General features: G+C 53.2%; 111 protein-coding genes and 3 pseudogenes (1 of these 114 running past the window's edge). 88 read left to right on the forward strand and 26 right to left on the reverse strand.

Going from position 1 to position 115,343, the window contains the following annotated elements; translation table 11 throughout:
- Positions 1–340: 340 nt before the first annotated feature.
- The 8 genes and pseudogenes from GSF01_RS09670 to GSF01_RS09700 all read right to left on the reverse strand — a co-directional run bounded on the left by GSF01_RS09670 (position 341) and on the right by GSF01_RS09700 (position 5,540).
- Complete coding sequence (locus tag GSF01_RS09670) at positions 341–838, reverse strand: DinB family protein (protein WP_159883350.1); 498 nt, start codon at positions 836–838, stop codon at positions 341–343.
- 186 nt (positions 839–1,024) lie between these two features.
- Positions 1,025–2,959 carry a glycosyl hydrolase family 18 protein gene (locus GSF01_RS09675; RefSeq protein ID WP_201305352.1) on the reverse strand — a complete coding sequence of 645 codons (1,935 nt, stop codon included), beginning with the start codon at positions 2,957–2,959 and terminating at the stop codon, positions 1,025–1,027.
- A gap of 158 nt (positions 2,960–3,117) precedes the next feature.
- Positions 3,118–3,396, reverse strand: a complete 279-nt coding sequence (locus GSF01_RS09680) for a YxcD family protein (RefSeq protein ID WP_159883352.1) — start codon at positions 3,394–3,396, stop codon at positions 3,118–3,120.
- An 11-nt stretch (positions 3,397–3,407) separates the two neighbouring features.
- A complete protein-coding gene (locus GSF01_RS09685) occupies positions 3,408–3,854 on the reverse strand; it encodes a hypothetical protein (protein WP_159883354.1) in 447 nt (148 codons plus the stop codon).
- Positions 3,855–4,090: 236 nt separating this feature from the next.
- A complete protein-coding gene (locus GSF01_RS30345; RefSeq protein ID WP_159883727.1) occupies positions 4,091–4,660 on the reverse strand; it encodes an ATP-binding cassette domain-containing protein in 570 nt (189 codons plus the stop codon).
- Between the two features lie 47 nt (positions 4,661–4,707).
- Positions 4,708–4,929, reverse strand: coding sequence for a hypothetical protein (locus GSF01_RS09695; RefSeq protein WP_159883356.1), 222 nt, complete (start codon positions 4,927–4,929; stop codon positions 4,708–4,710).
- Positions 4,930–4,940: 11 nt separating this feature from the next.
- Positions 4,941–5,150 (reverse strand): annotated as a pseudogene (nikC, locus tag GSF01_RS29600) (nickel ABC transporter permease subunit NikC); the annotation flags it as partial.
- Between the two features lie 42 nt (positions 5,151–5,192).
- A complete protein-coding gene (locus tag GSF01_RS09700) occupies positions 5,193–5,540 on the reverse strand; it encodes an ABC transporter permease (RefSeq protein ID WP_159883729.1) in 348 nt (115 codons plus the stop codon).
- 769 nt (positions 5,541–6,309) lie between these two features.
- Between GSF01_RS09700 and GSF01_RS09710 the strand changes: the two genes are divergently transcribed.
- The 7 genes from GSF01_RS09710 to GSF01_RS09740 all read left to right on the forward strand — a co-directional run bounded on the left by GSF01_RS09710 (position 6,310) and on the right by GSF01_RS09740 (position 12,910).
- Positions 6,310–7,962: an ABC transporter substrate-binding protein gene (locus GSF01_RS09710; protein ID WP_159883358.1), complete on the forward strand. Its 1,653-nt coding sequence runs from the start codon at positions 6,310–6,312 to the stop codon at positions 7,960–7,962.
- Between the two features lie 85 nt (positions 7,963–8,047).
- The gene (locus GSF01_RS09715; RefSeq protein WP_159883360.1) at positions 8,048–9,016 is read left to right on the forward strand and encodes an ABC transporter permease; all 969 of its coding nucleotides are present in this window, start codon (positions 8,048–8,050) and stop codon (positions 9,014–9,016) included.
- Between the two features lies 1 nt (position 9,017).
- The gene (locus GSF01_RS09720; protein ID WP_235941382.1) at positions 9,018–9,884 is read left to right on the forward strand and encodes an ABC transporter permease; all 867 of its coding nucleotides are present in this window, start codon (positions 9,018–9,020) and stop codon (positions 9,882–9,884) included.
- An 11-nt stretch (positions 9,885–9,895) separates the two neighbouring features.
- A complete protein-coding gene (locus GSF01_RS09725; protein ID WP_201305353.1) occupies positions 9,896–10,726 on the forward strand; it encodes an ATP-binding cassette domain-containing protein in 831 nt (276 codons plus the stop codon).
- A complete protein-coding gene (locus GSF01_RS09730; RefSeq protein ID WP_159883362.1) occupies positions 10,717–11,340 on the forward strand; it encodes an ABC transporter ATP-binding protein in 624 nt (207 codons plus the stop codon). The genes GSF01_RS09725 and GSF01_RS09730 overlap by 10 nt, the downstream gene beginning before the upstream one ends.
- Before the next feature lie 362 nt (positions 11,341–11,702).
- Positions 11,703–12,299: a DUF309 domain-containing protein gene (locus tag GSF01_RS09735; protein ID WP_159883364.1), complete on the forward strand. Its 597-nt coding sequence runs from the start codon at positions 11,703–11,705 to the stop codon at positions 12,297–12,299.
- A 56-nt stretch (positions 12,300–12,355) separates the two neighbouring features.
- On the forward strand, positions 12,356–12,910 hold the full coding sequence (locus GSF01_RS09740; RefSeq protein WP_159883367.1) for a beta-class carbonic anhydrase: 555 nt from the start codon (positions 12,356–12,358) through the stop codon (positions 12,908–12,910).
- 25 nt (positions 12,911–12,935) lie between these two features.
- On the opposite strand, the gene GSF01_RS09745 is transcribed toward GSF01_RS09740, so the two are convergent.
- Positions 12,936–13,271: an iron-sulfur cluster biosynthesis family protein gene (locus tag GSF01_RS09745; protein WP_159883369.1), complete on the reverse strand. Its 336-nt coding sequence runs from the start codon at positions 13,269–13,271 to the stop codon at positions 12,936–12,938.
- A gap of 103 nt (positions 13,272–13,374) precedes the next feature.
- Between GSF01_RS09745 and GSF01_RS09750 the strand changes: the two genes are divergently transcribed.
- The 4 genes from GSF01_RS09750 to GSF01_RS09765 all read left to right on the forward strand — a co-directional run bounded on the left by GSF01_RS09750 (position 13,375) and on the right by GSF01_RS09765 (position 17,868).
- Complete coding sequence (locus GSF01_RS09750) at positions 13,375–14,895, forward strand: carboxypeptidase M32 (protein ID WP_159883371.1); 1,521 nt, start codon at positions 13,375–13,377, stop codon at positions 14,893–14,895.
- A 207-nt stretch (positions 14,896–15,102) separates the two neighbouring features.
- Positions 15,103–16,137 (forward strand): ABC transporter substrate-binding protein, encoded by a 1,035-nt coding sequence (locus GSF01_RS09755; protein WP_159883373.1) that lies wholly within the window; start codon positions 15,103–15,105, stop codon positions 16,135–16,137.
- Between the two features lie 26 nt (positions 16,138–16,163).
- Entirely contained in the window at positions 16,164–17,042 is an 879-nt protein-coding gene (locus tag GSF01_RS09760) for an ABC transporter ATP-binding protein (protein WP_159883375.1), read from the forward strand.
- Positions 17,032–17,868 carry an ABC transporter permease gene (locus GSF01_RS09765; protein WP_235941383.1) on the forward strand — a complete coding sequence of 279 codons (837 nt, stop codon included), beginning with the start codon at positions 17,032–17,034 and terminating at the stop codon, positions 17,866–17,868. Before GSF01_RS09760 ends, GSF01_RS09765 begins: the two co-directional genes overlap by 11 nt.
- A 215-nt stretch (positions 17,869–18,083) precedes the next feature.
- On the opposite strand, the gene GSF01_RS09770 is transcribed toward GSF01_RS09765, so the two are convergent.
- Positions 18,084–19,052, reverse strand: a complete 969-nt coding sequence (locus GSF01_RS09770; RefSeq protein ID WP_159883377.1) for an ABC transporter substrate-binding protein — start codon at positions 19,050–19,052, stop codon at positions 18,084–18,086.
- Between the two features lie 223 nt (positions 19,053–19,275).
- Between GSF01_RS09770 and GSF01_RS09775 the strand changes: the two genes are divergently transcribed.
- The 15 genes from GSF01_RS09775 to tatA all read left to right on the forward strand — a co-directional run bounded on the left by GSF01_RS09775 (position 19,276) and on the right by tatA (position 37,403).
- Entirely contained in the window at positions 19,276–19,842 is a 567-nt protein-coding gene (locus GSF01_RS09775; protein ID WP_159883379.1) for a TetR/AcrR family transcriptional regulator, read from the forward strand.
- 91 nt (positions 19,843–19,933) lie between these two features.
- Positions 19,934–20,890: an aromatic acid exporter family protein gene (locus GSF01_RS09780; RefSeq protein ID WP_159883381.1), complete on the forward strand. Its 957-nt coding sequence runs from the start codon at positions 19,934–19,936 to the stop codon at positions 20,888–20,890.
- A gap of 132 nt (positions 20,891–21,022) precedes the next feature.
- Positions 21,023–21,586 carry an outer spore coat protein CotE gene (locus GSF01_RS09785; protein ID WP_159883383.1) on the forward strand — a complete coding sequence of 188 codons (564 nt, stop codon included), beginning with the start codon at positions 21,023–21,025 and terminating at the stop codon, positions 21,584–21,586.
- Between the two features lie 179 nt (positions 21,587–21,765).
- Positions 21,766–23,208 (forward strand): putative amidoligase domain-containing protein, encoded by a 1,443-nt coding sequence (locus GSF01_RS09790; RefSeq protein ID WP_159883385.1) that lies wholly within the window; start codon positions 21,766–21,768, stop codon positions 23,206–23,208.
- A 174-nt stretch (positions 23,209–23,382) separates the two neighbouring features.
- Complete coding sequence (gene mutS, locus GSF01_RS09795; RefSeq protein ID WP_159883387.1) at positions 23,383–26,232, forward strand: DNA mismatch repair protein MutS; 2,850 nt, start codon at positions 23,383–23,385, stop codon at positions 26,230–26,232.
- An 83-nt stretch (positions 26,233–26,315) separates the two neighbouring features.
- On the forward strand, positions 26,316–27,770 hold the full coding sequence (locus GSF01_RS09800) for a S41 family peptidase (RefSeq protein ID WP_159883389.1): 1,455 nt from the start codon (positions 26,316–26,318) through the stop codon (positions 27,768–27,770).
- A gap of 60 nt (positions 27,771–27,830) precedes the next feature.
- Positions 27,831–29,846, forward strand: coding sequence for a DNA mismatch repair endonuclease MutL (mutL, locus tag GSF01_RS09805; RefSeq protein ID WP_159883391.1), 2,016 nt, complete (start codon positions 27,831–27,833; stop codon positions 29,844–29,846).
- A gap of 8 nt (positions 29,847–29,854) precedes the next feature.
- On the forward strand, positions 29,855–30,625 hold the full coding sequence (locus GSF01_RS09810; RefSeq protein WP_407945758.1) for a class I SAM-dependent methyltransferase: 771 nt from the start codon (positions 29,855–29,857) through the stop codon (positions 30,623–30,625).
- Entirely contained in the window at positions 30,616–31,584 is a 969-nt protein-coding gene (gene miaA, locus GSF01_RS09815; protein ID WP_159883395.1) for a tRNA (adenosine(37)-N6)-dimethylallyltransferase MiaA, read from the forward strand. Before GSF01_RS09810 ends, miaA begins: the two co-directional genes overlap by 10 nt.
- A gap of 22 nt (positions 31,585–31,606) precedes the next feature.
- Entirely contained in the window at positions 31,607–31,849 is a 243-nt protein-coding gene (gene hfq, locus GSF01_RS09820) for an RNA chaperone Hfq (RefSeq protein WP_159883397.1), read from the forward strand.
- A 161-nt stretch (positions 31,850–32,010) separates the two neighbouring features.
- Positions 32,011–34,866 (forward strand): transglycosylase domain-containing protein, encoded by a 2,856-nt coding sequence (locus tag GSF01_RS09825; RefSeq protein ID WP_159883399.1) that lies wholly within the window; start codon positions 32,011–32,013, stop codon positions 34,864–34,866.
- 116 nt (positions 34,867–34,982) lie between these two features.
- Complete coding sequence (locus tag GSF01_RS09830) at positions 34,983–35,681, forward strand: peptidylprolyl isomerase (protein WP_159883401.1); 699 nt, start codon at positions 34,983–34,985, stop codon at positions 35,679–35,681.
- 107 nt (positions 35,682–35,788) lie between these two features.
- Positions 35,789–36,466, forward strand: a complete 678-nt coding sequence (locus GSF01_RS09835; protein ID WP_159883403.1) for an alpha/beta hydrolase — start codon at positions 35,789–35,791, stop codon at positions 36,464–36,466.
- Positions 36,467–36,485: 19 nt separating this feature from the next.
- A complete protein-coding gene (locus GSF01_RS09840) occupies positions 36,486–37,127 on the forward strand; it encodes a YdcF family protein (protein ID WP_159883405.1) in 642 nt (213 codons plus the stop codon).
- 87 nt (positions 37,128–37,214) lie between these two features.
- Positions 37,215–37,403: a twin-arginine translocase TatA/TatE family subunit gene (gene tatA, locus GSF01_RS09845; RefSeq protein WP_159883407.1), complete on the forward strand. Its 189-nt coding sequence runs from the start codon at positions 37,215–37,217 to the stop codon at positions 37,401–37,403.
- 475 nt (positions 37,404–37,878) lie between these two features.
- On the opposite strand, the gene GSF01_RS09850 is transcribed toward tatA, so the two are convergent.
- Positions 37,879–38,208, reverse strand: coding sequence for a DUF4097 family beta strand repeat-containing protein (locus GSF01_RS09850; RefSeq protein WP_159883409.1), 330 nt, complete (start codon positions 38,206–38,208; stop codon positions 37,879–37,881).
- Positions 38,209–38,466: 258 nt separating this feature from the next.
- On the opposite strand from GSF01_RS09850, the gene GSF01_RS09855 reads away from it, so the two are divergent.
- Together GSF01_RS09855 and GSF01_RS09860 are read left to right on the forward strand one after the other, a co-directional pair.
- The gene (locus tag GSF01_RS09855; protein ID WP_159883411.1) at positions 38,467–38,829 is read left to right on the forward strand and encodes a BlaI/MecI/CopY family transcriptional regulator; all 363 of its coding nucleotides are present in this window, start codon (positions 38,467–38,469) and stop codon (positions 38,827–38,829) included.
- Between the two features lie 2 nt (positions 38,830–38,831).
- Positions 38,832–40,421 carry a M56 family metallopeptidase gene (locus tag GSF01_RS09860; RefSeq protein ID WP_159883413.1) on the forward strand — a complete coding sequence of 530 codons (1,590 nt, stop codon included), beginning with the start codon at positions 38,832–38,834 and terminating at the stop codon, positions 40,419–40,421.
- 389 nt (positions 40,422–40,810) lie between these two features.
- Here the strand turns inward: GSF01_RS09860 and GSF01_RS09865 are convergent, their stop codons facing one another.
- The 3 genes from GSF01_RS09865 to GSF01_RS09875 all read right to left on the reverse strand — a co-directional run bounded on the left by GSF01_RS09865 (position 40,811) and on the right by GSF01_RS09875 (position 42,430).
- Positions 40,811–41,410 carry a TetR/AcrR family transcriptional regulator gene (locus tag GSF01_RS09865; RefSeq protein ID WP_159883415.1) on the reverse strand — a complete coding sequence of 200 codons (600 nt, stop codon included), beginning with the start codon at positions 41,408–41,410 and terminating at the stop codon, positions 40,811–40,813.
- A 127-nt stretch (positions 41,411–41,537) separates the two neighbouring features.
- Positions 41,538–42,215, reverse strand: a complete 678-nt coding sequence (locus GSF01_RS09870) for an MFS transporter (RefSeq protein ID WP_159883417.1) — start codon at positions 42,213–42,215, stop codon at positions 41,538–41,540.
- Positions 42,216–42,223: 8 nt separating this feature from the next.
- On the reverse strand, positions 42,224–42,430 hold the full coding sequence (locus GSF01_RS09875; protein ID WP_159883419.1) for a hypothetical protein: 207 nt from the start codon (positions 42,428–42,430) through the stop codon (positions 42,224–42,226).
- A gap of 202 nt (positions 42,431–42,632) precedes the next feature.
- Here GSF01_RS09875 and GSF01_RS09880 point away from each other — a divergent pair, with 202 nt between their 5' ends.
- The 14 genes and pseudogenes from GSF01_RS09880 to glnA all read left to right on the forward strand — a co-directional run bounded on the left by GSF01_RS09880 (position 42,633) and on the right by glnA (position 55,546).
- Positions 42,633–42,770, forward strand: a complete 138-nt coding sequence (locus GSF01_RS09880; protein WP_159883421.1) for a hypothetical protein — start codon at positions 42,633–42,635, stop codon at positions 42,768–42,770.
- Complete coding sequence (locus tag GSF01_RS09885) at positions 42,767–43,294, forward strand: hypothetical protein (protein WP_159883423.1); 528 nt, start codon at positions 42,767–42,769, stop codon at positions 43,292–43,294. The genes GSF01_RS09880 and GSF01_RS09885 overlap by 4 nt, the downstream gene beginning before the upstream one ends.
- Positions 43,295–43,420: 126 nt before the next feature.
- The gene (locus GSF01_RS09890; protein ID WP_235941384.1) at positions 43,421–45,466 is read left to right on the forward strand and encodes an alkaline phosphatase; all 2,046 of its coding nucleotides are present in this window, start codon (positions 43,421–43,423) and stop codon (positions 45,464–45,466) included.
- Positions 45,467–45,505: 39 nt separating this feature from the next.
- Positions 45,506–46,351: a hypothetical protein gene (locus GSF01_RS29300; protein WP_201305354.1), complete on the forward strand. Its 846-nt coding sequence runs from the start codon at positions 45,506–45,508 to the stop codon at positions 46,349–46,351.
- 80 nt (positions 46,352–46,431) lie between these two features.
- Positions 46,432–47,049 (forward strand): ABC transporter ATP-binding protein, encoded by a 618-nt coding sequence (locus tag GSF01_RS09900; RefSeq protein ID WP_235941385.1) that lies wholly within the window; start codon positions 46,432–46,434, stop codon positions 47,047–47,049.
- The gene (locus tag GSF01_RS09905) at positions 47,036–48,286 is read left to right on the forward strand and encodes an ABC transporter permease (RefSeq protein ID WP_159883427.1); all 1,251 of its coding nucleotides are present in this window, start codon (positions 47,036–47,038) and stop codon (positions 48,284–48,286) included. Before GSF01_RS09900 ends, GSF01_RS09905 begins: the two co-directional genes overlap by 14 nt.
- Before the next feature lie 22 nt (positions 48,287–48,308).
- Complete coding sequence (locus GSF01_RS09910; protein ID WP_159883429.1) at positions 48,309–48,830, forward strand: TlpA family protein disulfide reductase; 522 nt, start codon at positions 48,309–48,311, stop codon at positions 48,828–48,830.
- Between the two features lie 68 nt (positions 48,831–48,898).
- Positions 48,899–49,068 (forward strand): annotated as a pseudogene (locus tag GSF01_RS29605) (twin-arginine translocase subunit TatC); the annotation flags it as partial.
- A 207-nt stretch (positions 49,069–49,275) separates the two neighbouring features.
- Entirely contained in the window at positions 49,276–49,941 is a 666-nt protein-coding gene (locus tag GSF01_RS09920; protein ID WP_159883430.1) for an HAD family hydrolase, read from the forward strand.
- A 98-nt stretch (positions 49,942–50,039) separates the two neighbouring features.
- A complete protein-coding gene (locus GSF01_RS09925; protein WP_159883431.1) occupies positions 50,040–51,035 on the forward strand; it encodes an AAA family ATPase in 996 nt (331 codons plus the stop codon).
- Complete coding sequence (gene hflX / locus GSF01_RS09930) at positions 51,032–52,366, forward strand: GTPase HflX (RefSeq protein ID WP_159883432.1); 1,335 nt, start codon at positions 51,032–51,034, stop codon at positions 52,364–52,366. Before GSF01_RS09925 ends, hflX begins: the two co-directional genes overlap by 4 nt.
- A complete protein-coding gene (locus GSF01_RS09935; protein ID WP_159883433.1) occupies positions 52,359–53,606 on the forward strand; it encodes a methionine gamma-lyase family protein in 1,248 nt (415 codons plus the stop codon). Before hflX ends, GSF01_RS09935 begins: the two co-directional genes overlap by 8 nt.
- A 98-nt stretch (positions 53,607–53,704) precedes the next feature.
- The gene (locus tag GSF01_RS09940) at positions 53,705–54,118 is read left to right on the forward strand and encodes a MerR family transcriptional regulator (protein WP_159883434.1); all 414 of its coding nucleotides are present in this window, start codon (positions 53,705–53,707) and stop codon (positions 54,116–54,118) included.
- Positions 54,119–54,208: 90 nt separating this feature from the next.
- Positions 54,209–55,546, forward strand: a complete 1,338-nt coding sequence (gene glnA, locus GSF01_RS09945) for a type I glutamate--ammonia ligase (RefSeq protein WP_159883435.1) — start codon at positions 54,209–54,211, stop codon at positions 55,544–55,546.
- Between the two features lie 202 nt (positions 55,547–55,748).
- On the opposite strand, the gene lexA is transcribed toward glnA, so the two are convergent.
- Positions 55,749–56,369 (reverse strand): transcriptional repressor LexA, encoded by a 621-nt coding sequence (lexA, locus tag GSF01_RS09950; RefSeq protein ID WP_159883436.1) that lies wholly within the window; start codon positions 56,367–56,369, stop codon positions 55,749–55,751.
- Positions 56,370–56,518: 149 nt separating this feature from the next.
- Here lexA and GSF01_RS29610 point away from each other — a divergent pair, with 149 nt between their 5' ends.
- From GSF01_RS29610 to GSF01_RS09975, 5 genes are all read left to right on the forward strand, one after another.
- Complete coding sequence (locus tag GSF01_RS29610; protein ID WP_235941386.1) at positions 56,519–56,875, forward strand: LysM peptidoglycan-binding domain-containing protein; 357 nt, start codon at positions 56,519–56,521, stop codon at positions 56,873–56,875.
- Positions 56,876–56,971: 96 nt separating this feature from the next.
- Positions 56,972–57,175 carry a DUF896 domain-containing protein gene (locus GSF01_RS09960; RefSeq protein ID WP_159883437.1) on the forward strand — a complete coding sequence of 68 codons (204 nt, stop codon included), beginning with the start codon at positions 56,972–56,974 and terminating at the stop codon, positions 57,173–57,175.
- A gap of 2 nt (positions 57,176–57,177) precedes the next feature.
- A complete protein-coding gene (locus GSF01_RS09965; RefSeq protein ID WP_159883439.1) occupies positions 57,178–58,167 on the forward strand; it encodes an aldo/keto reductase in 990 nt (329 codons plus the stop codon).
- Positions 58,168–58,190: 23 nt separating this feature from the next.
- Positions 58,191–58,703 (forward strand): hypothetical protein, encoded by a 513-nt coding sequence (locus GSF01_RS09970; protein WP_159883441.1) that lies wholly within the window; start codon positions 58,191–58,193, stop codon positions 58,701–58,703.
- 45 nt (positions 58,704–58,748) lie between these two features.
- Positions 58,749–59,540, forward strand: a complete 792-nt coding sequence (locus GSF01_RS09975) for an HAD family hydrolase (protein ID WP_159883443.1) — start codon at positions 58,749–58,751, stop codon at positions 59,538–59,540.
- 167 nt (positions 59,541–59,707) lie between these two features.
- Here the strand turns inward: GSF01_RS09975 and GSF01_RS09980 are convergent, their stop codons facing one another.
- A complete protein-coding gene (locus GSF01_RS09980; RefSeq protein WP_159883445.1) occupies positions 59,708–60,250 on the reverse strand; it encodes a 1,2-dihydroxy-3-keto-5-methylthiopentene dioxygenase in 543 nt (180 codons plus the stop codon).
- 281 nt (positions 60,251–60,531) lie between these two features.
- Here GSF01_RS09980 and metH point away from each other — a divergent pair, with 281 nt between their 5' ends.
- The 11 genes from metH to GSF01_RS10035 all read left to right on the forward strand — a co-directional run bounded on the left by metH (position 60,532) and on the right by GSF01_RS10035 (position 74,604).
- Positions 60,532–63,966, forward strand: a complete 3,435-nt coding sequence (metH, locus tag GSF01_RS09985; RefSeq protein WP_159883447.1) for a methionine synthase — start codon at positions 60,532–60,534, stop codon at positions 63,964–63,966.
- A gap of 158 nt (positions 63,967–64,124) precedes the next feature.
- Positions 64,125–65,087 (forward strand): ribonuclease Z, encoded by a 963-nt coding sequence (gene rnz / locus GSF01_RS09990; protein ID WP_159883449.1) that lies wholly within the window; start codon positions 64,125–64,127, stop codon positions 65,085–65,087.
- Between the two features lie 375 nt (positions 65,088–65,462).
- Positions 65,463–67,127, forward strand: coding sequence for a GspE/PulE family protein (locus GSF01_RS09995; protein ID WP_159883451.1), 1,665 nt, complete (start codon positions 65,463–65,465; stop codon positions 67,125–67,127).
- Between the two features lie 153 nt (positions 67,128–67,280).
- Positions 67,281–68,324, forward strand: a complete 1,044-nt coding sequence (locus GSF01_RS10000) for a type IV pilus twitching motility protein PilT (RefSeq protein WP_159883453.1) — start codon at positions 67,281–67,283, stop codon at positions 68,322–68,324.
- Between the two features lie 31 nt (positions 68,325–68,355).
- The gene (locus GSF01_RS10005) at positions 68,356–69,579 is read left to right on the forward strand and encodes a type II secretion system F family protein (protein WP_159883455.1); all 1,224 of its coding nucleotides are present in this window, start codon (positions 68,356–68,358) and stop codon (positions 69,577–69,579) included.
- A gap of 72 nt (positions 69,580–69,651) precedes the next feature.
- Positions 69,652–70,071 carry a prepilin-type N-terminal cleavage/methylation domain-containing protein gene (locus tag GSF01_RS10010; protein ID WP_159883457.1) on the forward strand — a complete coding sequence of 140 codons (420 nt, stop codon included), beginning with the start codon at positions 69,652–69,654 and terminating at the stop codon, positions 70,069–70,071.
- 70 nt (positions 70,072–70,141) lie between these two features.
- Positions 70,142–70,915 (forward strand): prepilin peptidase, encoded by a 774-nt coding sequence (locus GSF01_RS10015; RefSeq protein WP_159883459.1) that lies wholly within the window; start codon positions 70,142–70,144, stop codon positions 70,913–70,915.
- Between the two features lie 41 nt (positions 70,916–70,956).
- Positions 70,957–72,147, forward strand: a complete 1,191-nt coding sequence (gene pilM, locus GSF01_RS10020) for a type IV pilus biogenesis protein PilM (RefSeq protein WP_159883461.1) — start codon at positions 70,957–70,959, stop codon at positions 72,145–72,147.
- A complete protein-coding gene (locus GSF01_RS10025) occupies positions 72,144–73,127 on the forward strand; it encodes a PilN domain-containing protein (protein ID WP_159883463.1) in 984 nt (327 codons plus the stop codon). Before pilM ends, GSF01_RS10025 begins: the two co-directional genes overlap by 4 nt.
- Before the next feature lie 9 nt (positions 73,128–73,136).
- Positions 73,137–73,949, forward strand: coding sequence for a hypothetical protein (locus GSF01_RS10030; RefSeq protein ID WP_159883465.1), 813 nt, complete (start codon positions 73,137–73,139; stop codon positions 73,947–73,949).
- A 28-nt stretch (positions 73,950–73,977) separates the two neighbouring features.
- On the forward strand, positions 73,978–74,604 hold the full coding sequence (locus GSF01_RS10035) for a copper amine oxidase N-terminal domain-containing protein (RefSeq protein WP_159883467.1): 627 nt from the start codon (positions 73,978–73,980) through the stop codon (positions 74,602–74,604).
- A gap of 26 nt (positions 74,605–74,630) precedes the next feature.
- Here the strand turns inward: GSF01_RS10035 and GSF01_RS10040 are convergent, their stop codons facing one another.
- Positions 74,631–75,206, reverse strand: coding sequence for a prepilin-type N-terminal cleavage/methylation domain-containing protein (locus GSF01_RS10040; protein ID WP_159883469.1), 576 nt, complete (start codon positions 75,204–75,206; stop codon positions 74,631–74,633).
- Positions 75,203–75,751 (reverse strand): type IV pilus modification PilV family protein, encoded by a 549-nt coding sequence (locus GSF01_RS10045; RefSeq protein ID WP_159883471.1) that lies wholly within the window; start codon positions 75,749–75,751, stop codon positions 75,203–75,205. The genes GSF01_RS10040 and GSF01_RS10045 overlap by 4 nt, the downstream gene beginning before the upstream one ends.
- 75 nt (positions 75,752–75,826) lie before the next feature.
- On the opposite strand from GSF01_RS10045, the gene GSF01_RS10050 reads away from it, so the two are divergent.
- Together GSF01_RS10050 and GSF01_RS10055 are read left to right on the forward strand one after the other, a co-directional pair.
- Positions 75,827–77,797: a hypothetical protein gene (locus GSF01_RS10050; protein WP_159883473.1), complete on the forward strand. Its 1,971-nt coding sequence runs from the start codon at positions 75,827–75,829 to the stop codon at positions 77,795–77,797.
- Positions 77,798–77,929: 132 nt separating this feature from the next.
- On the forward strand, positions 77,930–78,136 hold the full coding sequence (locus tag GSF01_RS10055; protein WP_159883475.1) for a hypothetical protein: 207 nt from the start codon (positions 77,930–77,932) through the stop codon (positions 78,134–78,136).
- 81 nt (positions 78,137–78,217) lie between these two features.
- Here the strand turns inward: GSF01_RS10055 and GSF01_RS10060 are convergent, their stop codons facing one another.
- A complete protein-coding gene (locus GSF01_RS10060) occupies positions 78,218–79,084 on the reverse strand; it encodes a carotenoid biosynthesis protein (RefSeq protein ID WP_159883477.1) in 867 nt (288 codons plus the stop codon).
- Between the two features lie 417 nt (positions 79,085–79,501).
- Between GSF01_RS10060 and GSF01_RS10065 the strand changes: the two genes are divergently transcribed.
- Together GSF01_RS10065 and GSF01_RS10070 are read left to right on the forward strand one after the other, a co-directional pair.
- Positions 79,502–81,790: a DEAD/DEAH box helicase gene (locus tag GSF01_RS10065; RefSeq protein ID WP_159883479.1), complete on the forward strand. Its 2,289-nt coding sequence runs from the start codon at positions 79,502–79,504 to the stop codon at positions 81,788–81,790.
- Entirely contained in the window at positions 81,787–83,592 is a 1,806-nt protein-coding gene (locus GSF01_RS10070; protein ID WP_159883481.1) for a ribonuclease H-like domain-containing protein, read from the forward strand. The genes GSF01_RS10065 and GSF01_RS10070 overlap by 4 nt, the downstream gene beginning before the upstream one ends.
- Positions 83,593–83,722: 130 nt before the next feature.
- On the opposite strand, the gene GSF01_RS10075 is transcribed toward GSF01_RS10070, so the two are convergent.
- Positions 83,723–84,841, reverse strand: coding sequence for an RCC1 domain-containing protein (locus GSF01_RS10075; RefSeq protein WP_235941403.1), 1,119 nt, complete (start codon positions 84,839–84,841; stop codon positions 83,723–83,725).
- A gap of 319 nt (positions 84,842–85,160) precedes the next feature.
- Between GSF01_RS10075 and GSF01_RS10080 the strand changes: the two genes are divergently transcribed.
- Entirely contained in the window at positions 85,161–85,622 is a 462-nt protein-coding gene (locus GSF01_RS10080; protein WP_159883485.1) for a phage tail protein, read from the forward strand.
- Between the two features lie 137 nt (positions 85,623–85,759).
- On the opposite strand, the gene GSF01_RS10085 is transcribed toward GSF01_RS10080, so the two are convergent.
- Together GSF01_RS10085 and GSF01_RS10090 are read right to left on the reverse strand one after the other, a co-directional pair.
- A complete protein-coding gene (locus tag GSF01_RS10085; RefSeq protein ID WP_159883487.1) occupies positions 85,760–86,968 on the reverse strand; it encodes an MFS transporter in 1,209 nt (402 codons plus the stop codon).
- 65 nt (positions 86,969–87,033) lie between these two features.
- The gene (locus tag GSF01_RS10090; RefSeq protein WP_159883489.1) at positions 87,034–87,633 is read right to left on the reverse strand and encodes a TetR/AcrR family transcriptional regulator; all 600 of its coding nucleotides are present in this window, start codon (positions 87,631–87,633) and stop codon (positions 87,034–87,036) included.
- Between the two features lie 186 nt (positions 87,634–87,819).
- Here GSF01_RS10090 and GSF01_RS10095 point away from each other — a divergent pair, with 186 nt between their 5' ends.
- From GSF01_RS10095 to GSF01_RS29615, 7 genes are all read left to right on the forward strand, one after another.
- Positions 87,820–88,629 (forward strand): Fpg/Nei family DNA glycosylase, encoded by an 810-nt coding sequence (locus tag GSF01_RS10095; protein WP_159883491.1) that lies wholly within the window; start codon positions 87,820–87,822, stop codon positions 88,627–88,629.
- A gap of 18 nt (positions 88,630–88,647) precedes the next feature.
- On the forward strand, positions 88,648–89,523 hold the full coding sequence (locus tag GSF01_RS10100) for a deoxyribonuclease IV (protein WP_159883493.1): 876 nt from the start codon (positions 88,648–88,650) through the stop codon (positions 89,521–89,523).
- Positions 89,498–89,866 carry a cyclic-phosphate processing receiver domain-containing protein gene (locus tag GSF01_RS10105; protein ID WP_159883495.1) on the forward strand — a complete coding sequence of 123 codons (369 nt, stop codon included), beginning with the start codon at positions 89,498–89,500 and terminating at the stop codon, positions 89,864–89,866. Before GSF01_RS10100 ends, GSF01_RS10105 begins: the two co-directional genes overlap by 26 nt.
- A gap of 12 nt (positions 89,867–89,878) precedes the next feature.
- Complete coding sequence (locus tag GSF01_RS10110) at positions 89,879–90,682, forward strand: ABC transporter ATP-binding protein (RefSeq protein ID WP_235941387.1); 804 nt, start codon at positions 89,879–89,881, stop codon at positions 90,680–90,682.
- Complete coding sequence (locus tag GSF01_RS10115) at positions 90,679–91,713, forward strand: SAM-dependent methyltransferase (RefSeq protein ID WP_159883497.1); 1,035 nt, start codon at positions 90,679–90,681, stop codon at positions 91,711–91,713. Before GSF01_RS10110 ends, GSF01_RS10115 begins: the two co-directional genes overlap by 4 nt.
- Before the next feature lie 34 nt (positions 91,714–91,747).
- Positions 91,748–92,368, forward strand: a complete 621-nt coding sequence (locus GSF01_RS10120; RefSeq protein WP_159883499.1) for a class I SAM-dependent methyltransferase — start codon at positions 91,748–91,750, stop codon at positions 92,366–92,368.
- A gap of 115 nt (positions 92,369–92,483) precedes the next feature.
- On the forward strand, positions 92,484–92,786 hold the full coding sequence (locus tag GSF01_RS29615; RefSeq protein ID WP_235941388.1) for a hypothetical protein: 303 nt from the start codon (positions 92,484–92,486) through the stop codon (positions 92,784–92,786).
- Positions 92,787–92,855: 69 nt separating this feature from the next.
- Here the strand turns inward: GSF01_RS29615 and GSF01_RS10130 are convergent, their stop codons facing one another.
- Together GSF01_RS10130 and GSF01_RS10135 are read right to left on the reverse strand one after the other, a co-directional pair.
- Positions 92,856–93,500, reverse strand: a complete 645-nt coding sequence (locus tag GSF01_RS10130) for a hypothetical protein (protein WP_159883500.1) — start codon at positions 93,498–93,500, stop codon at positions 92,856–92,858.
- Between the two features lie 424 nt (positions 93,501–93,924).
- Complete coding sequence (locus GSF01_RS10135) at positions 93,925–94,458, reverse strand: hypothetical protein (protein ID WP_159883502.1); 534 nt, start codon at positions 94,456–94,458, stop codon at positions 93,925–93,927.
- 354 nt (positions 94,459–94,812) lie between these two features.
- On the opposite strand from GSF01_RS10135, the gene GSF01_RS10140 reads away from it, so the two are divergent.
- Together GSF01_RS10140 and GSF01_RS10145 are read left to right on the forward strand one after the other, a co-directional pair.
- Positions 94,813–95,748, forward strand: a complete 936-nt coding sequence (locus tag GSF01_RS10140) for an alpha/beta fold hydrolase (RefSeq protein WP_159883504.1) — start codon at positions 94,813–94,815, stop codon at positions 95,746–95,748.
- Positions 95,749–95,860: 112 nt separating this feature from the next.
- Positions 95,861–96,583, forward strand: coding sequence for a TetR/AcrR family transcriptional regulator (locus tag GSF01_RS10145; protein WP_159883506.1), 723 nt, complete (start codon positions 95,861–95,863; stop codon positions 96,581–96,583).
- A 77-nt stretch (positions 96,584–96,660) separates the two neighbouring features.
- Here the strand turns inward: GSF01_RS10145 and GSF01_RS10150 are convergent, their stop codons facing one another.
- Positions 96,661–97,155: a hypothetical protein gene (locus tag GSF01_RS10150; protein WP_159883508.1), complete on the reverse strand. Its 495-nt coding sequence runs from the start codon at positions 97,153–97,155 to the stop codon at positions 96,661–96,663.
- Positions 97,152–98,405, reverse strand: coding sequence for a DNA polymerase IV (locus GSF01_RS10155; RefSeq protein ID WP_159883510.1), 1,254 nt, complete (start codon positions 98,403–98,405; stop codon positions 97,152–97,154). Before GSF01_RS10155 ends, GSF01_RS10150 begins: the two co-directional genes overlap by 4 nt.
- Positions 98,406–98,633: 228 nt before the next feature.
- On the opposite strand from GSF01_RS10155, the gene GSF01_RS10160 reads away from it, so the two are divergent.
- The 16 genes and pseudogenes from GSF01_RS10160 to GSF01_RS10235 form a co-directional block, all read left to right on the forward strand.
- Positions 98,634–98,855 (forward strand): helix-hairpin-helix domain-containing protein, encoded by a 222-nt coding sequence (locus GSF01_RS10160; RefSeq protein ID WP_235941390.1) that lies wholly within the window; start codon positions 98,634–98,636, stop codon positions 98,853–98,855.
- A 187-nt stretch (positions 98,856–99,042) separates the two neighbouring features.
- Positions 99,043–100,632: a stalk domain-containing protein gene (locus GSF01_RS10165; RefSeq protein ID WP_159883514.1), complete on the forward strand. Its 1,590-nt coding sequence runs from the start codon at positions 99,043–99,045 to the stop codon at positions 100,630–100,632.
- Positions 100,590–102,011, forward strand: coding sequence for an MDR family MFS transporter (locus tag GSF01_RS10170; RefSeq protein ID WP_159883516.1), 1,422 nt, complete (start codon positions 100,590–100,592; stop codon positions 102,009–102,011). Before GSF01_RS10165 ends, GSF01_RS10170 begins: the two co-directional genes overlap by 43 nt.
- Positions 102,012–102,248: 237 nt before the next feature.
- Complete coding sequence (locus GSF01_RS10175; protein ID WP_159883518.1) at positions 102,249–102,875, forward strand: LysE family translocator; 627 nt, start codon at positions 102,249–102,251, stop codon at positions 102,873–102,875.
- Positions 102,876–103,056: 181 nt separating this feature from the next.
- Positions 103,057–103,815, forward strand: a complete 759-nt coding sequence (locus tag GSF01_RS10180) for a leucine-rich repeat domain-containing protein (protein ID WP_159883520.1) — start codon at positions 103,057–103,059, stop codon at positions 103,813–103,815.
- 15 nt (positions 103,816–103,830) lie between these two features.
- Positions 103,831–104,577: pseudogene (locus tag GSF01_RS10185) on the forward strand (copper amine oxidase N-terminal domain-containing protein); the annotation flags it as partial.
- Positions 104,578–104,792: 215 nt separating this feature from the next.
- Complete coding sequence (locus GSF01_RS10190) at positions 104,793–105,911, forward strand: P-loop NTPase family protein (protein ID WP_159883524.1); 1,119 nt, start codon at positions 104,793–104,795, stop codon at positions 105,909–105,911.
- Positions 105,908–107,149, forward strand: coding sequence for a CpaF family protein (locus GSF01_RS10195; RefSeq protein WP_159883526.1), 1,242 nt, complete (start codon positions 105,908–105,910; stop codon positions 107,147–107,149). Before GSF01_RS10190 ends, GSF01_RS10195 begins: the two co-directional genes overlap by 4 nt.
- A gap of 26 nt (positions 107,150–107,175) precedes the next feature.
- Positions 107,176–108,018 (forward strand): type II secretion system F family protein, encoded by an 843-nt coding sequence (locus GSF01_RS10200; RefSeq protein WP_159883528.1) that lies wholly within the window; start codon positions 107,176–107,178, stop codon positions 108,016–108,018.
- Between the two features lie 4 nt (positions 108,019–108,022).
- Complete coding sequence (locus tag GSF01_RS10205; protein ID WP_235941391.1) at positions 108,023–108,898, forward strand: type II secretion system F family protein; 876 nt, start codon at positions 108,023–108,025, stop codon at positions 108,896–108,898.
- A 62-nt stretch (positions 108,899–108,960) separates the two neighbouring features.
- Positions 108,961–109,194, forward strand: coding sequence for a Flp1 family type IVb pilin (locus GSF01_RS10210; RefSeq protein ID WP_159883530.1), 234 nt, complete (start codon positions 108,961–108,963; stop codon positions 109,192–109,194).
- Positions 109,191–110,219, forward strand: coding sequence for a TadE/TadG family type IV pilus assembly protein (locus tag GSF01_RS10215; RefSeq protein ID WP_407945757.1), 1,029 nt, complete (start codon positions 109,191–109,193; stop codon positions 110,217–110,219). The genes GSF01_RS10210 and GSF01_RS10215 overlap by 4 nt, the downstream gene beginning before the upstream one ends.
- Before the next feature lie 17 nt (positions 110,220–110,236).
- Positions 110,237–112,552, forward strand: coding sequence for a hypothetical protein (locus GSF01_RS10220; protein ID WP_235941393.1), 2,316 nt, complete (start codon positions 110,237–110,239; stop codon positions 112,550–112,552).
- Positions 112,553–112,581: 29 nt separating this feature from the next.
- Positions 112,582–113,238, forward strand: coding sequence for a TadE family protein (locus GSF01_RS10225; RefSeq protein ID WP_159883532.1), 657 nt, complete (start codon positions 112,582–112,584; stop codon positions 113,236–113,238).
- A gap of 4 nt (positions 113,239–113,242) precedes the next feature.
- Positions 113,243–113,761, forward strand: coding sequence for an A24 family peptidase (locus GSF01_RS10230; RefSeq protein ID WP_159883534.1), 519 nt, complete (start codon positions 113,243–113,245; stop codon positions 113,759–113,761).
- A 50-nt stretch (positions 113,762–113,811) separates the two neighbouring features.
- Positions 113,812–115,343, forward strand: partial view of a DUF6382 domain-containing protein gene (locus GSF01_RS10235; RefSeq protein ID WP_159883536.1) — the 5' portion only. It continues 247 nt past the right edge of the window; 1,532 of the gene's 1,779 nt are visible here — the first part of the coding sequence; its start codon is at positions 113,812–113,814; the stop codon falls past the right edge of the window.

Genomic DNA, 115,343 nt, shown 5'->3' on the forward strand with positions numbered 1-115,343 from the left:
GTCTCCTTCGTCAGTTCTCGCAAACCTTACGATAGGAGTTTAATAGGATGCTGGCAAGTGTCTCTTTTGCATTTAACTTAGCATTTTTACGCTGCAATATTCGGCACTTTTATTATGCAATAAACACATGCTACAGCAACAGTTGAAAATACGATGATTTTCATATTCATAAAACTGAAAACCTCCTAAATGTAAAACTATGTGACTGCTATATAGGTTGAACTAAAGCAATTCTTTCTTCCTAGGAAGGAGTAGGAGGAATAAGATTTTCGTAATGAAAAAAAGTCGCAGAGTTCCGGCGGTCATGCCGATGCCCTGCGACTTTTCGTCGCGCCTTAGTTTATTTTCCTTCCTCGTCGGCTGAGGGACCGTAGGCCCCCGGGACCGGAATATCGAGGAGCCGCAAATACACTCCAAGCTGCGCCCGGTGATGGACCATGTGGCTTAATCCGAAGGTGCGAAGGGCCAACGCCCGCGGTTGGCGCAGGATGATATGGTCGCCGTTGCGCAAGGTCCATTCCTCGCCGAGCGTTTTTTCGTCACATTCGGCTAATAGCTTCTCAAGCTTGACGACGTTCGCATCGAATTCCTCCAGCATGTCTTCGCGTCTTTGCAAAGGTTCCCGCCGAAGCGGCACGGTCGAAAGATCGAATTCCGGGTAAAGAAAAATCGCGACTTGCCAGTTCAGCAGATTAATCAGATGCGTGGCCAGCCCGCCCAGCGTCATCGATTTCACGTGCGGCTTCCACGTCATATGCTCTTCAGGCAAGCATTCCAGGGTGCGGCGTGTAGTGGCCAGTTCATGCAAGGCATCCCCAACGATTAATTGTTTAACCAAAGTTTTCCTCTCCTTCCTTATATGGCTAGCATACTATAACCCTCGCAGAATTTCACTAGATTTTTAAGTGATATTTACCATCACTATTGAGGCGGGACGTCCGAGACAATATACCCACATGTCGCTGGATCCCATGAAAACAAAAGCAAGCCCGGCCGGACTGCGGACAGTCTGCCGGGCTTGTCTCTATTTCTGCTGAAGCATCATGTTCCAAAGCTCAGTCGTATCGTACCCGAGGCGCCAGGCGGCGACGCCGGCCAGCTCATCCTTGGCGGCTATATCGATCCGCGCCTTGACGGTAGCTTCGTCCTCCAGCCAGAACACGTAAGTGAATCCGCCTTCTTTGTATTCCACTTTATACTGCTGGAAGGTAGGATCCCAGGTTTGAACCGCCTTCTTGTCACGGATCAGTGTGGGGATATCCTTCATCAGAACGGCTCGATTACTGATGAGCTTGCCGCTAGAGTCGACCTTCCATTCGCGAACATAGAAAGGGATGCCCATGATCAGCTTGTCGCGGGGGATGCCGTAGGAGAGGAACTCCGTCACGCCCTCCTCCACCCACTGAAGTCCGGCTACAGAGCCAGGCTCCGTGCTGCCCTTCCAGTGGTGATCGTACGTCATAGTGATGATATAGTCGACGATCGAAGCGAGCTTCTCATGATCAAAGGCTGTCTTTGCGTTCCACTTGATGCTGCCGCGCGGCAGATCGACGGACACCAGCAGATTTTTGGCATGCGCCGCATCCGTGAGCTCCTGCATAAAGGTCGTAAAGTTTGCCCGGTCGCTGGCTGCTAGACTTTCGAAGTCTACGTTGATCCCGTCTACGCCAAGCGAGGACGACTTACCGACCAGGGCGCTGATGAACTTGGCGCGCGCGTCCTTGGAGCCCAGGAATTTGGTCGTCAAGGATGCATCGAATTGGTTGTTGACGAGAGGGTGAACGGCTAACCCTTGTTTTTTGAGCCAAGCGACGGTTTCCTTATTCGACGTGTCCGTCATAGTTCCCGCCGGGTCAGCAAGGGTAAAATAGGTCGGAGAGACGACATCCAGTCCGACGGTCGTATTCACCTGGCTGCGGATGGTGGCGTCCGCCGAGCTGCCGTTCCAGCCCCAATACTGCAGCTTGCGCAGATTGTCCCAGATCGCCGAGCCATCGTCATAGAGACGGATGGAAGCGTTGCTGTAGTTTTTGGCATACTGGAGTGCCGAGCCGATGGTCGTGAATTCGCCTATTAAATTGGCATTTTGATAAACGCGATAATAGGGATAATTATTCCAAATGACTTGAGCTTTGCCGTTTAGCTTCGGCGCCTGCTCATTCTCGATCCGCGTATGTGCGAACAGCTTCGCATAGGCTATGGCATCGTCGATGCTCAGGAAGGCGTTCAGGAAGTTATCGTTCTGATAGACCTTGAACGGCTTTACATTAGAGAATACTGTGTTCCCTGTGCTCGTGTTAACGATGGTCGAGTTGCCCCAGCGCAGCGATTCGTTTAGGGCATCCTCCAGCAGGGCAAACTTCCAGTCCTCAGATGTATGATTTCCTTGATACACTTGATATACTTTGGGGTTTTGACTGCGCGCCTGCTTTTTAGTCTCCGCGCTCATGTTGTCCCAGACCCAGGCATGGGTATCCAGCTCGATGACATGGGAATTGGACCATTTCCTCGCCTCCGCGATCGCTTCGTTCAGCGTCCGGAAGGTCCATCCCGGCAGTGTGGCTTCCCCTTGATAAACGCGGTACTCGGGATAATTGTTCCATACCCAGCCGCCGGACTGCAGGTCCCTTACGCTGGCGTTGCCCCAGTTGGAGGCTTCCCGGATCGCTTGATCGAGCGTGGCGAATTCCCAAGCGGAGCTGCTATAGCCATGCTGATACACCTTATAACGGGGATAGTTATGCCATACCCAGTTGCGCGAGCCGATCTCCTCGACATGCGAGTCGGTATAACGGCGGGCAAAAGCTTCCGCCGACTTGTAGTCGGATGCTTCATAGAGCAGAGCCGTATCCTGGTATACCCGGTATTTCGTAGTCTTATCAGCTGCCGCGGCCGTACCGGCTACGGAGAAAAACAAGGAGAGGGCGGTCAACGACAGCAGGGTCTTGCGCTTCAACATGCATCAGCCTCTTTCTGTCCCAATATGCAGAGTCTAGTACTCTACTAATCGACGATGGAAGAGGGTTGAAAGTTGCACGGCAAAAGCTGGGGACGCAAAAAAACGGCATTCGCGAGCGGTTGTCCGTTCACAAATGCCGGTTCTTCTTTCATGCCCTATTAGACTGCCACGTAAGCGACGATCTCGTCCTCCAGCTCCAGCCGGATCTGATCGCGGAATACGCGCATATTCTGTTGGGTGTAGAGGAAGCGCTCGATAGCCTCCAGCAGGTTCGCTGCGATCAACACCTGACTGCGGCCTTCAGCATGCACCTCGGCGGAGAAGCCGTGATCCTCATCCCACATCATCTCAACCTCGACCTGGGTCGGTTGAATTTGCTTGCGGTCGGCGATGTTCAGACACACCGCATTGATGATATCCTGCTCGGTTAATTTCATGCCGGACACTCCTAGCGGTAGTCATTCCCGCGCGGGTCTTGATTAAGCTTCTTGCGGTCACGGAAGTGGATATAAATTTTGCGGATGACGACGACCAGAACAACGATCGCGAGCATGTTCACGAGAAAGCCTAGGATGTTGCCGAGCATGCCCAGTCCGCCGAACAGACCTCCGAACAGCATGCCCGCGAGGCCGCCGATCAACAAGCCCTTCATCAAGCCGCCGCTGAAAAAGCCAGGCTTTTTGGCAGGAGCCGCTGTAGACGCTGCAGGTGTTTTAGAAGCTGCCGGAGTGGAATTATTAACTCCGCTGTTAGGTTTTTGAGTCGTCGAGCCGCTGCTTGGGCTGTAGCTTTTCTTAGGCGACGAGTACCCCCTTTTGGCATCCACATGCTGAGGCGCGCTGAACGAAAAGGCGATGGTAGCAGCCATCAAGACGAGAGATAGTTTTTTCCACATGATCGTAACATCCTCCAGATATGAGATTGTTTTTAGTCAAACAGAGAGTAATACGTCTAATGTAGACGAAGGTTTCAACATTTAAACAAAATTGTTACCATGTTTTTAAAGGTAAGCTGGAATGCTCTAAGTAATTTGACTCTTGCGAATTCTGTCAACAAGCCCTGATTAGTCTATGATGTGACTTATCTGCTACAAACCGTGCATAGAGATGCATTTTTATAAGGCAGCTGATATCAACATGCGAGTATAAGAATGACGTTCGTCGCTCCAAAGCTCATCAGTTGCAAACTCATCCACGATGCCCCCTTATGCATGACGAGCATGCGATCACATATTTGCACTACAGCGGCAAGGTCTTGAGAAATGAATAGTACAGACATATTCAACTGCTGCTGTAAGCATTGAAGCAAATACAAGATTTGACTCTGCGTGATTACATCCAAGCTGGACGTAGGTTCATCGCAAATCAGCAACTGGGGACACAAGCTAATCCCGCGGGCAATGCAGGCACGCTGTCTCTGCCCTCCGCTTAGCTCGAGCGGGTACAGGTCCATGTGCTCGCCGGACAGACCCACCATTTTCAGCAGCTGCTCCGCTTTTTCCCTTCTGGATAACGTGTGCCCGTGAAAGAATGCAGGATGAACGTTCGGATAGTTGTCTAGCGGCTCCAATACGGAACGCCAAATCGGCAAGCGGTCGTTAAGAGAAGCAGTTGATTCCTGAAAAACAACTTGTATATGCTGTCGAAGTTGCCGCGGCTCTTGTTTGTTCGTCCATATTAAGGACTGTCCCCGAAATAGAATTTCACCTTGACCGGGGGCTCAAGAGCCAGAAGCAAGCGCAGCGGCGGTCAGGCTTTTGCCATGCCGCTTTCGCCAACAAGCGCCAGCATTTCTCCCTGGCGGATATCGAAGGAAACCTTTTGTATAAGCAGCTTGCGACGTTTCCGTTCCATAAACTCGACTTGCGATTCACCTACACGAAGAATGATTGGTGTTTTCTGGCTTAAAGCTAAGCGCAGCTTTGGATCGACGTTCTTATTGGACAAATGTATGACAGTCTCACCTGTCAAAAGCATGCACCTCACCTTAATATTTTGCTGCATCTGCGATGATTTGTGCGTATATCAAGCAGATCGCGCATGCCATTGCTGAGCAGATTGCAGGCCAGAACAACGAATAAGATACATAATCCCGGATACATCATGAGCTCTGGAGCAGCCTGAAAATACGGGCGTCCGTCATTAAGCATCGAGCCCCATTCCGGGGCAGGCGGCTGCGCACCCAAGCCAAGGCGCTACAGCAACGCCTCTTAAACGAAAACTCGTTCCCTTCCTCATACACGCCGCCCCTTTTGCATTCGAATGCGCGGATCTAGCGCTGCCAGACCGATATCCGAGAGCCAATTGGCAACGAGAAAAAAGACTCCGCTTAACAGAACATATCCTTGAACTACTGGATAATCGCGCAGCCTAATGGCTTCTATCGCGAGACTGCCCAGTCCCGGCCACCCGAACAAGGACTCGGTGACGACAGAGCCCGCTAACAGTGCGTCCAGGCTGATCCCGGACACCGCAATGATCGGAAGCAACGCAGCACGCATCGCATGCCTGAGTGTAATGCGCCATTCCTTTATACCTCTTGACCAAGCCGCCCGAATGTACTCCTGCGATAGCGTATCCAGGAGACCGGCGCTTTGCTATCAGCGATCCCTCTTTCAAATGAAGCCTTTACCGCCGTGGCATCCAGCTTTGTCCCGTTTTGAAAGCTATCCAAGTCATCGGGTCCGTAGATTCCCATTTGCTTGCCAGCCAGGGTACAACCTGCATGTTCTCATCCAGACGGACTAACGTCTCCGTCACGCCGGCCCGGAGCGCGATCCGTTGTGCGGATCAAGCGTATCTACAGGGAGACTGTGGATAAGGGTTAATTGTTTGCTTCCAGTCAGGCATAATGAGAACGTCATAATCAGAGCCAAGCATAATCTTAGGATACTGCGCTTCCTAACTTTCAAAAATTATCATCAGATGCTCTCCTTGTGATCTAAATGGCTTTCTATTCTGAAATGGAAGCTTATTCAAATTGTATAACGCATCCAGCACCGTTCCTATGACCTATAAGAGCTATCGGAATGAATGTTTTGTGAAAAAAAGGAGACTTACGAATGTGTATTGACGATGTTTTGAATTAATGACATTGCTAGTGAAAAAGTATCGATTGACAATATTAATCGTTATCCTTACAATTAGCTGTGTTATAATCGTATTTTTTACGAATAAAGAAGCCTGCCCTTCATATTCAAAAGAAAAGACGGAATATAGGGATGGGTATTGGGGGGATTGCTATCACGAATGTAGAGAAAGTAAGAGCCAAATCTTAGCGGATGGTATGAAGTTAGCCGGTGATCCATTATTTTAATATCTTAATTAAATATCCTAACTATGGGGGCTATTATGAAAGTTAAAGTAAAAGCATTCACTAAAAAACGGACTTTATCGTATTTAGCAATGGCATTATCAGTGTTATTGGTAGTGGCAGGCTGCGAAACTGGTTCTTCGGTACAGGAAAGTAAATCCAACTCGCAGAGCTCGATAGCGGTTAAAGAGGATTTGGTGCTGGCTGTTGGAAAAATGGACGGCGGGCAGTTCGATCCCAAGAAGGGCTGGGGAATGACGCAAATTCGTTTGACCCATAGCTCACTGTTGATGATCGACTCTGATCTCAACTTTATTGGGGATCTTGCAAAGTCTTATACAATCGGTGAGGATTCCCTTACGTGGACCTTCTTCTTGCGCGGCGATGCCAAATTCTCCAACGGCGAGCCCGTTACCGCGGAGGATGTCAAGTTTACATATGAAATGCTCAAGGCGGATGGTATCAAGTTTGATTTGACGTTTGTCAAGTCAATAGAAGCCTCAGACAGCCACACAGTCGTCATCACGCTACACGAGCCGCGTTCCACATTTGTAAGTCAGCTCACAGAGATCGGAATTGTCCCCAAGGCTCATTACAATGATAACTATTCCAAAAATCCTATTAGCTCTGGCCCATATAAGGTGGTCCAGTACGATGATGGACAACAAGTTATTCTGGAATACAACCCTTACTGGTATGGGAAACAGCCCCAGTTCAAAAAGCTGACCTTCCTTCTTCTTGCGGAGGATGCTTCCCTTGCAGCCGCAAAAGCCGGAGAAGCTGACATTGTCTACGTTCCGCCGACATTCGCAAATCAAAAGGTGAATGGTATGACGCTTCGTACCTATGAGAGCATCGACTCCCGTGGAATCATGCTGCCCACGCAACCCAGCGGCGGCAAAGGCATGACAAACGGTAAAGAAGTGAACAGCGGCAACGATGTAACCAGCGATCTGGCCATACGCAAGGCGCTCAATATTGGACTGGACCGCCAGAAGCTTCTGGATGTGGCTTTGGACGGCCACGGTAAAAAAGCATATTGTCTTTGCGACAATATGCCGTGGTTCAACGAGAAAACCATGGTCAAGGACGGTGACATTCAGGGTGCCAAACAGCTCCTCGCCGAGGGAGGCTGGGTAGATGCCGACAAGGATGGCATTGTGGAGAAAAATGGTCGAAAGGCAGAGTTTGACATGTATTTCAGCTCCAGCGATCAGCTTCGCAGCGACCTTTCTCTTGCCGTTGCAGACCAAGCGACCAAATTCGGCATCAAGATTAATACTATTGGCGTTACCTGGGATGACATATATCTCAAGGGCAAGACTGCGGCGGTGGCCTGGGGTGGCGGCAGACATCACCCCCACCAGCTATACTCAATGAATTCCTCTCTGAGGATGAACAAGGGCATCGATAATATGTCAAACTACCAGAACCCCAAGGTGGACGAGTATTTGAATAAGGCGCTCACTGCTTCCACACAGGAGGAAGCCAATAAAAATTGGAAGCTAGCTCAGTGGGATGGAGAAACGGGCTTCAGTGGTATCGGGGACGCGCCGATTGTTTGGCTAGTGCGTGTGGACCATTTGTATCTGGCAAATGAAAAGCTGAATCTCGGCAAACAGCCGGTTCATACCCACGGTCATGAATGGGCATTATTCGGCAATATAACAGAGTGGACATGGAGCAACTAGATTCAATGATTATAACGTGATTAAGGGAGTTTTTGGAGGCTCTCCGCTTCCGAAAACTCCCTTTCCTGTAAGGGGGGAAGTTACTGTGACCAAAAGCATCGTTATTCGTCTGATTCGCGTTGTGACCCTGCTGATCGGGTTATCTATCCTGACCTTTTCTCTGATCCATCTGTCTCCCATGGATCCGATCAATGCTTATATCGGAGGCGATAGCTCGGCGTCGCCGGAGCAAATTGAGAGCTTGAAAGAATACTGGGGCCTGGACAAAAGCCCCGTGGAACAATACATTTCCTGGGCAGGAGCGCTGCTTCAAGGCGACTTTGGAACTTCGAAGCTTTATCGCAGTCCGGTCATTGATATTATCCAAAGTCGTTTTCTGACATCACTTGCCTTAATGGGGACTGCATGGGTATTATCGGGGGTTATCGGATATTTGCTTGGCATGACCGCCGCCATGAATCGGGGCAAGATGATTGATAAAATCATTAAATGGTACAGCTACACACTGGTATCCACTCCGATCTTCTGGATGGGGCTTATTCTTTTAATCGTCTTTGCAGTGTGGCTAAATTGGTTTCCCGTGGGCTTGTCCGTACCAGCCGGCGTGTTGGAGAGCGACGTGCGGTTCATAGATCGGGTTCATCATTTTGTTTTGCCGGCTTTGACGCTAAGTATTTTGGGGGTTGCCAATGTAGCGATGCATACTCGCGAGAAAATGATCGATATCTTAAACACGGAGTATATCATTTTTGCAAAGGCAAGGGGAGAAAGCAAGTGGCAAATCTTCAAAAATCATGGCTTGCGGAACTCCGTCATTCCTGCTATTACCTTACAGTTTGCCTACTTCGGTGAGCTTTTCGGAGGTTCCATGCTGGCGGAGCAGGTATTTGCCTATCCGGGGCTGGGCAGCACCTTAACCACGGCCGGATTAAAGGGAGATCTTCCATTAATGGTAGGTATTATTCTGATAAGCTCCCTGTTTGTATTTGCAGGGAATCTGATTGCCGATATTTTGAATAGGATGGTAGATCCGCGTACAAAGGGGGCGAGCTAGGATGCAGAGCATACAAGAAGAGCGAGCTAACATGCGGAGCATACGAGAAGAGCTGAATGTCCGAAAAAAAATGCTGCTGCTGCTGGCGTTTTCTGCCGGTTTTCTGTTTGTCATCCTGATTCTTAGCTTTTGGCTGAGCAATGACAATCTTCGTCTGGGCGCCGGGAGCAAAAACCTTGCCCCAAGTCTTGAACATTTATTCGGGACAGACTGGCTCGGACGAGATATGTTCACGCGGACCATCAAGGGACTGCGTCTGTCGCTGGCCGTAGGTGCGCTTGCTTCTCTGCTCAGCGTTCTAATTGCAATCGTGATGGGAATTTGCGCGGCGACCTTCGGCAAAGCGGGAGATGCCGTTATTTCCTGGATTATCGACTTGTTTATAGGTATGCCGCATCTCGTTTTCATGGTTTTGATCTGCTTCCTTGCCGGTGGCGGTATTCATGGAATTGTATTGGGCGTTTGTCTGACGCATTGGACCGCGCTCGCCAGGGTGGTTCGTTCTGAGGTGCTGCAAATCAGAAGCGCCGAATACATCCAAATATCTAGAAGTTACGGGAAATCCGCGTGGTATATCGCAAGAAAACATATAATGCCGTCTATTTTCCCTCAGATTATGATCGGCTTTCTATTGATGTTTCCTCATGTGATTTTGCATGAAGCGGCACTGACCTTCTTGGGGTTCGGGCTATCTCCGCAAACTCCGGCCATCGGTATTATCTTATCCGAGGCAATGAGCCATATTTCTACCGGAAAATGGTGGCTGGTCGTTTTCCCGGGACTGCTTTTAGTAGTAGTCGTAAAAAGTTTTGATAGTATCGGTGAAAAGATTCGTATTTTGGTGGAGCCATCTAGCTCCAATGAATAGAGGGATGCATAATGAGTGCCGCACAGAAAAAACCATTGTTAAAGGTGGAAAGCCTGTCGATTGGCTTTTCTCAATATGTTAAGGGTACACAAAAACGCCTAATACGGCCCATAGCAGATATGCATGTCGATATTGATGAAGGGGAAGTTGTGGCAGTAGTAGGAGCCAGCGGCTCGGGTAAAAGCCTGCTGGCGCATGCTGTGCTGGGGATCCTGCCCGGCAATGCCATATGCGGTGGCAGCATGGTGTACAAAGGAGAAGAACTGACACAGAAAAGAAAGGAACAGCTCAGGGGAAGAGAGATTTCCTTCATTCCACAGTCTGTCAACTATCTTGATCCTCTCATGCGTGTTGGGCGGCAGGTACAAATTGGGCTGGATAAGAAAACTGCACAGGAAGAGCAGGAGAAGCTATTTGCACAATATGACCTGAAGAAGAGTGATGGACGGTTGTTCCCCTTTGAGTTGTCGGGGGGGATGCTCCGCAGGGTGATGTTTGCAACAAGCGTCCGGGAGGGTGTCAAGCTTGTCATTGCCGACGAGCCAACGCCTGGAATCCATCCGCAGGCGCTTTCCGAAATTTTAAGGCAACTCAAGCAATTTGCTAAAGAGGGTGCGGGGGTCATGCTGATTACCCACGATATCGTGTCGGCATTGGACATCGCAGACCGAGTAGCTGTTATCAAAGACGGAACGACAGTTGAAATCTCCGAAGCGGCGGCTTTTGAAGGCAAGGGCGAACGATTGAAAACGGAGTACACTCAAAGGTTGTGGAGGGCCTTGCCGCAGAATGATTTCGATTTGGAATTTACGGGAAGGGCAGGAGAGATACAATGCCTCTGATTGGAGAGAAGCTGGGTCACTATTATCAAAAAGACCGTTGGATATTTAAGGATATCAACATTTCTGTTGCTCCAGGTGAGGTGCTTGGTTTATCCGGCTACAGCGGATGCGGAAAAACGACGCTCTCCAGAGTCTTGGCTGGTTATATTTCTCCCAGGGCAGGCCGCGTAACGCTGGGAAGCAAGGCTATGGATCGACGAACTTTTCGCCCGGTACAATTGATTTACCAGCATCCGGAAAAGGCGATTAATCCGATGTGGCGTATGCGGGATGTTGTGACTGAATCGTATGTGCCCTCGCAAGACATTCTGGATGCATTCGAAATTCGGGAGGAATGGATGAACCGTTGGCCCGTTGAGCTTTCCGGTGGCGAGAAGCAGCGCTTCTGTATTGTCCGTGCTCTGAATCCCGCCACAAAATATATCATTGCCGACGAGATGACCACCATGCTGGATGCGATTACACAGGCGAAAATTTGGAATGCGTTTCTCAGCATATGCAAAAGCAGGGACATTGGCGTCATTGTCGTCAGCCATGAGGCCAGCCTTTTGAACCGTTTATGCGACAATATATACAAGGTGGGTGAAGAGACTGCCTTCAGCACCACGACTTGAAGTACCTTCTGGAAAACGATGAGGGTATACTGCCGATCAGGCCGCAATGAGTTGCGAATGATCGGCTTTTTCAGTTGATTGACCAACTCAGATGCGCGTCCATGTTATTTTCAGGGAGATACTGTCTTCGAGCGAAAAAAAGAACTTGACGATGGCCGCATGCAGATTTACCATAGAGGCGGGACAACCCCTTTTCTTGGAAATTTGGTGTGGTAACCGTAATTTCGTCAAGAAGGCTCGAAGTCCTCTTTTTGTTGGCCAGAACGACAAGCGTTCTGATCATTCGAGCCGAACCTGCAAGGTTCTAGCCGACATTTTTTGCAAGAGTCAAGGTTAGTAAGGAAAGAGTGAGGTGGGAACAATTGGCCGGATATCCGGATGATTATGTAAGCTATCTTGTCTACTTTCATGCGGAGAGAGACTATTTCGAGTGCCATGAGGTGCTTGAAGAATATTGGAAGGAGCATCCGGAGGATCCGAATAGCGAGGCCTATGTCGTGCTGATTCAGATTGCTGTAGCCTCTTACCATGAACGGAGAGGACGCCGCGGCGGAGCGGCGAAAATGCTGGCAGGAGCCGTGGAGCGGATGAAGCGGACTTCCTTGGCTCCGCTCGGACTTGATCACGAGGAGACGCTGCAGCGGATGGAACGACGACTTCAGGAGCTGAGGGGAGCGGAGAGGGAGTTTACGGATCTGAACCTGCCTATAGCCGATCTCGGGCTGCTGACCGCTTGCCGGGAACGCTGCCGGACGATGGAGGACTGGGAGAAGCCGAGTCCGATGGACGATATTTTCCTGGTGAACAAGCACACCCTCCGAGACCGGAGCGGCGTCATCGCGGAACGGCTCAAGCAGAAGCAGCTGCGGCTCTCTGCGCGAGGGAATGGCCAAGCGGAAGGGGATAAGCCAACTTTAGAATGGCCTCTTGCGGGAAAAGTTAAGGATCAGCTACAATAAACCAAGACTTATAGACAAACCATACCCTGAAATCTATGGAGCGGAGGAAAAAAGCTATGAACGATTCCTTAAAAAAAATATTGGAATACAACCAGGTTTTCGTCGAGGACAAAAAGTACGAGCCTTACTTGACCTCGAAATTCCCGGATAAAAAGTATGTCATCCTCACCTGCATGGATACCCGGCTTATCGAGCTTCTGCCGGCCAGCATGAACATCAAGAATGGCGACGTGAAGATTATCAAATCAGCCGGCGGCATCATCAATACGCCGTTCGGCGGGCTGATGCGGAGTATAATTATCGCGATCTACGAGCTGGGGGCCAGCGAGGTATTCGTCATCGGCCATTATGACTGCGGGATGAGCAGCGTCAATCCGGAGGCCGTCAAGCGGAAGTTTATCGAACGGGGCATCAAGCAGGAAACGATCGATATTATCGAATATTCGGGCATGAACCTGGAGCGCTGGCTGCAGGGCTTCGACGACGTCCGGGAAAGCGTGCGCGGCAGCGTGAAGCTGATCCGCAACCATCCGCTGATCCCGGATATCCCGGTGCACGGTCTGGTCATCGACCCTACGACCGGCAAGCTGGACGTCATCGTGGAAGGCTAGCTTCTTCAGGCCCTGCAAGTGCAGGTTAAGAACGCTTGTCGATCAAGCTCATATATGCGTTGTAGATTTGGCCGCTGCTCTTCAATACGAAGGCGCGGCCTTCGTTTTTATAATCGACCGTCATGCGCTCCTCGAAGTAAATCTCATGCTTCTTGTCGACCCATACGGCATGCTGGAGCCCGGTAGCCTCAACCTGGAAATCATTCGGCTGAGGGGCGCTTTCGATCCATAAGGTAGGGACGCCGCTGACCGCGCAGCCGCAGCCCTCGTTATCGTACACGAGCTTCAGGATGGCTGCCTGTCCCGCTTCCAGTCGTTGATCGATAGCGGCGGCCGCCTGAGTGGTGAATGTGATGTGCATGTGGGTTTATCACTCCTTCGCTCCTATTCTGACGGAAGTTGCTTCTCTTTTCAAGACCAAGTATGATCAAGAGTATACCAAGGATTGGGAAAGGGGAATGCGTATGGGTACGGAATCACACGCCGCCAAGTGGGAGCAATTCAAGCAGTATGTGAAGAAAATGAAAAGCTACGAGGAAGCGATCGGCCTCATCTATTGGGATATGCGGACCGGCGCGCCGAAGAAAGGAATCGCCGCCCGCTCCGAGGTTGTCGGCGATCTCTCCGGCGAGCTCTTCAAGCTGTCGGTATCCGAAGAAATGCGCGAGTTCATCGACTATTTCTCGAAGCCTGAGCATCAGGAGCAGCTTAGCTTTATCGACAAGCGCATCGTTAACGAATGCAAGCGGGAATATGACCGGAGTAAAAAAATACCGCCGGAGCGTTACCAGGAATACGTCGTGCTGACCGCGCAGGCGGAATCGGCCTGGGAGGATGCGAAGGAGCAATCCGATTTCGATTCGTTCCAGCCGTATCTGGAGAAGATCGTGGAGTTCAATCAAGAGTTCATCGAGCTTTGGGGCTATGAGGGCCATAAATACAATACGCTGCTCGACATGTATGAGCCAGGCATGACGGTCGAGAAGCTGGATCAAGTTTTCGGGGCGCTGCGCGAGCAGGTCGTTCCGCTGCTGGCGGCCATTCAGGCATCCGGCGCCAAGCCGGATACCGGGTTCCTCAAGCAGACGTTCGATCAGGAGAAGCAGAAGAAGTTCAGCCTGTTCATCCTCGAACAGATGGGCTATGACTTCGACGCCGGGCGTCTCGATGAGACGGTGCACCCCTTCGCGACCGGTCTGAACCCCGGAGACGTACGCATTACGACCCGCTATCTGAAGGACGATGTGAACAGCGCTTTATTCGGCACGATCCACGAAGGCGGCCATGCGCTGTACGAGCAGAATATTTCGCCGGAGCTGCTCGGAACTCCGCTGTGCACTGGCACCTCCATGGGGATTCACGAGTCGCAGTCCCGGTTCTGGGAAAATATGATCGGCCGCAGCCGTCCGTTCTGGAGCCGGTATTACGCCGAGCTGCAGGCGAACTACCCGGGGCAATTCGACGGAGTGAGTGCAGAAAGCTTCTATCTGGCCACCAATGAGGTGAAGCCGTCTCTGATCCGGATCGAGGCGGATGAGCTGACTTACAATCTACATATTATGATCCGGTACGAAATCGAGAAGGCGCTGTTCGACGGCTCGGTGAAGGTAGCCGATCTCCTGCGCGTATGGAACGAGAAGTACCGCGAGTATCTCGGCATCGAGCCTGCGAATAACGGGGAGGGCGTGCTCCAGGACGTGCATTGGTCCGGCGGCGCATTCGGCTACTTCCCGTCCTATGCGCTTGGCAATATGTACGCGGCGCAGATCGCGAGAACGCTGGACCGCGAGCTTGGGGGCCTGGATGCGCTTGTCGCGAAGGGCGATCTGCATCCGATCAAGGCCTGGCTCGCCGATAAGATCTACCGGCACGGGAAGAGCCTCACTCCTTCAGAGATTATTCTGGAGGTTACCGGCGAGGAGCTTAATCCCGACTATCTGGTTGACTATCTGCGCGAGAAATATAGCGATATTTACAAGCTGTAGTCTTTGCTCCGCTTCAAGGAAAGGGCGCTCCACTCATCAAGCAGGATGGGCTGGGGGGCCTTTTTTTGGCATGGGCCGAGAAGGCGATGCGGATGAGGGGCGGCACAGGGCATGTCTTTATTTGGCGAGACCCCGCACCACTCGCTGGGCGGATGCATATTCTGCCAATGACTTCTACAGGGAGTGAACACGGGGAGGGACTGGCTTATGAATAAAAGATTCGGCCGCAGCGGAGCTGCGCTGGCCTTGGCGATGTCCGGCGTGCTGGCGGCGATGGTCCTGCTGGCGGGGTGCGGCCCGGGAGCGAAGGAGGGTGCGGTGAAGGTAAGGATCGGCGAAGTGACGAGGTCCATCTTCTATGCTCCGCAGTATGTCGCGATTCACAAAGGCTTCTTCAAGGAGCAGGGGCTGGAGGTTGAGCTGACGACGACGGCAGGAGGCGACAAGACGATGACAGCGCTGCTCTCAGGCGGCATCGATGTGGCGCTGGTCGGCTCCGAAACCTCGATCTACGTCCATCAGCAGGGCAGCGACGATCCGGTACTGAACTTTGCTCAGCTGACTCAGACCGATGGCACCTTTCTTGTGTCGCGCAAACCGCCGCAGGGGGAGTTTGACTGGAAATCGTTGAAGGGCTCGACATTTCTGGGGCAAAGAAAGGGCGGCATGCCGCAGATGGCCGGAGAATTTACGTTGAAAAAGCATGGAATTGACCCGAAGAAGGATCTGAACCTGCTGCAAAATGTGGATTTCGCCAATATTCCTACGGCCTTCGCTTCCGGGACCGGGGACTACGTGCAATTGTTCGAGCCGCAAGCCACGATGTTTGAGAAACAGGGCAAGGGCTATGTCATCGCTTCCTTCGGCGTGGAAAGCGGCAATCTGCCTTATACGGTATTTATGACCAAGAAGAGCTATATGACCAAGCAGCCCGACACCGTGCAAAGGTTCGCCAATGCCGTGCAGAAAGCGCAGCTCTGGGTCGCAACCTCGACGCCGGAGCAGATTACGGAGGCGATCCTGTCTTTCTTCCCGGACACTGACAAGGAAGTCATTGCGGGAGTCGTCAAACGCTATAAAGATCAGGGTTCATTCGCTGCGGACGGGATCGTGGACGAGACGGAATGGAACAATCTGCAGGATGTGATGGAAGCGGCCGGCGAGCTGAAGCAGCGGGCAGAGTACGGCAAGCTGGTCGATAACCGCTTTGCGGAGAAGGCGAAGTCGACCGTCAAGCCATAAGCGTCCAGGCGACAGGGGGGGAGACGGTGAAGACGAATGCGAACACGACGGTAGAGACGAATGCCGACAGAGCTGCCATCGAATTAGTCGGGGTCTCTCATGTCTATGTGAATAGTAAGGGAGCTTACCCGGCTCTGACCGGTATCGATCTGCGCGTCGGGGCGGGCGAATTCGTCAGCATTATCGGCCCAAGCGGCTGCGGGAAGACGACGATTCTGTCGCTCATCAGCGGGCTGCTGTCTCCAACCAGGGGTGAAGTGAAGGTGATGGGAGAGCCGGTGAACAGACCGACCGCTCAGGTCGGCTATATGCTGCAGCAGGATTACCTGTTTCCCTGGAGGACGATAGAGGAAAATGTCAGCTTGGGGCTGGAGCTGCTCGGCCGGAAGAACGCGTCATCCACCCGATATATCCATGTGCTGCTGGAAGAGATGGGGCTGGAGGGCTTCCGGCACGCCTTCCCCCAGCAGCTGTCGGGAGGAATGCGCCAACGAGCGGCGCTTGTACGTACGCTCGCTGCCCAGCCCGGCATTCTGCTGCTGGATGAGCCGTTCTCGGCGCTCGATTATCAGACCAAGCTGCAGCTGGAGGATCTGATCGTCGATACCCTGAAGGCCAAAGGAAAGACAGCCGTTCTCGTCACCCATGATATATCCGAGGCGATCGCGATGAGTGACCGGATCATCGTACTTCAGCCCCGGCCTGGCCGGGTGCTTGCCGAGGTAGAGGTGCCTGAGCCGATCCGCAGCGCGCTGCCGCTGGATGCGCGCGAGAAGGAAGGCTTCCATGAGCTGTTCCGATCGCTATGGGGGATGTTCGAACAGATGGAGAAGATCGAGAAGATAGAGAAGATAGAGAAGATCGAGATGCACGGGGAGAAGGGAGGGGTTCCCGATGGAGGATGAGGGAAAACGGCCGCTAGGCGATGATGAGATGCAGTCTCTGACGAGCCGGGTATACGACTCCTACAGGCAGAAGGAGCGTAGAAGAACAAGGCAGGTCCGCTTCGCCCAGGCGGCTTTGCTCGCCTTGTTTCTGCTCGTGTGGGAAGCGGCGGCCCGGCTGAAGTGGATCGACGGTCTCCTGTTCAGCTCCCCGAGCCGGATCTCCGTCATGATCTATGAGAAGACACTGGACGGCTCCTTGCCGCTTCATACGGCAGTTACGGTATGGGAGACGATCGTGGGCTTTGTGCTGGGCACGTTGGTCGGGACCGCCGTTGCTGCTCTACTCTGGTTTTCCCCGTTCTTGTCCCGTGTTCTCGATCCGTATATCGTCGTGCTGAACAGTCTGCCGAAGGTGGCGCTAGGCCCTCTGTTCATCGTGGCGCTAGGGCCCGGTGCGCTGTCCATCGTGGCTACGACGCTGTCTATAACCGTTATCATTACGATATTGGTCGTGTATACCAGCTTCCGGGAAGTCGACCCTCAGCTGCTGAAGGTGGTCCAGCTGTTCGGAGCTGCGCGCCGGACGGTGTTTCAGAAGGTGATTCTGCCCGCTTCTTACCCGACGATTGTCTCGACGCTTAAGGTGAATGTCGGTCTTTCGTGGGTCGGCGTCATCGTAGGGGAGTTTCTGGTCTCGAAGCAGGGGCTCGGCTATCTGATCATCTACGGATTCCAGGTGTTTAACTTCACTTTGGTTATCGGAAGCGTGGTCGTCATCGCGCTGGCCGCCACGGTCATGTACCAAGGGGTCTCGTATCTGGAGGGCAAGCTGGTGCGAAGGTGAGGGCATAAGGGCTGTCGTGCGAGGGGCCTTGGCTGCGCCTCGTAAGCATCGGGTGCTCAAGAAGCAGCTTAAGGGGAGGATGAAAAAGCAAGGACCCAGCACGCGGCGCCGGGTTCTTGCTCTTATCTGCCGTTGTTCCCCGATGCGTACTCGCAAATGCGGAGGGGACGGAGCGAGAAATCGTATCAGTCTAATTAGTTGGCAAGCTTTGCCGCTTACAGACTCAGTTTATCGAACCTCGTTTTAATGTCCTCGATCAGCAGCTTCGCAGCGATAATCCCCCCGGATGTATTCCATATCGGTTCATCCACAAGGAAGGCCCGTTGGTTCTTTACGACGCTCAGGTTTTGTCCCAGAGGACTGTTCAGCCATTCATCGGCTGTTTTGGAGGCGCCGGTTTCGCCGTCGCGGTCGGATGTGAAGTAGAAAAAGACATCGCCATCCAGTACGGTGATTTGCTCCTTTGTAATATCGGCGGAGAACTCGTTCTTGTTCTGGGCCTCAGGCCGTGCGAAGCCTAGCTGATCCAGGACCACTCCGGCAAAGTTGTTCTTATAGTAGACGCGTACTTTTCCAGCTTGGAATCGGGCTAGGGATACACGCATGCTTGTCTTATTCCCAAGGGCCGCCTTCGTTTGTGCCACGGCTTGATCATAGCTATCTAGAACCGCCATGCCCTCGGTTTCTTTGTTTAAAGCCTGGGCATAGAGCTTAAAGTTATCGATCATGCTGTCGCCGAGATTTTCGGTAAATACCGTAGGCGCGATTTGGCTCAGCTGCGGGTACACTTTCTCCTGTCTGACTTTGGTTCCGAGGATCAAATCTGGCTTCATGCTGGCAATCAGCTCCAGATTGGGCTGCGTTTCATCGCCAACGACCTGCACGTCGGTCATTTGGTCCTTGATATGGTCAAACCAAGGATCGCCAATCCATGACTTAACGGCGGCGACCGGCTTGATGCCCAATGCCAGCAAGGATTCGGTCCCTTGGTTCGTCAACACTACGATACGCTGGGGCGTCCCGGTAATCGTCGTTTCGCCCATCGCGTGCTGGATGGTGCGAACCACAGCCTCGTCCTTCTTGACGTCGGCGGGCTGGACCGTTTGCTGATTGCCGCAGGCGGCTGCCAGCAGAGACATTGCGGTCAATAAGGTTACTGCGAGTTTCTTTTTAATGCTAACCATTCTTACTACCCCTTCCTTCTGCATCGACGCGATAATGAATATCATTATCACTTAAATGCGCGCAGACTTCTTCCTTGTTCGATATCGAGCAGGAGTATGCGACAGATCATGTTACATATGTAACATATGATATACTTGTAACATTAAACGAAAAGCTTTTTTCATGCAATGCTTGCGGGGGCGATATTCAGTAAAATAGACAGAAGAAAGGATGTGTCACACTTTGGGCGAGCAGAAGGGCAAGCTAGCTCAACGATCGCAAGAATGGATTCAAACCGCTTTATTCCAGCTGATGGAGAAAAAAGAGTATTCCCATATCTCAATAACTGAAATTGTCGAGCGGGCGGGACTTGCAAGGCAAACCTTTTATCGGAATTATCAGGACAAGGATGAGATCTTACTGAAATTTTTGGATCAATTCCTGAAGGGCATGTGGCAGGATGTCGGGGAAGCTGCTGTGTTCAATGAAAAGATGTTCATTCAATTGTTCCGAAAGTGGTCAAGCCATGCTCCCGCGGCCTTGATCTATAACATCAAGACAAAGGACCGGAATATCCGACAGCTTATTTATAAAAGCATCTGCGATTATTTCGACGGGCTGTTCGCCATGGCCAAGCACGAGTCGAAGGGGAGCGTAGAGGAAACCTACCGCTTCTATGCGCATAAGTCGTTATCCTCGATCGTCCACTTGATGCTGATCGAATGGACGCTGAACGACTTTCACCTGACGCCAGAAGAAATCGGCGGATTGGTCAGCGAGATGAGTGTATCGATCCGGTCCTACTTGTAGAAGAGCTAAGCTCGCTAAAATGGTTGTCAGACCTGAGGCGAAGGAGTAAGATGATTGACAATACTTTTCCTCAGAAGGCGTGGGAGTTCAGATGGGAATCCGCATAATCAAGACGGCGATCGCTGTCATAATCGCTATTTATATCGCTCAGGCGCTCGGGCTCGCCTCACCGCTATCGACGGGCTTGCTCGCCGTGCTCGGTGTCGATGTGACTAAAAAACGAAGTATTGCGACCTCGCTGCAACGAATAGCCGCTTCCCTATGCGGTTTGCTGCTCAGCGTCGGACTGTTTCTTCTGCTAGGCTTTCACGTCTGGGTCATCGGTCTTTATATCCTGCTGCTATATCCCGTCCTAAGCCGGCTTAAGTTGAAGGACGGCATCGTGACGAGCTCGGTCGTCATGTTTCACTTGTTCGCAGCCCGGGACGTTAGCCTGGAGCTGGTCGTTAACGAGATAGCGCTGCTGGCGGTCGGCCTCGGGACGGCGACTTTGATCAACATTATGTATATGCCGAAGGAGGACAAGCAGCTTCTGAAGTATCGCTCGGACCTGGAGGGGCTCTACGCCCGCATCTTCATCGAGCTATCCCGCCATCTGCGGGACAGCTCCTATGTATGGAGCGGTAAGGAGCTGCTGGACAGCGGAGATTTGCTGCGCAAAGCGAAGGACGCCGCTATGAGAAAAACCGAGAACAGCCTGGCCCAGGAAAGGGCCGGCTGGAGCGTTTACTTTTATATGAGGGAACGCCAGCTGGAAGGCATCGGAAGAATGACGCAGCTGGTCGCCCGTATTTATCAGACATTGCCTCATGCCGAGCTGCTGGCCGTTATCTTCGAAGGCTTGAGCGAGGATGTGAAGATTCCCCACTATACGGGCAGGTCCGAAAGGGAACTGATGCGGCTGGAAGAAGAGTTCAGGCGCATGGCCCTTCCGGGGACGAGGGAAGAATTCGAAATCCGCGCAGCTCTGCTTCAGCTGGTGGAGGAGTTGAAGGTCTTCCTGGATGCTGCCAAAAAAGAAAAGCGCCCGGTGGGCGCCAAGGCTTAGCTTGGAGGCATCCGGGCGCTTGCGGAGGAGCCCGTGCCTGTATCGGAAGCGGAATGCGAAAAAAAGTTATCACACTAGACGACTGTCCTGCATACAAATGTATGGAATGATTGTATGGAGGAGGTTAGAAGGATGTCATTAGATAAAGACTTGCAAGTCAGAGAGATCTATACGAAGGCTGTCTGCGGCAAAGGACGTAAATTTTCCCAGGTAACCAACACGGTCACTCCGCCTCATGCTCCGACCAGTATTTTGGGCGCTTGGATTATCAACAACCAATATGACGCGGTTAAGGCTGGGGAAAACGTGGAGGTAGTGGGTACTTACGACATCAACATCTGGTATTCCTACGACCGGAACACCAAGACCGATGTGGCCAAGGAGACGGTATCCTATGTGGAGGTCGTACCGCTTCATTACTTGGACAAAAGACATAAGTCGTCGACGGCTGAAGTGGCCGCTATCGCCACCCAGGAACCGAACTGCGTGGAAGCGAGCATCTCCTCCAGCGGAGCTAGCGTGCTGATCCGCGTAGAGCGGGAATTTAAGGTGGAAATGATCGCAGAGACGAAGGTTTGGGTGGTGGTAAGCCCGAACGGCAGCGAAGATTTTGACGATAAGCATGTGGACTTCGGCACCGACGACGGCGACTTTGAGGATCTCGACCCGGATCTGCTTGACGACGAGCTGGGCTGAATCGAATCCGATAGTACTGCAGTATATGCCTGTTGGATTCATTTCGGCAGAGGGCGTCAGCCCTCTTTTTTGTTTCCGGGCGGCTTTTGCCGCAAATTAGGCTTGATCCGTCCCGGTATCGAACGGGCGGGAGCGGTACATCATGGCCGTCTTCACTATGGCGGCAGAGGAGGGGCGGTATGCGCGCTTTTTTGCTCCATTCCAATGAACCGGGCCTCGATGAGCTGCTTTCGGGCCTGGTCATCCCGCATGGCGTCAAGCTGCCGGAGGGCCGCGCGGAGGAACGCCGCTTGATTTATTGGGGGGCCTATCACCCGGACAAGGGGGAGGCGGCAGCCCTGCAGCCGGTCAAGAGCATACTGGCAGCGCTGCAGCCGCAGCGTTCCGCCGAGCTGCTCCGGCTGCACGGCCTGAATACAGCGGCGGAGATCGAGGGCGGCGATGGCGAAGGGGAGCGGTGGACGCATGAATATATCGTGCCGGTGTTTCACCTTAAAGCGCTCACGGTGTTTCACCGTACAGGAAACGGGGTCTTCTACGGGGGGGACAGGTTAGCCGGCCACCCGGTTCGGCCCCGGGAGGATCGAGACTACACGGAGATAGGTCTTGAGCAGCCCGGATATTACGCCACCCGCGCTTTGCGACTGGCGATCCGGAGCCTGTATGCGCTTGGTCTGGATTACGGCGTGGTGCGGGTCGGTGTGCGAACGGACGCTACGCTCTCCGTTCGGGGAGTCGACCCGATCCCCAAGCTGACCCCGCGCCTGGCCGAGCTGTTCGCCCAGGCGATCAACCTCTTCGGCCAGCGGCTGGCGCGGGAATTCGAGAGCGGCGCCAGCCGCGAGGTCATGCTCGGAGCCGACCCCGAGTTTCTGCTGCTGAACGAGCGGGGGAAAGTAAGATTCGCTTCCCAATTCGTCGGCCGGGAAGGCCCGTTTGGCTGCGATGCGATCGTGCTGCCCAGCCGACGCAAAGTATTTCCGCTGGCCGAGCTGCGACCGGCCCCCAGCACGGATGTACGGAAGCTGATCACGCATCTGCATCGAACGATGCAATTGGCCGCCAAACGGATTACCGATGCCGAGCTGACTTGGGTTGCGGGCGGCATGCCGGTACGGGGGTTTCCCTTGGGGGGGCACATCCACTTCAGCGGGATCGAGCTGGATGTGCAGCTGCTGCGCGTCCTGGATAATTATGTCGCGCTGCCGCTCACTCTTCTCGAGGACATGACGACGTCCGCCCGTAAGCCGGAGTACGGCTTTCTGGGGGATTTCCGGCGGCAGCGTCACGGCGGCTTCGAATACCGGGTGCTGCCCAGCTGGATGGTATCCCCCTCGGTAGCTAAGGGAGTGCTGGCTCTTGCCAAGCTTGCAGCCGAGCATTATCCGCTGCTGAAGCGCAGACCTCTCGGCGAGTATGAGACGGTCAAGGCTTACTACCAAAGCGATAAAGCGCGCATCCGCCCCCTAGTGCCGGCGCTCTGGAACGATTTGGAAAAGCTTAGAGGTTATGAAGCGCTGGAATCGTATCTGCTTCCTCTCCGCCGGATGATGCTGCAGATGCGCTCGTGGAGCGAGAAGGACGACATCCGGCCCAAGTGGAAAATAGCTCCGTTCCTATAAGAAACGGGTGTTCTCAAGATTTTCATGATATACTAATAGATAACTAGCGGGGGCGCTGTGGCCCGGCGCGCAGGGCGGCATGAGCATACCGGACAACGGAGAGCGGGTGCCGCTCTCGCGCGGCCAGAACCGGGCGCCGCCTGTCCCCGAGGCATGAGTGTTGGAGGATGGAGAATGGCCAAATATACGCCCATGATGGAGCAGTACCTTGCCATTAAAGAAGAGGCGAAGGACGCTTTTTTATTCTTCCGGCTGGGAGATTTCTATGAAATGTTTTTCGAAGATGCGATATTGGCGGCACGTGAGCTTGAAATCACGCTGACCGGCCGGGGCGGAGGGGCAGAGGAACGAATCCCGATGTGCGGCGTTCCCTATCATTCGGCCGACAACTATATCGCCAGACTGGTAGAGAAGGGCTATAAGGTCGCCATCTGCGAGCAGGTGGAAAATCCGGCCGAGGCGAAAGGCGTCGTACGCCGGGAGATTGTGCGGATCGTCACGCCGGGAACCGTGATGGATACAAGGTCGCTCAGCGAGACGGCCAACAACTATATCCTCGCCGTTCTGGCGGATGAAGCGGGCTATGGACTGGCCGCCTGCGACCTGTCCACCGGCGAGCTGTATGTGACGCGGCTGACCGGCTCGGCAGAGCGTCTGCTGGACGAGCTTAACGTGTACAATCCGTCCGAAATATTGGGCGAAAGCGGTTTGCTGGAGCAGATCCGCTCGGGGACGTCCGCTTTTCTGCGGACCGCTGTTCTGACGGAGAGGCGGCTGGGAGCGGCCGGCGAAGGCGGAGACGGAGACAGGCTGCAGCCGCTTACGGCCTACTTCCCGGACAAGCAGTTTGATTCGCTGCCCGAAGGCGGCAAAGCTGTGCTCGGTCTGCTGATGGAATATTTGCAGGAGACCCAGAAGCGCTCGCTCGCCCACATCAAGCATATCCGCGTGTATGAGCCCGACCAGTTTATGATGATGGACCCGTTCACCCGGCGTAACCTGGAGCTTGTCGAGACGGTGAGGGACCGCTCGAAGAAGGGCTCGCTGCTGTGGCTGCTGGATAAAACGGTGACGGCTATGGGCGGCAGGCTGCTGCGCAAATGGATCGAAAAGCCGCTGATGCAGGCTTCCCTGATCGAGGAGCGGCTGGAGGCGGTCGACCGTCTGTACCATCAGCTGATTCTGCGCGACGAGCTGAAGCAGTCGCTTAAGGATGTGTACGATCTGGAGCGGCTCACCGCGCGGATCGCCTATGGCAGCGCCAATGCGCGGGACTTGGTCGCGCTGGGCTGCTCGCTTGCCCAGGTGCCGCAGCTGCGCGAGCTGTGTGCGGGTAGCGGCTCGGCTACGCTGGCTGCGCTGGCGGCGAGAATCGACCCGTGCGCGGATCTTCAGGAGCTGATCGCAAGCTCGATCGTGGACGAGCCTCCCGTGTCCGTGCGAGACGGAGGGATGATCCGGCCCGGCGTCAGCGAGCGGCTGGACCAGCTCCGGGAGGCCAATACGAACGGGAAGCAATGGCTGGCTGAGCTGGAGCGTCAGGAGCGCGAGCGTACCGGCATCAAATCGCTGAAAATCGGCTACAACAAAGTGTTCGGCTATTTCATCGAGGTCACCAAGTCCAATCTATCGGCATTGGAAGAGGGGCGCTACGAGCGCAAGCAGACCTTGGCCAACGCGGAACGCTTCGTTACACCGGAGCTCAAGGAGAAGGAGACGCTCATTCTGGAAGCCCAGGAAGGCATGGTCGACCTGGAGTATGAGCTGTTCACACAGCTTCGCGAGCAGCTGGTCGCGCATCTCTCGCGGCTTCAGGGGCTGGCTGGCCTGATCGCGACGATCGATGTCTACCAGTCGCTCGCCCACGTAAGCGCAGCCCAGCGGTACAGCCGACCGCAGATAGGGGAGTTCTACGGTCTCGAGATCGAGGTAGGCCGGCATCCGGTCGTCGAGGCGGTGCTGGAGGACGGCTCGTTCATCGCCAACGATACGTCCCTGACGCGCGACGGCGGCTCCATGCTGCTCATCACCGGTCCGAATATGGCCGGCAAAAGCACGTATATGCGCCAGGTTGCGATGATCAGCGTCATGGCTCAGATCGGATGCTTCGTCCCCGCCAGGCGGGCTGTCGTGCCGATCATCGACCGGATCTTTACCCGGATCGGAGCAGCGGACGATCTGATCGGCGGCCAGAGCACCTTTATGGTCGAGATGATGGATATCCAGGTAATGACCGAGAAGGCAACGGCGAAGAGTCTGGTCATCATCGACGAGCTGGGACGCGGCACGTCCACCGGCGAAGGGATGGCTATCGCCCAGGCGGTGATCGAGTTTCTTCATGACCGGATCGGCTGCAAAACGCTGGTGTCGACCCACTTTCACGAGCTGGCTCATCTGGAGGACAGTCTTCGCGACCTGCGCAACGGCTGTATGGCGGTGAAGGAGAGCGGACAGAACGTGACGTTCCTGCGCAAGCTGATCCCCGGTGCGGCGGATACCAGCTACGGGATTTACTGCGCTCAGATCGCCGGCTTGCCCGGCTCCATCATCGACCGCTCTTACGAGCTGCTCCATGCCTTCGAGGCGAGGACGGAGCTTGGGCAGGGCGAACGCCAGACTTCGGCGACTACAGAGCTCGCTGGCGTTGGTTCCTCTCCAAGCTCCCGCATCCGGCCCCCTGCAGGCGGCGAGATACTAGGCGGAGCTGAAACGGACAGAGACGTATCGGGGCTTCCGCTTGAGGCTGCACGAGGAGTTGGCCGAGAAGTTGCCAGAGAGCCTGCAAGAGAGGACCAAGCGCAGGTGCAGGAGCCAGTGCAGGCGGAGTCCAGGGAAGATTCGGATCGAAACGCGATCCAGCTCAGTTTATTTCCCGCCGAGGTCGCATCTCCCGACAAGCCGTCCAAGAGGGACGTCAAGGCGGACAAGGTGCTGGAGCAGCTTCGCGCTGCGGATCTGATGAATATGACGCCGATGACGGCAATGAATTTGATTTACGAGCTAAAGAAGCAGTTGTCCGGCTAAAGACGCAGGAGCGTATGACAGCTTGAGACCGACCGGATGGCTAGCAAGCTGCATTTCAATAGAGAGAAGAGGAAGCTGAACTTATGAAATTGCTAAATAAAGGATACGTTTGGCGTCAGACGGCTGCGGCCGTATTGAGCTTGACGTTGGTCCTGCCTGCCGCCTTGCCGGCGGATGCGGCAACTTTGGTCATCGGAGGCAGCCCGGCAGAGCGTGCCAAGGAAGTACTGGAAAAGCTGGAGAGCCAGCATGTGAGCGCGCCGCAAGCGCAGAAGCTGTCCGACGCGGCGATCCAGGCGATGATCGAATCGCTGGGGGATCCTTATACGCAGTATTTCACTCCGGAGCAGTTGACGGAATTCGAGAATTCCGTGGCCAATCGCTACGTGGGCATCGGCGTACGGGTAAGCCAGCAGCCCGATGGCGTCTATATCGCTCAAGTGTTCGACGGTCCTGCGCAGCAGGCAGGTATTCAAACAGGCGATGTTATCGTCAAGGTAGGAGACCAGTCAGTCGTTGGCGCCCCGCTGAGCGAAGCGACCTCCCGCATTATGGGCGAGCCGGGGACGGAAGTGACGCTCCAGCTTATCCGGGACGGCGTTACGATCGAGAAAACCGTGAAACGGCAGCAGATACAAGTGCCTGTCGTAACGGGGCAGCGTTATGACGGGGGCGTCGTTTATATCAGGGTGACGAGCTTCTCGAGCGATGCGGATGAACAGGTATCGGTGATGCTGGATTTTTTCAAATCCCAGGGCGAGATCAAGAGCCTGATCGTGGACCTTCGGGATAACCCGGGCGGGCTGCTGGATACAGCCAAGGAAATGGCCAGACTTTTCGTCAAGGAAGGCACGCTGATTCATACCAAGAATCGTAACGGTCTGGATGAGCCGGTGACGTTCTCCGGGGGGACGACTCAGTCTTTCCCTGTCTTTATGATGGTAAACGGTAGCAGCGCCAGCGCTTCCGAAGTGCTGACCGGGGCGCTTCAAGATTACAAGGCGGCTACGGCTATCGGTACAAAAACGTATGGCAAAGGCAGCGTACAAAATGTCATTCCCTTGGATCATGGCGGCGCGCTGAAGGTCACGGTCGAGGAATACTTGACGCCGAATCAGCGGAAAGTGAATGCCGTCGGTCTGGAGCCGGACATTGCGGTGGAAGGCGGAGCGACTCCCGAGCTGCTGACTGCCCTGCGGACCGCGGGCGTCGGCTCGATCTCGCTGGAGCTTAAGCGGATCAATCTGTCCGTTAACGGCCATCCCGTCGAGGATTCGTTCCGCATCCTTCGCGAGAACGGCCTGACGTACGTCCCGGCACGCGTGCTCGCAGCGGTGCTCGGCGCAAAAGTGGAATGGAATGCGGCGGCCTCATCCGTTCAGCTCCTGTCTGCCGATGGCTCGGTCGTCTATACGCCTGAAGGCGCGGGCGGCAAGCTGCGGGACGGCACGATGTATATCAGTCTGGCTCAGGCGGCCGAAGCGTTCAAAACGCTGAAGTGGAGCGACGATGGACAGATCCTGAAGCTGGGCAGATAAAAGCTTCCAGAAGGTGTGAAGCGGACATAAACAGGCAATAAAGGGTAAGGAGCGGCGAAGATGGGGAACATCAAACTTTTAGACGATCATATTGCGAACCAGATCGCTGCCGGCGAGGTCGTGGAGAGGCCCTCCTCCGTCGTGAAGGAGCTGGTCGAGAATGCGGTCGATGCCGGCAGCACACGGGTCGACGTGTCGATCGAGGAAGGCGGACTCGCCCTCATCCGGGTGACCGACAATGGCTATGGGATGGAGCCTGAGGATGGAGAGGCGGCATTTCTCCGTCACGCGACGAGCAAGATTGCCAGTGCCCATGATTTGTTTGCGATCCGCACCTTGGGCTTCCGTGGCGAGGCGCTGCCGAGTATTGCGGCCGTGGCGAAGGTGGAGTTGGTTACTTGCGCGAATACGAGCGGACTCGGCAGACGCATCGTCATCGAAGGCGGCACGCTCGTCGACAAGTCTGACAAAGCTTCTTCCCGGGGAACCGATATCGCGGTGAGGGAGCTGTTCTATAACACGCCGGCACGGTTAAAATATATGAAGACGATCCAGACGGAGCTTGGCCATGTTACCGATTATATGTATCGGCTCGCGCTTGCTCACCCCGGCATCGCCTTCACCCTGAAGCATAACGGCAACACCCTGCTTCAGACGCTCGGCAACGGCGACCTGTTGAATACCGTGGCCGCCATCTATGGGACGGCCGTCGCCCGTTCGATGCTGAAGCTTGAAGGGGAGACGCTGGATTATAAGCTGACCGGCTTTATCTCCAAGCCGGAGCTGACCCGTGCCAACCGCGGGGGAATTACGACGGTTATCAATGGGCGCTACATCCGGAATTACACGCTGGCGCTTGCCCTACTGCAAGGCTATCACACGCTGCTGCCGATCAATCGGTACCCGATCGCCGTGCTGCATCTGCAGATGGACCCGGCGCTGATCGATGTGAATGTCCACCCGGCCAAGCTGGAGGCGCGCTTCAGCAAGGAGCAGGAGCTGATGCAATTCGTCGAGCGGGAGTCCCGCTCGGTGCTGTCCCGGCAGCGGCTTATTCCCGAAGCGGGACAAGGGGCTGTCCGCAAGCCGCGCGAGGCGCTTGTGCAGGAGCAGCTGGAGCTGTATCGCGGCGAGCAGCCGGGCCGTTCGCCCGAGCGGACCGAAGCCGCGTCGGGCAGCGCAGGAACAAGCGAGTCCCGCTGGCAGGCGAATTCTGGCGGGGGCGGGTCAGATTCTTCACTCGGGGCGGCCGTTCACGGCAGTAATGAAAGTACGCTCTATGCACGGACCAATCAGGGATTTGCGGAGACCGACACTCCGCGATCCGATTCCTTCGGCGCGAAAGACTCGGTACAGCGGGAAGCCCGCTATGAGCCAAGGCCAAGCGCGCGCTCCGAGAGCAGGCCGTCCGGCCGCGATGCGGCCGCCGCCTCCGAGGCGCTCGCGCGTTCGCTGACGCCGCGCGAGGAAGCCGTGCCGCCTCCGCTGCCTGCTTTCCCAAGGCTCAGCCCGATCGGGCAGCTGCACGGGACGTATATGGTGGCGCAAAACGAAGAGGGGCTGTTCCTGATCGATCAGCATGCCGCACACGAGCGGATCAACTATGAGCACTATTATGAGATGTTCGGGAAGCCGGCCGAGGCCAGCCAGGAGCTGCTCGTGCCGATCACCCTGGAGTTTACTGCCGCGGAGGCGGGCAGGCTGCAGGAGAAGCTGCCGCAGCTGGAGCAGGCGGGCGTCTATCTGGAGCCGTTCGGGGGCGCTTCCTTTCTTGTCAGAGCTTATCCGCACTGGCTCCCGCCAGGGGAAGAGCAGTCGCTGATCGAGGAGATGATCGAATGGCTGCTGTCCGAGAAGAAGCTCGTGGATATCGGCAAATTCCGCGAGAAGGCGGCTATTATGTGCTCTTGCAAAGCCTCGATCAAGGCCAACCAAGCGATGGGAACGCTGGAGATGGAAGTGCTGCTGGATCGTCTGGCCGCATGCCGCAATCCTTATACCTGTCCTCACGGCAGGCCGATCGTGGTCAGCTTCTCGACCTATGAGCTGGAGAAAATGTTCAAGAGGGTGATGTAGCGTTGTTCGTGACGACTTCCTATGAGCCGAACGGCGAGCAGCAAGAGCAGGCAAGGGCGCTGGCTCTGAAGTTTGGCGGACGCAGCCTGCAAAGGCGGCAGATGACGCTGGCTCAGCTGCGCGAACGCTTCGGCGAAGAGGACATATTGGTTATTACCAAGGAACGGCTGGAGTTCCATCATGCCGGCCGTCAACCGCTTTTTTTTCATCCCAGCACGGCCAGCATCCGGGTCAAGCGCCTGTTGAAAGGAGACCGGGACCCTCTTCTGGAGCTGTGCGGCACCAGGCCGGGAGACCGGGTTGTCGATTGCACAGCGGGACTTGGCTCCGATTCCATCGTCTTTTCGTTCGCTGTCGGTCCGCTAGGAGCCGTAACGGCGCTGGAAAGCGCGGAAGTCCCGGGCTATCTGCTCTCGGAGGGCATAAAGACCTATCATTCCGATGTGCCCGGGTTGAACGAAGCGATGCGCCGAATCGATGTTCAGACGGTGGATCATCTTGAATTTCTTCGGTCGCAGCCTGACGATAGCTTCGATATCGTGTACTTCGATCCCATGTTCCGGAAGCCGATCACGGAATCGGCTTCGATCCGCGCGATTCGCGGGATTGCCGATGACCGGGAGCTCTCCCTCGAAGCGGTGAATGAAGCGAAGCGGGTGGCCCGCCGGGTTGTTGTGTTGAAGGAGCATCGGGACAGCCGGGAGTTCGAGCGGCTCGGCTTCCACGTAGAACGGCGTCCTTCGACAAAAATTGCATATGGAGTGATAAGATGTTCGTAGCAGAAGAGCCGCCGGCAAGGCCCAGACTGCTGGTGCTGGTCGGGCCGACGGCTGTAGGCAAGACGAAGCTGAGCTTGTCGCTGGCTCAGCATTACGAGGCTGAGATCATATCAGGCGATTCTATGCAGGTTTATCGCGGCATGGATATCGGGACGGCCAAAGCGTCCAGCGAGGAGCTGGCGACCGTCAAGCACCATCTGATCGATATTCATGATCCGAACGAACCATTCTCGGTAGCCGAATTCCAGGATAGAAGCGTGCCTCTGATCCGCGATATCGACGGAAGGGGGAAGCTTCCGTTCATCGTCGGCGGGACCGGTTTGTACATCGAATCCGTCTGCTATAACTATCAATTCAGCGAAACCGGATCGGATGAAGCCTTCAGGGACGAGATGCAGCGGATCGCGGATCTCCAGGGCGCCGAAGCTCTGCATCAAAGGCTGCGGGAGATCGACCCCGAGTCCGCTCAGCGGCTCCATCCGAACGATGTGCGGCGGGTTATTCGAGCGCTTGAAATCTTCCAGCTGACGGGTGAGCGGATGTCCGAACAGCTCGGGCGGCAGAAAAGGACGACGCCCTACCGATTGTGCATCGTCGGGTTGACAATGGATAGAGCTATACTATATAAACGTATTGAAGAACGAATCGATCTGATGCTGGAGCAAGGCCTTGTGGAGGAGGTAAGCGGGCTGCTCGAACGCGGCGTAGATACTTCCGCGCTCTCTATGCAAGGACTTGGCTACAAGGAGATGGTAGCCTATCTGGAAGGCCGCCTGACGCTTGCGGAGGCAACGAATCTTCTGAAAAAAAATACGCGTCACTTTGCCAAAAGGCAGCTATCCTGGTTCCGCCATATGAAGGATATCGAATGGGTGAACGTGAGCGAAATGGCAGATTTTTCTACCCAGTTGCATGCCGTTCGTGGTATAATAGCAACTAAACTTAATCTGGACCGTTAACTATAACCGAGGGGGCCCATTGATGAACAAGTCGATTAACATTCAGGACACATTTTTGAACCAATTGCGCAAGGAAAGCATTCCGGTCACCGTATATTTGACAAACGGATTCCAGATCCGCGGAGTGATCCGCGCCTTCGATAACTTTACGATCATCATCGACAGCGAAGGCCGCCAGCAAATGGTTTACAAGCATGCGATATCGACATTCACCCCGCAGCGGGCCGTTTCGTTGATGCAGCAGCAAGACCCTGCAGGGGAGTAAGGGATAACCCGCGCAAACCTGCGAGCAACTTTTTGCCATCGAATCACGTCTATTCGCATAGAACCCACGAAGAGCAACCCGTACCTGGGTTGTTCTTTGTTTGAGTTGACGAAACATCAGGTTAATATTCAGTCAAACAGACACAGAAAGGGAGTCGGGGCATGACGGGAACAGGCAAGCAGACACCGGGCCAAGCGCCGAAGCAAAGATCTTCATCAAGCGGCACCAAGGGGAGCGGCAGTACCAAGGGCAGCGCCAAGGGAGGAAGCAAGAAGAAAAAGAAAAAAACAAGTGTGGGGAAGATCATCCTGGCGCTGTTCATCACAGGCAGCCTTGCCGCATTATGCGCAATGGGCGTTTATATTTTCGTAATCATCAACGGTGAAGATATCTATAAAGCAAATATTAATAAGCTGGAATTCAGCGAGGCTTCGCTTATTTATGACATCAATGAGAATGAGATCGGCACCTTAAAGGTCGAGAACCGCGAAAGCGTGGATGAGAAGGAAATTCCTAAGCTCGTCAAGGATGCGTTCATCGCGACGGAGGATAAACGCTTTAACGAGCATGTCGGTATCGACTTGCTTGGTATCGGCCGGGCGCTGGTAAAGGATATCATGGCCCGAAGCATGGTAGAGGGCGGGAGTACGATCACGCAGCAGCTGGCGAAAAACGTGTTCGTCGGCTCGGATAAAACCTTCTTCCGCAAGGCGACCGAGGTATCCATCGCGATGGCGCTTGAGCGGAATCATTCAAAGGAACAGATCCTGGCTTTTTACTTGAACCGGATTTATTTTGGCAACCGGGCTTACGGGATCAAGGCGGCTTCCAAGGCTTACTTCGGCAAGAGCGACTTGAATCAGCTGGAGATCTGGGAAGTCGCTACGCTGGCCGCGATGCCCAAAGCGCCCAATACGTATAATCCGATCAACAATCCGGAGAAATCCAAGGAGCGCCGCGCCGTCGTTCTGCGGCTCATGACCGACCAGGGTTATATTACGGAGCAGCAACGCTCCGAGGCTGCAGATGTCGAATATGTGATGAAGGCCTCCGAGGCCAAGGAGCAGTATCAGACTTACATCGACTATGTGCTGCGCGAAGCGCAGGAGATGCACGGATTCGATGAGGACCAGCTGCTGCGGGGCGGATATCATATCTACACGAACCTCGATCCGAACGCTCAAAGCATCATGGAGCAGACCTATGCGAATGCGAAGTTCTTCCAGAAGGACGGACCGTCGCAGAAGATGCAGAGCAGCATGGTCATTCTGAACAATACGGATGGCGGCATCGTGGCGATGATCGGCGGCAGAGATTATCAGATTCGCGGGTTGAACCGCGCGGTGATGCAGCCCCGGCAGCCCGGCTCCTCCTTCAAACCGCTGATCTCCTATGCGCCGGCTCTGGAGCTGGGGAAATATTCGCCGTATTCTCGTCTAAAGGATGAGCAGCGTTCGTTCAACGGGTACTCGCCGCGAAACTGGGATGGCGTCTACCGCGGAGAAGTAACGATGATCGAAGCGATCAAGCGCTCGGCCAATATTCCGGCGGTCGAAGTGTTGAATGATGTCGGAGTAAGCAAGGCCAAGTCCTATGTGAAAAAACTTGGGATTCCGTTCGACGATAAAGGCGACAGCAACCTGGCTATAGCGCTGGGCGGCATGACGCATGGGGTTACGACGCTGCAGATGGCGCAGGCCTATACCTCTTTCCCAAACAATGGGAGCGTGGTTACCGCTCATGCCATCAATAAAATCGTCGACGATACCGGTATTCGCGTAGAGGTGAAGCCGGAGAAAACCTCCGTGTGGAGCGCCAAGACAGCCTGGAATATGACGCAGATGCTGCAGACGGTCGTGGAGCCCGGGGGTACGGGTACGGCAGCCAAATTCGACCGTCCGGTAGCCGGCAAAACGGGGTCGACCCAGCTGGAGCTGAAGGGGCTGGAGAAGTATAATCGCGATCTGTGGTTCGTCGGGTACACGCCGGAATGGACAGCGGCCGTCTGGATGGGCTTTGACAAAACCGATACGAAGCATTACGTTTCGATGAGCAGCGGCGCGCCTGCGGCGATCTTCAAGGAAGTGATGCAGAAGTCGCTGGCCAAGAAGCCGATGACCAAGTTCACGAAGCCGGAGGGCGTTCAAGACCTGAAGGAACCGCCGAAAACGGTCGGCGACCTGAAGGGGGAATATGTGGCCGAGGGGCGTAAGGTCAAGCTTAGCTGGACCGGAGTCGGCGAGGGCACGACGTATCAGGTGTTCCGCAAGGACAGCAAGTCGGAGGAGTTCCCGAAGGAACCGATCACCACGACGACGCTGACAGAGGTCAATGATATCACGGCGATTCAACCGGATACGTACGAGTACATGGTTGTCTCGGTCAATCCTGAGAACAACGTGGCGGGAGGAAGCTCCAACGTGGTCAGCGTGACGGTAGGGGATCCTGCTAATCCGGTGATGCCCGGGCTGCCGAATGACGGCAACGAGCCGATAGACCCGAACGCTCCGGGCGGACAGCTGCCTGGCGCAGGCCAGCCGGGCGGCGGTGTGACAGGACCGGGAGGAACGACTCCGGGCACGGGCACAGGGACTGGTGGCGGTATGGGCAACGGAAACGGAATCGGTAACAACAACGGCAACGGCAACAACAACGGAAACGGAATCGGTAACAACAACAGCAACGGCAACGGCAACAGCAACGGGGCAGGCAGTGGCAGCGGTTCGGGTACGACTCCAGGAACAGGCACTGGTACAGGAACTGGAACTGGTACTGGCACTGGTACAGGAACCGGAACTGGAACCGGCACCGGCACCGGCACCGGCACCGGCACCGGCACCGGAACTGGAACTGGTACAGGAACCGGAACTGGAACTGGAGCGGGCGCTGGTACTGTTACTGGAACTGGAACTGGCACAGGCACAGGTACCGGAACAGGCGCCGGAACTGGCACGGGAAGCGGAGTTGGAACAGGCGGATCAGCCGGTACTCCGCCGGCGGGCAATCCGGTCCCTTAATGGATCGGGGTGCCCGGCCGCAATGAGACAAATGGTGTGCATTTTATTCCAGTCCCTTTCTGTAGTATAATTTTGGCGAAGCAAACAACAAGACTCAGATGGAGATGAATCTAACGATGAAGATCAGACTCGCCCGTACGACTATCGGACTCGCGCTAACATCCTTGCTTCTGGCAGGAATAGTTTCGGCTTGCGGGACGAAGCCAGCGCCCGCGGACCAGACTAATACCGGGGCTGGTACCAATACGCCAGCGCAGAACGGGCAAACCGAGCCAAAAAAGCCAAAGAGCTGGACTTCTCCTCCAGCGATGACGATCGACGCTGCCAAGACGTATAAAGCAGCCGTAACCACGTCCCAGGGAACATTTACCATCGAGTTGTACCCGAAGGAAGCACCCAAGACGGTCAACAACTTTGTGTTTCTGGCCAGAGAAGGCTTCTATGATAACGTCGTGTTTCATCGGATCATCCAGTCGTTCATGATCCAGACGGGCGACCCGAAAGGAAATGGCGCGGGAGGTCCGGGTTATAAGTTCGAGGACGAACTCAAAACGTCGCGCAAGTATGAGCCGGGAATTGTCGCCATGGCGAATAGCGGACCGAATACGAACGGAAGCCAGTTCTTTATTTGTACCGGGGAAGACAGCAAAAACTTGAATAGAGATCCTAAATACACGATATTCGGCAAAGTGACCGAGGGCATGGACACGATTCAAAAGATCGCCGCAACACCGGTAACAGCAGGTGGCGACCCAGTGCCAAGCGTTCCAACGGAAAAAATCGTCATTCAGTCGATCGCCATCACAGAAAAGTAAGTCCCGGGGAGCAGCGTGAGACATGATCACGCTGCTTTCGGGTTTTATGATTTCAGAGAGAAGGAAACGAATCCAAGCTGTTTGCCGTCTAATGAAAGGAGAGAGGGATGATGGAGAAGCACGGCTGTCTGCTGCTGCATGGATTTACAGGCGGTCCCTTCGAAGTGGAGCCGCTTGCCGAGTATTTACGGAGCCTTGGATACGAGTGCCGGGTGCCGACGCTCCCGGGTCATGATCAGGAGCTGCATGAATTAGGCCGGGTTAGCTGGAGAGACTGGCTTGATGCAGCGGCAGGCGAAGCCTATGAGATGAGCCGCCGATATACGACGATGGATGTCATCGGTTTCTCGATGGGGGGATTGCTGTCCGCTTATGTAGCGAACCGGTTTCCTGTACGGCGTCTCGTGATGCTGAATGCAGCCGCCATTTACGTCAGTCCGATGATGCTGATCCGGGATCTGGCCGAACGGATAAAGGAGCATGATTGGGAGCACTGGGGCCGTGTCAAGAAAGTTCCCCTTCCGGCCACTTTTCAGTTTATGAAACTGGCCCGTTACGCCAAGCAGTGCGAGCTCGGACGAGTCGCTGTGCCGACCTTGATTGCCCAAGGGCAGAAGGATCAGATCGTTCATCCCCGAAGCGCTCGTTATATTTATAACCGGCTTCAGGGAGACAAGGAGCTCGTTTACTTTGCTCAGTCCCGGCATATGCTCTGCTTTGAACCCGATGCGCCGGAGGTATTTCGGTCGGTCGGTCGATTTCTCTCTCCGAGCCATACCTTTTAATAGGAGATAGGAGCGAATTATGGGACGGAAGGATCGTATCGGATGGAGGCGGGCTGCCGGTCGGGCGGTCCGCTTGCTTGCCCTTGGCTTGCTGATGGCTATCCTGGGGGTAGGCGGCATACAGTGGCAGATGAGTGCTATGCCGGACAAGCCGCTTGACCCTGTAGATGTCGGGATCGTCCTTGGGGCGGCTTTGTGGCAAGATGAGCCCAGCCCGGCGCTGAAGGAGAGACTGGATCGTGCCGTCAAGCTGTACCTGAGCGGGGTCACTCCACGGCTTATCGTCAGCGGAGGGTACGATCATGAGGATTCGCTGATAAGCGAAGCGGAAGGTATGCGCAATTATCTCGTCAGAAAAGGAGTAGCTGCCGAACATATCGCGCTGGAGCAGGCATCGCGAAGCACCTATGAAAACTTGAAATTCAGCCAAGCGGTTATGGAGCGGCATGGCTGGAGCTCGGCGGCTATCATTACCCATCGGTATCATGCGCTGCGTGCGCTGGACATTGCCCGCTATCTGGGATATCGGGATCCGGTAGCGTCGCCTATGGACTCGGACGTCCTGATGATGTCCTGGCACAGGTCCCGTGAAACGCTTGCCATCTATAAGTGGGAGTGGGATAAACTGCAGCTCGCCGTCGGCCGGGAGCCGCTGGGCTGATGGCGGGGAAGGCGCTAAGATGTTAATATTACTGCAATTATGCTATAATGCTAACAAAGACGTACTCCCAGAAACGGGGTGAGCACATTGCCATTCAATATCGGAATCGGCGGATTGTTACTGATTCTTGTCGTTGTTCTTCTCCTGTTCGGTCCGTCCAAGCTTCCTGAGCTCGGCCGAGCGGTCGGACGGACGCTTACGGAATTTAAGGAATCTACCCGCGGCTTGACGTCCGGGGATAAAGAGGAAGAGAATAAAGAAGAGAAGAAGTCGTAAGTTGTTTCTTTACACTGGGCGTCATGCCGGATGAAGCAGCACCCTACAAGGATAAGCCGTTCGCGGACCCTGCGATTTTGCAGTCTGCGGCGGCTTTTTGCTGTTCCGTTCTCTAGGGAAATCGGCAAAAGCTTTGAGCTAACGGGAGTAAGTGATTTCGGGGTATAACATAAAGCAGCACGCTGCTCGGGATTTTTAGGTTAGCTTTTCCAGAACAATTGGTTAAGAACGAAGCAACTGCGTTAAAATGATTGGGGCTTTTGTTCAGGGTTTCAAAAAATACCTACGCAAGGAAGTGGTCTCCGTGGCTACTTTCTTTTGCTATTCAGGATGCTAAAACGCAGCAATAATATAGCTTGCCATTACAGACAACGCGGTGAACCGTATCATCGCTAATGGTAAAGCATAAAGTTGCGATAAGAGTGGAAGCAGAAATGCTAATCCGCATGTAAATGCTAGAGCCATTTAAGATGTTTTATTTAATTGTTATATTGCCAGAAGTTGTTTGCAGTTGCACATTAAATGAGCCATCCCCCGTTTGTCCCTGTGTCTTTCTGTTATTTTGTTGACGGTTTTCCAAAGGAATAGCAACAGATCGTCTTCCACTACCTGATTGCAAAAGCCAGTGTATATTGGAGTCTTTGTCTTCAAGATTAAAAAGGAGGTTGCCACTTTTAATAGAAACATTTATGTCTCCATTTATTTCTAAATAGTCAAGCGATACATTTCCGCTGCTTCCTTTAATATCGAGTTTATTCGTGTTCAGATTTTTTATCTTTACGCTGCCGGAAGAACCCTCAATCATTACTTTTCCCTCATAATTGGTCGGAATACGGATGGATAGCTGAGGCATTTTCCTGATATTAACATGCGTTTGATATCATTCTTAAGCCGAATTTTGATTTTTTGTTCCCCTCATCTGTAACAATTACCGGTCCATTATTGTTCATAAGCAAGGTAGCTTCAAGTGACTCAATATCCGCTGATGATTACTATTGACATTTGGTCTAAAACTTATAGACTATAAATATGGTCGATATCTTATAGACCGAGGAGGGGTAAAATGAAAGGATACAAACTTACAGAAAGCGAAGTAAAGTTTACCGATTTAATCTGGCAAAACGAACCGATTGGTTCTGGTGATCTTGTGAAACTATGTGAAAAAGAAATGAATTGGAAAAAGTCCACAACCTATACCGTGCTGAAAAAGTTGTGCGATAAAGGGTTTTTTCAAAATAAAAATTCAGTAGTTTCATCTTTGATTACAAAGGATGAATACTACGCAAATCAAAGCTTACGTTTTGTTGAAGATACCTATGGAGGGTCATTGCCTAAATTTTTAACAGCGTTTATGGGAGGGAAAAAATTAAGTAACCGCCAGGCGGAGGAGCTGAAAAAGCTGATTGATGAACATAAGGAGGTGTAATCATGAGCGAACTATTTCTGTCTGTTTTAAATATGAGCCTTACAGCAAGCTATGTCTTTCTTGTTGTGATAGTAATCAGATTACTACTTAAGAAAGCCCCGAAGGTCATCTCTTATGCCTTATGGGGTGTGGTAGCTTTCCGACTTGTTGTTCCATTCACATTTGAGAGTGTATTTAGTCTGTTGCCAAGGAATGGGGATAGCAATCCTATCCCTCCAATCCCTCAAGGCAGTATACTTCAGCAAAGTCCGCAGATTAATAGTGGGATAGAGGTGGTCGATTCATTTGTAGGTGGAATACTGCCGGCACCGACTGTTGGAGATAGCGTAAATCCTTTGCAGATCTACACACAGATTGGATCATATATTTGGGTATTAGGTATAATTGCATTGCTGATTTATAGTCTGGTATCTGTATTACTCCTAAAGAAACAGCTTAAAAACGCGCAATTAATAGAGCGGAATATCTACGAAGCTGAAAATTTAAAAACACCGTTTGTGCTTGGCTTGATGCGACCCAAGATTTATTTGCCCGTTGGACTTCATGCTAAGGAGCGCAGCTACATCCTGCTGCACGAACAGACTCACATTAAACGATTTGATCATATCATTAAGCCGCTAGCCTTCTTGGTATTGTCTGTTCACTGGTTTAATCCTCTTATATGGGTAGCATTCATGTTAATGAGCAGAGATATGGAGTTTTCCTGTGATGAACGTGTACTGAAAAAGATGAATTCTGATATTGATATAAAAAAATCTTACGCGTCATCTTTATTATCGCTTGCTACTGATAGACATATTTTGAATGGAAGTCCGCTTGCTTTTGGTGAGGGAAATGTAAAAGGGAGAATTAAAAACGTGTTAAATTATAGAAAACCAAGGTTCTGGATACTTGCTTTCTCCATTGTCATCATGATAGCCGTGGGGATTGGATTGATAGCAAATCCTAAAATTAATGGGATGGATGAATTAGGGCATATTACTGGCTCAAAGAATACACCATCAGGTGAAGAAGTTTCTTTTGAACTACCAGAGAAATCAGCAGCAGAAATATTAAGATACCTAGCAAATCAACAATTCTCAATTAAAGGAAATGAAATTAGTAATGATGATCAAGAAACCGTTGTAACATTTGGAATAGCTTTTTTAAATTTGTATACCGGGGCTGTTGCAGAACAAACAGCAGTATCATTTAAAAACTACATCTCTAATGAGAATCTTCTTAAATTTACAAATAAAATGTTGGAGTTAGAACAAAAAAGGGAATTAAACGGAGGATCTGGTTTGGTTTTCGGTTTAGAAAATGAAATCAAGGAAGCAGAGTTCAAGAAACATAATGGAGATGTCTACTACGTAAGATTACTTTTTTCGAACCAAGGGTCAGTAAGGACCCTCAAAATGTTAGTTCAAGCTGAAAACAAGACATTAAAAATTGACGATTTGTACTTTGGATACAAAGATGGAGTAGATACTATTGTAACAGGACATCCTGCTGATAGAAAACTTCATGATCCCAAACTATGGGATGACCAAGAATGGGTTGATGGCGTTTTTGAAAAGCTTGCACAATTTGAATCTGAACTGAACTCTTGAGCATGCAGAAATATAAGGCTGACTTATTATTTTATGGCGAAGTCCTCTTGCAAAACGGAAGACTTCGCCCTTTGAGTGTTACGGAGAACCGTACCACAAGTGATGGTACACACGATCACCATTAGGAAAGAAAAAGTACTTGATAGTGACTTTATTAGTAGATTAAGGCGATAGTGATAATCGTGCAACGGATATAAAGTGTTAGACTGTGAATTGTTGAAACCTTTGAGCCACAATATCGGCAGCTTTCTAAAGTGATTTTTTGACTGATCTATTAAAATACAAACAGCGGCGAACTAAGACATTAAAATAAAGTCTTTGACTGCCGCTGTTTTTTTGAACTAACGTTCCTGTTAAGACTTACAGGTCGACGAGTTATCGTGGTACGTTCAAGATTTGGTGATTATCCGCATCAACAGATCGATATCGATGGGCTGGTAATTTTCATCTCCCTTGATATTGACTGTCATCAGCCCGGTAAGCACCATTAAAAAGCAGGAAATGAGCTTTCTCGGATCGTCTGCAACAATTTCACCGGCATTCTGTCCCTTGATGAATAAAGGCTCCAATTGATCGACATATGTATTCATGGAAAACTGCTTGATAAGCTGTTTGGCTTCTTCAGGAACGCCATCCGATGTGCGCGCCTGATGCATGAGCAGCCACGAGAGCTGCCCATCCTCGTCCAAAATATGCTTCGTTAAAGCTCTTATCTTCTCTATGGGGGACCCAGGTAATTTATCGAGGTTAGCCATCTCGGAAACCGACTCTTGTGCGGCTTCCTTAACAAGTAATGTGAAAAGCTCGTCTTTAGATGTGAAGTAACGGTATAGAAGGCCTTCGCTAACGCAGGCTTCTGCCGCAATCATGCTCGTTTTGGTCCCGACAATCCCTCGCAGGGCGAAGATCTTCAGGGCAGCCCTCATAATTTGTGTTTTTCGTTCATTACCTCGGTTCTGCAGTGTTTGTCCTTCATTCGAAGGCGTCATTATCCTCACTTCCTTATAAAATTCGCTTATTTCCATTGTACAATGTTTCTATTATTAGCACAAAAAAACTAAGGGCCAGCTATCCCTCTTTAGTCAAAAGGCGATAGCCGAACCCTGTCTGGATGTCTTATTTTTCTACTGATCGTTCAGTTTGCTGCTTTTTCTGCGGGGATTCGGCTATAAGACCTTTTTCTATTAAGAAAATCGTAATGAATGCTAACCCTGCCGGAATCAATATCCACATAAAGGTATGAGCGATTGAAGTGGACAATATGTCTGTTAACCCTCGCAAGACCTCTTCAGGAAAACGTTGTCGCAATTCGGGTGTAAGCATCTGGTTCAGATCATTCACTTGTAGATCGGAGATGCTTTTATCCGCGTTGCCCAGCCTTCCGGAAATCGTATGGTTCTGTATGACTCCATAAATCGTTATGCCGATGACCATTCCAAATTCGCGGGTAAAATTCAGAGTAGAATTAATCACACCGTGTTGAGCCGGATTGACGTTATGGACAGCTGCCAAATAAAGCACAGAGAAGGAAAAACCGATCCCTAGTCCTGTCAAAATCATAATAAATGTCAACATTAAGCGAGGTGTATCTACCGACAAAGAACCGAGAAGATATACGCTGGGAAGAAGTAAGATCCCGGACAGGATCATTACAGAACGGTAGCTGAATTTAGATACAATCACACCGCCGAGAATGGAAGATACGGATAATCCAATAACCATAGGAAATAAAACTAATCCTGAATTCGTGGTCGTCCCTCCAAACACTCCTTGGACAAAGATGGGAATAAACATAATTGGGACTACAAAATGACGCCGTACAGAACCATTAATATATTCCCTGTTGTAAAGGCTCTATTTGCAAACATTTGAAAAGAAATGATCGGTTCCGCTGCCTTCTTTTCTGCAATAATAAACAGGACAAAAAAGATTGCAAAAACAAGAAATAGAGTCAGGATGTAAAAAGAATCCCAAGCGAGCTGTTGACCTCCAAGCTGCAAGGCGAACATGAGACTGACCACCGAGATCACAAGCGTCAGCGCCCTACTGCCTAGAGAACTCGATACGTTGCGGGAAACTTAAACCATAATTTACTAGCCCCCGAAATAGAAAACACATACAAACCAATTTTGATGGTTACAGAAGGGAGTAACAAAAAAAATGAACGAAGAAATAACAGAGCATGAAAGGTTCCTAATGGAGGAACTAAGCATGGCCAACGATACGATTCTACGAAATGCTTATCTGTTAGAGGACTTTATAGACATTCTTTGTGAAACAGAACTACTGGCAGCATTCAAGGAGTTTCAGCACCAAAAGGCAAGAAAGAAACAGAAGGAAGCAAATTGACCCATTGGGTATTAGGTAGTATGGATTTGGTGGATAAAGTACTGAATAAGATAGAAGAAGATGTTTCACAGGACAAGCTGCCATTAGAACTGCGTTTTAATGAATTGAAGTTACAGGTAGAGAACAAAACGAAACAAATTGATTCGTTAGACGAAAGGTATTTGAACGGAGAGATAAGCTCCGATGACTATAATCGGCTCATAACCAAGGCACAAAGTCAACTAGCCGAAGCAAATGAACTCCTAGCAAAGACCGAACGCAAATTAACCAGATTAGATCATGGGAGCCAGATCAATTCACAGATGGTTGTTGAGATACTTAAAGACTTTGACTCATTATTTGAGGTAGCGGACGATAAGGAAAAGAAAGTACTGATTCGCTCTGTAATTAAGTCCGTCCATGTTTCAACAGACAGAAAGAAGCTGGAGAGAATATCCCTTTGGATTGGTGATGATTTAAGTGTACCAGCAAGTTGTGAGCGCAGAACCGTATCACAAGTGAGGCGAATGTCAATCTATGTTTAACGATATTATATAATAGAAAAGTTTATTAATTTCAATAACTTAATAAAAGCTTCATCAAATCCATCAATTGTTTTAACAAATCATTACTACAATTGGATTGTTTGAATAATATGGAGGTGTCATCAATTGAAAAAACGATTAGCAAAATCAGCAACAAGAATTATGCTTAGCGGCAGCATCTTGGCCGGGACGTTTGTTGTGCCGGGAGAAGTGAAGCCTGTAATTGCAGCCGAAGCACAACAAGCTTCCTCCATTTATATTGCACCGATCGACAAAGCGAAATTTCTCGCCGGTTCGATTTTCGATTTCCGGGTGGAACTAAATAACCTGACCTCGATGCCAAAAACAGTCACAATCAAGATTAATGGCGAAGACGCACAAAAGGTAATCGGCAAAAACTTTGTAAAGACCAATACGGACAAAAGCGAAGAGTACACGATCCGCGAAGTGACGTTCAAAACCCCTGGTAATTATACCGTATCCGTTGAAGCGGACGGCATGAAGAAATCCGTTACATACGAAGTTGTACAAGCTGATCTGGGCGGCAAAAAAGCGAAAAACGTCATCTTCTTCGTAGGCGACGGCTTGTCTCTGCCTGTACTCACCGCCGCTCGTATCCTGTCCAAAGGAAACACAGAAGGTAAATATAACGATTTGCTGGAAACCGAAAAAATGGCTGAAGTTTCCGGTTTCGTCAATACATCGGGTATGGATTCCATTGCCACTGACTCGGCGAACAGCGCGAGCGCTTATAATACCGGTCATAAAACCGTTGTAAACGCGATGGGGTCTTATCCGGATAATACTGAGGATACGTTGGACGATCCCAGTGTAGAAACGCTGGCCGAAATCGTGAAGCGCGCAAAAGGAATGTCCGTCGGCGTCGTATCTACAGCCGAAATCGAGGATGCCACTCCTGCGGCCGTTGTCGGCCATACCCGCCGCCGCAGCGATTACGTGCCGATTGTCGACCAGTTCTACAAATTGCAGCCGGAGGTCATTCTCGGAGGCGGCTCTGCAACGTTCCTGCCGCAATCCGTTCCGGGATCCAAGCGTAAAGACGAGAAAGATTTTTTCCAATTGTTCGAACAAAGCGGCTATCAGGTTGTTGAAAATGCGACGCAACTGAAGAACGTTTCCGGTGACACGAAAAAACTGCTCGGCTTGTTCCATACCGGCAACATGGACGTATATTACGACCGTTCCACAAAAAATGAGGCTGTGCTGAAAGGCTTCAACGATCAGCCGACCCTTTGGGATATGACGGAAAAGGCGATTGAAGTACTGAGCAAAAACGAAAACGGCTTTTTCCTGATGGTTGAAGGAGGAAGTATCGACAAACAGCTTCACCCTCTGGATTGGGAGCGCGGCGTGATGGACGCTATCGAAATGGACAAAGCCGTAGGTGTTGCAAAGCGGTTTGCTGACAAAAACGGCGAAACTTTGATTGTTGTTACGGGCGACCATGCTCACTCTATGAGCATCGGAGGAACGTATTGGGAAGGCGACGGAAAATCCGGAAAAGACGCAGCGCGCGTTTACGAAGAGGCCAAGTTCCCGTCTTATTATGACGGCGACGGAGACGGTTTCCCGGATACATTGGATGTCGACCGCAAGTTGTTTGTCGGCTTTGGTATTAAGCCGGATTATTATGAAGACTACCGTATGGATCCGGTGCCGACATCCCCGGCTGTGAAAAACAAAGACGGCGATTACGTAGCAAATTCTGTGAAGCTGGCTAACCCTCAAGATCCGAATAAAGACCGTTTCCTGCAGGTCGGTAATCTCAATGCTTCTACAGGTGTTCACACTGTAGATGACGTTCCGATTTTGGCCGGAGGTCCGGGAGCGAAATATTTCAAGAATACGATCGATAATACGGAAGTTTTCTTTGGCTTCGCCAATGCCTTGGGCCTGAATTTGACAGGCGCGAAAAACGACGGCCAAAACTGGATCACCCTGCGTGAAGCTGCAGCCACCATCGGCGCAACCGTCAAGTATGATGCGGCAAGCGGACAGGTTCAAGTAATGCTGGGCGACAACACGATCCGGATTATCCCGTCTTCCGGTAAAGCAAGTAAAAACGGTAAAGATATTGCGCTAGACGTGAAATTTGAGAACGGCGCGACTTACGTCTCGAACCAGTTCCTGCTCGAGCTTTTGGCGAAGTAATACGTTTTTTCCTCTATCCCGAATACAGGAGGCAGTGCCATGATAAAAGCACGCGCAAGCTGGAATGCCGCGCTGCTCAGTTTGCTGCTGCCCGCCCTGTTGTCCGGATGCAATCCATCGTCTTCCCCAGGGAAGACGATGGATGTATCTTTTTCGGGCACTGCGGCGGTGGATAAGGTTGCCCCCGAAGGATCGGCAAATCCAGTCAAAGCGGTAAGCGTCAACTCTGCACCGGTATCAGGAGCGACGGACTCCTCTGCCGAGGCCGCCGGACAAAAGCAGGAGCAACCTGCGGAGCAGCAGCAACAGACAGAGCAGACACAACAGACACAACAGACGCAACAGACACAACAGACGCAACAGAAAGAACAAAACCCGCAGAAGGTCGCGGATAGCGTCAAGCCGGTGATGCAGCAATCCCCGGAAAAAATAAATACTGAAGGACAGACTCCTGAAAAATCAACAAACACGACGATTCTCGATAAATTACAAAATGGGAACAAGCAGCAGGATAATATATTAACCTTTGATCAGCTTTATTCCCAAGTCTCTGCCAGAGGACTGAAAATGTCGGATAAAGTGCTGAAGCTGGCGGACAAAAAAGTGGAAATGACGGGGTATATGGCCCCGCCGTTAACTGCGAAAGCGAGTTTTTTTGTACTGACCAAGGTTCCGCTGGCCGTTTGCCCGTTTTGCTCATCCGATGCCAATTGGCCTTCCGATATTGTCGTTATTTTTATGCCGGAAGGAAAAGAAGTCAAGCCGACGGAGCATCTCGTCAAGGTGACGGGTACCTTCAGCGTCGGATCGCAAACCGATGAAGAGACAGGGTTCGTAAGTTTACTTCGTATTTACGCAGACAACGTCGAGGTGATCAAAAGCTGATGCTTATCGTGAATCAAGTAACGAAAACATATCCCGGAGAGAAAAAAGATATTACCGTTTTGCAAATGGAAAGATTTGAAATGCGCCGAAATGAAAAAGTGGCCCTGATCGGTCCGAGCGGCTGCGGAAAAAGCACGTTCCTGAACATCTTGGCCGGGTTGAACCGACCGACTTCGGGCACAGTGAATCTGCTCGGTACCGACATCCTGGGCTTATCCGCTTCCGCGATGGACAGATTTCGCGCCCGGAACATCGGTTATATCCATCAAAATTTCAACCTGATTCCCGGCTTTACAGCTCTGGAAAATGTCTTGCTTGCTATGCAATTCGGCAATACCCATCCGAAGAAGGATCGCAAAGAGAAAGCGAAATCGCTGCTGGCGATGGTCGGGCTGGAGCACCGAATGGGACATAAGCCTGAACAGTTGAGCAACGGAGAACAGCAGCGTGTGGCCATTGCCAGGGCTCTTTCCAACAAGCCCGCACTTGTACTTGCCGATGAACCGACGGCTAGCCTGGATCCGGAAAATACCGAACTGGTGATGTCTTTATTGCTCCAGGCATGCGATGAGAATCAAGCGGCTTTGCTGCTGGTCAGTCATGACATGTCGATTGCGGAGAAGATGGAGCGGACTGTTGCTCTCTCACGTGCCGCTATCCGCGTGGGCCAGGAGGATAAAACATATGTCCCTGCTTAGTATCGCGTGGCGGAATCTGATCAACCGCAAAATTCAGACGATAGTTACGATTGTAGTTATCGCTGTCGGCGTTGCCATGACCTTAAGCGTGTTTCAGCTTACCAGCGGGATTAAGGAAGGGATTGCGAATGCCAGCGAGCCCTACGGGTTATTGGTCGGAAGCAAAGGCAGCGCAAACCAGCTTGTGTTTAATACGATTTATTTGATGGACACCCCTCTGGGGAACTTGCCGCATTCCTATTTCGAAAAGCTCAATAATGATCCCCGAATTCAAACGGCCGTTCCTTTTGCTTTGGGAGACAATTTTAAAGGATTCAGACTTGTCGGAACAAGCGAGCCATTTTTTGAGCTGCGGGTAAAGCCGAAGGATCCTCCGTATTTTCAATTATCCGAAGGCCGGATTTTTAATGAGCCATACGAGGCCGTCCTAGGTTCGCATGTAGCTGAAACCTTAAAACTGAAGGTTGGTGACGAATTTGTCTCCAGTCATGGTGTCGTTTCCTCATTAGACAAGAACGATACCCATTCCCGCAATCCTTATAAGATTGTAGGCATAATGAAGTCTTTGAAAGCTCCTGCCGATAAAGGCATTTATGTGAATATGGAAAGCTATTGGATTAGTCACGGTCAAGGCGAACATGAGGAAGCCGAGGACAAGAACGATGAGCTTGCGGAGAACGATGAACATGAAAACGAACATGGGGTTACCGCGGTATTGGTTAAGCCGAATAGCTACTCCGATCTGATGAGACTCTATCAGGAAATCAATAATAGCCACGAAGCGCAAGCCGTATTACCCGGGCAAGTACTAGCCAAAGTATTTGATATGATAGGCAGCGGCGAAGCGCTTTTAAGGGCCATCAGTTATATTATTTTGGCGATGGCCGGGTTTACGATCCTGTTGTCTCTCTATAGCTCGGCTTTGGAAAGAAGGCGAACGATAGCGATCCTAAGGTCGATTGGAGCCGAACAATCCACTGTGTTCGGGATAGTGCTGCTGGAATTTGTCATTGTTGTTTTCCTTGGAGCAATTGCCGGACTGGGCTTGGCGTTTCTTGTTTCTTATACACTAGCGTACTTTGTTGGCGAACAAAGCTCGATCAACCTATCCGTAAAGTTCACTATCGAGCAATTGTGGCTGCTGTTAGCGGTTTGTCTTGCGGGATCGGCCGCCGGCATGGTACCTGCCATAAAGGCTTATCGTACTGAGGTAGTCAAGTACTTGAACGCACAATAAAGGTTGAATCGATGGTGACTTTATGAAACGGCTGCTTACACTACTGGTGATTTTCGCATTAGGATTTATTGTGCTCTTTCAAAGCTTGCCCGGCAAAGAAGAACACACCAAAGAAGAACACGCCACAGTTGGCTTCAAGGCCCCTGAATTCACCCTTTCCGCACTGGATGGCAAATCGTATTCGTTGGAAAAATTAAGAGGGAAACCTGTTGTAGTCAACTTCTGGGCCTCTTGGTGTAGTCCATGTAAGGATGAGGCTCCGGAATTGGTACGTCTATACAAGAAGTTCGGGAACCAAATCGAAATTTTTGCCGTAAATCTTGCCAAGATCGATAGTCTGCCTGAGGCAACCGCTTTTTCGGAAAAGTACAATCTCCCGTTCCCAGTTCTTTTGGACGAAAAGGCGGAAGCTTCCCGTAAATACCGTCTACGAGCGACTCCGACCACCTACTTTATTAGTAAAAACGGAATTATCGCCGATATGTTGATTGGCCAGGCTGACCCTGACAAATTAGAGAAGAAGTTCGCACAGCTTGTCGAGTAAATCCACAAACCATTAAACGTTCCTTTTCTAGCATTTCATTGTCTGGGTGAGGATGAGGAAATCCAGCAGCGAGGAAGTTATATTATTTCACACTGATCGTCATATCGATCACGATAACGCCTCCGGATTTTATATCGGATATTCTCGTCATCATACCGCTGTTAATTCTGTATGAGTTCAGCGCACGTTATCCAAGTGGGTGTACAAAAAGAAGCTGGCAGCCATGTCAGCAGCATGACAGCATTTCGTCGGTCCCAGAAGAGCCGCCGAAGCCAAAATCTAACCATAGGAGAGAGCCAGCGGCCAAGAAGGCGCTGGCTTTTTTCTGTTTTGCTTGCCCTTAACGCGTCCAGGCTCACATGCGAGTAGAATGTGCGATCTGGAGGGTCTAGGCAAACGACTTTCCTCGTAGTACGATACGTTACATACAGGAAGGGGGATGGCCGTGATTCGCGCGGTGGTTTTTGATTTTGACGGTCTGATTCTGGATACGGAGTCGGCTGAGTTCGAATCGTTTCAAGCTATGTACCTGCAGCATGGGGCCGAGCTGACGATCGAGGTGTGGGGAGCTTGTATCGGCACAGCGCCCGGCGTTTTCGATCCTTACGAGGATCTGGAGCGGTGCTTGGGGCGGCCTTACGACCGCGAAGCGGCGCGCATGCAGCGCAGAAGCTACTATGCGGACAGGATGGCGCAAGCGGACATTCGCCCGGGCGTTCGTTCTTATTTGGAAGAAGCGCGTCGGCTCGGCCTGTCTATCGGACTTGCTTCCAGCTCGACTCGGGACTGGGTGACCGGTTATCTCGACCAATACGGGCTTCTCTCGTACTTCGAGGTCATACGAACCCGGGACGATGTGAGGCAAGTGAAGCCGGATCCCGAGCTGTATGTGCAGACGCTGGATGCGCTCGGCGTAGCCCCCGGTGAAGCCATCGCGTTCGAGGACTCGCCTAACGGCGCTAAGGCGGCATGGACAGCGGGGATGAACTGCGTCATCGTTCCGAATGCCGTGACCGGTCTTCTTTCGTTTGGCCCGCATCATTTCCGGCTGAACTCGATGGCGGATACTCCGTTGGCTGAGGTGATTCGCAAGCTTCAGGAACAATTTTGAAAAAAAGCGGTGCGAAGAGTACAATAGACAAAGAAAACAGACACAATCCGCCCGGCTTGTGCGTATACATTAACACCAAAGAAGAGGTGATGTGACGCATGAGTGGTCGTGTACAGCCATCGGATCATATTCAGATCACGAAGAATTCCCGGCAGATCAACGTCGTGCTGCGCAGTCCTGAACCGGCGGCGGCCTTGGCTCCCGACCCGGAGGTTCTGTTTCATGGCAAGCCTCTTTCCCAGCAGGGGCAGTTCGGCGAGATCATGAAGGAACTGGACCGCATGGTCGGTCTTGATCATGTCAAGGAGCTCGTCTTTGAAATCTATGCGCTTCTGCGCATCGCGGGTCTTCGAGCCGAGGTCGGCCTGACGGCCGGACATCAAGTGTACCACATGATATTCAAGGGCAACCCGGGTACCGGTAAAACCTCGGTGGCCCGAATAGTCGCCAAGCTGTTCCAGATGATGGGCGTGCTGGCCAAGGGACATCTGATCGAGGTGGAGCGTGCGGATCTGGTCGGAGAATATATCGGCCACACCGCGCTTAAAACCCGCGAGCTTGTGAAGAAGGCGATCGGCGGCATTCTGTTTATCGATGAGGCGTATAGTCTGGCCCGCGGCGGGGAAAAAGATTTCGGTAAGGAAGCGATCGATACGCTTGTCAAGGCCATGGAGGATCATAAAAATCAATTTATTTTGATCCTGGCCGGGTATTCCGACGAGATGGATCAGTTTCTGCAGACGAACCCCGGGCTGCCGTCGCGATTCCCGATTCAGCTTGACTTTCCGGACTATACGGTCGATCAGCTGATGCAGATCGCCGAGCTGATGGTCAAGGAGCGGGAGTATACGTTGAATCCTTCCACGGAGCTGAAGGTACGCCAGCAAATCATGAATGAAAAAAATCAACTGGAGATCGCGTTCAGCAACGCGCGGTTCGTACGCAATCTGCTGGAGAAGGCGATGCGCAACCATGCGGTCCGGCTGTTAAGCATGCCGGGCATACAGCCTTCCAAACAGGATCTGATGATGATCCGTCCGGAGGATGTAAAGCTTGACCGCAAATCGGCAAAGGAGACCCATAAGTTTATATGAAACCTACCGTTCATGAAGTGACGCCGGACCAACAGGCACGCGCTGTCCTCGTCAGTCTGGTAACCCAATCTCTCAAGCGCGAAGAATACTATGACCCCGAGTATTCCCTGGCTGAGCTGATCCGTCTCGCCGAGACGGCAGGGGTAGAGGTTCTGGGAACCATCTCGCAAAATAAGGAATATGCCGATTCCAAGTGGTTTATCGGGAAGGGCAAGGCGCTGGAGCTGAAGCAGGTTCTGGAGGAGACGGGAGCGAACGCCGCGATATTCGACCAAGAGCTGTCCGGGGCACAGGTTCGGAATCTTGAGCAGCTGCTCGATGTTAAGATTATCGACCGCACCCAGCTCATACTCGATATCTTCGCCGGCCGCGCGAAGACGCGGGAAGGTATTATTCAGGTAGAGCTGGCCCAGCTCAGCTACTTGCTACCGCGCTTGTCCGGTCAAGGCAAAAATTTATCGCGGCTCGGAGGCGGTATCGGTACCCGGGGGCCGGGGGAGACGAAGCTCGAGACCGATCGCAGACATATCCGCGACCGGATCAGCGAGCTGAAGCGCCAGCTCGCGGAAGTCGTCCGCCATCGGGTGCTGCACCGGGAACGCCGCCGGAAAACAGGAGTATTTCAGGTGGCGCTGGTCGGATATACGAATGCAGGCAAGTCCACGCTGCTCCGCCAGCTTACGCAAGCGGACGTGTATGTAGAAAACCAGCTGTTTGCGACCCTGGACCCCACTTCCCGCGCTCTCAGGCTGCCTGGCGGCATGGAGATTGTGCTGACCGATACGGTCGGTTTTATCCAGAACCTTCCGCATGATCTGGTTGCCGCCTTTCGCGCTACGCTGGAGGAAGCCAATGAAGCCGACTTGATCCTGCATGTGGTGGACAGCTCGACGGACATGATGGCGGTTCAGATGAAGGTCGTGGATGAGGTGCTGGAGGAGCTCGGCGCGCACGGCAAGGATCGAATTACTTTATTCAACAAGATCGATATCAGCACGGCCGAGCAGCGGGAAATGCTGACGACCGAAGGGGAATTCTTGCGCATCTCGGCGTATCAGGAAGAGGATCTCGGACGCGTACTGGACGCGCTGGAAAAGAAGCTGATGGGCGATAGCCGCTTCTTCCGCATACCGGCAGACAAGGGGGATGTCATCTCGCTGGTGTACCGGGTTGGCGAGGTGCTGGAGAACGAAGTCGACGGCGAGGATCTGTTATTCAAGGTTAGAGTCAACAACAAGGAGTACGAAAAACTGGGCTACTTGCTTGCGGCGTATGATTCTATACAGCAGGCACATGGAGAGAACGAGGGAGAGTCGTCGGAGTATGTTTAATGAGCAGGTGCTCGCCTGGATGGAACGGGCCGAGCAGGTTATCGAGGGAAGACTGAAGGAGATCGACCGGACGGTCGACCTGAACCAATGGAAAGTGATTCGGGCTTTTCAAGAGCACAAGGTAAGCGATTATCATTTTGCCGGTTCTACCGGTTATGGGTATAATGACCGCGGACGCGAGGTGCTGGATCTCGTGTACGCGGATGTTTTTGGTGCGGAGGCGGCGCTCGTCCGCCCGCACTTCGTGTCCGGTACGCACACGATAGGCACGGCCTTGTTCGGTGTACTTCGTCCGGGAGATGAGCTGCTCATGATCACGGGGCGGCCTTATGACACGCTGCATAAGGTCATCGGTAAGCCGGGGGACGGGCAAGGCTCGCTTCAGGACTGGGGCATTCGTTATGAGGAAGTGGATCTATGCGAGGATGGCTCGCTGGATTGGGACAACATCGCTAGGCGAATAACACCGAAAACCAAGGTCATCGGGATTCAGCGCTCGCGCGGCTATTCGTGGCGGGCTTCTTTTACGGTCGAGCAGATCGGGGAAATGGTACGTTTCGTGAAAGAAATCAAGCCCGATCTCATCGTCTTCGTGGACAACTGCTATGGAGAATTTACAGAACTGACCGAGCCGACGGAAGCAGGCGCAGACCTGATAGCAGGCTCGCTGATCAAAAATCCGGGCGGGGGGCTTGCTTCCACCGGCGGTTATATCGCCGGAAGACGCGAGCTCGTCGAGCTGGCCTCCTACCGTCTTACGGCCCCTGGCATAGGGGGCGAGGTGGGAGCCATGCTCGGGACGCTGCGAGCGATGTTTCAAGGGCTGTTTCTGGCCCCGCATCTGGTCGGACAAGCTGTGAAGGGCTCTGTGTTCGCTTCGGCCGTATTCGAGGAGCTGGGCTTTGTCACGCATCCCAAGTGGAATGATCCGAGAACGGATCTGATCCAGGCGATCCGGTTCACCGGGCCTGAGCATCTGATCGCGTTCGTGCAGGGAATTCAGCAAGCGGCCCCAGTCGATGCATATGTGGTTCCCGAGCCTTGGGATATGCCTGGATATGAGCATCCGGTCATTATGGCGGCTGGTACCTTTATCCAAGGGGGCAGCCTGGAGCTTTCGGCCGATGCTCCCATCCGGGAACCTTACATCGCCTATATGCAAGGAGGATTAACCTATTCCCACTGCAAATTAGGGGTATTGACGGCGCTTCAGAACATGAAAGATCGCAAGCTTTTGTAATCATAGCTTACATATTTCACGAACCTAACATTTCTTGACACGTATTGTTATCATGGATACAATGGAAGTAAGGTTTTCTTGTGTTAGGGGTGATAGTCATGGGTGATGATATCCGCAGAAATATGGCCCTTTTTCCGATCGGTATCGTGATGAAGCTGACTGACTTGACGGCCAGACAAATCCGGTACTACGAGCAGCACGAGCTGGTCATACCGGCGAGAACAGGCGGCAACCAGCGACTGTATTCGTTCAACGATGTAGAACGGCTGCTTGAAATTAAGGATCTGATCGAGAAAGGCGTTAATATCGCCGGTATCAAGCAGGTGCTTCTGCCGGTCGATAAGGATTCGGAGGACGCTACCGTCGTGAGCGAACAATCCGAAGTGAAGAGGCGCGAGCTTACCGATTCCCAGCTTCACAAGATGCTCAAGCAGCAGTTGATGGTCGGGGGGAAGCGTCCGAATCATGTTTCCTTGATTCAAGGCGAGCTTTCGCGGTTCTTCAGGAAGTAGACCGGCCTCGAGCGGCGCTGGCGCCGTCTTGACAGGCGGCACCGGAGCTGCGTCGCACTCATGCATGTATGCTAAGGAGGAGAAATCACAGTGACTGACAAAAGCTACACCAAAGAAGACATCTTGCGCAACGCCAAAGAGCAGAACGTACGTTTTATCCGCCTGCAATTTACCGATCTTCTCGGGACGATTAAAAATGTGGAAATTCCGTTAAGTCAGCTGGAAAAAGCGCTGGACAATAAAATGATGTTCGATGGCTCGTCTATTGAAGGCTATGTCCGGATCGAAGAATCCGATATGTACTTATATCCCGACTTAAATACTTGGGTTATTTTTCCATGGGTGACGGAAGATCGAGTCGCCCGACTGATCTGCGACATTTACTTGCCTGACGGCCGCCCGTTCCCGGGTGATCCGCGCGGCATTCTTAAGGCTGCGCTTAAAGAAGCGGAGGACATGGGCTTTACCGCGATGAATGTCGGTCCGGAGCCGGAGTTTTTCTTGTTCAAAACCGACGACAAGGGTAACCCTACGATGGAGCTGAACGACCAAGGCGGGTACTTTGACCTGGCACCGATGGATTTGGGGGAGAACTGCCGGCGCGAGATCGTACTGACGCTTGAAGAAATGGGCTTTGAAATCGAAGCTTCTCACCATGAGGTAGCTCCGGGCCAGCACGAGATCGATTTCAAATACGCGGATGCTATCAAAGCTGCCGATCAGATCCAGACGTTCAAGCTCGTGGTCAAGACCGTTGCCCGCCAGCATGGGCTTCATGCGACCTTCATGCCAAAGCCGCTGTTCGGCGTCAATGGCTCGGGTATGCATGCTCATCAATCTCTGTTCCGCGGCAGCGAGAATGCCTTCTATGATGAAAGCGACAAGCTGGGTCTGAGTAAAGTGGCCCGTCAATACATGGCAGGTATTCTGCGTCACGCACGTGCGTTCACAGCGATCACCAATCCTACGGTAAATTCGTATAAACGGCTCGTTCCGGGCTACGAAGCGCCTTGCTATGTCGCGTGGTCGGCCAGCAATCGCAGCCCGATGATCCGCATCCCGGCTTCCCGCGGGCTCAGCACCCGGGTAGAAGTGCGTAACCCGGATCCGGCTGCAAATCCTTATCTGGCCTTGGCTGTCATGCTGAGGGCTGGTCTTGACGGCATCAAGAAGAACATGCAGCTACCGCCTCCAACGGACCGTAACATTTATGTGATGTCGGAGGAGGAGCGCGAAGAGCAGGGCATCCCTAGCTTGCCTGAGAGCTTGAAGCGTGCCATCGAGGAGCTCCTGCGCGATGATGTGATGTGCGATGCACTGGGCGAGCATGCGCTTGCGCACTTCGTCGAGCTGAAAGAAATCGAGTGGGATATTTATCGTACTCAGGTCCATGCCTGGGAGCGCGATCAGTATTTGACCTTGTATTAAAATGGAAATGAAGCAGGTATCCGGGATGATCGGGTGCCTGCTTTTTTTTGTGCTGAGCCTCTTCCTTCTACAGAAGTGAAGGTGCTTGGGCCGCAACGGGCGATTCACCCATATGGAGAGGCCGGTCAACAAAAAAACCTTGGGTTCATAGCCGGAGACGTTCCGGTAGAGGAGCCGAAGGTTTATTGGGGATGACATTGATCTAATGGATATTCCGGAATACGCCGATGACTTTGCCGAGAATGGATACATTCTTCAAGCGCAGAGGCTCCATAGTCGGGTTCTCCGGCTGCAGGCGAATGTGATCTCTTTCTTTATAGAAGGTTTTGACGGTAGCTTCATCGTCCTCGGTCATGGCAACGACAATCTCGCCGTTGTTAGCGGTTTGCTGCTGGCGCACGATGACGTAATCGCCATTGTGGATGCCGGCTTCGATCATACTCTCGCCGATAACGCTGAGCATGAACACGTTGTGTTCGCCTACGTAATGGCTTGGAAGAGGAAAATAGTCTTCGATGTTCTCTGTTGCGGTGATCGGTACGCCTGCGGTTACCCGGCCGATCAGAGGGACGCGGGACACGGATACGGCGAATGCGCCGTCGCCAGACGTTCCGTCCAGAATCTCGATAGCGCGGGGCTTGGTCGGATCGCGTCTGATCAAGCCTTTCTTCTCCAGCCTTTCCAGATGTCCGTGGACCGTTGAGCTGGAAGCCAGTCCAACGGCTTCGCCGATCTCGCGTACAGAGGGCGGGTATCCCTTATCCTTAACTTCCGTTTTAATAAAATTAAGAATCGCCTGCTGGCGGGAGGAAATCTTGCTCATGTTATCACTCCAATTAAAGGTAATCATTATGACGAAGTATAACATAGAATGGCCGTTCGTACAAACATAAGTTCGAAAAACCGTTGACACAAACGTTTGTTCGTGTTAATTTAAGAACAAGAACAGAACAAACGTTTGGGGGACTGGACATGATTCAATCGATTCCATTTAATACGGCTAATCACGCTGCTGCACACACTCGCACATTACGATCGTCGATGGCGAGACCAAGTCGACTTGCCATGCTAGTGGCCGCTCTTCTTGCTCTTCTTCTGGTCAGCGGCGTCATGATGCTGTTCGGAGGAGATGCTGATGCCTATGCAGCCGAATCCCAGCCTTCCAGCCATGTTTCTATTGTAGTCAATAGCGGCGATACCTTATGGGGCATCGCATCCGAATATAAATCGTCCAATGCGAGCATTAGAGAATATATTTATGAGATCAAGAAGTTAAACGGACTGAAAGATTCGTCGCTTCGTTCGGGCCAAAAGCTGCTCTTGCCTTAATCCTGCAGATATGCCGGTTGTTAAGCCGCTTCTCTTGACAATGGATGCCCGGAATGTCAAAGTATATAGGATGAATACTTGACAGGGAGGCCCGGCATGAAGGAATCAGAACACGAGGAAACGGTTAGGCGAATTAACGAGCTGGCCCGCAAGGCGAAAACCGAGGGATTGTCGGAAGCGGAGATGGAAGAGCGGAACAAGCTTCGTACCAAGTATATTCAATCATTCAAGGCTTCCCTGCGGACTCAACTCGACAACATTAAATTCGTTGATGAAGACGAGGAGAAGGGGCAGGGATAGGGATGAATTATCGCGTTTTGGGGAAAAGCGGTTTGGTTGTGTCCGAGCTGTGCCTCGGTACTATGACTTTCGGCGGTGCAACCAGTGAGAGCGACTCCATAGAAATGATAGACCGTTTCCTGGAACGGGGCGGTAATTTTATCGATACCGCGAACGTGTACGTTTCGGGCAAGTCGGAAGAGATTGTCGGTAAAGCCATACGCAACCGCCGCTCCGACGTCGTGCTTGCCACGAAGGTCAGGATGGCTACCGGATCCGGAGTCAATCAGCGGGGGTTATCGCGCAAGCATATTATGGACGGCGTTGAAGAAAGCTTAAAGCGTCTTCAAACCGATTATATCGATTTATACCAAGTGCATGTAGTGGACCATCTCACGCCGATTGAAGAGACGCTGAGAACACTGGATGATTTAGTTGCCAGCGGCAAGGTGCGCTACATCGGATGTTCGAATTTTCTGGCCTATCAGATCATGAAGTCGCTCGGCATCAGTGATCATAACCGCTATGTGCGGTTTATTTCTGTTCAACCGCAGTACAGTCTTGTAAGCCGCGAGATGGATCGTGAAGTATTGCCGCTCTGTCTGGAAGAGAATGTCGGTGTGATCCCTTGGGCGCCTCTGGGCGGCGGGTTCTTGACAGGACGCTACGAACGGGGCGTCGAGCCTAGCGAAGGCCGGCTGACGGCCAAGGCGGGGGAAAGCCGGTGGGAGCTTCGAAGCACGGAGAAGAATTTCGCCATTCTGGATGCCGTGAAGGATATAGCCAAGGAAGCGGACAAGACGCCGGCTCAAGTTGCCCTGAATTGGCTTATTCACAAGCCGGGAATTACGGCGCCTATCTTCGGCGCATCCACTCTTGCCCAATATGAGGACAACATAGGGGCTGCTGGCTGGAAGCTTTCGGAATCCCAATGGGAGCGTCTGGATCAGGTAAGCGCCCTGCCTTCCGAATATCCGTATCGTTTTATTGAGAAATTCCGTCGTGAATTATAAGACACGCATAAGGGGATTGGGATATGTCATCTCGCAAGTGGGAACGCATGGTACGCAAAAATTCCAAAGATGCTGCACGTCGCAATAAGAGCGGAAGTACGAGCACGGCAGTGAAATCCTCTGACGGTTCGGTTACCTTCAAAGGGAGAAGCTGGCTGTTTCCGCTATTATTGATCATGATCGGCATATTTTGCTTTGTCGTGTTTAGTCAGATGCCGGGTCAGGAATCCATGTATTGGGTGACGGGTTCAAGCTATATCGTGCTTGCCTTGTTGATGTACTGGGCAAGAAGGCCGCTGCTTAAAGTGGGAAAAACTTCGCTGACTTCCCGAAGATTTGGCGGTGACCGGGTCATGGAAGCTTCGAATGTCCAGGAGATCGCGGTAACCAAGGATACGATTATCATTACGCTGAAGCCAAAGGGGAACCGCTGGGCCTACTCCAAAACATTCCATCGGATGCCTATCGAGGCGATGTCAGAGAAGCTTACCGAGTTTGCAGCCAAAAACAACGTTCAGCTCAAGCATAGCTTATAAAGGCTGAAGCCTAGAAAGAAATTACGGGAGAAAGAGGATTGGACGATGACGATCAAGGCGGTTTTATTTGATTTGGATGATACACTACTGTGGGACGACCGCAGCGTAAAGGAAGCTTTCGAGGCGACTTGTGCAGAAGCTTCCCGGCATTATAATATCGATCCGGCACGTCTGGAAGAAGAAGTACGCCGAGAAGCGAGAGCTTTGTACGAGACGTTTGATACGTTTCCGTTTACCAAGATGATAGGGATCAACCCGTTTGAAGGTCTGTGGGCTAATTTTACTCAGGGGCATCAGGAAGAATTCCGCAAGCTGCAGGCTCTCGCACCTGGCTATCGGAAGGAATCATGGACTCGCGGGCTGAAGGCTCTCGGTATCGACGATGTAGAGCTGGGCGCCAAGCTGGCTGAGCTATTTCCTGCCGAGCGCAGAAAGCGTCCGATTGTTTATGAAGAAACGTTCGAGGTGCTAGACCAGCTTAAAGAAAAGTACAAGCTGCTGTTGCTGACTAACGGCTCGCCGGACTTGCAGAAGGAAAAGCTCGCCGGTGTCGCTCAGCTTGCTCCCTATTTCGACCATATCATCATATCGGGTGAATTCGGCGAAGGAAAGCCTGCTGCGTCCATCTTCCATCACGCGATGGAGCTGCTCCAAATCAAGCCCGAAGAGGGCGTCATGATTGGGGACAAGCTGACCACGGATATTATGGGTTCGAATACGGTTGGCATGCGCAACATGTGGATTAACCGCCATGAGCTTGAGTTGACCGGCGATAACCTTCCGGTCCACGAGATCCGTTCGCTCCGCGACATCGAGCCGATTCTTGCTGCACTGTAAGAACTCATCATCGCGACACCCTTCCCAGGAGGGTGTCGCTTTTCTGTGAGCGGCTTGATTGGGGCTGCTCGCTATGTACCTTCCTACAGCAAGTAAGCTTTCACACAAACACATCAAAAAGAGCCTGGTATGAAGCTGCAGGCTCTCGGCTCGTACGGGTTTTATGTCTAGGCTTTCTGAAAGGTTGCATCCTCGAACGGGTGGGCAATCCAGCCTTCCGTTTCAATAAACAACCGTACTGCTACGATTTGACGATTGTCCATCAGAGTGAAGAAGTGAGGCTTATGTTCCGGTACGGAGATGACATCGCCGGCTTCAAGCTCAACGTCGAAATAACCGACATCATCTGTTCCCTTAATGATAAAAATACCGCGGCCAGCCGTAATAGCGCGGACCTCGTCTTCGGTATGAGTATGGACCTGCTCGAATTTTTTAAGCAGTTCATCGAGGTTCGGAGTGGCATCGGACAGGGCGATCAAATCCCATGTCTGGTATCCGCGGCGAGCGGCCAGATCGCGGATTTCCGCATCGAAGGTGGAAAGGATTTGGGCTTTTTCCTCATCGTTCAGGACGAATTTTTCTTGAAGCTCAGGTGCCAGCTTGCTTGGATTCCAATGCTCGTAAAGCACTTCTTGCTTGTCTAGGAAGGCGCGGACGTTTTCTTCGCCCTGGATGCGTTCATTTGTGTTGCGAATGCGGATTTCTGCCATGGGTCATCCCTCTTTCTCATGTGTGATTACTCCTATAACGTATTATAGTAAAAGCTGGCTCATCTGTCGATGTTGAATGCAGACAAATCCGATAGGATTCATAAAAAATCTATGGTTTAGGTCGAACCTTCTTTTCTTCATGTCATGTTTCTGCTACACTAAAGGTTAACATAGAAGCACGCATAGGGTTCGTTCCCTCTTGTGGAGAGAACGACTTCGCCGGGGAGACATATAAAGGGTTACCGACGAAGCGGCAGGGGAGAAAGGGGCAGGCTGGAATAATGGTAAAATTGAGCCTTGAAGAGCAGCTTAAACGTAAAATTATGATTTTGGACGGCGCCATGGGCACGATGATTCAGCAAGAGGATCTTACGGAGGACGATTTCGGCGGCGAAGAGCTGGACGGCTGTAATGAGATGCTGGTGCTTACCCGGCCCGATGTTATACAACGTATCCATGAGCAATATTTCGAGGCTGGCGCCGATATGGTGGAAACGAACACCTTCGGAGCTACCAGCGTTGTATTAGCCGAGTACGATATTCAGGATAAAGCTAGAGAAATTAACCTGGTAGCGGCCAAACTGGCTATCGCTGCGGCTGAAAAATACAGTACGCCCGAATGGCCTCGCTACGTTATAGGGGCAATGGGTCCTACGACCAAGACGCTTTCCGTAACGGGCGGCGTGACCTTCGAAGAGCTTATCGACAGCTATTATGAGCAGGCGTTAGCGTTGATTGAAGCGGGCGTAGATGCCCTACTGCTCGAAACGTCCCAGGATACGTTGAACGTCAAAGCTGGGAGTATCGGGATTAAGAAGGCTTATGAAGAGAGCGGACAGAAGCTGCCGCTGATGATTTCAGGTACGATCGAGCCTATGGGGACAACTCTGGCCGGACAAAATATCGAGTCATTCTTCATCTCCCTGGAGCATTTGGAGCCGATCTCCATCGGTCTGAACTGTGCGACAGGTCCGGAATTCATGCGCGACCATATCCGTACTTTGTCCGAGATCGCAGGTACTGCGGTCAGCTGTTATCCGAACGCCGGCTTGCCGGATGAGAACGGTCAATATCATGAATCGCCGGAATCTCTCGCGAAGAAAATTGCCGGGTTTGCCGAGCAAGGCTGGTTGAATATCGCCGGCGGATGCTGCGGCACGACGCCGGCTCATATTCGCGAGCTGGCCGAGGTTCTGAAGGCCTATAAGCCGCGGGAGCAGAAAGGCACGCATCCGGCAGCTGTATCCGGAATCGAGACCGTGTATCTGGAGGATTCCAACCGGCCGATCATGGTCGGGGAGCGGACGAATATTTCGGGATCCCGAAAGTTCAAGAGGCTGATCAAGGAAGGGAAATTCGAGGAAGGCTCCGAAATCGCAAGAGCGCAGGTGAAAAACGGCGCACAGGTCATCGATATCAACCTGCAGGATACGGATATTGATGAAGCCTATGCGATGGAAAACTTTCTGAGCTTTGTTTCCAAAAAGGTCAAGGCGCCCCTCATGATCGACTCTACCTATGACCATATTATTGAGCTTGGATTGAAATTCTCCCAGGGGAAAGCCATTATCAACTCGATCAACCTGGAGGACGGGGAGACCAAGTTCGAGGGCATTGTTCCGCTTATTCATAAATACGGCGCAGCCGTTGTTATGATCCTGATCGACGAGCGCGGACAAGCGGTTACGCGCCAAGCCAAGCTTGAAGTGGCGGATCGCGCTTTCGATTTGCTTACGAATAAATACGGGCTTAAGCCGCATGATATCATATTCGATCCGAACATGTTCCCGGTAGGCTCGGGGGACCCGCAGTATATCGGTTCCGCCGTCGAGACGATCGAAGGGATCAAGCTGATCAAGGAAAAGTACCCGGAGTGCAAGACGATACTAGGCCTCAGCAATATTTCCTTCGGTCTGCCTGATGCGGGCCGCGAGGTTCTGAACGCTGTCTACCTGTATCATTGCACCAAGGCGGGGCTTGACTATGCGATCGTGAACACCGAGAAGCTCGAGCGTTATGCTTCCATTCCGGAAGAAGAGCGGAGACTGGCGGAAGATCTGATCTACAACACGAATGATCAGACGCTGGCCGACTTCGTCGCGCACTTCCGAACGAAAAAAGTCGAGAAAAAAGAGAAAATATCCAACCTGTCTCTGGAGGAACGTCTGGCGTCTTATGTCGTCGAGGGTACGAAGGACGGGCTGCTCCCCGATCTCGAGGAAGCGCTGAAGACCTACGCGCCGCTGGCTGTTATCAACGGGCCTTTGATGAAGGGGATGGAGGAAGTCGGACGGCTGTTCAACAACAATGAACTGATCGTCGCCGAGGTTCTCCAAAGCGCCGAGGTCATGAAAGCTTCGGTAGCGTATCTGGAGCAGTTCATGGAGAAGTCGGAGAGTGCGGTTAAAGGGAAAATTATCCTGGCAACCGTCAAAGGCGACGTCCATGATATCGGGAAAAACCTGGTCGAAATTATACTGTCCAACAACGGCTACAAGATTATCAATCTGGGGATCAAGGTGCCGCCTGAGCAGCTGATCGAGGCCTACCGCAAGGAGAAGCCGGATGCTATCGGCTTGTCGGGCTTGCTGGTCAAATCTGCGCAGCAGATGGTCATCACAGCACAGGACCTGAAGTCGGCAGGCATCGACGTACCGATTATGGTCGGTGGCGCCGCCTTGACGCGTAAGTTCACCAAGACCCGGATCGCTCCTGAATACGACGGCGTTGTGCTCTATGCGAAGGATGCGATGGACGGCCTGGATATCGCCAATAAGCTGAGTGATCCGGAGCATCGCCAGCAGCTTATCCGTGAGCTTCGCGAGAGCATGGAGTCCGATGTGAAGGAAGCTGGGCGTAAGGAAGAATCGATGCCGGTCTTGACTCGCGTTCGGAATTCCAACGTCGACAGAACGCTTCCGGTACAGGTGCCGCCCGATCTGGAGCGCGTGGTACTGCGTGATTTCCCGATCAGCCATCTCATTCCCTACGTCAACATGCAGATGCTTCTCGGACATCACCTTGGTCTCAAGGGCAAGATCAATCAGCTCCTCGCCGAGAAAGATCCTAAGGCGATGCAGTTGAAGGATACCGTCGACGGCATCCTGGCTGAGGCTCAATCGCAGGGCATTATTAAGGCTCATGGCATGTACCAGTTTTTCCCTGCACAATCCGACGGCAATGATGTGCTGGTATACGATCCGAAGGACCAGACCCGGGTGCTGCAGAAGTTCACTTTCCCGCGCCAGGAGAAAGAGCCATACCTCTGCTTGGCCGATTATTTGAAGTCGGTGGACAGCGGAGAGATGGACTATGTAGGCTTCCTGGTCGTCACCGCAGGTCACGGCGTAAGCGATCTGGCCGCTGAATGGAGGGATAAGGGAGATTACCTTCGTTCCCACGCCATGCAGGCCTCGGCACTCGAGCTTGCGGAAGGACTGGCCGAACGCGTACACCAATTAATGCGGGACAAGTGGGGATTCCCCGATCCGGCGGAGATGACGATGCAGGAACGGTTCGGAGCCAAGTACCGGGGGCAGCGGTTCTCGTTCGGTTATCCGGCTTGTCCGAATCTGGAAGATCAGCAGCAGCTGTTCGCTTTGTTGAATCCGGCGGATATCGGCGTAGAGTTGACAGAGGGCTGCATGATGGAGCCCGAGGCGTCCGTTTCGGCGATTGTCTTCGCTCACCCGCAAGCCAGGTATTTTAACGTATAGGAAATTCGGGTTATACTAGGGAGAGTGGGGCCGGGTGCCCCACTCTTTCGTTATCCCATGGGTTCGGTACATGAACGATCGTATCGGATAGGATTCACCGGACATCCCGGGGGCGGCTGTGTGCTGCAAGGGATGGAGTAAACTGGAGGGTAGATCATATGGAAATTTACTTTCTCGGAACGGGAGCCGGTATGCCGTCCAAGGAACGCAACGTATCCTCGGTTATGCTGAACCTTCTGGCCGAGCGGAATGCGTATTGGATGTTTGATTGCGGCGAAGGGACCCAGCATCAGATTTTACGGGCCCCGGTTAAGGTGAGTAAGCTGGAGAAGCTGTTCATCACTCATCTGCACGGCGACCATATTTACGGACTGCCAGGCTTGATGTCAAGCCGATCCTACCAGGGTGGCGATACGCCTTTTACCATCTACGGTCCCCGCGGCATACGCGAATTTGTCGAGACTTCGCTTCGGATCAGCGACTCGCATCTGGGGTACGAGACGCAATTCGTCGAATTCGAGGATGCCGGCTATGCTCTGTTGTTCGAGGATGACAAGATGCGGGTCGAATATGCTCCGCTGGTGCATCGGATAGCCAGCTTCGGCTTCCGTATTCAGGAGAAGGCTCAGCCGGGAACCTTGCTGGTGGACAAGCTGAAGGCGTATGGCATCGAGTCGGGGCCGTTATATGGCCGGATTAAGAAAGGTCAGCCGGTAGCACTGCCGGATGGGCGGGAGCTGCAAGCGGCCGAGTTTCTGGGCCCGCCTATCCCTGGGCGGATTGTAACGATCCTGGGGGATACTCAGCCATGCGCTCATGCGGTTACTCTTGCACAAGATGCCGATTTGCTGGTCCATGAAGCCACCTTCGCGGAAGCGCGTAAGGAAATGGCGATCCGTTACGATCATTCCACAGCGATGGATGCTGCCCGAACTGCGCGGGAAGCGGGAGTCAAGACGCTCATTTTGACCCACATCAGCTCGAGGTATCAAGAAGACGCTGCAGATGCGCTTCTGCAGGAAGCGCAATCGATTCATCCCGATACCTTCCTGGCCGCTGATCATTTCCGTCACGATATTCCTATGCGTGAAGCGGGCGGCAGGCTGTCCAGTTCAAGCTAAGGGGAACCTAAGGTCTTAAAGGAAGAGAAGCTGCCTTTCGGGGTGCAGCTTCTTTTTTGTTGCTGAACGTTACAGCCTGTTTAAGCCGGATAAAGCGCTAAAGCACGGCAGACATTCGGCACCAAATGAACCATCGCAGCCGCTCATTCTTGATTGCCCCCCTGGCAGGAGATGTTTTATTTAACACTATCCTTACAATTAGCAAATACTTTTGAAATGATCCTCTGCTAGGCTAGGTAGGTATTCAAATGATAGAATTAGAAGGTTTGTTGTATATTGTCGAATAATCAAGAATACTAGTGAATTTGATCTATTTTTTCGTTGACGATTCCGAAGGCTTATGTTTAAATGGACGTAATGTTGGGGGGATAAGGGATGGCTCTTCGCAAGCGTATCGGCGACCTATTGGTAGAAGCCGGACTTTTGACCCAAGATCAGTTGACCAAGGCGCTCCAGGAACAGCGGGAAACCAAGATGAGGCTCGGGGAGTTTCTGATTAACCGCAGCTATATTACCGAGCAGCAGCTTATTGAAGTGTTAGAGTTCCAGCTAGGGATTCCGCATATTCAGTTATTCCGGCAAAAAATAGATCCGAAGGTTATCAATTTGATTCCTCAGCGGGTGGCAGAACAGCACCAGGTACTGCCTGTGCGGGTTGAGGGCAATAAGCTGTTTCTTGCGATGGCTGATCCGCTTGATTATTTTGCTATCGACGAGCTGCGCATGAGCACAGGCTTGCGGATTGAACCGACCATCGCCGCGCGTGAGGAGCTGCAGCGCGCGATCCGCAGATATTATGGCTTGCAGGAGTCGGTGGAGCAGATCAGCCAGATTCTGCAAACCCGCGAAGCGGAAGAAATCAGCACCCAGATCGAAGACGAGAATTCGCCTGTCGTAAAGACGGTGAACCAGATTATTATCCAGGCCGTGCAGGTTGGCGCGAGCGATATACATATTGATCCACAAGAAGACGCACTGCGTATACGTTACCGGGTTGACGGCGTGATGCGGACGGAACGAACCTTGCCTCCTCATATGCAGCGCGTGCTGGTGGCGCGTATCAAGATTATGGCTAATCTGAATGTCGCCGAACGAAGGCTTCCGCAAGATGGCCGGGTCGAGATCGAAAATGAGTTCCGGAAGGTAGATATACGGATTTCCACCTTGCCTACCATTCATGGAGAAAAGGTCGTTATGCGGGTGCTTGATCTGGGCAGCGCGCTTACGGATATCGAGAAGCTCGGATTTTCGGAGGGGAATTACCGGCAATTTATGCAGGGCATCCAAAGCGCTCACGGCGTAGTGCTTATCACCGGTCCTACCGGAAGCGGCAAAACCTCGACGTTGTACTCGGCGTTGGCCCGGTTGAATTCGGACGATATCAATGTCATTACCATCGAGGACCCGGTCGAATATCAGCTTCCCGGCATTAATCAGATTCAAGTCAACACCACGACAGGGTTGACCTTCGCAAGAGGACTGCGGGCCATTCTGAGGCAGGATCCGAACATTGTTATGATCGGGGAAATCCGGGATACGGAAACGGCTGAGATTGCGGTACGTACGGCGATGACCGGTCATCTGGTGTTAAGCACGCTGCACACGAACAGCGCGGCCAATACAGTGACCCGACTAATCGATATGGGTATCGAGCCTTTCTTGATCGCGTCCTCGTTGAAGACGATTGTCGCCCAGCGTCTGGTGCGCAGGGTTTGTCGTTCGTGCAGTGCGGAGCATGAGCCGACCGTCGAGGAAAAAAGGTATCTGGAAGAGCACGGCTATCAGGTCGCTAATCTGCGGCGCGGTACAGGCTGCGTGGAATGCGGACGCACCGGGTATAAGGGACGTTTGGCCATTCATGAGGTATTAACGGTGGATGAAACGTTAAAAGCGATGATCTTGGAGAAACGGCCCGACAGCGAATATCAGACGTATGCGGAGACACGCTCCATGATTCCTTTGATCAAGGATGGATTGAATAAAGTCATGAGCGGGCAAACCACTGTAGCTGAGGTTATCCGTGTGTTAGGCAGCTATTAAGCTTCCTTCATGTTGTAAATTAAGATTTTTTAAAAATTTTTGATAATAGCTTCCTTTTTAGGAATTGTCGAGTATAATTGCTATGTTAGCAAATGGTCTTTTATACCTACTTAAATAGGCCATATATACTACTTTCGGGCGGGAGTGTTTCACATGGCATCGTTGGTGGACCTTATGGAGCTTGCCGCTGCGAAGAAAGCTTCAGACCTCCATATTGCGGCTGGAGCCCCGGCCAAATTCCGAATTCATGGTGCTTTGCAAGCGGTCAATGACGAGCTGCTGTCGCCGGAAGTATGCCGGGATATGGCCCGAGAGCTGATGTCGGAGCAGCAGTTTGATCAATTTATGAGGAAAGGCGACGCCGATCTCTCTTACAGCATAGAAGGCGTGTCGCGCTATCGGGTCAATGCCTTTCATCAGAAGGGTCATGTTTCGTTAACGCTCCGGCTGATTCCTTCACGGATTCCGGATATGGAAGCTTTGGGCCTTCCGCCCATAGCTCTGGAGTTTGCGAAGAAGCCCCAGGGACTTCTGCTCGTCACCGGACCGACCGGGAGCGGGAAGTCTACCACGTTGGCCGCTATCCTCGACTACATCAACCGGACCCGCTGCGATCATATCATTACTTTGGAGGACCCTATCGAATTTCTCCACAGTCATAAGTCGTGCATCGTCAACCAGCGCGAGATCGGGGTCGATACCGAGTCGTTTGCTACAGGACTGAGAGCTGCTTTGCGGCAGGACCCGGATGTCATCCTTGTGGGGGAAATGCGGGATCTGGAGACGATCTCTACCGCTATCACGGCGGCAGAAACCGGTCATCTGGTATTCGGCACGCTGCATACGGCTGATGCGCCTCAGACGATCGACCGCATCATTGATGTGTTCCCTCCTGAGTCGCAGCAGCAGATCCGGGTGCAGCTCGCCTCTGTTCTGTTAGGCGTCATGGCTCAGAGACTGCTGCCCACCCGGGACGGGCAAGGGCGAATTGCCGCTATCGAGGTGCTGGTGAACACCCCGGCCATCGCCAATCTTATTCGGTCCGAGAAGGTGCATCAGATCCGTTCGGCGATGCAGACGGGACGCGCTCAGGGCATGATTACGATGGAGATGACTCTGCGCGAGCTCGTCCAGCAGCGGATCGTGAGCCTGGATACGGCCAAGGAAGCTCTGTTCGGCTTCGCGGAGCTGAATTAGTCGCCTAGCGGCGGAATGGAGTTGAACAGCAGTGCCCAAGTTCATGTACAAGGCTGTGAATCCTAGCGGTATGCCGTTCAAAGGAACTCTGGAGGCGCAATCGTTTCAGCAGGCTATGGATGAACTGAAGCGCGAGGGATATTGGATCACAGAGCTGATGGATCAGAGCCAGAGCATCCTTCACCGGGAGATTAAATTTGGCGGGCCGAAGGTTAAGGTTCAGCAGTTTACGCTGTTCTGCAGGCAGCTGGCAACCCTGTACAAGTCAGGCGTTTCTATGGTCGATTCGGTTAAAGCGCTCGCTGATCAGATGGAAAGCAAGGAATTCCGGGGCATTTTGACGGAGGTAGCGGCTAGTATGCAGCAGGGGACGCAGATGTCGGAGGCGGCCTCCAAATATCCGACCGTGTTTAGCGGGATCTTCATCAACATGCTCAGGGCTGGAGAAATCAGCGGGAACCTGGACGAAATGCTGAACCGGCTGGCCGTATTTTATGAGAAGGAACACTATACCCGCGAGAAAGTGAAGTCGGCTATGGTGTATCCGGTCATCATGGGTATACTTACGGTCGTCGTCGTTACTCTTATGATGCTGTTCGTTATTCCGAACTATGTGGCGAGCTTTCAGTCCATGGGGCTCCAGCTTCCGCTGCCTACGAGAATGGTCATCGCGGTCAGCGATTGGATCGTTTCTTACTGGTATGCGATCCCTGTGATCGTACTCGCGCCAAGCCTGCTTCTCGCCCTGCTCAAGCGTCATCCCAAGGGCCCGTACTGGATCGATTACGCCAAGCTGCGGATTCCCATATTCGGCAAGCTGCTTCATAAGCAAGCCATCGCCCGCTTTAGCCGCACCTTCAGCTCGTTGTTTACGGCTGCTATCCCGATGCTGCAGGCACTGTCGCTTGTGTCCAGCGTGACAGGCAACGTCGTCGTCGGCAAGGTCATCGAGGACGCCCGGGACGGTCTGGTAGGAGGAAAGTCGATCACCGATCCATTCCGTCATTCCTGGCTATTCCCTCCTATGGTTGTGCAGATGATGTCGGTCGGTGAACAGTCGGGGGCCTTGGACACGATGCTGGAAAAGGTTGCGGATTTCTACGAAGCGGATGTCGACGCGATGACCGATCGTCTCAAGTCGATGCTGGAGCCGCTTATGATCGTCGTTCTGGCCGGCATCGTGGGCGCGATCGTCCTCGCGGTGATGCTGCCGACCTTCGAAATGATGAAAAACGGAGTCGTCCCGATCAATTGATGGACAGGCCGATTCCTAACCTTGGTATTACTTTGTTCCTAATATAATTATTGTGCAAAGGGGAAATGTTCAATGAAAAAGGTTATGAAGCTGTTCCGCAAAAATGAAAAGGGCTTAACGCTGGTCGAGCTGCTGGCGGTTATTGTTATTCTGGGGATTATCGCTGCGATCGCTGTGCCATCGATCGGGGGAGTGATTCAGAATTCGAAGACAAATGCGGATGCACAATCCGTCATCCTCATTAAAGATGCGGCTGTTCGATATCTAACGGTAACAAACCCTAGCGGTGCAGGAGCAACGGGTACGCCTCCGGCTGTAACCGTAACGGTTGCCCAGCTGCTGACTGGCAATTATCTGCAAGATGCACCTCAAGTACAAAGCTCCTCCACCACTCAGTACTACGAATCAGTAAGCGTGGAGTATACAGGTGGAGGGTGGAAGGCGTCCACAACCGCACCTGCGTTGACTGCCACTAAGCCAACAGCTTCTTAATTTCCAATCAAACCAAAGGTAACTCTTCCGGGTTACCTTCTTTCATTCAACAGGAGAGGAGCAGGTGGTCATGGAGACGGCAGTCGCTCTTAGTTTCGCAGCAGTACTTGGCTTGCTCATCGGGAGTTTTCTGAATGTGGTCGCGCTTCGCTCGCTATCCGGCGAATCCCTCGCGTTCCCGCCGTCCCACTGCACCAGCTGCAGCCATCGGCTGCGGCCGCTGGATCTGGTACCCGTATTCAGCTATGCAGGTCTTAGAGGCAGATGCCGTTATTGTCATAACCGTATTTCCATTCAGTATCCGATCGTGGAAGCGGCAACGGGTCTGCTTTACGCCTTAATGATCTGGGCCTATGGGGTCAGCTGGGAAGCCGCTGTCGGGATGCTGTTCGTGTCGATCCTTATGGCCATCGTCGTTACCGACCTGAGGGCGATGCTGATCCCGAATCGTATTCTGCTGTTCGGACTTGCCGGAGCCTTGGTACTCCGGTTGATCTCCCACCCGCTGCCTTGGTGGCATTATGCTGCAGGCATGATTGGCGGACTTCTCCTTATTGTAGGCATTGCGCTGCTCGGCTCCCTGCTGCTTCGCAAAGAAGCAATGGGGATGGGGGATGCGAAGCTGTTTGCGCTCGTTGGACTCGTGCTGGGCTGGAAGCTTACTTTGCTGACGCTGTTCGTAGCCAGCCTGCTGGGCACGATATTCGGGGTATTCTGGATCATGCTCAAACGAACGGGGAGGGAGGCTTACCTGCCGTTCGGACCCTTTATTGCTCTGGCAAGCGTCCTCTGCATGCTGGCGGGAGATGCCTGGATCGATTGGTACGTGAGCCTATTATCGTAAGGAAAGACAACATGCGAACGCAGTGAGGAGTGGCTGGTCATATGCGGTTCAATATTCAGCGGCTGCGTCAATGGATTACGCCGGCCAGCAGTTATCTCGGAATCGAATTCACAGACTCTGCGGTGAAGCTGGCAGAGCTTACTATAAAACAAGGAGCCCCGGCGCTCCTTACATCCTGTATTCAGGAGCCCTTGCCGAAGCACGCTGTTCAGGACGGCAAAATGCTGGAGCCCCAGGAGGTCGTCCGCGCCCTTCAGACGGCCAAGGCCAGGCTAAAGAAACAGACCAAGCGGGCTCATATTTGCTTGCCGAGTCAGAACGTCATGGTTCGGTTTATGAAATTTCCGGATATTCCGTTGAAGGAGCTCCGCGAGGTCATTACCTTTGAAATGAAGCATACGATTCATTTACCCTTCGAAGACCCTGTTTTCGACTTCGTCAAACTGACCGGAACCCATAATCAAAGATCATCCGCAAAGACATGGAAACGCGAGCCCAAGGCGAATAAACCGGGGGCTCTGGCGGCCAAGGAAGCGGCTGCGGCTTCGTATCCCTTGTTCGGGGGCGAGAACCATGATCCGTTTGCGGACCTGGCCAAGACGGATGCGGCGGAGGAGCAGTTGTGTGACGTAATGCTTGTTGCAGTTCCCCGAGCGATGGTGGAGGAATATGTGGAGGTTTTCAAGCAGGCGGGCATTAAGCTGGCCAGTGTCGAGATTAAGGCGTTGTCCTTGTTCCGATGCTTGCAGACCTTGCCGGAGCAGCCTCAAGGGACGTACCTGTTGATCGATGTCAATGACACGATATGCGATGTCAATGTGTTCTCCGGTACGCAGCTGAAAATATCCCGAAATGTACAAGTGGCTTTTGCGGATCTGGAACAGACAAAGGAGGCAAGTGATGATTCCTTTTCCTGGTTGTCCGACATGAGCGACCTGGAAGGCTCCAGCTTTACGAATGCCTGCAGCGAGCTCGCGCATGAGCTGGAGCGGCTGATCAACTTTTATAAGTATACCTTGAACAACCGTAACGAAGAATTTCTCAAGCTTTATATCGCAGGCGATGCGAAGCGGCTGAATGAGATAGCCGAGTATTTGCAGGATCGGCTTTCCCTGAACGTGATTAAGCTGGACGTGCAGGCGGAGTGGGGGAGCTCACCGACGATGAAAGGCATCTCCTCTGCAGCATTCGCAGCAACGATCGGTCTTGCACTGCGGGGTGCGGAGACATGAACTCGATCAACCTCCTTCCCCGAAAGCCGAGAAGCGAGCGGCTGTTCTGGCCGGTGCTGAGCGTAACGGCGCTGACCGTGGTTCTATCCTTCGGAACGCTGGCGGTTTTTCAATACAAGCTCAGCGAGACCTCTGTGCAGCACGCGCAGTACAAGCAGCAGCTGCAAGCGCGTATCCAGGTGCTTCAGCAGCAGCATGTGGAAGAACCGCGGACAGCCGACTACCGCCGGCTGCTTCAGGAGGTCAAAAGCCTGGAGGGGAGACGGGTAGATTGGCTGCCCTCTCTACACGGCATAACGTCTTCGCTTCCTGAGGCTGCCCGCTTGCTGAGCGTGCGGAAAGCGGACGCTGCCGGAGGGGAGTCCTCTGTCCCCGCTGCCGCTCAAGCGTCTCAGGCAGCAGGCCTCTTGCCAAGTCAAAAGCTCGTTGCCTTGCTGGAGTTTTCTGATTTCAAGCAAATCGCCGATTATGTCTTGAATATGAAGAAAAATGAGATTTTTCAAGATGTCGCTATCGTATCCGTTGAGAAGAAGGAAATTATATTGCCCGTACCTGTTGCTATGGCGGCAGCAAGCCATACCGGCATAGACCGGCGGCCTTCGGATCCCACGCTGAAGGAAAAGTTTCTGCAAGAAACCAAGCAGCAGAAGCAAGCCCCTTTGGCCACCAAGTCGGAGGAGTTGCTGTCAGAGCTGGATTGGCTGATCAGCGGCAAAATGTACGAGCAGGAGCACGGGGTGACCTTGCCGGACAGGCGGTTTACAAGTGAAAATCCCGTCGGAAGCTCGCCCATTAGCGAGGATGAATTAAAGAAGGCGCGGGAGCAGGTCAATAAGTTCGAGGCGATGTTCGAGCAGACCGGTCCGGCGCCGGAAGAGCAGCAGGATACGGGCGCGGACACTCCGGCGATGGAGAAAAAAGCGGTCGTGTACACGGTGAATCTGGAGATTTTGACCAAGCCGATTACGATTACTCCCTAGGTGATACTTATGAACAATACACAATGGAATGAGTTATGGAGCCGTTTGAGGACTCCTCAGGTCATCATGACGGGGGCCATCGTGGGCAGCGTTCTGCTGCTCGGCGTTTATTTTACTCAAGCGGTGTATCCTGCGCTGGCTATTTCCCGTGCGGAGAATATGGAAATTAAGGTGCTAGAGAGTCAGCGGGCTGTCTTGGAGCAGACGCCTGTACCGGTGAAGGTGCGGGACGCGGAGGTTGCCGCCCTGCTGCAGCGGGTGCCGACTCAGCCCGAGATTCCCCGATTTCTATATGAGCTGCTGAATGCCGAAGGAGACTCGGGGGTTGTGATGCAATCCTATAGTACAGGCGCTCAGACCAGGAACGTAGAGGGGCGGACCGTCATCGATACCCAAACCAACACGGTTCAGACGCAAGCCGCCCAGCCTTCCGCGGTTCAGGGGAATGGACTCGTCGAGCTGAATGTGAATCTGACGGTTAGCGGAACTTATGCGGGGCTGCAGCAATTTCTCGGGAAGCTTCAACAGTCGGAGCGGCTGGTTTCGGTCAACTCGTGGGTGATGACTGCGAATCAAGAGCGGGCCAAGGCAGTCTCGGTGCCAGGGCAGACGGCGGCTTCCGTGTCGGAAGTCTTCGGCGCGGGTGAAGCGGCAAGCGTTGCCGTTCATCGTATGGAGCTTCAGCTCAGCCTATACGCGGCCCCTGCCTATGAAAGCAAGCTGGGTACGCTGGAAGCGATGCCTGCGCAAGCGCCCGATGCGCGCGTAGATCCCACCTTGACCGATCAGGTGTTCTATCCTCTGCTGACGCCTGTACCTTAACACTCAATGAGGAAAGGAATGGGACTCGATGAAGTTGAAAATCGCGCTTAGCCTGGCGCTGTTGTCTACCGTTCTGTACGGCACCGCCTTTGCCGAAAGCGGGTTTCGTCAGATCGATGCGATGTTCTCGCAAATCAATCTGACGATGAATGGCCAGAAGGCCGATCTGCGGGGCGACGTCATGTTCTATGAGGGCTCGATCTATGTGCCCCTGCGCAGTTTATCCGAGGCTCTCGGGGCGGAAGTCAGCTGGAATGGTCAGACTCAAACGGTCGATGTCGACTTCACCTCGGACAAAACGAAGGATATCTACAACGCTTCCCAGAAGGCGATGTACCAGTACTTGATCATGCAGAATAATGCCATCACGGCGGAGTTTATAGCTGCCTTCAAGCGCGACGACGCTACCCGGCTGGTCAGCAACAACAAGCGGTATGGCGAGCTGCGGGACGTCGCCAAGCAGCTTGGCGATGAGCCTGTAGCGCTGCTTTTCGATAAAATGATGGCCTCCATGCAAATCGTCATTAGCGGCTGGGACGATAAGCAAGCAAGCGATTACCGGCTGGGTTGGGCTTTATTCAATGACTATGCCAAAACGCTCAACGCCTCGCTCGCGGACAAGGTGACGGATCTGGCCAAAAATGAGCCCAAGTAAGTTGGTCCAAGAAGGAAAAACGGACATTACTGATCCCATGAGGGAATTGTAATGTCCGTTTTGTATGCGTACGTCTGCTGCTTGCCCTTCTGATTGGCCAGCAGCAGCAGTTGAAACTGCAGGTGAAGGTACTTGACCTGAATGTGGCTGCTTGACGCGCTGCTGGTCTGTCCGTCCTGAGTAAGGAAGTAGGTGCTGGCTTCGGTGACATCGCGGGCGAGCACTGTGGGGGGCAGCGAAGCTCCGTTCCGGACCGTCTCGACCATGATCGCTTGCCCGGGGATGTCCAGGTAATACCGAGTGAGGTTATCTGTCCGGCTGGCGGTTTCGTAAAGCGTCAGGAAATCCTTCCGCTCGGCGGTAGCCGTCCCTGTCGGAGCAATCGAATCGTACTTCTGCTCCCGCAGCTTGCCGATCATATGATTCGTCACGGCTCTGGCTTCCGCCTGCGCCTGCTGGCGGGCGAAGGTGACCTGATTGCCCGCGCTCAACTGGCTCAGCGCCATCGTAATGACGCCTGCTATGATGCCCACGAGCAGGATGGCAGCGAGCAGCTCGACAAGGGTGAATCCGTTTTGGTTTCGGAGATTGATTTTCATCATAACGGGTTCCTATCCAAATAGCTTTGTATCGCGTAGCTGCTCCCGGCCCCTGTCGGGATTACTTCAACTTGAATTAAGGAGAAATGGTCGGCTACATGGAGGGTGTATTTCGTATTCCCCTCACCCAACGAGTACTTCTGATTGTCAGCATCCGGGATCGGCACGTTCGTGATCTGGACTTTATACTGCCTGTCCGCTGCGCTCGGATAGTAGACAGCCTCGGCTTGATAGGGCGCCGTGACGGTTTGGCGAAGGAAGGTCAGCGTAACCGTCTGCGGGGCATCGGCGCCAGGGTTAGGCAAGGTGGACGAGGCGCTGGTCGGCGGGAACCAAATATTCAGCGTCGCCGCTCCGGTGCTGAAGCTCGTTTTCACCTGCTCCATGACGGAGCGGGCAATATCTACCGACACGTCGCGGCGCTGCTCTCGGCTTGAAGCCGCAAACAACTGGTTGTACATATACGTAAAGGCGAGGATCACCAGGGACAAAATAACCAGGCTCGCCAAAATTTCGACAAGAGTCAGCCCTTTTTGATTTCTTACCAAATTTTTCACCCTTTCAATAAAGGACTATGATACTATAAATATAGTCCAAAAATCATGATGAGGGAATGGGGAAGCATGAAAAAGTTTTGGAGAAATGAACGCGGCGCAGCCCTTATTCTTGCTCTGATGCTTAGCATGGTTATTGCCGTCTCGTTGACGGCGTTAGTGCTGAGTACACAGCAGGGCCAGCGTAACTCCATTCATGACGGCCATGCCGAGCGGGCCAACTATGTGGCCGAATCGGGCGCTGTCATCGTCAAGCGTCTGGTTAAAAATGCGGCGGCCAACCAGGTGAGGGTGCGAGAGATGAGCGAGGCGGATCTGAACAAGGTCCTTGGAGATATTAAACCATCCTTTACGCTCGATGGGACGAACACCTTGAGGATCAGCTCCACCAAGGAAAACGAGAGCTTTCTCGTAAATGTCTCAGGTAAATCTAAATATACCGAAAATCTGCAACGAGAAACAACGATCACGCTTCCTATTCTGCTCAATACCGCTGGCGGAGGGACGGGCGGAGACGGCATGGGCATCTTCGGCGACGATGTGGTCGGCACGTCGGTGACAGCCGCGAATACGGCGATGACGAAGCAATGGGTCCGGCACTGGGAGGATCCCAAGCAATCCGCTCCGGGAGAATACTACGGAATTCTGAACTACCAGGAGCAGATGACGAATTACTTTAGCCAACAGGTGGATGCAGCGGATAAAGGGAAGCCTTTCTTTCGTACATCCTCGATTTCCCCGGTGACTCCCGCTCCGACTGCTTTCGCGGATGGCCGGAGCTATACAAGCCAACTATGCTCGCAGACCAGCTTCGATTACCAGAGTCCTCATCTAAGCGGCACCATCTATTGCAAAGAATCGATCACGATCTATCTGGATCAGATGCAGCTTTCAGGGACCATTATGTCGGATGGCGACATTATCGTCAAGGGAGCTCGTTCCGGGTCCCAGGAAGTGAGCAATTTTCAGCTATCGGGGAAATTGGTGGCCAAAGGCAATGTGACGTTTGAGCATAAAATAAGAAAAGGTACGATTTCCGGAAACCTATACGCCGGAGGCCATGTTGTTTTTAACCAACCTGTTGCCAATGACGGGGAAGAAGTCGTATTCTCCGGAGAGATTGTCAGCCAGGGGATGATTCAGTTCAAGTCCCAGGTGACCAGATTTACTTCAAGCGGTCGCATGATCTCTGGAAAGTCTATCCAATTTGACGGCAATCTTGGCGGTAATTTGACGTTTAAAGATAATGCCAAGCTTCATAGTCAAGATAGTATTTTATTTAATGGAACTTTGGACGGCGTCAAGTTTGCCCCCCAAACTGAAATATACGCGAAGAAGGACATTGAATTTGGCAAAACTCTTCAAAACGGTACGGTACTCTCCAAGGTAGCTGCGGGCTCCAGGGTGACCTTCTCCGGCAATCTGGACAGAACGACAGTCACAGGCGACGTGATTGCGAACGGGCTGCTAGCCTTCCATGGAAACATCAATGACGGTACGGTGTTTAAGGGCAATCTGGTTAACAATTCCACTACAACCGATTTGATGTTTAACGCGGGGAGTCGCCTTGTGGTGGAAAAGTCGATTTACTCGGCAAGGGGAATTGACTTCCGGCAGCTGAACGGGCTGAAGGTGGGGCGCTTCGAGCTGCCGCTGGAGGACAACGACAGATACGGTGCGATCTACGCATATGGCGACATTAGGATGTCGATGACTCTGAGCTATCTGAACGTGTCGGGAGCGATCCTGTCCAGAGACCAATCGGTTATTTTCCCCAAGCTGTTCGGATGCAATGCCAAGAGCGATTGTTATGTAGGCAGCTTTGTGGCCGGAACGGCAGGCATTCAATTCAATCACAATCTCGATGGCTTCATGTACTTCGGGGGATTAAGCACGGCCCAGCACATTAGATACAACGGGAATCAAAATGGCCCGCCCAATACGATCCGTATCGCGCGTCAAGCTCCGAAGGGCTATACCGAGGGTGCAGGCGGCAATGATGGGGTCATCCGTTTCGGAGGCTGGAAGACTAAGAGCTAACATCCGCTCAGCAGCGAGACCGCACCCCTTAGGGACGCGGTCTTGTTTAGTTACCAGGGGAACGTATATTGCCTCTGCTAACGGGGAAGAATAATTGCAGTAAAAAATTCAAGCTGAGGGAAGGGTTGCAGCATGGACTTTACAAGCCAGGATATCGCGGTGATTGAGCAGGCGCTGCAGATTGCCATACGTTCTCAAAGTGAGTCTGGTAAAGCCCAGTCCTATCAGGAAGTATTGAGCAAGCTGAAGCTAAGGGCATCGGCCGCTATGACCTCATCGCATCTTGCCTTCCAGGACGGGTTCCGATTCGACTATGACGACTCAACGGACCTGGAATGAGTATCCGTTCCAAGAACGAACGATCTAACGGCCAAACAAGGCCTGCTGCGAATGCACTATCTCGCAGCAGGCCTTGTTTGGCTATCGCCCCGGGTGCGCTGCACGCAGCAGGAACAGCAACGCCAGCAGGGATAAGTTAAGCGCAGCGGCCCACCAAAGCCCGCTTCGGACCGCAAGCGTCAGGAATAAGGATTCCATCGTGAGCAGCAGCAGTAGCGGCATCAACGGGGTTTTGGAGACGGACCTATCCCGCCCGTCCAAATATTCATCATGTAAATAGTTAACGAGGCTAATGATGAGCAGAGCCGTTAGCCACCAGTAGATATAGCTGCTCCAGGTCATCAGCTCCCAAGGCCGAATGCCGACGGAGTGCCGTTCGGCAATCCAAGCCTGACCGGAAAACGGAGCGGATACAGGCTTTAGGAGCAGCTCGATGGAGCTGACCATACTGGCTGCCCAAATCGCCGGGAGCCAGAAGCTTCTGCGCTTGCTTTGGCGCCGTTCTTTCTTCAGGCTTGGCAGTCCGGCGGACAGCTTCTCTGACAGGGTGAAGCCGCGCGAGGTACCCGGAGCAGGCTTTATCGGCGCGAACGCCTTGGCGATGATAAGCAGCATGCACCAAGCGAACGGGATCGCGAGTGGGACGCCCAGCACGAGCGGGGCGAAGCTCGACGGGTGTGCGTAGGCGCCGAACCAGGGTCCCGCCTGCAGGCTCAGCCATCCCGCCGCGTACGAGATGCTGGAGCATATGACGAACAGCAGCAGCGCTTGTCTGGCTCCGAACTTGCGGGCGTACCACAAGAGAGCCGTGATGCCCCCAAGGATCAGATGAATGCCGTTTGCCCAGGCCAGCCAGCGGGCCGGGAGACTGCCGCCGAGCAGCAAAAATCCGCAGGCGAACCAGAGCAGGTAAAGGACGGACAACCGTACCAGCCACTTGTTCACCATGCCCATCGGCCTTTTGCGGTCTCCGCCGCTTGACGGCAAGTCTCGTCACGTCTGTGCCTCCACCGGACTCGATCGCGGAGCAGCCGATTGCTCGCCAACGCGGCGGACACGCGCTCCATGCCGTGAGTAGTATAGGTCAGGGTCACTGGAGGTGTCTGTTCTCTTCTGGGACAACCGGTAAACACAGCAATACGCTTCGATTTCATTCTTAGTCACCTCAAGTAACGGTTATTGGGGAGGCATGGACGACCCGAGGTTCCTGGCAGCGGGTAGGGAGGTCCATGCTGTGGCTTGGCCGGGCTTCTTTCTTCTATATATATGCCGATGATCGGTGATCTTGCAAAAAGTAATTGAGGCCGAACATGCATTCGGATATAATGGGGAGAGTATCGCTGTAACAGGAAAAGGAGCAGTCCCATGAACCGATTGACCGGCAAAGTGTCTTCCATGAATGAACTGATCGAGCTGGTACGCCATACCCCGGAGCTCATGAAGCAAGTTACCTACTGGCACACCATTCCCGCGCGAGAAGGCCGTTACGAGGCATTTCCGGCCGGGCTGAACGAACAGCTGCGCGACGCGCTTGTCTCCCGGGGTGTCGGACAATTATATACGCATCAGGCCCAGTCCTTCCGGGAGGTATCCGCCGGCCGGCATGTCGTCGCGGTGACCCCGACGGCTTCGGGCAAAACATTATGCTACAATCTACCTGTCTTGCAGGGGATTCTACAGGACGATAGCGCACGGGCGCTCTATTTGTTTCCGACCAAGGCATTGGCTCAGGATCAGGTGGCCGAGCTGCAGGAACTGGCGACGGAGATGGGCGCGGATATCAAGACGCATACGTACGACGGCGACACGCCTCCTACGGTGCGGACCGCGATCCGCAATGCCGGGCATATCGTCGTCACGAATCCGGATATGCTGCATGCCGCCATCCTGCCGCATCATACGAAATGGGTGAAGCTGTTCGAGAACGTCAAATATATCGTGATCGACGAGGTTCACTCATACAGGGGCGTGTTCGGCAGCCATGTCGCCAATGTCATTCGCAGGCTGAAGCGTATCTGCCGGTTCTACGGCTCCAATCCGCAATTCATCTGCGCCTCCGCGACGATCGACAACCCCCGGGAGCACACCGAGCGGCTGATCGGGGAGCAGGTCGCGCTCGTGAACGACAATGGAGCTCCCGCCGGGGAGAAGCATTTTGTATTCTACAACCCGCCGGTTGTCAACGAACAGCTCGGCATCCGCAAAAGCAGCGTCCTGGAGACGCGCAAGCTGGCCGGTCTGCTGCTGAAGCAGGGCATTCAGACGATCGTGTTTGCCCGCAGCCGGGTTCGGGTGGAAATTTTATTAACCTACCTTCAAGAGCTGGTTGTCCATGAGCTGGGTCCGAAGTCGATCCGGGGCTACCGGGGCGGATACCTGCCCAAGCTGCGCCGGGAGATCGAGCGAGGTCTGCGAAGCGGCGAGATCCGCGGCGTCGTCAGTACCAATGCGCTGGAGCTCGGCATCGATATCGGGCAGCTCCAGGCTTGCGTGCTGAACGGCTATCCGGGCTCCATCGCGAGCACCTGGCAGCAGTCCGGCCGGGCGGGCCGCCGTCAGGAAAGCTCGATCACGTTCCTCGTGGCAAGCAGCAATCCGCTTGACCAATACGTGATCCAGCATCCGGATTTCTTTATCGAGAAAGCGCCGGAGAGGGCGCTGATCGAGCCGGACAACCTGATCATCCTCGTGGACCATGTGAAATGCGCGGCCTACGAGCTGCCTTTCGAAGCGAATGAAACGTTCGGCGGCGAGTCGCTGCCGGACATTCTCGAGTTTTTGACGGATGAACGAATTCTTCATCGAGTGAAAAACCGCTGGCATTGGATGGAGCAGTCCTTCCCTGCGCATGACATCAGCCTGAGGTCGGCGGCGCAGGAAAACTTCATCATTATCGATATGACCGGAGGCGCCAAGGTTCTTGGCGAGGTCGACCGCTTCAGCGCCCCGACCTTGATCCATGAAGAGGCCATTTATCTTCACGAAGGCGTCCAGTACCAGGTGGAGAAGCTGGATTACGAAGAAAAGAAGGCCTATGTGCGCGAGGTTGACGTCGATTATTTCACGGATGCGAATCTGGCCGTGCAGCTGAAGGTGCTGCATGTGATGCGCGAGGACCGGCAGCAGGGACTCACCCGGCAGTTCGGCGAGGTTACCGTCAATGCGAAGGCGACGATTTTCAAGAAGCTCAAGCTTCATACGCATGAGAACATCGGCTCGGGTCCGATCCACTTGCCCGAGGAGGAGCTGCATACAAGCTCGTACTGGATCACCTTCGACGAGGAGACGGCCGCCCGGATGTCCACGAATGATATGCAGTTCGCTCTGCTGGGCTTATCCAATGTACTGGTGCATATCGCTCCGCTGTACCTGATGTGCGATCCGCAGGATATCCGTGTCGTGGCGCAGGTGAAGGCGGTGCATAACAAGCAGCCGACGATCTTTTTCTACGACCGTTACCCGGGAGGAGTCGGGCTGAGCGAGCGTCTGTATGAGGTGCACGGTCAGCTGCTGTCGGAGGCGGCGCAGCTGATCGGGGGCTGCGGCTGCCTGAGCGGCTGCCCGGCCTGCGTCGGACCGATCGAGGAGGTAGGACTCACCGGGAAGAAGCTGGCGCTGAACCTGCTGGCCGAGCTGGAGGGAGGTATACGATGAGCGGATTGCGCGATAGGCTAAACAGGCACTTGAAGCCTTCGGGGGTCGGAGCGGACACTGCGAAGCAGTCAACCGGGGAGGATGCGGTTATCCGGGAATTTCCTGAGGAGAGGCCCGAAGGGACGGATCTGACGGTGTCCCTGCCGGCTTCGGGGCAAGGTCAACCGGGCGATGAGGGGAGTCTGGCACCTCTCGATGCGTCTGCCGAAGGCGACCGGGAGCAGGAAAGCTGGTCCAAGCTTGGCGCGGAGCTTCGTCCGGGAGAGTGGGGAGACTTCGTAACGCGCCGTCTGACCTATGCATGGGCCCACCGCCACGGCTATTACGCGCTCGGCGAGCTGAAGGCGGTGTCAGCGTCCTTGCACCGGTTGCTGCAAACGCGTTCGAAGGTGAAGGGAAGCCAGGCGAGTCCGGACAAGGGAGTCGAAGGATCAAGGCTGCAGCCGGGCGACCTGCCGTCAGACCAGGCTGCAGAGACGCAGCCTGCCTGCGGCGCGGAGAGCGGCAGTCCGAGGACTGCTCTGGAGCGGCTGTTGTTTATCGATACGGAGACGACGGGGCTCGGCCAAGGGGCGGGCAATGTGCCGTTCATGATCGGCATCGGCTATTTTGAAGGAGAGCACTTTACCGTCGAACAGATGCTGATACGCCATCCTGGCGAAGAGGCTTCCATGCTGTCCTATCTGCAGACCCGGATCGCTGAGCGGCCGATTCTTATTTCCTACAACGGTAAGTCGTTCGACTGGCCGATCGTGAAGAACCGGTTTATTCTGAACCGCATTTCTCTTCCGCCGGAGCCGGAGGGTCATATCGATTTTCTTTATCCGTCCCGGAGCTTGTGGAGAACGACGCTGGCGAGCTGCCGTCTGGGCCAAGTGGAAGAAGACCGGCTTGGCGTCATGAGAGAGGACGACGTACCGGGGGCGATGGCCCCGGCTCTCTACTTTCAGTATTTGGCGGAACGGGAACCCACTATTCTGGAAGGGGTGTTTCGTCATAACGAATGGGATGTACTCACGCTTGTTGGGCTGGCGGTACATTTCGGCAAGCTGCTGACGGGGGAGTCCGACTTCGAAGACGTACGCCTGTTTGGGCGCGAGGAGTGGTTTCGGTATGGGCGGTGGATGGACCGCTGCGGTCTGAAGGAAGCGGCCATGCTTACGATGGAGGCTTTGGCTAGCGAGCTGTTGGCTGCCGAATACGCTGGGGAATCAGATTCGGAGCTGCCGGACTGCCTCTTGCCCTTGGCCCGTTATCTGAAGAAGAACGGATGCTATGAGCCGGCCTGCGATCTGTGGAAGCTGTATATTGGACGGATGGGGCTATCCAGGATTGCGTCACTGGAGCCGTATATCGAGCTGTCGATGTACGGGGAGCATAAGCTCAAGGATGTGGATATGGCGCTGCGTTACGCCAAGGAGGCACAGGACGTGCTCTGGAGGCGGCGCTCCCTGGAACGCAGAGGTACCGGCAAGCGGATGATGCTGGCAACTGCCGCCCAATCGTCCGAGGACGAGCGGGAAAGGGAAGCAGAGGTAGAGGCGGATACGGAGGAATCGCTGCTCCTCAAGCGGATTGAGCGGCTGGAGCGGAAAAAGCTGAAGTCACGAAAGCCTATCGTTGGAGCAACTGATGACCACCGAATGGGAAATCGGCTTGAGGGGGCTGCGCCTGCGGAAGGTCCCGGTCCGGATGCGTATTTGGCTGTCTCTGCTAAGGCGGGGAAGAGCCAAGCGAGACGTCCGGTGAAGCGCAAGCCTTCCGGAGGCGATCAGCCTCCGCAGCAGGGCTGGCTGTTCTGACTGGCTGTGCACGGTATTCGCCGGTATAGACAGGTACCCTATTTAGGGGAACAAAGCAACCATCCACAATTTCAGCGGTTGTGGGTGGTTGCTGCAAGAGCTAAGGAGCCGTATGCCGGGAGCTACCCGTTCATTGGAGTTTTTTAACGAGGATGGGAGTCATGCTGTCTTTAAAGCTCGCATTCCCTAGCTGTCCGGCATCATTTTTTCCCCACGCCCATAGCTTACCGTCTTCCGTAATCGCTACGGCATGGCTAGCCCCCAATGTTATTGAGGTAACCTTTTCCAATCCATCAATACGTCTTAATTCATGTCCATTCTTAAATTCTAAATAATGGTCGCCTACATTATATCCCAAGACCCAGAGAGTTCCATCCTTTTTCAGAATTAGCGTACTAAACATAGATGTAACAATCGAAGAAACATCGGATAATCCTGTAATCTTTACGGGTCGATCTACGAATTCTTTCTCTTCTGGAAGTCCCAGTTTACCTCGGAGGTTCTCTCCCCATCCCCAGACGCTGCCGTCTTTTCCAATGGCAAAATTTTGTTTCCCGCTACCTTTTGATAAGGCCACGATATCTTCTAAACCCTCAATCTTAAGAGCGGAATAACTCGGGTTTACTTCAATATTGCGAACGGCATACTTATTGTTTTCTTCAAACTTATGAGTTCTATATTGTTTATCCGCTGGGACGAATTTGAGGTCCTCGCTATAAGCCGCCCATTTCCATACCGTTCCATCTTCCCTCAAGATATGGACCTCGGCATCGCCGTTCCATGAAACATCCTTGGCATCCGTTATATTCTCAAGCTTGTGAATCCCATTGTAGTATACCAAAGGATGCCATACCCAAACCGATCCGTCTTTGTCTATTGCGGAGAAAATACTGCCGGCCGAAATTTTTGTAATGTTGGACAACTCTTCGATCCGTTTCGGCTCTGGAAATTCGGTAACGACTTCATGAATTACTTCGGAAGTCATCCTGAAGCTCGGCTCCCACTCCCAAACCTCGCCATTTTCTTTCAAAATGATATGCTTATTTCGGAAGGCTTGAATGTCTACTGCATCCTTTAAGGTCGGCATAAGCTTTGGCGTGTTATCACGGAGTGTAAACTTGCCTTTAATGACATCGGCTATTCCTCCCCAATACCATGTCGAGCCGTCCGATGATCGGGCAACGCTGTGTTCATCGTAAGCGATAACGGCAGGCTTTACGTCGGCCTTAGGTGCAGCCCATGTTGGCACGGACAACACTAGGGATAGTCCTGCAGCGAGTAGAACGGACCATCGAAATTTCGCCCATGTACCTTGGTGAGTATGGACTCTCAATAAATTCACTCTCCCAATTTTTTTCTTTAATATCCAATTAATTAGACGGAAGAATAAGGAAATTGTTTCAGGCTTCTAAGAATTCTCACTATTTTATAAATGGAAGGGTGGAGAGAGTCGAGCAAGGATTCTCGAAATAGAGGGTTTTGAGGTTACAACGTCGAATAGTTGTCGGGTATTTATGGGGTGTTATTCATACCGGTTAGGGAATAATGAGGGGATAGGAGGGGTGGACATGGCGTATATCGTTGATTTTAAAAATGTGTCTACGGTTGGTTTAGAGTCTTCGCCTGTAGCAGAAGCGCTTGCTGGTTTACGTGCTAATGAAGCCCGCTATTTTATGAACAAATACAAGCATGAATTTACGGTCGTGCCTGCTAGCGAAAGTCAGGAGAGTCTTGATTATGTGAACCGCATTTTGAAAGAACGCGATATTGCGTTTGCGGCCAAGCCTTTGGAGACGTCGCGTTTTCAAGTGGAAAATATCCAATTTACTTACGTCTTTTATGAGGATGGTCTGGGGCTCAATGTCATGTATACGGTGGATGATCCTAAGAAACGGGCCGTTGGTTTTAAGCTTTCCGAGGGGATGGAAGTACCAGAGGAGCTTGAAGGGAAGTTCAAGTTTGCTAGGCAGAAGTCTAAACTAGCCGGAACCATTCGGGGCTCGTTTTTTGTAATTAAAGGAGAATATTAAAGCAAGCCGAAGGACATCAATGAGGGAACTTGAGCCAGGCACACGGCAAAGCAAGCATGGTGTCTGGCATCGAGCCTATCGGATAATACGGGCAGCGGCATAGGCTCAGAGCATACAGTACTCTGAACCGAAGCTGCTCAGGAGGACGCGTGGGCATCCGGCAAACTGCGCTTTTTTCCTCTGACCGATAACACGAAGCACATGAATAAGACTAGGCAAGCGAGTGTGTACGGATAGTTGACATCCCAGTCGAATAAAAATCCAGCTGCAATCGGCCCTGCAATATTGCCAAGACTGGTAAAGGCAGAGTTCAGCCCGGCGACATAGCCCTGCTGATCCTTAGCGACCATGGACATTTGCGTGCTGATAGCCGGTCGCAAAATATCGATTGCCAAAAATACAATGAAGGTAACGGCAAAGATCAACCAGAACCGGTGAACGAAAAGCGTCAGCAGAATAAACAAACCCGCAAAGAGCAGACAAAGCGAGATGACGCGCTGCTCCCCGAAACGCTTCAATATCCAGCTGAAGGCCGTAACCTGAACTACCGCGCCGGCTATGGACCCGAATGTTATGATAAAGGCGATATCCTTGGGCCCGAACCCAAATTTTTGATCTACAAAAAGTCCAAAGACCGTTTCGAAATTCGCAAGCCCGAACGACATCACAAAAACGATAATCAAGCTTAAAAAATAAGGCTCTTTATAGGCGAATCTCAATTGCGAAAGCAGACCTCTCCGTTGAGCTTCGTCAGGCGGAGTATCAGCAGACCTTTCTTGTGACGGAAGCGATTCCCGAAGGACAGTCAAAGTAATACATGCAGAGATCATCCCCGCAGCCGCCGCGGCATAAAAGGGTACGCGGATCCCGAACTCGGCAATATACCCGCCAATGCCCGGTCCAATAATAAAGCCTGTTGTAATGGCTGCTGTAATATACCCCATCCCTACCGCGCGTTCTTCCGGTGTCGTAATATCCGCTGCATAAGCCATAACGGCCGGCATAATCATGGCGGCACTGATCCCGCCCATCAACCGCGAAGCAAAGAGCAAGGCCGATGAATGGGCTAGCCCAAACAGCCCCTCAGAGAAGGCGAACACAATCATACCGATGACAATCATTCTTTTTCTTCCGAATGAATCGGCCAAGCGGCCAGCCAACGGCGAACAAAGAAGCTGCGTTAGCGAAAAAGCGGCAACCAGCAGGCCGATAGTCCCCCCAGTAATGCCCAGACTCTCCATGAACTTGGGCATAATGGGGATGACAAGGCCGATGCCCGAGAAGACTAGGAGCAGATTGAACATGAGAATCAGTAAAGCTCCCCGTTGTTTGGTTAATAATGCCATTCTTACTTCCTCCACTATCAAAGATTACTGAATATTTATTCAGGATAATTGCAAAAAAAAAAGAACTAGCGGGCCGGCTTGGCAATGCCATGCAGAAAAACCCTCATAGCGAGCCGATACGCCGCCAGCGTTTCCTCCCGTTCCATTCTCCGGGTATGTAGATTTAACCCAAACAGCAGACTGTCCAAAATAATGGCGAGACTGGAAACATCCGCGATTTCGAATTCCTGGTTATCAATTCCTTTCTGGAGCAGCTGCTGATTAAAGTCAATATACCCTTTGACCATGTTGTTGATTCGTTCCTCCACATCGGGAGCTTTTTCTGAGTTGTTGAAAAACTCATCCGATGCCTTCGTCAGCGGATGACTCAGTTGATCGAGCGCTAAATATTCGGCCATGCCAAATAACTTATCTACTGTAGTAGGGTATAGCTTTTCCTTCGCCAGCCAGGTTTGATCCCATTCCCTGTTCCAATCTTCAAGCAAGTATAAAAATAGCCCTTCCTTGTTCTTGAAATGATAATATATGTTACCGGCGCTGCAACCGGCCGCATTCACAATGTCTTCAATGGATGTGGCTTTATAGCCTTTTTGAGCAAATAATGTTCTTGCTGCATCGGCTATCTTCTTCTTCGTTTGCTCGGTTTGCTGTTTCTTTTTATTCACTCATGCTTCACCGCTTTCCGGCTGACCCATTCCATAGAAAAAATCCGCCTAAGATACTGAACGTTTATTCAGTATTATAAAGCATGAATAAAGGATTTGCAAAATATAATTAGCTTGCGCGTATAGCTGAGCGCGGATTCGGGCATACCCAGGAAGACTCTACAAAACAAGTCCAAGGAGAATGCTATGCCTGAACTGCCCGAAATGGAAAACTACCGGCGGCTCTTAGGAGGCCTGGTTATTAATAAACGAATAACCGGAACAGAAGTGCTCCGGGAGAAGTCGATCAACCTGGAGCCGGAACGGTTCGACCGGCTGCTGAGCGGCCAAGCCATCCGGCGCATCGACAGACGGGCGAAGCATCTGCTCTTCGCGCTGGAGTCGGGCGAGATCCTGGTGCTGCATCTGATGCTCGGAGGGATCATCTGCTACGGAACCCTCGCGGATAAGCCCGAGCGGACGGTGCAGGTGCAGATCTCGTTCGGGGATGCGCAGCTGTACTTTATCGGCCTACGGCTAGGGTATCTGCACGTCCTCGAGCCTGAGCAGCTGGTCCGGCTGTTCGCCAAGCTGGGGCCGGAGCCTTTCGATCCGGCGCTTACGCAGGCCGTATTTCGAGAACGGCTGGCACGCCGCAAAGGGACCCTGAAGAGCAGCCTGGTCGACCAAAGCTTCCTGGCTGGGATTGGCAACTGCTACAGCGATGAGATCTGTTTCGATGCCAGCTTGCTGCCGGCACGGAAGCCGGGCTCGCTCAGCGGGGAGGAGATGAACCGTCTATATGACTCTATGCTCCGCGTATTGGAGGAGGCTACGAGCTTCGGGGGCTATATGGAGCTTCCTTTGTATCCCGGCGACAGGCTGACAGGCGGCTTCGACAGCCGCTGCCGCGTATACGACCGGGAAGGGGAGCCCTGTGTGCGCTGCGGGGCTCCTCTCGTCCGCAGCGAGGTATCCTCCAAGAAATCATTCTATTGCTTGAGGTGCCAATCTTAACAAGGAGGCGAGGGAGAGATGAAGTTCGGCTGTCATATCAGCATCCGCCGCGGCTATCTGGAGGCGGCTCGGACGGCGGCCCGGCTCGGCGCCGATGCTTTTCAGTACTTTCCCAAAAATCCGCGCAGCTTGTCCGTGAAGCTGCCTATCCCCGCGGATGCCCGGGCCTGCGCGGAGTATTGCCGCGAGCAAGGCATCCGTTCGATCGCCCATACGCCATATCCTACGAATCCGGCGGTAGAGCCGGGAGACCTTCGGGAGGCGACCGTTGCTTCGCTGCGCAATGATCTGGCTATAGCGGATGCCTGCGGTTCGGCAGGGATCATCGTTCATTTTGGCAAGTACAAGGGAAAAGACCCGTTACAAGGCTATAAAAATATTATACAATGTATAAATGAAGCGCTCGCAGGCTATTCTGGCAGCACTTTGCTGCTGATTGAGAATCAGGCGGGAGAGGGCAGTGCGATGGGCACGACTCTGGAGGAGCTCGTACAAGTGAGGAAGCTGTGCGAGCGGCCGGAGCTGGTCGGCTTCTGCTTCGATACCTGCCACGCCTTTGCTTCAGGGTTATGGCCTGCCGGCCAGGCGGACGGCTGGGACCGATTGCAGCAGGAGATGGAGCGTACCGGTTACTGGCCGGCGCTGCACGCGATTCACCTGAATGACTCGGTCTATCCGCGCGGGGGCTGCAAAGACCGGCACGCGGGTATTGGCCGGGGAACGATGGGCGAGGAACGATTCGCCCGAATGCTCGCCTCCCAGTCGCTGCGCGCGAAAAGCGGCCTTCCGGTCGTGCTGGAGACGCCGGTCTCCCGGGGATCGACGCATGAGTCCGAAATACAGTATATTCGGGAGATGAGCCGGGGTCATGAAAATGAATGTGTATCTGGATGATGTTCGTCCTTGTCCGGAGGGCTTTGTCCTCGCGAGAAGCGCGGAGGAATGCTTGCTGATGCTGAGCGAATGCAGCATCGATATCTTGTCGCTCGACTACGACCTGGGCTGGGGAGGACCGAATGGGATGGATGTCGTTCGCGGCATCATCGCTTCGGGGACCTTTCCCGACCGGATTTATTTGCACACGTCGAGCGACAGCGGGCGCAGGATGATGTATGAAGCGTTGTACGAGCATAAGCCAGCCCATACGAAGCTTTACGCGGGACCTGTTCCCGATGAGATATTGGCCGAAAGATCCGGACAAGCGAGAAGAACATACATTCAAGAAGCTGAAGAGTAGGTGTGGTTGCAGATGACAGCAAGTATGGAAGTTACACAGACAGCGGAGATTGTTTCGCTGGAGGACATTCATTTTATCCGTGAGGGCAGGCATATTTTAGCCGACGTGGGGTTCCGCATCCAAGCGGGCGAGCATTGGGTCATTCTCGGGCGCAACGGCTCCGGGAAGACGACGCTCCTGGAGCTGATGAACGGGTATCAATTTCCGTCCAGCGGACAGGTTCGCGTGTTGGACAATACCTACGGGCAGTGCGACGTGCGCGAGGTACGCAAGCGGATCGGCTATATCAGCCAATCGCTGTATGAGAAGCTGAATCCGGCGGATCCGGTATGGGAAGTGGTGGCTACCGGGGAATTCGGCTTTCTCCGGTTCTACGAGGCCATCCCCAAGGGGATCCGGGAGAAGTCGCTCGACAAGCTGCATGAGGTAGGACTGCTTCATATGGCGGATCAGCCGCTCGGCACGCTGTCTCAAGGCGAGCGGAAGAAGGCTATGCTGGCGCGCTCGCTGATGACGGAGCCCTCGGTTCTGATTATGGACGAGCCCTGCGCGGGGCTGGATCTGTTTGAGCGCGAGCGTTTATTGGAAAATATCAATACGCTCGGCGAGCAGTCGATGACGGTCATCTATGTGACGCATCACTTGGAGGAAATTGTCCCGATGTTCACGCATGTGCTGCTGGTGGAAGAGGGCAAGGTCATCGCCTGCGGAGAGAAGCGGGATGTGGTGACGGAGGAAAATCTGATGAAAGCGTTCCAGGTCCCGCTCCGCATCGAATGGTTCGGAGACCGCCCCTGGATCAAGGTGCTCGGATGAGCGGGCGCGTATGGGTAGGTACCTCCAATCGCGGGTTTGCCCAGCAGGCTCAAGAGGAGCTGAAGCGGCTGCTCGGCCCTGCCGTCCGCTTCGGGTGGCTGGCTCCCGGCGAGACGTTCTGGTTCCAGTCGCCGCTGAATCGCGAGGAGACGATCGCGGCTATCCAGCGGCAGGAGCCTATTTTCCTGAGGCATCTGTTTCCGGCGGATGCCGAGAAGGAATGGACGGGCACGTCCGAGGAAGCGATCGGCGCGGTCTGCGGTCTGATCGAACAAGAGCGGGCGGCGCTGGGCCTGGGCTCCAGCATCGCCGTGCAAATTCGCAAGCCCGAAGGGGAGTCCCAGCTGCCTGCGCCGTCTTCGCTGAAGGCGGAGCTGGATGTGCTGCTGGAGCAGGAGTACGGCTTGAGGCCGGTCGTGCGCGAGTCTGATTGGATCTTGTCCGTATATATGACCCGCGGCCGGCTCTATGCCGGGATAACCCGACCGGAGCAAAATATATCCGACTGGTCGGGCGGCGCGGTTCGCTTTCGGAAGGAGGAGGGACAGGTGTCCCGGGCCAAGTTCAAGCTGCTTGAAGCGGAGCTGGCCTTCGGTCTTGATTTTCACAGCTACCGGCAAGCGCTTGACATCGGCGCGGCTCCGGGCGGCTGGACGAGCCTGCTGCTGGAGCGGGGCCTTGCTGTGACGGCCGTAGATCCGGCCAAGCTGGACCCGTCTCTGCTGGGGCATCCGCGATTGACCTATTTGGCCAAAAAAGCGGATGAAGTGAAGTTCGAGCCAGGCAAGTTCGACCTGCTCGTCTGTGATATGAGCTGGAGCCACCGCCAGATGGCTAAGCTCGTGCTGCAGCTCGCGGAAGCCTTGCAATCGGGTGGGACGGCGATCATTACGGTCAAGCTGATGCATAAGAAGGCATTCCAGTCGATCCGCGAGGTAGAGGAGGACTTGTCCGGCGCGTTTACGCTGCAGAAGGCGAAGCAGCTGTTTCACAACAGGGACGAGCTTACGCTGTTTTTCTTGAAGTCCTAGAACCGGTTGGAGAGGAAGGAGGAGCTGATGATCCATGTCGCAGACGTATTGGGACGAGATTTTTGCCGGCAAATCCGCAGACGGGCTGCAGTATGATCTGTGGCTGGAGCCCTACCTCGACGAGCTTCGAGCCGGAGATGGACGGCCTGTGCTCGATCTGGGCTGCGGGGCCGGGAATAATTCGCTGTATATGACCGAGCGGGGCATTCCCGTTATCGCCTGCGATCTTTCTGCGGAAGCGCTGAGGCGTGTCGCGGAGCGGCTTCCCGATGTGACCGCACGCCAGCTGGACCTTCTGGACCCGCTGCCCTTCGAGGATGGATCGGCCCCTGTGGTCGTGGCCGATCTGTGCCTGCATTACTTTCCCTGGGCCGATACCCAGCGGGTCATCGCCGAGATCAGGCGGGTTCTGCAGCCCGGCGGCTGGCTGCTCTGCCGGGTTAACTCGATTCGCGATACCGAGTTTGGAGCCGGAGAGGGAACGGAGCTGGAGCCTGGGCTGTATGAACGGGACGGCAGACTGAAGCGTTTTTTTGAACGGGATCAGCTGGAAGCACTGTTCAGCGAGTGGCGGGTGAGGACGCTGGAGGAAGGTCTTATGCCGCGCTACGACAGACCGAAGGTGGCCTGGACCGTGGCGGCCGTGCGGGATTGAAGGCTTGAAGGCACATGCCCTTGCCGCCAGGATCTGATTCGCAAGACAGCAGGGAGCTAGGCGGCTGAATCGGCGAAGCTATTTTGAAGCGGAGGGGAGCTTGGGGGCTATGGGGATGAGCTTGACTGCGATATGGACGATCGGCGGAATCATCGGGGCGCTTATACTGGCTTGGGCATTGTTTAAGATCGGGGGCAAGGTCAGGGACAAGGCTGAGGCCAGCAAGGTCATTAAGATGAGTCTGTACAAGTCCAGGTCCGGCAAGTCCGGTAAAGGCAAGGCAGACAAGAAGACCTGTTCCTTCTGCAAAAAGAAGAGCGCACGTCTTGCTTTCTATGCTAGCGAAACGGGCCAGGTTATCGGGGTTTGCGACGCCTGCAGGCCGCAGGCCGAGCGGCGGGCGCTGAATAGGCTGTAGCGAGGATGGAGAATGCTTAGAAACAGAGTGCCCTTTCCGGTGGGAAAGAGCACTCTTTTTTCGGCTGTCCTAGAGCCCTGGAGCCAGAGAGGTTTTGAGCGGGTTGGTGCTGTGCACCGTGTACTCGCCAATCCCCCAAGGATAAGTTACGGATACGGCGCTAGGAAATGCCACATAAGAACCGGCAGCGTTCTTCACTTGCAGCGAGGAAAATGCGGCGTTAGAGTATTTATTCTTATCTTGATTGTCCAGCGTACTGTGTACGGTCTTCACAATGGTAGGCCCAACGAGTGCGCCCTTCGTAGCTGCTGGAAGCGTGTAGGCTTCTACGCCATTGATATACAGCGAGGCCGTGTTGTCCAAGTTGTTAACGAGCTTAAGATTGATCTGGGTTCCGGCGGTAGGCTGGTTGGTGAGAGGGGCAGTAGCATTCGATCCGGAAGCGCTTCCACAATTCAAAAATTTATTCCATCCGGTCGAGGGCTTGTAGGAGATTCCCCCCTCGCAGGTGTTGGCCAGTCCCAGGTAAAAGGCAATAAAGCTTCCATCGTTAGAGACATAGACGTTGCTTGGTATAGTAAGATAGCCGGAAATCCCGTAGTAGCTCGAAGTGGTCGCCACTCGCACGGCCCCTTCTCCGGTTACGGCAAATGCGCTAGTAGCCATGGAAAATACAGCAACGAGTGAAATAAACATGGTAACTAATTTTTTCATCAATGATCACACTCCATTCTGGATTTTTGGGGGCCCTGATGGCCGCCGAGTTACTAGAGCTGCAGCTTCCTGTGACAGAAACGAACTCAAGCCTTTCTCTGTAGCGATCACTCCTCTCTTAAACTATCTTTATTTGCGATACTGATATTACTATAAACCAAAGTTAATATTTTGTAAATATTTACAAATATAAAAAATAATATATTTTATAGATAATATATGATATTCGGTTTAATGAGGCAGGGTCATGGTTTGGAAATAGGGGTGTTTGGAGAGAGCTTCCGTGGGGAGATGGGCGTAAGATACAGGGATCATCCGGCTGCTCCCCGGAAAAGGCACGCATCAAAGGCAAGACCACCGATACGGTGCTTGCCTAGTGGCTCCAACTTGAGGGGTGCTTTCGGCTACCTGATCCTGTCACGGCCTAGTTAGGGGAGAGGGTCGCTTGAATACCTTGTATGTGGGTGAGCTCTTTATCGAAGATGTACTCAAACGCATACGGGTTTTGATGCTCATCCTCGCCTGTAATGGTTAGGATCGTCCAGTCGGGCCCGATGTTCTGTTCAATATGGATATCCCGCTTGACATGTCTGATTGAGATGTAGTCGATGGGGACCCGGATGTAGCCAGCTTCGTTCTTTTTATATTGATAATCAAACTGAATTTGAGCTTGCTCGCTTGTATAAAACTTCTCGAGAGCTTGGATTAATTGTGCTTTGTCCGCCTCGGTGACGGGTTGAAACAGGTCATATTTAGCCAGAATGGCTAGGCTTTTTTGTTCCATATCGAGCAGTTGGCCCACGATCTCTTCCTCCGTATTTTTGGAATCAATCAGGGGGACAGCTGGTTGCTGGGCTGTATGGGCTGGTAGAGACGGGTGTATCCCTGTACCGGATTCCTCGCAGCCTGAACCCGCTAGGAGCGCCAGAATGCTCAGATGATAGACAATCATTCTCATAAAACTCACCTCATGAAAGTATGTTTATGTTACTAACGAGTTGAACTTCCATAAAGTTTGATGCATCTAAAATAAGCTCACGACGTTCCCGTCTGCAAGGCACTGCCGATGATCCGAATCCGCTGGGCTATCTTCATGCCGCATGGGTCATTATGACGTACAGCTCTTGGAGCGGAGAGGTGAGCATCAGCAGGCAGTTCGTTACTGTTATCTTCCACGATGGTTAGCTTAAAAGGCAGCAGGACAGCGCCCCGAATCTACTCCCTTAGATTCTTGACAATATATTATGTAAGGTGATAATGTGTACACTGTACACATTTTGATTGAGATCAATTGCTTAAGGGAGAGAAGAACATGTCGAAACTAATTATTCTTATTAGCTTGATTCTTATTTTTATAATCATTTTCGGTACCATCGTCTACGTTATCCTGGCTTCCAGAACAAGTCCCCCAATTCAACATCAGGCTTATATAGAACGGACGTTTACATCTGCAGATGGTGCGACAATCGCTTATAAATCGGTTGGTACAGGTCCTAATGTGATTGTAATTCCCGGAACCTTATCAGTAGCGGGCGATTACAGTTATCTAGCCCGCGAGCTCTCCCAGCATTACACGGTTAATGTTCTTGAACGAAGGGGTCGCGGTCATAGTGATCCGCAGAATGAAGATTATAGCATTATTAAAGAACGTGAGGATGTACTGGCTCTGCAGGAACAAACAGGGGCACATTATTTGGTAGGGCACAGTTTTGGCGGATTTGTTGCGCTTGAGGCTGCACGAAACAATGACAAGTTCACAAGGGTAGCCGCCTACGAACCGGGAGTTTCTATTCATGGCTCTGTCCCGACGGATTGGGTGGCATCTGCGCAGAAGTACATGGCGGAAGGCAAGCACCTGAATGCATTTGTTAAATTCGTCAAGGGATTTAACCCCGATAGTGCTAAGGCGCCGGATTGGCTCCTCAAGTTTATTTTGCCCCTGATGATCAAGAAGAACGAACGGCAGCAAAAGTACGACCTCATGCTGACCTCGATTAGAGAGCATTTGGAATCTGCAAAGTTAAACGATACACACCAAAACTACAGACAAATCTCTGCCGATGTGCTTCTAATAGGAGGCAGTAAAACCGAAAAGACTTTTGGGAAAATTATTCCTGCATTATCCGAAAGCATCCCTTCGGTAGAAACCGTCACAATTAATGGATTAGATCACTTTGGTCCGGACAACAGTGGCCAACCCAAAGAAGTGGCCCATCGTCTGTCTGCATTTTTTAGCGCTAACAATTAATAACGACCGCTCTTTTGCCCCTGATCCTTGAATGATGTATGATGATGGTAATCAAAAATACAGGTGATCCTATGTCAATTGTAGTACAAAGTGCTGAAATTAGGGCAAAACGATGACGGATAGATCTAATGATGATGCAGTTATCCCGCATTATGCCAAGCTTGCTTGGAAGTTGCAGGACACGAAGCCTGCCTCCGCCTCTTTGTCAAAACGACTGAATACGTATGTGGTTGTCAAGTCCGCGATAGAATTGGCAGATCGCGATGGGTTAGTGGGTTTATCGATTCGAAATCTTGCTAAGCATCTCGGGGTTACGACGATGGCCATATATAGACACATTCTCTCACGCGAAGAGTTACTGATTCTCATGGTTGACACGGCGCTCGGACCTCCATCTGACTCCATACGGGCAGCCGCTTCATGGCGGGAGATGCTGCGGACGTGGGGGAGAGAGTTATTTGAGCGATATAAAGCTCATCCCTGGTTACTTGACGCTCCGCTGCCCGGCCTTCCGACCACGCCTAATCATCTGCAATGGATAGAAGCTGTGCTTGCGGGACTGGAGCCGACAGGTTACCCATTACAGCAGCGGCTCGATATCGCATTAATGATCGACGGTCATTCTCGTAATATGGCTAATCTTGCCCGACAGAACGAGGATTGGATGTCTGAAGCGCCGAATGCTTCTATAGCCTGGTTACAACATTATGTCACTAAGAACTCACACCCCTTATTTAGTCGCGCATTAAGCGAAGGAGTGCTTGAGGATGAAGAAGCGTTCAATTTTGATTTCGGGCTAGATTGTATCATTAACGGATTAGATGCTTTGCCATAGGGTACAGTGAAACGTCCGCCGCGAGAAGGGACTCTGAACGAGTTGCTTCCATAAAGTTGAATAAATCTAGAGCAAGCTCACGACATTCCCGTCTGCAAGGCGCTGCCGATGATCCGAATCCGCTGGGCGATCTTCATGCCGATCGTCGCCTTGGCTACATCGCGGGTGATGACGAATCGGTCTTCATAGCCGCGGTAGATATAGCGGAAGTGGAGATCATGATCCTCCCGGTCGTCCCGGAATACTTTGATTTTCCGCGCGCGCAGCTCTTTGTTCACGTGAACCAGCTCTTTGTGCAGATGATCCAGCAAGACATGGGCCGCCATGACGTACAGCTTTTTGAGCGGAGAGGTAAGCAGCAGCAGGTCCTTACTGTTATCCTCCACGATGGTTAGCATAAAAGGCAGCAGGACAGCGTCCCGAATAAGCTCCAGCTCCTCATAAGTCGGTACTTTCGGTGTGGGTGCATCTTCGGGCTTGGGGGCGCTGCGCTCGACTAAGGTCTCCTTGTGTTCCGGCAGCATCATGCGGCTTGCTTCCCATCGTCCGTTTCCCGTTAGCTTTATACTCATCTGTAGTGTCCTCCAATTTTTATGCTTCGCTCACGCGCTTGGCCTGCAGTCAGCAGCGAGGAGGCCCGCAGCAGGGATGCACTGCCGAATCGACGTTTGATCTCATCCGTAGAGCGTTCCAGCCTGCGCAGCCTTTCTTTGTCCTCAAACAAGGAGAGCTGGTACGTTGCCCCTTTGCTTAACCCCGTTAACGTCACTCCAAGCCTGCGGACCGGGAGGCCGTCCCAGTGCCGGTAAAACAGGCGTTTCACCGCGCCATAGATATCGAATGTGATATCGGTGGCCTCGGGCAATGTCGTCTGCCGGCTGAAGCCGGTAGGATGATCGAAGTCCGTGCCGGAGCATCCGACGTGGATGACGCGGCCCATGTAGCCTTTCTTCCGTGCGCGTCTTCCTACTTCCTCCGATAGCTCGAGGAGCACGACGTTGATCTCGTCCGCTCGGGCATAGTCGCGCGGCAGCGTCATGCCGTGGCCTATCGCCTTTTGTTCGTTATGCGTCTGCGGCGTAACCGGCGAAGGGTCGATGCCGTTTGCCGTTTGCCAGAACAGCTCGGCCTGGATGTCGCTGTTTTTGCCCATTCGCTTACGGAGTTTATATTTGAGATCCGGCAAAGGCATCTGCGCCAGGTCGCCAATGCGATCAATGCCCATCCAGCGGAAGTGTTGGGTCATTCGCCGCGCGACCCCGTACATTTTTTCGATAGGCAGCGGCCACAGCTGCTTGGAGATGTCGGCGCGGGGCAGACTAAAGATGCCTTCGGCTGTTTTCTTGGCAAAGTTATCGCAAGCCGTTTTGGCCAGAACTTTGGAATCCCCGATCCCCACGCGGCTCCAGACGCCTGTGGACAGAAGAATCTTGGCCTGGATATGCTTGGCGATCTGGACAGGGGAGCCAAAATACCCTATGCTGCCTGTTACGTCCATAAATTGCTCGTCGATGGAGAACGGCTCGACAAGGTCGGTGAAGGACTCGAAGATGCCGGTAATCAGCAAGGAAACCTCGATATAGGTTTGCATGCGCGGACGAATAACGACCAGCTCCGGGCACTTGCCCAGCGCTTCGCCCAAGGTTTCCGCCGTCGTTACGCCTCGCTGCTTGGCAATGGGACAGGCGGCCAAAATAATACCCGAACGGCGGGCTGGATCGCCTGCGACGGCAACCGGCTGATGGACAAGTTCGGGGCGAGCGGCCTTTTCGACACTTGCGTAAAAGGATTGGCAGTCCGCCAGCAAAATCACACGCTCCATGCGCTTCACTCCTGGATGGGAACAAACGTTCTGTTTGTTGCTATTATATCCGAACAAGTGAGCTTTATACAACAGAAATAATTTGACAAGGAAAATAATTGGGAAGGCACATAAGGGTAATTAAAATACCGGGATGGAGCAAGAACGGATTTTAGGGGAAAATAGGTGTATACTTCTACTTATGAAGTTCCCATCATGAAAAATGAATAGATGAGGAGGGCTTGGACAGTGGGAGATGTTAAGCATCATCATGACGTGGAATGCGACCTGCCGAACGTAGGCAAACCAGCGCTTCGCGCATTCACTCAGGCGGGGTACTTGCGGCTTGAGCAGTTTACCCGACTGACGGAGGCCGAGCTTCTTAAGCTGCATGGGGTAGGACCTAAAGCGATAGAATTGATTCGGCGGGCCCTTGCCGCAAAGGGGCAGTCGTTTGCCGACAGGCCTTAATGTTCAAGAAATAGAGTGAATATGCGCTGCAGCTCAGGTGGCGATAGCGTAGGTTCATCCTCGTAAGGTCGCGGGTAGGTCTCCCGTCTCCGCTATTCTATTTCTATCCCGATTGTTGTATAGTGCTGTTATAGCGCCTTTGCAGGGCGTTTTTTTTACGATAAAAATAGAGTATGGGGGAATGAGAATGAAAAGGTACGTAATCTTATTTATCGTTCTGGTGCTTGCATGGGGAGGAGGCTGGGAGTTGTCGGCGGCGGCTGCCGGACAAGCCTCAGAAGGGGAACAGACTTATAAGGATTACCAGTTGGAAGCGCTGCGGTATTTGAACGAGCTTCGGGAAAACCTGGGCTTACAGAAAGTGAAGCTGAACCCGCAAATAACAAAAGCGGCGGAAAATCACGCCAAATATGTGGTCGATAATCGTACGGCGGGACAAGGCTTAGACGCGCATAACGAGACGGAAGGCATGCCTGGTTTTACCGGTAACGGCCCTACCGACCGGGCAAAGGCTGCCGGATACTCAGGTTCCGTGTCAGAGGTCATCTCTTATTCCGGAAACGGAGCGAAGGGCGCAATCGATTCCTGGCTCAATACAGCCTATCATCGATCGCCGTTAACTAGTCCGTTTGCAGATGAGTTTGGCATCGGGATTGTCAATAACACGGCTGTGCTTAATATGTCTTCTCAGAACAAGGGTGAAGATGAAATTGTGTTTTATCCCTATGATGGGCAGACAGGTGTAGACATTGGCTTCTACGGAGCAGAGAACCCGAATCCGTTGGAGCAATTTGGGATCGCCAAATCGGGCTATATTATTTCCGTTCAATCTGTACGAAATTTCGATCCATTTGAAGTAACGGTTACGGATAGTAAGGGAAGCAAGATTCCTTATTATTATGAGAAAAGAGGCATAGATTTCTTTATTTATCCTGTTTATGAATTAGCCTATGATGAACTTTATACGGTAGAGATCTCTTATGAGTCAAACCACAGCTTCAACTCAACCTTCAGAACAAAGCCGAAACCAGCCGGGGGCAATGGTCCGCAGGAAGTCAGCGTGAAGATCAACGGCAAATTCGCGCCAATTACCGGTCAAAAGCCGATGATGAAGGATGGCAGCACCTATGTCCCGCTGCGGGCGGTATTTGAACGCTTGCATTCCAAGGTAGATTGGGACGATGAAATAAAAACGATTGCCATTGCAAAGCAGGATACTTCAGTAAAGCTGACCATCGACAGTAATACCGCTTACGTGAACGGTCAGGAAGTTCATTTGGAGCAGCCTCCTTTTTTATACAATGAAACTGCTTTTGTGCCGTTGCGTTTTATCAGCGAATCGATCGGTGCTAAGGTAGATTGGGATGCGGCGGAGCGCGTTGCGCTGATCGATGTCGAACTAGGTGAAGCCGAGGACCCGATGGAAGAAGCAAGAGCTGCGGAAAAAGCCAAGCTTAAAGCGGAAAAGGCGAGAGAAGCGAACGTGCAGGAAACCCACCTGGGCGGTGTGGAGCAATTTAAGAGGCTGGTTGACCGGTACGGCTATCAGCTGGAACCAAGTCAAAGTGCAACAAGTGATGATTGGACCACCTATTATGATATAAAAGACGGCACCGGCAACATATTTGCCGAATACAATCAATCGCGTTTTTTCGGGGACAGTGACTTCCCGGTATATTGTTGTTGCTGCTTCCGCGCGGGCCGGCAATCAAAGGAGAGGAAGCGTTCAGCTATATGTCAAACGAACTTAATGATCCAAAGCAACAACCAAAAGTAAAATACATCACCATCAGCCTATTAATGGGATTGATCTTAGCCTCTATAGATCAGACTATCGTATCCACGGCTATGCCGACTATCATCAAACAATTGGATGGATTGTCCTTATACAGCTGGGTGTTCACCATCTATATGTTAGCTTCGACGACCGCTATCCCGGTTTACGGGAAGCTGGCGGATTTATTCGGACGCAGGAACGTCTACTTAATTGGCTTATCCCTCTTCCTGGCAGGGTCCGTTCTATGCGGATTCGCAGGAAGCATGACGCAATTGATTGTCTTCAGAGGAATTCAGGGATTGGGAGCCGGGGCATTGATGCCGATTACCTTTACCATAGTCGGGGATCTGTACCCGCCGGAATCAAGAGGGAAGTTCATGGGCTTGTTCAGCGCCGTGTTCTCGATCTCCAGCATTCTCGGGCCGGCACTCGGCGGAATGATCTCCGAACACTTAGGCTGGGGCTGGATTTTTTTCATAAACCTCCCGATCGGTATTCCCGCCATCTACCTTATGGCTGCTGCTTGGAATGAAAGCAAGCGCTATGCGAGACGGTCCATCGATTGGGCCGGTGTTGTCGCGTTCAGCATCTCGATCGTCTCTCTTTTACTGGCGCTGGTTCTAACCGGAGACTCACCAACCATAATCGCCTTGTTCAGTCTAAGCGCTCTCTTTCTTGCTTTGTTCATACGGATCGAGACGAAGGCGAAAGAACCGATGCTGCCGCTTCATCTATTTAAGATCCGCGTCATTGCTTTCGGAAACATTGCCGGATTTTTTATGAGCGCCGGAATGTTTGGTGCGATTGCGTTCATTCCTCTTTTTGCCCAGGACGTGATGGGGGTGAGCCCTACCTACGCCGGTTACATCCTGATACCGCTCATGCTGTCCGTAGTTGTGACTACGACAATAGGCGGAAGGTTGATGAGCAAGGTTTCGTACCGGGCCATTCTCGTTCCCAGCATGGCTCTAATGGCAATCGGATTGGGGCTGCTCGGTGGGATGACGGTTGATACGACTGCGCTGCAGTTGGTCTTGTACATGATCATTACGGGCCTAGGCATGGGGGCGCTGTATCCGGTAGTCGGCACTGCTGCACAAAGTGCAGTGGGGCCTGGAATCCGGGGTGTCGCTACCTCTTCCTCTCAATTTTTCCGGTCTATCGGAGGAACGATCGGAGTCAGCGTGCTTGGCAGTTTGCTAACGCAGCGAATGGCTGCAGGCGGAAGCGAAGCCGATTCCAGAGTGGTGCTGAGCCATGCCTTGAATAGTGTCTTCCTGGTTGGGCTCGGCTTTGTCCTGATCGCTCTGATTGCCTGCTTCTTGATGGGGAATGCGAGATTAGTTCCGAAAGCTAGCCATGTGAAGCAAGGGGCTTGAACGTGCATGGTAGAACGGATGGTTGTCCGTAAGAGCGGCCCTTCGTAAAATAAGTATAGACCGATCCAATAAATGAAACAGCGGCGGACTAAATTGTTTAGAATGCCGCTGTTTTATATGGATGGACGGAAATGGATCGCCAGAGCCGCCGCTCGAATGAGATGTACCTGGAATGACCGTATTCCTTTTTAATGTTAAAATGACATGAACACATACAGCAATTTGGAGGGGGAACCATTGTTTGATTTTTCTACCTTGTTGACGTTCGTAGTCGTCGTACTTGGCTTGTTCTTGATACCAGGGCCGGCTGTTCTTCTTACAGCTACTCGTACGATACAAGGCGGGCGTAAAGCGGGAGTCCTTGCAGGCGCGGGGATCGCGACCGGCGATTTGATTCATACCCTATGTTCAGCAGCCGGACTTTCGGCCATCCTGATGACGTCTGCCCTTGCCTTCAATTTTGTCAAATATGCAGGAGCGGCCTACTTGCTTTACTTAGGAATTCGCGCGATGTTGGAAAAGCCCGCAGCGCCTCAAGCGGCGAAGCCTTCTCCGGCAACGACTTCAAGCGCTTATTGGCAAGCCATCTTCATTGAAGTTTTAAATCCGAAAACAGCTCTTTTCTTTCTGGCGTTTTTGCCGCAGTTTGTGCATCCGGAGCGGGGGGACTCTTTCCTTCAAATTTTGACACTCGGTCTGATCTTTGTACTGCTGAGTATCCTGTACACGACCGGTATCGCGATGAGTGTCCGTCTACTCGCGGGATTCATCAAACGGGTCTCTTGGATAAGCCGTTGGAGCGGTAAGGCCGTAGGGGCTATTTATATTAGTCTTGGGTTGAAGGTGGCCGTAGAGAGTCGGTGATGGAAATAGGAGGGGGCTTGATCGGACGCTATGCTGGGAAGGAACTTGCTAGCGCGCCGGATGATGACGGTCTTGGCTGAGAAAGTTGAGGAATTAGGAAGTGATATAGTATGATCTGTTAAACATGCGAAATAAAGGAGTGTCCTAACGTTGTTAAATGACAGGCATCGTTTTACTATTATTGTTTCTTATAGCAATGCTGCTTGCGCTGCCCGGAATGGTCTCGGCGGCTGAGGTCGTGATCAAGGATGCTAATCTTGAAGCGGCAATTCGGGCCGAGCTGAAGCTTTACGGCCGGCCGTTGGACCAAGCCGATATGCTGAAGCTGACTTCACTGTTTCCTAAAGATTCGTCTCAAAAGATAGAGAGTCTTGAAGGGCTTCAGCATGCTGTCAACGTAACAGAGCTTTTTCTGCCGAATTTGGGCATCTCCCATATCGGGCCGCTCGCCGGGTTAACCCAAGTCGGTTTTCTTGGCATAAACGGGAACGAGATTGCGGATGTGGAACCGCTTCGTCAGTTAACAAGTTTATCCAGGCTCGTCATCAGCGAGAATCAGATTGAAAGCATCGAACCGTTATCGAATCTCCACAGTCTAACCGATCTGCTGATCGGAAACAACCGGATCAAAGATGTTGCCCCGCTGAAGGAACTGCCACTTCGTTGGCTAGTTATCAATAACAATCAGTTGGAGGATATTACTCCGCTGAGGGATATCCCAACGCTGGAAAACCTGTTTCTGGAGCATAACCAAATTTCCAACATTGACGTTCTGCTCGAGCTGCCGAAATTAAAAACGGTGATGCTGGAAGGAAACCCGCTGAACGAACAGGCTGCATCCGTTATGGAACGCTTGAAAAATAAAGGCGTTACGATTAAAGCTTCTGAGGCAGCGACTGGAAAAAAGAATGATTCGATCCGAGTACTGCTGGACGCTTAAAGCGTTTCGTTTGACGAAGCGCCTTTTATAGCGAATGGAACGGTGCTTGTGCCATTCAGGCCGCTTTTTGAACAATTAGGTATTGAGATTAGATGGAATGCGGAAACGAGGACGATTACCGGCGAGAAAGAGGGGACGCGATTAGTGCTTCAATTGGATAACCCCGTGGCGGAAGTAAACGGCAAGATGCTAGAGCTTCCGGTCGCTCCGACTCTCCTTAACAACAACACATTCGTGCCGCTGCGCTTTGTATCGGAATCGATTGATGCCAAAGTTGAATGGATGGACGCAAGCCGCTCGGCGATCATTCAGACCAAGCGAGAATTTAAGACTAAAGACGGCGAATTCCATTTTACGGCCTACGGCAAGTGGGATCCTGTCAGCTACCCGGAAGCGCCTCCGGAGCTGCTGCTCGCGATCAAGTACTTCAACCACACTTATTTGTTGATACACGAGGACTCAAAAAGCGGAAAATGGAAGGGAACGACATTAGCCGAGTACGTGAAGCAGAACAGGGATGACAGGGTGATCACAAGAGAAGCGATTATCGAGGAGAAAAAAATGAAGGTATTTGACCGCAACGCTCTTCAATTGACCTATGTCGATGACAGCGATTGGACGAAGCGTATCGTGACTTCGATCTTTTTCGAAACGGAAAGTCATTTCTATGAAATTATGAATAATTCGTATGAGGATACATATAAAGAATCGATTAATGATTTCCAAGATATACTCACCACCATGACATTTAAGCAGCCGTAATCCTGAATGCCAGCGGCAAACCGGGTACGGTGCCGTCAAGCAGCTCCGAATTCACCATTTTTCAAAAACGGCTCTTGAACTCTGGAAAACTTTGATATATAATCCATTTCATAAGGTTTCATAGCGAGGTCAACGGAAGCACCGTTGTCCGGGACATTTTGTCTCGGCAGCGCGTGCTTTTTTTGCGTCTCAAGTGAAAACAAGGAGGGAAAGCGATGATGAATCGGCTGCAGCTGGCACTGCTGGATACCGACGAATATTTTGGCGATATGCTGTCCGTTTACCTGCGGTCATCCGAGTATGCTCAGCGATTCGACTTACAGCGGTTCACCAGCCGCGAGGAGGGCTGCTCCTTTCTGGCGGAGGCGAGGGAGCCTTTGATCGCCCTTGTGCATGAATCTTGGCTCCCGCTGCCTGATGAAGCTTTCGGATTAAGAGCCGGCTGCATCTTAATTGTAAGTGAAACAGAGCGGATGGGGGGCCTCGTGGAATATCCGATTGTGTTCAAGTACCAGCCGCTGAATACGCTGCTGGCCTCGGCGGCCTCGCATTATAACGAGTTTAGCGCAGGAGAGCCGCTAATCGGCAGCGCCAAGGGGACCCAGGTGACTGCTGTGTATGCCGCGGCAGGAGGCAGCGGGAAAACAGTGACGGCCATTCACTTGTCCGCCCAGCTAGCCGCTCTCGGTGAGCAGGTGCTGTGCTTCTCGCTGGAGCGCTTGCCATCGTATGCCTGGTACGACAGCCTCGGTCACAGGGAGGAACCCGATGATCCCTTCTCCAGGCTGCTGTATTATGCAAAGTCGAGACCGGAGCTGCTGACCGCCAAGCTGGAGCAGGCCAAGCAGCGCCATCCGCAGTGGCGCTTCGATTGTATTCGTCCATTCTGCGAGCCTGACGAGTGGACCGATATGGAGCCTGCGGACATCGGCGAACTGCTATTAGCCGCCAGGCAATCGGGGCTGTACGACCGGATCATTGTCGATTCCGATTCGTCCGATTCCCCCGTTGTGCTTGAGCTGCTTCGTCAGGCGGATTTGGTGCTATGGCCGGTAGCGGATGACTGCGTCCAGCTCAGGAAAACGAGCGATTGGATCGCTGGCCAGCGCAAGCGCAACGGGGAAGAGGCCCGGCAGCTGCTGGAGAAGGTGCGTTTCCTGCATAACCGGAATACCGGGCAACGTCTGAATGACTTCCGCGCGTATTCGATTGAGGTCAGCGGCCAGCTGCCGTACGTCCCGGAATGGAAAAGCGTGGCCTGCGTCGAGGGCATGCTGGTGCGCGGTTTTGCCGATGATGCGGCTGCTCTGGTACGCGGAGGTGGCCGGAGTTGAAGGAGGAGCAGCAATGGCTTGAGCTCCGCGCCGAGCTCAAGCGGGTCGTTCAGGATCAGATCGACTATGGCAGCAGCCTGTCGGATGAGCAGTTACTCGATCTGATTGAAGCGGAGGTATTTGACCGCTCATCGCGCAGTTATATGACCGCAGGGAGAAAGAAGCTGCTTGTCCGGGATATTTTTCACTCTTTTCGCGGGCTCGATGTGATCCAGCCGCTGGTGGATGATTCGGAGATTACCGAGATCATGATTAATTCGCATGACCGGATCTTTGTGGAGAAAAACGGAAGCGTGGTAGAGACGGGAATCGCCTTCGAAAGCAGGGAGAAGCTGGAGGATACGATCCAGGCCGTCGTAGGCCGGGTCAACCGCATCGTCAACGAATCGAGCCCGGTCGTGGACGCCAGACTTCCCGACGGGTCGCGTGTGCATGTCGTGCTTCCGCCGATCGCACTGGACGGACCGACCATGACGATCCGCAAGTTTCCTGCCGACCCGATGACGCTGGAGGATTTGCAGCGCCGGCAGGCGCTGACCCCGGAAGCCGCCGCTTTCCTGATTCGTCTGGTAAAGGAAAAGTACAATATTTTCATCAGCGGGGGTACTGGTTCGGGCAAGACGACCTTTCTCAATGCGTTGTCCCAGCATATCCCGGCGGATGAACGGATTATTACGATCGAGGATTCGGCCGAGCTTCAGATCCGCGGCGTGCCGAATGTGGTCCGGCTGGAGACGCGCAACGCCAACACGGAAGGGCGGGGGGAAATCCCGATCCGCGAGCTGATTCGCGCCTCGCTACGGATGCGGCCTAACCGGATCATTGTCGGCGAGGTGCGCGGGGCCGAGGCGTTGGATATGCTGCAGGCTATGAATACTGGACATGAGGGGAGCTTATCGACGGGGCATGCAAATTCCACGGCGGATATGCTGAGCCGGCTGGAGACGATGGTGCTGAGCGGAGCGTCTTTGCCGCTGGATGTGGTACGCAAGCAGATGGCCTCGGCCCTCGATGTGATGGTGCATCTCCAGCGGCTGCGAGACCGGAGCCGCCGTGTGACGGAGATCAGCGAAGTACTGGGCATGGAAGGAGGTGAGGTAAGGCTGCAGCCGATCTATCGGTTCGTGGAGCGAGGGGAAGCTCCGGACGGCCGCGTGATCGGATGCCTGGAAGCTGTAGGCCAGGAGCCGCTTGCTAGGGACAAGCTTGCCGTCGGCCTTGGTCTGGCAAGCGGATGATAGATCATTATGGGGGAGGCCTGCGCATGAAGGCCAAGCGTTGGCTGGATTTGAGTGAAGCTGTGAGCTGGAGGTCTTTGCCTTTTACCAAAAAAACGGGCCTAAGCGATAACAAGCCTTTTGCACGGCTGACAGACTACGAACAGTTGGAGCTAAGTGCACGTCAGCAGGGATTGGCGGTCTGTGCAGGTGCCTTGTTGTGCGGGGCGCTAGCCTGGGTGTTTTATCGGCATCCCGTTGCGGTGGCGCTCTTCGCATTCGGTGGGCTGCTTTTTCCTGCTATGCTGCGGAAGCACTTGCTAACGCGCCGAAAAGCCCAGCTTAAAATTCAGTTCAAGCAGCTGTTGTCCGCCGTCTCCACCTCGCTCGGTGCAGGGAAATCGATTGAAACTGCCTTTCGCGACGCGATGCAAGATCTGCATCTCCTTTATCCGGATTCGTCGACCATGATCATCCGGGAGCTGGAGATCGTCAATCGGCGGCTGGATAACGGGGAAAGCATCGAATCGGCGCTGCTTGGCTTTGCACAGCGTGCCGGGCTGGATGAAATCGGCCAATTCACCGACGTATTCGTCATCTGCAAACGGACGGGCGGCAGCCTGGTTCAGGTGGTCCGGAGAACCTCTATGCTGATTCAGGAAAAGCTGGATATCGAGCAGGACTTGTCTGTTACGCTGGCTCAGAAAAAATTTGAGGCTAAGCTTTTGTCCGCAGCGCCCGTTGCGTTCGTGGCGATGATGGCCTGGACTGCACCGGATTATATGGAGCCGTTGTATGAAGGAAGCGGGCGTGTAGTCATGACGGCGGCCTTGGCAGTGCTAGGGCTGAGTACCGTCTGGATAAGGCGAATTATGAACATAAGGGTGTGAGGGGATGCCATGGATGCTCTTTTTGCTGCTCCTGCAGGCGGCGGCTATTCCGGCGGCGGCGACAAAATCGCATCAAGCGTATGCGTCCTGGCTGGAGGAGCATTGGCGCTTGCGGAAAGGAGATGCGCTGTATTGGTTAGCGGCAGCCGCGCTCGCCGCTATGGAAAGGCTGCGTCTCTCCGACAGGTTGAGCGAGCCGCTGCACAAGGTGCACCAGATTATGGCTGGTTTGCATGGGGCGAGGCAGGCGCTGGCACGAACGCGCTGGTTCACGGTGCGTGCCTTGCTGTCCATGTACGCAAGCCTCGCCTTCTTCATCGCGCTAGGCGCACTTATGGACGACGAGCCCGAGATGCTCGTGTATGGCGTTGTATGCGCGGCAGCCGCGCCGTTCGTTCTGTACAAGCAGGAGCAAGCGAAGCTGCTGCGCAAGAAGCGGGAGATGCTGATCGAGCTGCCTGAGGCCTTGAATCAGCTGATGCTGCTTGTTGGGGCCGGGGAAACGGTACAGCAGGCGATTATCAGGATCGCGGAACATAGCAGCGGCTCTTCCAATCCGCTCCGTCAGGAGCTGAGCGAGACGGCAGGCGCGCTCCGGATGAATGCTTCGTTCGCCAAATCGATGGAGGAGTTCAGCAAGCGGTGCGCGATGCAGGAGACGACCCTGTTTACGACAACGCTTCTGCTCAATTACAGGCGCGGAGGCGATGAAATGCTCGTATCGCTGCGCGAGCTGTCGATGACCCTATGGGACAAGCGCAAGGCGCTGGCCAAGACGCTCGGCGAAGAAGCTTCCTCGAAGCTGGTATTCCCGATGGTATTGATCTTTTTTGTTGTCATGGTGATTGTGTCCGTCCCGGCTCTGATGATGGCAGGCTAGCAGGCTAGCCGAGTGTTAGTCCAGCAGGACAAAGCTTGAATTTACGAGGAGGAGACTGGGATATGAGTATGCAGCTTAAGGAAGGCTGGCTTCGTTTTTGGAAGGAAGAGGACGGGCTGGGAACGTTGGAGATTTTGTTGATTATTGCCGTTTTGATTATTATAGCGATAGCTTTCAGAAAATGGATCGTGAAATGGATGGGGGAGTTATTTGGTAGCGCGGATGAGCAAATAAAGCTCGAAAGGGAAAGCATTCGTGGTGATGGAAACGCGCTAAGTCCTCCGAAAACGCCGTGATATGGGGCAGTCAACGTCATCATAGACTGCGCCTCCGCTTCTGGCGGGATCGCAGCGGCCAGTTCACGCTGGAGGCGGCGATGACCTTGCCTGTCATTATGCTTGCAACGTTCGTGCTGCTGGCGGTAGCCGTGTATTACTATCAGCAGTCCAGCTTGTACTATAAGGCCGGGAGGTCGGCGGAGCGGACAGCCTATATTTGGGACAGCAGCAGCAAGGACTATGTCACGGGGGCCGTTCATCCAACGGCCAGCGATGGTCTGTACTGGAGGATTGCGGCAGACGGCTTGTCCCAGTGGTTCAATGTGCTGCGGCCGTTCGAGCCGGTAAGCGTGGCGCTTCCGCCAGCTGCAGGCGGCTCTGGCGGAAGCGGCGCCTCCGGCAAGCTGCTGAAGGCGTCGGGAGAGCTGGGAAGCGAGCTCAGGGGCGGTTTATCTTACCGGCACTACGGCCTGTTCCGTGTCGTCCATGCTTCGCTCGAACGCATGGTCCGGCTGCCGGATTTCGTACGGGACTGGTTCCAGGGCTCTTCCCGGCTGCAAGCGGGCGTCTCATCCCATGTGATCGATCCCGTCGAAACGATTCGGCTGACGGATCTGACGCGAACCTTCATTGCGGGGATCCAGGGTCGTATCAAGCCGAAGGCGGCGCTTGCCTTGATGACGGAGCCCGTGACGGGCAAGGCCACACGACCGGCCATCACCTCGCATGCCCAAGCGGCACAGTATTTGCGCCTGCTGGTAGGGGGAACGGAGAAAATGGTTCAGGTCACGCCTGAGACGAAACGGCAAATCGACGCGCTGGATGCCTCGGGGGTAGCTCATCAGGCCTACTATACGTTTAATGAAAAAAATTTGCGTGAGGTACAGCTCCCCAAGGATGCGGAGCTGCTCAAAGAAGGCTCGCAGGTAAAGGGAGTGGTCTGGCATTTCTTCAAGCTGTCGAAGCAGGATCGGGTCAAGCTGACGCAAGTCTTAAAACGTGAAATCGAGCGCAACGGCATCGTTATTATATTCCATGAATAGCGGGGAGGAGGAGAAGGTTGTCCAGGCGAAACGGACGGTTCAGACGCGAGGACGGCGCGGTTTCCGTCTATCTTATGCTTATTTTGCTGCCGATGCTTCTGCTATTGGGGCTGTTGATCGATGTATTGCGCTGGAGGACGGCGGACCAGCAGGCGGAGCTTGCCGTGAAGGCGGGGGTACGTTCCGTTATGGCCGGTTTTTCGAAGCCGCTGCAGGCCTATGGACTGTTGGCTCTCGATACGAGCGGAGATGCGAACATCAGTCAGGTGTTCAGGGAAACGGTACAGGGCAACCTGGCCGCCCCCGCTGAGGGAGGGGGCTTTGCCTGGATCGAACCGAAGCTGGAGGCGGAGGCCGATGCCCCCCGAGTTACGGCTATGTACCCGTTGTCGAATCATGAAATTCTAAAGCGCCATATTCTGGAGGAAATGAAGTACCGGGCGCCGCTGAGCTATTCGCTGGAGCTGATGGACAAGTGGAAGAAAAACGGTGTCACCGCCAGTCTGGGACAAGCGTCACGCTTCGGCGAGCATGCGGCTCGACTGGAGAGGGTGCTGGAGGATCGGGACAGCAGGCTGGAAGAGGCCTGGGACGCATTCGAGGAGATTCGTCAGAGAGCAGGGGAGATCACGCCTTTTTATCGGACTCAGCTGCGTGATCTGGACGAGCTCAGCTCCAAAATTGGCATCCATACGCTGGAGAATGTTCGTGCATCGCTGCAGCAGGCACAAGCACAGGTCAATTCCTTGGAGCAGCAGATGCGAAGCATCGATGCCTCGATCGCTTCGCTTGCTCAGGCGGGTGCGGCGGCGATCCCTTCTATTATCCAGCTTAGTCAAGCGAGATCGCAGCTGAATAGCGAGTACGCGAAAGCCAGGAAGCTGGTCGCGGATGCCGAGGAGATGCTGAGAAACTTTGCCCGCTACGCGGAATTGCTGGTCGTTATCCGCACGAAAACAGCGATCGATCTGCCGCAGCTTCAGACGGACCTGCGCGAGTTTCAGCAAGCCCACCGGCAGGCGGTCGAAGCTAATGAAGCTGTGGAGCTTGAGCTGGCCAAAATCCGAGGAAACGGCGAAACGCAGTCCGGAGACGGCTTAGCTTCTATAGCAGAGCTGGAGCAACAGACGTTTGCGGAGGTTAAGGTGCTTAGCAGACAGGAGCTGGAAACGTGGCAAGCCGACGTGGTGGGGGCGGTGGCCCAGTTTGCGGGCTTCGATGCGCAGATGAATGACGGTATCTGGTTTACGCAGAAGAAATATGCCAATACCCTTCAGGCGCTTGAAGGCTTTCAGAGTTCCATTGAAGCGACGGCAGCCCGGATGAGTCCTACCGTAAGGAGTCAGCAGGCAAGCTCGCGAAGCATTCAGGCGGGCAAGCGGGAGCAGCGCTCCAAGGCCGAGGCTGTTCTAAGCGAAGTCCAAAAAAGCCTGGGGGCCTGCAGTCTTACGGCCGGCGCTGATCCTTATGAAGCGATATATCTTGCGCTGGAGGGCAATCCCCGGACCCCGGAGGACAAAGGATTGTTCGGCAGCTATATGCAGCGCAACGCAGCTCCATCCGGCGCGGATGCCCTCCCGGCGATTCCGATGGACAGCGCGGATAAGGCAGGATTAGGAGCCCTGCAGCTGGTTGCCGGTCTGGAGAATTTGCTCATGGATATTAGAGACGAGTTCTATGTCGATGAGTATGCCGTCACCAAGTTCAGTTACCGGACCTTAGGTTTAGGTAGAGAGGCTTCCGGAGGAGTCCGCATGTCCAAGGAGCTGTCCCGGCCGGACCAACATCCGCTCACGAATCAGGAGGTGGAGTATTTAATCTACGGCGCCAGCTCCTGCGCGAGCAATTATTCGCTCGCCTACTTGGAGATGTTCGCATTCCGTCTTGCGGTAGGCACGACGGAGGCGCTGCTGGAGCCCCGGAACGAAGCGCTGGCCGCAGGCTCGCCGCTGCTTGTGCTGCTGGCTGCCGTCGCTGAGGGTGCGGTGCGCGCCCAGGCGGACATGGCCAAGCTGATTCAGGGCGAGGAGGTGGCGCTGTCCCGTAAGCTCAGTCCGGCGGTAACGCTGAATTACCGGGATTACTTGCGGATCTTTCTGCTGCTGCACAGCCGGGAAAGCGTCCTGCTGTCACGCATGCAGGCTCTTATCCATCATCATACATCCGTCGATCTGTCCGAGGTTAGCACCTATGCCTCCGGCCAGGCTACGGTTTCGTTCCGATTCTGGTTTATGGGGAGCGTGATGCGCTTGATCGGTGCAGACGGCTTCGGGGGCTGCGGCCGGGAGGCATCCCGCTGCCTGCTGACCAAATCGGCCGATTTCCGGTACTAAGGATAGACGGGAAAAGGAGGAAGGAAGTCATGCGCTTGGCCAAATCGTCGGAAGGCGGCATCGTGCTGGAGGCTGCGCTGGTGCTTCCGCTTTTCGTATCCCTGCTGATGCTATTTGTGTCCTTGCTCCGTCTGGCCCAATGCGATATGGCCTTGCAGTTCGCCGTGTCGGAATCGGCTAAGGTTATCGCCGCCAATATGTACCCGGTGGAGCAGCTCTACGCGGAGGCCCGTCAGCGTTTGGCAGCCAGCACGCCCGGCGTTTGGCTGGAGCAAGCGGTCACTCAGGCAGAGTCCGCCCGCTCCCGCGTTATCGATGCGGAAACGTTTGTCGAGGACTACGGGCGATTTATACCCGAGCCGATCGTCCGCATGATGGCCTGGGAGAAGGATTACCGGACGGAGCTGGAGGCGGCGGCGGGGGAACAGACGGACCAATGGAAGCGGGCCGTGCGGCGCAAAGCGGCAGAGGCAGCGACGCCGTTGATCGCAAGCTTCGGCGACACCTCCGTGCTGCGGCCGGGGAAGTTCAAGGTGACGGATGTGCAGCTGCCCGACTTCCATAACGGGACGTCGTCCGAGGTTGTGATCGAGGCGCAGTATGAGTACACCCTGCTGCTGCCTTTCTATAAAAGGACGATGGTTCTTCGCAAGCAGGCGAGGGAACGCGCATGGATGGGAGGATAGAATCATGGACTGGTGGTTTGTCGGCTTGCTGCTTACGGTTGCCTTCGTTACGGATGTACGCAAGCGGGTGATTCCCAACTGGCTGACGGCATCCGGGGCAGCGGCCGGGCTGGCGGGGCATGCATGGGCAAGCGGCTGGGACGGGCTGGCCGGGTCGACTGTGGGACTTGTTGCAGGCTTTGTGCCGATGCTTCTTCTATATGCCCTGCGGGGGGTCGGAGCGGGAGATGTGAAGCTGTTCGCGGCTATCGGGGCGGTGACGGGGGCTGCCTTTACTTTGTATGCGATGGCGGTTTCACTGTGCTTTGCCGGGTTTATCGCGTGCTTGGTGTTTTTGTGGAGGCATGACAGAGTGCAGAAATTCAAGGAAGTTTTTGGGGTGCTGCTTAGAATGTGGCTGTTTCGCGATCTTGCCGCGCTGATAAAGCCTGTCGACGAAAGCGAAAGGCTTAAATTCCCCTTCATGTGGGCGGTACTGCCGGGATCGGCGTATGCCTATCTGGCCTGGCAAGGGCTGCTGTGACCATGTGAGATACGCGGCAAATGAACGGATTGGAAGGGAGGGAACCGGCAGTGACTCAATCGCTGTATGGTCTTCAAGTTGAATTTGTCAAGCAATATGGACACGACATGGCAATATCCGCCCCAGAGGGGCTGAGACGGGAGGAACTGTCCGAATTCCAGCTTCGGATGCTGACGGCCAATCGGATTCCGAGGCTGCTTGAACTGAAGATGGAAGCGAAAGACGGCCATTGCACGTTGTATTATAACGTGGCCGGCAAGCGTATGCTGGCACAGACGCTTCGCATGGAGCCAATTACGATGAAGCAATACTATAGCCTGCTGCTGCAGGTGGCAGAAGTGCTTGCGGATAGCGCGATGTACATGCTCCAGCCCGGGAGGTTTGTGCTGAAGGAGGACTTTATGTTTTGCGGAAGCGGGCTGGATCAGCTTTATTTTACTTACCTGCCCATGGAGCGGGCGGAGAACAAAAGCAGCGTCTCCGCGGATCTGCAGCAGCTCGCTTCGAGATGGATTCACAGGGTCAGTGAATTACAGGGAATGGGCTTTCAGGAGCTGATGCGGTTTTTGCAAGAAGAGAGCTTTAACCTGCCTGAACTGAAGCTGCTGCTGCATCGCCAGCTCGAACGGCTAGCCGGTACGGCGGATTTACCGCCGCCGCATGCGTTTACCGGGAGAAGTGGGATGAATAATGGGACCGGACAGCAGGAGGAGCCGATAGGTTTCCCGAATCAGAGTGCAGACGGAGGCAAGCTGATGCCACATGCTGTACGTCATTCGGAGCGAATAGAGACAGGGTACCCGCCATCCCGTCCGGCAAAAGGAAGCTTGGGCCGGGAGGAGGCGAACGGAGCGTCCTCAACTCCTCCATTAACCGGCCCAGCGTCCTTCGGCTTCGAAGCTGCAGCGGCGTTTTCCGCTGCGGAGCCAGCCATGCCGGGAGGAAGCGGCGGGCTTGCGAATGCGGAGGCGCCCCGTTTCCGCCGGCTGCCAGTTGTGCTTGGCATGATTCTTGGGCTTAGCTTGTTATGGAAGCTGTACGCTGATCGCCCGGACGAGCAATTTCTATACATATGCGCTGGCGGTTCATTCGTGATCGTCGCAGTCGGTGTAGGCCTGCTGCGGATGAAAGTCTCCGTCAGCCGCGATCCCCTGCCGGATCCACGCACTATTTCAGGGCAGAGGTATATTCCGGAGCCTCCTGACTGGCCTGCTGCGGCGCCCCTGGCATCTGCAGGGAACAGAGGATCTATCGGATCCGATCAATTCGCGGTCGGCGATTTAGCGGCAAGCGGGCTGGCAAGTGTAGACAGGACGCCGCTTGTCGAAGCTTCTTCATTTCTCGAAAGTACAGGGCTAGCAGGCTCCAATATGCGCCAATCGGATGCCCTTGGAGCTAGCGAGAGAAAGGGGGGAATGCCTGGGGGGAGTGCCGGATTCAGGTCGGAAGCAGGCTTGCACGGGCGTACGACGATGCTTCGCCGGGTTGACGCAACGGTGGTCCTGTCCCCGTCCAAGGCACAGGGGGTACGGCCGGGAAAGCAGCTGGAAACGAACCGGGAAGGAAGGCTGGAAACCATACC

The sequence above is a fragment of the Paenibacillus puerhi genome, assembly GCF_009846885.1.
In the GTDB taxonomy this organism is placed as follows: Bacteria; Bacillota; Bacilli; order Paenibacillales; family NBRC-103111; genus Paenibacillus_G; species Paenibacillus_G puerhi.

Bases quoted from the DNA above. Each gene is read 5' to 3' on its own strand.
- GSF01_RS09725 (WP_201305353.1), top strand. From the start codon at position 9,896: ATGAGTGCCGCACAGAAAAAACCATTGTTAAAGGTGGAAAGCCTGTCG.
- GSF01_RS10035 (WP_159883467.1), top strand. From the start codon at position 73,978: ATGAAGTTGAAAATCGCGCTTAGCCTGGCGCTGTTGTCTACCGTTCTG.
- rnz (WP_159883449.1), top strand. From the start codon at position 64,125: ATGGAAATTTACTTTCTCGGAACGGGAGCCGGTATGCCGTCCAAGGAA.
- GSF01_RS09680 (WP_159883352.1), bottom strand. From the start codon at position 3,396: ATGAAATTAACCGAGCAGGATATCATCAATGCGGTGTGTCTGAACATC.
- GSF01_RS10110 (WP_235941387.1), top strand. From the start codon at position 89,879: ATGACAGCAAGTATGGAAGTTACACAGACAGCGGAGATTGTTTCGCTG.
- GSF01_RS10145 (WP_159883506.1), top strand. From the start codon at position 95,861: ATGACGGATAGATCTAATGATGATGCAGTTATCCCGCATTATGCCAAG.
- GSF01_RS09840 (WP_159883405.1), top strand. From the start codon at position 36,486: ATGGGACGGAAGGATCGTATCGGATGGAGGCGGGCTGCCGGTCGGGCG.
- GSF01_RS09940 (WP_159883434.1), top strand. From the start codon at position 53,705: ATGGGTGATGATATCCGCAGAAATATGGCCCTTTTTCCGATCGGTATC.
- GSF01_RS09835 (WP_159883403.1), top strand. From the start codon at position 35,789: ATGATGGAGAAGCACGGCTGTCTGCTGCTGCATGGATTTACAGGCGGT.
- GSF01_RS10100 (WP_159883493.1), top strand. From the start codon at position 88,648: ATGAAGTTCGGCTGTCATATCAGCATCCGCCGCGGCTATCTGGAGGCG.
- GSF01_RS09995 (WP_159883451.1), top strand. From the start codon at position 65,463: ATGGCTCTTCGCAAGCGTATCGGCGACCTATTGGTAGAAGCCGGACTT.
- lexA (WP_159883436.1), bottom strand. From the start codon at position 56,369: ATGAGCAAGATTTCCTCCCGCCAGCAGGCGATTCTTAATTTTATTAAA.
- GSF01_RS10120 (WP_159883499.1), top strand. From the start codon at position 91,748: ATGTCGCAGACGTATTGGGACGAGATTTTTGCCGGCAAATCCGCAGAC.
- GSF01_RS09935 (WP_159883433.1), top strand. From the start codon at position 52,359: ATGTTTAATGAGCAGGTGCTCGCCTGGATGGAACGGGCCGAGCAGGTT.
- GSF01_RS09860 (WP_159883413.1), top strand. From the start codon at position 38,832: ATGAGCGAACTATTTCTGTCTGTTTTAAATATGAGCCTTACAGCAAGC.
- GSF01_RS09790 (WP_159883385.1), top strand. From the start codon at position 21,766: ATGCGCGCTTTTTTGCTCCATTCCAATGAACCGGGCCTCGATGAGCTG.
- GSF01_RS10135 (WP_159883502.1), bottom strand. From the start codon at position 94,458: ATGAGAATGATTGTCTATCATCTGAGCATTCTGGCGCTCCTAGCGGGT.
- GSF01_RS10115 (WP_159883497.1), top strand. From the start codon at position 90,679: ATGAGCGGGCGCGTATGGGTAGGTACCTCCAATCGCGGGTTTGCCCAG.
- GSF01_RS10025 (WP_159883463.1), top strand. From the start codon at position 72,144: ATGAACTCGATCAACCTCCTTCCCCGAAAGCCGAGAAGCGAGCGGCTG.
- GSF01_RS10190 (WP_159883524.1), top strand. From the start codon at position 104,793: ATGATGAATCGGCTGCAGCTGGCACTGCTGGATACCGACGAATATTTT.
- GSF01_RS09685 (WP_159883354.1), bottom strand. From the start codon at position 3,854: ATGTGGAAAAAACTATCTCTCGTCTTGATGGCTGCTACCATCGCCTTT.
- GSF01_RS09965 (WP_159883439.1), top strand. From the start codon at position 57,178: ATGAATTATCGCGTTTTGGGGAAAAGCGGTTTGGTTGTGTCCGAGCTG.
- GSF01_RS10200 (WP_159883528.1), top strand. From the start codon at position 107,176: ATGAAGGCCAAGCGTTGGCTGGATTTGAGTGAAGCTGTGAGCTGGAGG.
- GSF01_RS09765 (WP_235941383.1), top strand. From the start codon at position 17,032: ATGGAGGATGAGGGAAAACGGCCGCTAGGCGATGATGAGATGCAGTCT.
- GSF01_RS10150 (WP_159883508.1), bottom strand. From the start codon at position 97,155: ATGAGTATAAAGCTAACGGGAAACGGACGATGGGAAGCAAGCCGCATG.
- GSF01_RS09855 (WP_159883411.1), top strand. From the start codon at position 38,467: ATGAAAGGATACAAACTTACAGAAAGCGAAGTAAAGTTTACCGATTTA.
- GSF01_RS09740 (WP_159883367.1), top strand. From the start codon at position 12,356: ATGAACGATTCCTTAAAAAAAATATTGGAATACAACCAGGTTTTCGTC.
- GSF01_RS10050 (WP_159883473.1), top strand. From the start codon at position 75,827: ATGAAAAAGTTTTGGAGAAATGAACGCGGCGCAGCCCTTATTCTTGCT.
- GSF01_RS10140 (WP_159883504.1), top strand. From the start codon at position 94,813: ATGTCGAAACTAATTATTCTTATTAGCTTGATTCTTATTTTTATAATC.
- GSF01_RS10065 (WP_159883479.1), top strand. From the start codon at position 79,502: ATGAACCGATTGACCGGCAAAGTGTCTTCCATGAATGAACTGATCGAG.
- hfq (WP_159883397.1), top strand. From the start codon at position 31,607: ATGAACAAGTCGATTAACATTCAGGACACATTTTTGAACCAATTGCGC.
- GSF01_RS09875 (WP_159883419.1), bottom strand. From the start codon at position 42,430: ATGTTCGCCTTGCAGCTTGGAGGTCAACAGCTCGCTTGGGATTCTTTT.
- hflX (WP_159883432.1), top strand. From the start codon at position 51,032: ATGAAACCTACCGTTCATGAAGTGACGCCGGACCAACAGGCACGCGCT.
- GSF01_RS10105 (WP_159883495.1), top strand. From the start codon at position 89,498: ATGAAAATGAATGTGTATCTGGATGATGTTCGTCCTTGTCCGGAGGGC.
- GSF01_RS09720 (WP_235941382.1), top strand. From the start codon at position 9,018: ATGCAGAGCATACAAGAAGAGCGAGCTAACATGCGGAGCATACGAGAA.
- GSF01_RS10000 (WP_159883453.1), top strand. From the start codon at position 67,281: ATGGCATCGTTGGTGGACCTTATGGAGCTTGCCGCTGCGAAGAAAGCT.
- GSF01_RS09710 (WP_159883358.1), top strand. From the start codon at position 6,310: ATGAAAGTTAAAGTAAAAGCATTCACTAAAAAACGGACTTTATCGTAT.
- GSF01_RS09900 (WP_235941385.1), top strand. From the start codon at position 46,432: ATGCGCCGAAATGAAAAAGTGGCCCTGATCGGTCCGAGCGGCTGCGGA.
- miaA (WP_159883395.1), top strand. From the start codon at position 30,616: ATGTTCGTAGCAGAAGAGCCGCCGGCAAGGCCCAGACTGCTGGTGCTG.
- metH (WP_159883447.1), top strand. From the start codon at position 60,532: ATGGTAAAATTGAGCCTTGAAGAGCAGCTTAAACGTAAAATTATGATT.
- GSF01_RS09800 (WP_159883389.1), top strand. From the start codon at position 26,316: ATGAAATTGCTAAATAAAGGATACGTTTGGCGTCAGACGGCTGCGGCC.
- GSF01_RS10030 (WP_159883465.1), top strand. From the start codon at position 73,137: ATGAACAATACACAATGGAATGAGTTATGGAGCCGTTTGAGGACTCCT.
- GSF01_RS10225 (WP_159883532.1), top strand. From the start codon at position 112,582: ATGCGCTTGGCCAAATCGTCGGAAGGCGGCATCGTGCTGGAGGCTGCG.
- GSF01_RS09755 (WP_159883373.1), top strand. From the start codon at position 15,103: ATGAATAAAAGATTCGGCCGCAGCGGAGCTGCGCTGGCCTTGGCGATG.
- GSF01_RS10155 (WP_159883510.1), bottom strand. From the start codon at position 98,405: ATGGAGCGTGTGATTTTGCTGGCGGACTGCCAATCCTTTTACGCAAGT.
- GSF01_RS09880 (WP_159883421.1), top strand. From the start codon at position 42,633: ATGGCCAACGATACGATTCTACGAAATGCTTATCTGTTAGAGGACTTT.
- GSF01_RS09975 (WP_159883443.1), top strand. From the start codon at position 58,749: ATGACGATCAAGGCGGTTTTATTTGATTTGGATGATACACTACTGTGG.
- GSF01_RS10095 (WP_159883491.1), top strand. From the start codon at position 87,820: ATGCCTGAACTGCCCGAAATGGAAAACTACCGGCGGCTCTTAGGAGGC.
- GSF01_RS09825 (WP_159883399.1), top strand. From the start codon at position 32,011: ATGACGGGAACAGGCAAGCAGACACCGGGCCAAGCGCCGAAGCAAAGA.
- GSF01_RS29615 (WP_235941388.1), top strand. From the start codon at position 92,484: ATGAGCTTGACTGCGATATGGACGATCGGCGGAATCATCGGGGCGCTT.
- GSF01_RS10205 (WP_235941391.1), top strand. From the start codon at position 108,023: ATGCCATGGATGCTCTTTTTGCTGCTCCTGCAGGCGGCGGCTATTCCG.
- GSF01_RS09830 (WP_159883401.1), top strand. From the start codon at position 34,983: ATGAAGATCAGACTCGCCCGTACGACTATCGGACTCGCGCTAACATCC.
- GSF01_RS09730 (WP_159883362.1), top strand. From the start codon at position 10,717: ATGCCTCTGATTGGAGAGAAGCTGGGTCACTATTATCAAAAAGACCGT.
- GSF01_RS09850 (WP_159883409.1), bottom strand. From the start codon at position 38,208: ATGATTGAGGGTTCTTCCGGCAGCGTAAAGATAAAAAATCTGAACACG.
- GSF01_RS09750 (WP_159883371.1), top strand. From the start codon at position 13,375: ATGGGTACGGAATCACACGCCGCCAAGTGGGAGCAATTCAAGCAGTAT.
- mutS (WP_159883387.1), top strand. From the start codon at position 23,383: ATGGCCAAATATACGCCCATGATGGAGCAGTACCTTGCCATTAAAGAA.
- mutL (WP_159883391.1), top strand. From the start codon at position 27,831: ATGGGGAACATCAAACTTTTAGACGATCATATTGCGAACCAGATCGCT.
- GSF01_RS10070 (WP_159883481.1), top strand. From the start codon at position 81,787: ATGAGCGGATTGCGCGATAGGCTAAACAGGCACTTGAAGCCTTCGGGG.
- GSF01_RS10210 (WP_159883530.1), top strand. From the start codon at position 108,961: ATGAGTATGCAGCTTAAGGAAGGCTGGCTTCGTTTTTGGAAGGAAGAG.
- GSF01_RS09870 (WP_159883417.1), bottom strand. From the start codon at position 42,215: ATGTTTATTCCCATCTTTGTCCAAGGAGTGTTTGGAGGGACGACCACG.
- GSF01_RS09780 (WP_159883381.1), top strand. From the start codon at position 19,934: ATGGGAATCCGCATAATCAAGACGGCGATCGCTGTCATAATCGCTATT.
- GSF01_RS29300 (WP_201305354.1), top strand. From the start codon at position 45,506: ATGATAAAAGCACGCGCAAGCTGGAATGCCGCGCTGCTCAGTTTGCTG.
- GSF01_RS10165 (WP_159883514.1), top strand. From the start codon at position 99,043: ATGAAAAGGTACGTAATCTTATTTATCGTTCTGGTGCTTGCATGGGGA.
- GSF01_RS10130 (WP_159883500.1), bottom strand. From the start codon at position 93,500: ATGAAAAAATTAGTTACCATGTTTATTTCACTCGTTGCTGTATTTTCC.
- GSF01_RS10015 (WP_159883459.1), top strand. From the start codon at position 70,142: ATGGAGACGGCAGTCGCTCTTAGTTTCGCAGCAGTACTTGGCTTGCTC.
- GSF01_RS09980 (WP_159883445.1), bottom strand. From the start codon at position 60,250: ATGGCAGAAATCCGCATTCGCAACACAAATGAACGCATCCAGGGCGAA.
- GSF01_RS10230 (WP_159883534.1), top strand. From the start codon at position 113,243: ATGGACTGGTGGTTTGTCGGCTTGCTGCTTACGGTTGCCTTCGTTACG.
- GSF01_RS09745 (WP_159883369.1), bottom strand. From the start codon at position 13,271: ATGCACATCACATTCACCACTCAGGCGGCCGCCGCTATCGATCAACGA.
- GSF01_RS10060 (WP_159883477.1), bottom strand. From the start codon at position 79,084: ATGGTGAACAAGTGGCTGGTACGGTTGTCCGTCCTTTACCTGCTCTGG.
- GSF01_RS09910 (WP_159883429.1), top strand. From the start codon at position 48,309: ATGAAACGGCTGCTTACACTACTGGTGATTTTCGCATTAGGATTTATT.
- GSF01_RS10010 (WP_159883457.1), top strand. From the start codon at position 69,652: ATGAAAAAGGTTATGAAGCTGTTCCGCAAAAATGAAAAGGGCTTAACG.
- GSF01_RS09925 (WP_159883431.1), top strand. From the start codon at position 50,040: ATGAGTGGTCGTGTACAGCCATCGGATCATATTCAGATCACGAAGAAT.
- GSF01_RS10040 (WP_159883469.1), bottom strand. From the start codon at position 75,206: ATGATGAAAATCAATCTCCGAAACCAAAACGGATTCACCCTTGTCGAG.
- GSF01_RS29610 (WP_235941386.1), top strand. From the start codon at position 56,519: ATGATTCAATCGATTCCATTTAATACGGCTAATCACGCTGCTGCACAC.
- GSF01_RS10085 (WP_159883487.1), bottom strand. From the start codon at position 86,968: ATGGCATTATTAACCAAACAACGGGGAGCTTTACTGATTCTCATGTTC.
- GSF01_RS10080 (WP_159883485.1), top strand. From the start codon at position 85,161: ATGGCGTATATCGTTGATTTTAAAAATGTGTCTACGGTTGGTTTAGAG.
- GSF01_RS10055 (WP_159883475.1), top strand. From the start codon at position 77,930: ATGGACTTTACAAGCCAGGATATCGCGGTGATTGAGCAGGCGCTGCAG.
- pilM (WP_159883461.1), top strand. From the start codon at position 70,957: ATGCGGTTCAATATTCAGCGGCTGCGTCAATGGATTACGCCGGCCAGC.
- GSF01_RS09785 (WP_159883383.1), top strand. From the start codon at position 21,023: ATGTCATTAGATAAAGACTTGCAAGTCAGAGAGATCTATACGAAGGCT.
- GSF01_RS09770 (WP_159883377.1), bottom strand. From the start codon at position 19,052: ATGGTTAGCATTAAAAAGAAACTCGCAGTAACCTTATTGACCGCAATG.
- GSF01_RS09675 (WP_201305352.1), bottom strand. From the start codon at position 2,959: ATGTTGAAGCGCAAGACCCTGCTGTCGTTGACCGCCCTCTCCTTGTTT.
- GSF01_RS09960 (WP_159883437.1), top strand. From the start codon at position 56,972: ATGAAGGAATCAGAACACGAGGAAACGGTTAGGCGAATTAACGAGCTG.
- GSF01_RS09905 (WP_159883427.1), top strand. From the start codon at position 47,036: ATGTCCCTGCTTAGTATCGCGTGGCGGAATCTGATCAACCGCAAAATT.
- GSF01_RS09970 (WP_159883441.1), top strand. From the start codon at position 58,191: ATGTCATCTCGCAAGTGGGAACGCATGGTACGCAAAAATTCCAAAGAT.
- GSF01_RS09865 (WP_159883415.1), bottom strand. From the start codon at position 41,410: ATGACGCCTTCGAATGAAGGACAAACACTGCAGAACCGAGGTAATGAA.
- GSF01_RS10170 (WP_159883516.1), top strand. From the start codon at position 100,590: ATGTCAAACGAACTTAATGATCCAAAGCAACAACCAAAAGTAAAATAC.